This window comes from Phocaeicola salanitronis DSM 18170 (genome assembly GCF_000190575.1).
GTDB classification, from domain to species: domain Bacteria; phylum Bacteroidota; class Bacteroidia; order Bacteroidales; family Bacteroidaceae; genus Phocaeicola; species Phocaeicola salanitronis.
Window position 1 is genome coordinate 1,901,357 of sequence record NC_015164.1, and the last position, 115,343, is coordinate 2,016,699.

Consider the following 115,343-nt stretch of genomic DNA (forward strand, 5'->3'; position numbering starts at 1 on the left):
CGGAATGGCAATCGCCGGAATCAACGTAGAACGCATATCCTGCAAGAAGATATATACTACGATAAACACCAGGATAAATGCTTCAATCAACGTCTTGACAACCTCGTGAATAGAAGCGAACAAGAAGTCGTTGGCACTCTGTGCAATGTTGATACCCAAGCCTTCGGGAAGATTCTTTTCATATTCGGCAAGCACTTTTTCCAAGTTAGCAATGGTTTCCGTCGCATTGGTTCCTGCCATCTGATAGACGATACAAGATACAGCCTTATGACCGTTTACCGTATTGTTGAAGTTGTAAGTCAAACGGCCCAATTCCATTTCGGCTACATCTTTCAAGCGAAGCAATTCACCGTTCGGCAAAGACTTGATGACAATATCGCCGAATTCTGTTTCGCTCGACAAACGTCCTTTATAACGGATGGTATATTGGAACGACTGGTTACCGCGTTCACCGAACTGTCCCGGAGCAGCTTCCACGTTCTGTTCTGCCAATACCCCCGTAATGTCACTCGGTACCAACTTATACTGCGCCATCACATCCGGTTTCAACCAGATACGCATGGAGTAGTCGGTACCCATCACATTGGCATCACCCACACCGCTTACACGCTTGATTTCCGGAATCAAGTTGATACTTGCGTAGTTTTCGAGGAACTCGATGTTGTATTTGTCTTCCTTATCATAGATAGAGAAAATCATCAACATAGAGGTCTGACGCTTCATGGTGGTCACACCGACCTGTGTTACTTCAGCAGGCAACAGACCTTGAGCCTGAGTCACACGGTTCTGCACATTGACCTGCGCCATATCGGGGTCAGTTCCTTGATTAAAATACACTGTGATACGTGCCGAGCCGTTATTGGTAGCGGTAGACTGCATGTACATCATGTTTTCCACACCATTGATCTGGTCCTCCAACGGAGAAATCACAGAGTTCAATACAGCCTGCGCATTGGCACCTGTATAGGTCGCACTAACCGAAACGGTAGGCGGCGCAATGTCCGGATATTGGGTAATTGGCAAAGTAGCCAAACCGATAAAACCCAAGATTACCAACAAAATTGAGATAACGGTTGATAATACCGGACGGTTAATAAATTTATCTAGTTTCATTCTATACCTTATATATTATATAACGATATTTACGTATTGAATCAATTAAAAGCTGTAGCCAGATTGCCTTCTCTCTGGTCTTTCAAAGCCTGCTGATACTTGGCTTCTCTCTGGGCAGGGGTAATCGGAGTAATCTTCATACCGTCGCTCAAACGGGTTACACCTTCTACGGCAATCTTATCGCCCGACTTCAAACCGTCAAGCACAATGTAGTTCTTGCCGTCGTTCAAGTTCGAGATTTGGATTTCCGTATACTTCACTGTGCTGTCCGGTTGCAATACGTAAACGAACTTCTTGTCCTGGATGTCTACCGTAGCCGACTGCGGAACCAACAATACATTTTCCATTGTATAAGGGAAGATAATGTTCGCCATACCTCCGCTTCGCAAGATATTCTGCTTATTGGGGAAAATGGCACGCATGCTTACCGAACCGGTTTCCTGGTCGATAACACCGCTCACGGCATCAATCTTTCCTTTTTCTGCATAAACGCTTCCATCAGAAAGTTCCAGCTGCACTTCCGGCATCTTCTCCAATTGCTCTTTCAGTGTACCTCCTGCCTTGGTCAGGTTCAACAGTTCCTTTTCGGTCAGCGAGAAATACACATACATGTCCCCGATTTGAGAAACCGTTGTCAAAGGATCAGCTACCGACGGGCTTACCAGCGCACCTATACGGTAGGGGAACGTACCGATAACGCCGTCCGAAGGGCTAGTCACCGTACAGAATCCCAAATTCTGCTTGGCAGCAGTATACGAAGCCTCAGCCTGTGCCAGACTTGCCTTAGCAGTCAACAGGTTGTTGACGGCAGTCTGATATTCAAAATCACTGATGATTTTCTGTTCGTGAAGCATCTTTTTGTTCACTTCCGTTTCCGAAACAGTCTTCAGATTTGCTTTCGCAGACTCAACCCCCGCCTTAGCCTGATCAAACGCTGCTTGATATTGTGTGGGGTCAATTTGGAACAACGCTTGTCCCTTATGAACGGTAGCACCTTCGTCTACACACAATTTCACGATAAATCCCGACACTTGCGGACGGATTTCAATATCCTGCAAACCTTTGATTGTTGCCGGATACTTTGTCACCTGATTACTGGAAGTAGAAGTCACCTCCTGTACTGTGAACTCGTCATCACCCATTTTACCGCCTTGGCTGCTACATGCAGTCAATGCCGATATGCCCAATGCCAAAAGGGCTATCCGGCTAGAAGAAAAACTTCTGTTTTTTTTCATGCTCATATTCATAAATATAACTGTTAGTGTTTCTTATTTTTATTTTGCTGCCTATGAAATACTTTCTCAAACGCACTCGTTTTTAGCAGTGCAAAGATAGAAAAAACTCTCTATACAAAGATAGGTGTTTAACTAAGAATAACCATAAAACAAGGAAGTTATTACATTTAGTCCTAAATATCCGACCAAATGACAAATTCTATCGACTAAAAAATGTTTCAATTCTATAATTTAGAGTTTTTAAAGCCAAAATATCGTGCATTTGTCATTTTATTCTTACTTTTGCGCTACACATTAACGATAAATCTATAAGAAAATGGTGAAAATAACAAAAGAAGCTGCCCTGCTTTATCACTCGCAAGGCAAGCCAGGAAAAATTGAGGTCGTACCGACCAAGCCTTATCAAACCCAACGTGATTTGTCTTTAGCTTATTCTCCCGGTGTAGCGGAACCGTGCCTGGAAATCCAAAAGAACCCCGACACGGCATACGACTACACAGACAAAGGGAACTTGGTAGCGGTTATTTCGAACGGAACCGCCGTATTGGGATTGGGAGACATCGGTGCCATGAGCGGCAAACCGGTCATGGAAGGAAAAGGATTACTGTTCAAGATTTACGCAGGCATTGATGTATTCGACATTGAAGTAAACGAAAAAGACCCCGACAAATTCATCGAAGCTGTAAAGGCGATTGCTCCGACATTCGGAGGCATCAACCTGGAAGACATCAAAGCACCTGAGTGCTTCAAAATCGAACAACGGCTGAAAGAAGAACTGGACATCCCGGTCATGCACGATGACCAGCACGGAACCGCCATTATTTCAAGTGCAGGACTGCTGAATGCGCTGGAGGTAGCAGGCAAGAAGATAGAAGAAGTAAAGATTGTAGTAAATGGAGCCGGAGCTTCTGCCGTATCATGCACCAAACTTTACATCTCACTGGGAGCGCGACTGGAAAACATCCTGATGCTGGACAGCAAAGGGGTCATAACCAAAGAGCGTACCGACCTGAACGAACAGAAGAAATTCTTTGCGACAGACCGCACCGATGTACATACATTAGCCGAAGCCATCAAAGGCGCCGATGTATTCCTGGGACTTTCCAAAGGGAATGTCCTGACACAAGACATGGTACGCAGCATGGCTTCTCACCCGATTGTTTTCGCATTGGCAAACCCGACACCCGAAATTTCGTACGAAGATGCCATGGCATCACGCCCGGATGTATTAATGTCGACCGGACGTTCTGATTACCCGAACCAAATCAACAACGTTATCGGATTCCCCTACATCTTCCGCGGCGCACTCGACACCCGTGCCACAGCCATCAACGAAGAAATGAAACTGGCAGCCGTACGCGCCATTGCCGGACTGGCAAAGAAACCGGTACCCGATGTAGTAAACAACGCTTACCATGTCAACAACCTGACCTTCGGACCCGATTATTTCATTCCGAAACCGGTTGACCCGCGCCTGATAACCGAAGTGTCTATGGCTGTAGCCAAGGCTGCTATGGATTCGGGAGTAGCACGCAAACACATCACCGACTGGGACGGATACAAGAACCACTTGCGCGAACTGATGGGACAAGAAAACAAGCTCACCCGCCAGTTATACGAAACCGCACGCCAGAACCCGCAGCGTGTCGTATTTGCTGAAGGCATCCACCCCAACATGTTGAGAGCTGCGGTAGAAGCAAAAGCCGAAGGCATCTGCCACCCGATTCTGTTGGGCAACGAAGAACGCATCGAGAAACTTGCCAAAGAACTGGATTTAAGCTTGGAAGGCATCGAAATCGTCAACTTGCGTCATGACCGTGAAGCAGAACGCCGCGAACGCTATGCACGCATCTTGAGCGAGAAACGTGCCCGTGAAGGAGCAAATTATCAAGAAGCAAACGACAAGATGTTCGAACGCAACTACTTCGGCATGATGATGGTAGAGACAGGAGAAGCCGATGCTTTCGTAACCGGTCTGTACACCAAGTATTCCAACACCATCAAAGTTGCCAAAGAAGTCATCGGCATCCAGCCCGAATACAAACATTTCGGCACCATGCACATCCTGAACTCGAAGAAAGGCACTTACTTCATAGCCGACACCTTAATCAACCGCCATCCCGATACCGATGCGTTGATTGACATCGCCAAACTGTCAGTAAAGGCAGTCCGTTTCTTCAATCAGGAACCGGTAGTAGCGATGCTTTCTTATTCAAACTTCGGTTCGGACCAGGAAGGAAGCCCGGCAAAAGTACACGAAGCCATCAATTACATGCACCGCGAATTCCCCGATTTGGCAATCGACGGCGAAATGCAAGTCAAGTTCGCATTGAACAACGAATTGCGTGATGAAAAATATCCGTTCACCCGCTTGAAGGGCAAGGAAGTCAATACCCTGGTATTCCCCAACCTGACTTCTGCCAACGCCACCTATCAACTCATCCAGAACATGAGTGAAACAGAAGTGATAGGCCCGATTCAGATGGGACTGAACAAACCGATTCACTTTACCGACATCGAAAGTTCGGTGCGCGATATCGTCAACATCACCGCCATCGCCTGCATCGATGCCATCGTGGAAAAGAAGTTGCATAACCAAGAATAAATTTATGCCTCTGTCTTGAAACGCAGATTTACACAGATTTTCGCAGATTATACTTTAAGCGGCATTGAAATGTGCATATTGTAGATTGCCATCACCGTAGAGATGTATCATGCATTTTGATGAACATAAGTGACTCGACCGTTTCACATAAGTAACTCGGACGTTTCACATAAGTGAGTCGACCATGTCACTTATGTTCGTCAACGCGAGAATCTGCGCGAATCTGCGTTTCTTCTATCACCATACACCTTTTTTATACTCTGACCTTTATGCGAAAACCACTCACTCCTTCACAATGTGTCGTGTTAGCCTTGGCTTGGGCAGCACTTTGCTTCATTGTCCTTACTTCCAGCCCGCAAATTGACGGCATGCTTATCATGACGATACTCATTTCAGGCGCTCTGGTATTCATTCCAATTGTCAAAGCGTTAAAAAAGAAGTGACAGAAGTAGTCATTTCTACACAAAAACGAAACAAAAACAACTTTTTGATGTTTTTCCATTGATTTTCTTACTAAATTGTTGCACAAATAAAAAATAATCTATACTTTTGCCACATCAAACAACGAGAAGAATATTTAATAACCAATAACAAGATTAGAAGAATGAATGCAGCTAAAGTATTGGAAGATCTGAAAAGAAGATTTCCGAATGAACCTGAGTACCATCAGGCAGTAGAAGAAGTGTTAGGTACAATCGAAGAAGAATACAACAAGCATCCTGAATTCGACAAAGTGAATCTGATTGAACGCTTGTGTATTCCAGACCGTGTATACCAGTTCCGTGTAACGTGGATGGACGATAAAGGCAACATCCAAACCAATATGGGATACCGTGTACAGCATAACAACGCCATTGGCCCGTACAAAGGCGGTATCCGTTTCCACAGTTCCGTAAACCTCGGTATCCTGAAGTTCCTGGCTTTCGAACAAACATTCAAGAACTCATTGACTACACTCCCGATGGGTGGAGGCAAAGGTGGTTCAGACTTCTCTCCACGTGGCAAATCAAACGCTGAGGTAATGCGTTTCTGCCAGGCTTTCATGCTGGAATTGTGGCGTCACATTGGTCCTGAAACCGATGTACCTGCCGGTGACATCGGTGTAGGCGGACGTGAAGTAGGCTACATGTTCGGTATGTACAAGAAACTGACCCGTGAATTCAGCGGTGTGCTTACCGGTAAAGGACGCGAATTCGGCGGTTCATTGATTCGCCCCGAAGCAACAGGTTACGGAAATATCTACTTCCTGCTCGAAATGCTGAAGACCCGCAACATCGACATCAAAGGCAAGACCTGTCTGGTATCAGGTGCAGGAAACGTAGCACAATATACAGTAGAAAAACTGATTCAGCTGGGTGCGAAAGTAGTTACGATGTCCGACTCAGACGGTTATATCTACGATCCGGACGGAATCGACCGCGAAAAACTGGATTACATCATGGAACTGAAGAACCTGTACCGTGGACGTATCCGCGAATATGCAGAGAAATACGGCTGCAAATACGTAGCCGGAGCACGTCCTTGGAACGAGAAAGGCGACATTGCCCTGCCTTCTGCCACACAGAATGAAATCAACGGCGATGATGCCAAAGCTTTGGTTGCCAACGGTGTATTCGCTGTATCCGAAGGTGCCAACATGCCTTCTACCCCCGAAGCAATCCGTGTATTCCAGGAAGCGAAGATTCTCTATGCACCGGGTAAGGCTGCCAATGCCGGTGGTGTATCTGTATCAGGTCTGGAAATGACTCAGAACTCCATCAAGCTGAGCTGGAGCCAGGAAGAAGTGGACGAAAAGCTGAAGAGCATCATGAAGAACATCCACGAAGCTTGCGTGAAATACGGAACAGAACCCGACGGTTACATCAACTACGTAAAGGGTGCCAACGTAGCCGGATTCATGAAAGTGGCAAATGCCATGATGGCTCAAGGCATCGTATAATTTATACAGGTGCGACAAATTTCAATCCGGCTTCCGTCACAGGAAGCCGGATTTTTTTTACGCTTACCCTTCCCCGCCATTCCTATTTTAACACTCACTTTATCAATAGTTACACTTATTTCATTATCTTTGCCGAGTTATTACGCTAAAGCCGATAATGTTATGAATATCCGAAAAATCTTTGCAGGGTTCCTTCTTACCCTGGCGGTGTCTTCGTGCATTCAAGACGAAGCCCTGAACGTAGAAGCAGCCATCGATGACTGCACAGGCGAAAACATCCAACTGGCAAGCATAGATGCCACCCACAAAGAAATAGAAATTTATGTACTCGACGGCACAGATGTATCACAGCAAGAACTGAACTTCACGCTTGCCGACGGCGCAACCATTCAAGCCGATGAAACAGAAGCAGGCGACCAGCCTCCGTATTACGATTTCAGCCAACGCACATTGCGCAGGTTCACCGTGACATCGGAAGACGGAAACACAACCGCCACGTATGTAGTCCGCATCAACAAAATGGAACTTCCCACTCATTATTCGTTCGAAAACCTGCGCGCCACTACGCCCTATCATATTTTCTATCTCACCAATGAGTCGGGCATCATGCAGTGGGCAAGCGGAAACCCAGGCTACGAACTGAGCGGCATGGCACTCGATGAGACTCAATACCCTACCGTACAGGGACCAATAGGCTACAGCGGCAAATGCGTGCGTCTTACTACCAGTGATACCGGTTCTTTCGGAGAGCCTATCGGCATGCCTATTGCGGCAGGCAATCTGTTTATAGGATCGTTTGATGTGCAAAATGCCGTTATAGACCCGCTCGGAGCCACCCGTTTCGGATTTCCTTTCACCAAACTGCCCGTACGCATTACCGGCTGGTACAAATATAAACGGGGAGAAGTGTTTACCGATGAAGACAAACAGGTGGTAGAAGGAGAAACCGACATGGGCGACATCTATGCCCTACTCTACGAAGCACCGACCAGCGACTATACCTTGGAAGGCGACGCGCTTCCCCTGACAGGAGCCATTAACGAGAACATAGCACTGATGGCACGCATTTCCGACATGAAAGAAACCGATGAATGGACCTACTTTGACTTGCCATTCGAGGCACAAAACGGCAAGACGATAGACGAAGAAGGACTGGCTGACGGCAAATACAAACTGGCTATCGTTTTCTCTTCCAGCATCGGAGGAGGATATTTCCGCGGAGCGGTAGGAAGCGAACTTTGCATAGACGAAGTGGAAGTCATCTGTGAATAATAACCCCTAAAAACAAGCAAACGATATGAAAAAATACATACTTATCCTCGTCACCCTCTTCACGCTGGGTTTCAGCACTGTACAAGCGCAACAACCCGAACACAAAGGCTTAATCTGGTCGACCCTGCACGGGCTGGAATACGAATTCAAGGCAGGAGTCAATATCGGAGGCACATCCCCCCTTCCGTTTCCTCACGAAATCAGAAGCATAGACAGCTACAAACCGGGACTTGCCATTACCATTGAAGGAAACGCCACGAAATGGGTAGATGAAGCAAAAAAATGGGGCGTAAGCGTAGGAGTACGCTTAGATAGCAAAAGCATGACTACCGAAGCCACGGTAAAAAACTACGGTATGGAAATATTAAGCGAAACCGGAGGGAAAATACAAGGACTTTGGACCGGAGGCGTAAAAACGAAAGTAAGAATGTCGCTGCTTTCCATCCCTATCCTTGCCAATTATAAAATCAGCGAACGCTGGAAACTGGTATTCGGACCTTATCTGTCATACATGATGAACGGCGACTTCAACGGGAACGTCTACGAAGGACATCTCCGCACCCCCGACGCTACCGGAAGCCGTGTCAACTTTACAGGCGACAACATCGCGACCTATGACTTTTCCGAAGACCTCCGCCACTTCCAATGGGGATTGCAGATGGGTGGTTCATGGCGCGCCTATAAACACCTTACCGTACACGCCGATCTGACTTGGGGACTGAACGACATCTTCCAGAAAGATTTCAAGACCATCACGTTCGCCATGTATCCCATTTATCTGAATATCGGATTCGGATATCTGTTCTAACTGTTTTGAACAGCGCAAGAAACATAAGGGCAAAAAAAAGGAGTACCGCCGTACTCCAACCTTTTGTTAACCTTAAATCTAATACTATGAAAAACACAGTGCAAAGGTAGTGACTTTTGATGAAATAGCAAACAATACGAAGAAAATTATTCGCGCCGTAGCATTGTTTAACAAAATAGCTTCACAGAAGCTTTTCTATTAACATTCGTTTTACTTATCTTTGCATCCACATAAGAAACCATTAAATAATCAGACAAGTATGGCTTTTGACGCAACGAAGAAAGAATGGAGCGAACTGTATGCGTTTTTCCGTCTGCTGGCAGACGGATATGTATATGCCGGCACACCGGATGTGAAACAGAACGAAACATGTTGCTTGCCTGTGGCACGAGTGCAACGGGAAGAACATGACGGTACACGCAATTACATCGTAGGCAAGAACGACGTGCGGATTTGGGGTGAAACGATAGACAAGCGCATTCCACGGGAAGATTTCGGCACGGTAGCCGACTTGATTTTGCAGGCTTTGCGCGAAACCGAAGGAGAGAATGTAACTTCGCCCGACGGTGTGGAAGGCTTTTTAGACGAAGCAGCCATTTACGACTTAGAAGCGAAGACAGATGACCGTACAGACTTGAAAGTGGCATTCTATAGCGAGGAAGCTCCGCTAACCGGACTTTGCGTCCGTTCGCGTATCGGGACGCTTTATCCTTTGCTCGACGGAGGGCGCACGGCAAACTTCAAGTTCGAGCAGACAGGAATAAAGTTTGCTTCGCCTACGATAAATAAAATCAATGCGTTCGGCGAAGAAGACGATGTGCTGGGACGCATGCAGATGATTGAACGGTTGGGCGGCATATTGAAATACAACGATGTGGCAGACAAAATATTCCGAAGCAACCTTTCGATGCTCGACCTTCACATGGGACGCATGTTAGGCGAAATGACCCGCCTGATGTGGCTGAACGGCATCACAAAGGTATCTGAGCTTACGGAGGCGGTAAAACAACTGAATCCGCTGAAAATCAAGGATGAGCTAATTACCAAACACGGCTATTATGAGTACAAGGTAAAAGAATTCCTGCTTGCCATTGCTACAGGCATGCGTCCGGCAAAAGTCTATACCGGCATCGAATCAGCTATCGACGGATGCCTGTTTGTGACAGGAGACGGAGGAGTATTATGCTACCAGCGCGCTTTCAGGCAAGTGTTTGCCGATTTCCTGTTCCAAAATACCCGATTGGAAAAAGGTCCGGTTCAGAAAGACAAATACGGCTATCTGGAACGCGAAAACGGCGCGTATTATTTTAAATTGAACTTAAAAGTGGGACTGATGAAACGATAAGACAATAAACAATGTGCTAATAAACAATGTGGCAATGTGACAATAAACAATGCGACAATGTGACAATAAACAATGTGACAATAAACAATGTGACAATAAACAATGTGGCAATGTTCGCATTATCCATCATCACATTAACACATTAGCACATTGACACATTAGCACATTGTTTATTAGCACATTAAAAAAAACACGACTATGGAACAAGAAGGGAAAATAATTATCTATCAAGTGTTTACCCGTTTGTTCGGGAATAAAGGGCTACGCAACAAGCGTAACGGGACCTTGGAAGAAAACGGGTGCGGCAAGATGAATGAATTTACCGATAAGGCGTTGCACGAGATAAAAAAACTGGGAGCCACCCACATCTGGTACACCGGCGTCATCGCCCATGCTTCGCAAACCGATTATTCGGCATACGGCATTCCGCGCAATCACCCCTCCATTGTAAAAGGAAAAGCAGGCTCGCCTTATGCTATCCGGGATTATTACGACATTGACCCCGACCTGGCTGTGCTTGTAGAACACCGCATGGAAGAATTCGAAGCATTGGTAGAGCGTTCGCACAAGAACGGGCTGAACGTAATCATCGATTTTGTACCCAACCATGTGGCACGCCAATACCATTCAATAGCCAAACCCGAAGGCGTGAAAAACTTGGGCGAAGACGATGACACCTCAAAAGCATTTGCTCCGGACAACAACTTTTATTACATTCCCGGCACACACTTGGGCGGAGAGATTGACCTGCACGACGAAGAACAAGGATGGTACGAAGAAATGCCGGCTAAAGCGACAGGGAACAACCGCTTCGATGCATATCCGAACAAGACTGACTGGTATGAAACGGTCAAACTGAATTACGGTACAGACTATATCGGGAATACCGGGAATCATTTTGACCCCATTCCCGATACATGGAAAAAAATGCGCGACATCCTGCTGTTCTGGGCAGGAAAAGAAATCGACGGCTTCCGCTGCGACATGGCAGAAATGGTTCCGTGCGAGTTTTGGGGCTGGGTGATTCCGCAGGTAAAGGCACATTACCCCAAACTGATATTCATCGCCGAAGTGTATAACCCGAATGAATACCGGAATTACCTGCACAACGGACATTTCGATTATCTGTACGATAAAGTCGGACTGTATGACACCCTGCGTGCGCTGGTATGCGGATATGCTTCGGCTACAGCCATTACCGGATGCTGGCAAAGCGTGAACGACATCCAGCCGCACATGCTGAATTTTCTGGAAAACCACGACGAACAGCGCATTGCGTCCGATTTCTTTGCCGGAGACGCACGCAAGGCACTCCCGGCACTGTTAGTCTCGGCATGTATGAACACCAATCCGATGATGATTTATTTCGGACAGGAATTGGGAGAGGAAGGCATGGAGGAAGAAGGATTCAGCGGACGGGACGGACGCACCACGATATTCGATTACTGGAGCGTCCCCAGCATCCGGCGTTGGAGCAATCACGGACGCTACAACCTGCATCTGCTGAATAACAAGGAAAAAGAAATCCGCCACTATTACCAACACGTCTTGAACCTCTGCCATACGGAAAAGGCGATAGCAAAAGGAGAGTTCTTCGACCTGATGTACGTAAACTGCGGAGGCTGGCTGATGAACGAGCACCGCCAATACGCTTTCTTGCGGAAATACGAAAACGAAGCGTTACTGGTCATTGCCAATTTCGAATCGATACCGGTACATATCGGTGTAAATATCCCGCAACACGCATTCGATTTCCTGCAAATGCCCACATTAGAAAAGTACACGGCTACCGATTTGCTGTCAGGAAAAGAAGAAGTCATTTCGTGGATGCCCGACAAATCCATTACATTAGACCTGCCGGCATTGAGCGGAAAAATGCTGAAACTGTACTTTTAAATTATATATCCATTCACCACAGAGAAACACAGAGTATCAAAGGAGAATTAAAGATTCTGTGTACCTCTGTGGTGAAATATTAATTCATTTTGTATACATATTCAAGAATACACAACCAAAAAAGGATGCCGCACACACGATGTGCAACATCCTCTTTGTAAGCATTGCAGCGGTTGCAGGAACCGGAATGCTTGTGTGACTTTTATTTAATCTAACTTTAACTTACTTTTCGATACGGAACCAATCGACATCTGCCCATCCTCCGTCATTGGTGACGATAGCAGGACGGGTGCAGAAAGTACCCACCTTGGCACCTATCCATTTGCCTTCTTTCACTTGGAAAGGCTTGCCTAACTTCTGGAATTTCTTTCCATTCGTGCTATAACTCATCTGGCACATCACGACAAGGTCGTGTCCGCCTTCGCTCTTTCCAATCTTCTCGCCGGTAGAGGTGATTTCGGCACGCAGGTAGATTTCGTTTTCTTTCAGAGGCACACTGGCATTGACGGTTTCTGTTCCTCCACGGTCTGCCTTCTTGCATTCCACTTGTGAGAGCACCAGTCCGCTTTCCGTGCTCTCAAGAATGATTCCGGCATAGTCCATACCCATCACCACCAGTCCGGTGCGTTCGCCCTTGTATTTAGCGATAGGAGCGAACTTCAGTTTCATGGTTGCCTTGAAACTCGGTGCAGGGAACTTCTGGAGCAGCATATTGGGCACATCCCACAAGCTCTTGTAGTTTTCTGTTACTGGATAAGAATAGAGGCGCAGGCACCCGTGTTCCTCATCGCAGAAATGCCACTTATCGTTGATATTTGCGTTCCATTGCCATTGCAAGCCAAGAATATTGGTGTTGAATTCATCACTTTCCTGCGGAGTGCAAATCGGATACGTTTTGCCCACATCCGGTTTTTTCCAAGTCAATACAGGGTCACCACATCCGTCTCCGTCTTTATCTTCACCGATAACGGGCCAATCGTTCACCCATTTCATAGGCTGGAGGTGTACAAGGCGTCCTGCCGCACCTACATCCTGAAAATGCATGAACCAGTCTTCGCCTGTAGGTGTGTCTACCCATCCGCCTTGGTGAGGACCGTTGACAGGGCTGTCGCCTTGCGCCATCACGGTACGCCATTCGTAAGGGCCATATACGTTTTTCGAGCGTGCTACTACCTGCCAGCCCGTCGGTACTCCACCGGCAGGGAAAAACATGTAATAATATCCATTGCGTTTGTAGAACTTGGGACCTTCGCAGGTTTCGTGCGCTTCGTGTCCGTCGAATACGATTCGTGAGGGTCCGATGGTACGGGTGGCATCGGCGCTCAATTCGCATACAGCAATGACGCTTTTCAGTCCGGCACGGCTTCCGGCGTAAGCATGAGCCAGGTATACACGTCCATCCTCGTCCCAAAGCGGAGTGGTGTCAATAATTCCCTTGGCTGCTTTCACCAATACCGGTTCGCACCACGGTCCTTTCACATCCTTGGCTTTCACCATAAAGATACCCTGGTCGGGGTCTCCCCAAAAGATATAAAACTCTCCGTTATGATGACGGATGCAGGGAGCCCATACACGGTTTCCGTGCTGAGGGGCAGTATCGGTTACAGGAGGCAAGGCATGAGGCACTGCAACACCTGCGAAACTCCAGTTCACCAAGTCTTTGGAATGAAGCACCTGAAGTCCGGGCAAACATCCGAAGCTGGATGAAGTGAGGTAATAATCTTCGCCCACACGGATGACATCGGGGTCGGAATAGTCGGCGTAGAGAACCGGATTTTTATACGTTCCGTCACCTTGGTCGGCTACCCATACTTCCGATACATAATTATCTTGAGCGTGTAGCGCAGGAAGCATACAGCCTCCCAGCAGCATGGAGAGTAGAAGTTGTTTCATCTTGTACATTTACAATTTACGGTTTACAATTTAAATTTTCACTTTTTGCCTATTACGATTGAGATATGCGGTTTACCTGCCCTGCCGGGCAAATTTTATGATTCTTTATACTTTAGGTCAAATGCCGGAGTATGGGCAGCACACCGCAACCTTACTTACTCGATGACTTGTATCTTAACAGGCTGTTCCAAATACTTCTTCCATTCTTGCACGTAAGCAAACCATTTTTCTTTGGTCGGATATCCAAACGTTTCCTTGCACGATGTAAATGACGTGTAATAACGGAATGAACTTTCGCCGGGAGCGCTCACGGTATAAAGGAAGTTCTCCTTGTCGGCGGTTTCTTTTACGACCAGTTTCTTAGGGATATACGTAGCAAGACCTACCGTTTCCTTTTTATACTTCACCGTATCGTTTACGGGCCAATCGGTTCCCCAGCTTGCTACGAGTCCTTCATGGTCGGAATACATTGCGGCATGTCCGGTTATGTTTTGCACACCGGTAGCAAACACTTCATCGGTCAGCGGAGCATCAAAAATCACATCCACCTGTGCATCACGGTGTCCGGCATAGAGGGTGTAACGGTTTATCATATTCAGTTCTTTACCCTGATATTGCCAGCCTTTCACTTCGGCATCTACTACGGTACGTACCGGACCGTCGGCAAGAATCCGCTGGCCACGGATGTCAACGGGCTGAATCATGGTAGTCTGCGTGCCGTCCCATCCACGGAGCGTTCCGGCTCCGCAACTATTGTTCACCTTGATGACGTCATCCCCGAATCCCCGCTTCAATTGCTCATCGGTAGGATAAAACTGGCTTTCCTCGATTTCCAGTCCCTTGCGGAATTTGCCATAAAGGTCTGTGGTCTGCTTTTCGTTGAAATAAATGCGGTATGCTACCAGCTCGCTTTCGAAAGCGATGCCATGATGTTGCTGAATGGTATACGTATAAGCGTTTCCATCGGCATAAATGGCATACCCTTTGGCATATTGGTTTTTCTTGGAAGTACGGAACAACATTTCGGCAAAAACACGTGCGGGATATACCTTATCGCTTTTTTTCGGAGAAAGGGTGACGGTCAGTGTCTTTTTGCTTTGTGCAGGCACATTGACGACGAATGCCAGTTCATCGGCACGGGTGTCCCCATTCATATCGTCCAACTGGGAAGGTATTTCAGAAGTTCCGTCGGATACAACGGCAGATTTTACCGTAAAGTCTGTTTTTAATGTATGAAGGTCTATTACGACAGGCTCATCGGCCTTTTCAGTCTGCCAAGGATTTTCCACAATCACTTGAAATGTTTTCTCTGAGCTTTGTGCGGAAGCAGAGATACTTCCAGCCAGCCATGCTAAGCCAATAATAGCGAATGTTTTCATAAGTGTCAATTTATTTAGGCAACTAGGTACCCGTTGGCTAGCAACTAAGTGCGGAGAGGCTTTTTAATACGTGCATGCCAACCGGTACCTAATGATAATGCGGTCAGAATTTATAAGACTCGGCCTTATTTCCGATTTTTTCGTACTTCTTATCTCCTACGGTAATGTTGGTTACCCCCATCATCTTCAGGTTATCGCCACCTTTTGTCGTAATAACTTTCACATTCTTCAGGGTCGCGTTTTCGGCACGGTTCAATGTCACGCCGTCCTTTGCATCGGAAATGGTTACATTCTCAAGGAAAATGTTCTTGATAGGCATTTCGGGAAGTCCATTGAACAATACAGCACGTCCTACATTCTTTGCGGTGACATTCTTGATGAAGATATCACGGAATGCCGGAGTCTCCTCGGTTACCGGAGGCACAACTTCCTCTTTCGGAGCACCCGGAGCATCTCCTTCACCCGGCGCATTGCCTCCATAGAACAAGTCGAAGATAAGCGCCTCGTTCGGGATATTAATCATATTGATGTTATTGATGTGGATGTTTTCCACTACCCCGCCACGGCCGCGTGTGCTCTTGAAACGCAATCCGACATCCGTTCCCAAGAAGGTGCAATTATCAACGTAAATATTCTTCACGCCTCCAGACATCTCGCTGCCTACTACAAAACCGCCATGCCCGTGAAGCACTACATTGTCTCGGATAATGATATTCTGGCAAGGTTCCCCCCTGCGGCGTCCGCTTTCGTCCTTACCCGACTTGATGCAAATGCCGTCATCTCCGGCATCAAAGCTGCTATTAAGAACCAAAACCCGATTGCAAGACTCGATATCAAGCGCATCTCCGTTTTGCGAATACCAAGGATTCGATACACTTATATTATATACGGTAAGGTCTTCGCATGACAACGGATGAAGGCACCAGCTGGGCGAGTTCTTGAAAGTCACCCCTTCGAGCAGCACTTTCTTGCATTTAATGAAACTCAACAACACAGGACGGAGCCAGTCACGGATGCTGTTCCAATCTTCTTCGGTCTCGATGCCTTCGGGCACATTGAAATCCTTGCAGGCATTTGCGCCTTTGATAGAGCCCTCGCTCGGATACCAGATGTCTCCTTTTTCATTAAGCACGCCGCCCGAAGCCACCAGCTTGTTCCATTGGCTTGCAGTCATCTTCCCTTTCTTTACCGGACGCCATGTATCACCGTTCCCGTCCATGACTCCTTTACCGGTAATGGCTATGTTTTCAGCCCCGTTCGCAGATACCGGCGATTGGCAACGGCGCGTTTCCAATCCTTCGAAGGAAGTCTTTATAATGGGGTATTGCGTATGGTCAGCCGTAAAAAGCACCAACGCATTTTCTTCCAAATGCAGATTAATGTTGCTTTTCAGCACAATCGGACCTGTAAGCCACAAACCGGCAGGCACTACGACCGTACCTCCCCCTTGCTGAGATACAGCATCAATTGTTTGGGCAAACGCTTCAGTATTCAAGGTTATCCCGTCTGCCACAGCACCGAATTCGGTGATAGAACGAGAATGGTCAGGGAATGTAGGTTGCTGCACCTTAGCCATTTGGAATGGCAGGTTGCTATATACCTCATCCGAGATGACGGGCGAAACAGTTTGAGCATTCGCCGCTCCACTCCAAACAAAAGTAGCGGCTCCTAATGAAAGAAGCCATTGTTTTAACGTGTTGAATTTAATCATGCCTCTATAATTTTAAAGTTTTAGAATTCATTTTCCTTTTTATTATCCCCCACCTGCCGGTGTTCTTCCCAGAAAACCGGCAGGTCCGGATAATAAAGACTTTGTTTAACCTAATTTCTAACCTTAATAAAAAATAATGAAAAACCTCTTTTGTGTTGACAAATATAAGGATTTTTATTCAGACGCATGTGAAGTTTTTGACTGAATAGGTGAAAAAAATGTGCAAAATCGCTGTTTTAAACAGGAATAATTGGTCGGACATGGAATATCTAATCTTTTGGATGTAAAATCGTTCATATTTGAGATTTAATCCCAGAAAAAAGTGCTATTAACAGAAATGTTTGTATCTTTGCGATAAATTTATAGTTTAAGACGTATGAGTTACAATTTATTAAAAGGAAAAAGAGGTATTGTTTTCGGTGCGTTGAACGAGCAGTCCATCGCATGGAAGGTAGCAGAAAAGGCTGTTGCAGAAGGTGCAACCATTACATTGTCTAACACCCCGGTAGCGGTGCGTATGGGTGAAATCTCGGCATTGGCAGAGAAACTGAATTGCGAGATTGTACCGGCAGATGCAACCAGTGTAGAGGATTTGGAAAACGTGTTCAAGCGTTCAATGGAAATATTGGGCGGCAAAATTGACTTTGTATTACACTCTATAGGCATGTCGCCCAACGTACGCAAGAAACGTACATACGATGATTTGGACTACGACATGTTGAACAAGACACTGGACATTTCAGCCGTTTCGTTCCACAAGATGATTCAGAGCGCGAAGAAACTGGATGCCATCAACGAGTACGGTTCGATTGTAGCCTTGAGTTATGTAGCTGCACAACGCACATTCTACGGCTATAACGATATGGCAGACGCAAAGGCATTGCTGGAATCTATCGCACGCAGCTTCGGATACATTTACGGACGCGAGCACAACGTACGCATCAATACGATTTCCCAGTCGCCGACGATGACTACCGCAGGTTCGGGAGTGAAAGGCATGGACAAACTGTTCGACTTTGCCAACCGCATGTCTCCGCTGGGCAACGCTTCGGCAGACGAATGTGCGGACTATTGCATCGTGATGTTCTCTGACCTGACCCGTAAGGTGACCATGCAGAACTTGTATCACGACGGAGGTTTCTCAAGCGTGGGCATGAGCTTGCGTGCAATGGCTACGTACGAAAAAGGACTGGATGAATACAAAGACGAAAACGGAAACATTATCTACGGATAACACATAATGATGAAACGCATTATATTCATATTGGTAAGTGTCATTGCCCTTGCATCCTGCCGTTCAGACATGCAAGGCAATGACGCTTTGCTTGATAGGGGTATAAAAGTGTTCCGTTACGACCGTTTGCAATACGAAGCAACCGCAATGAACAGCATAGCGGCGGTGCAACGCATGAATCTGGATTGCCCTCAGGCGACCCGTATTCTGATAGAAGACGTATTGATGTTGGGCAAAGTGAACGATCCGAACATCAACGAGCGCATGTGCGCCTATTATGCCGACTCCATCCTGTTCCGCCTGATGCAGGATGCCGAAGAAAAGTTCAGCGACATGCGTCCGATAGAAGAAAAACTGACGAAGGGGTTCAAACGGCTGAAGGAAGAAGTGCCTTCTATCCCGATACCTTCGGTCTACTCGCAAATTTCGGCATTAAACCAATCCATCGTTGTAGGAGACAGCCTTTTAGGATTCAGCCTCGACAAGTATATGGGCGAAGACTATCCGCTCTACAAGCGTTATTATTACGCTTACCAGCGCCGCTCGATGAAGCCCGAGCGCATCCTCCCCGACTGTTTTACTTTTTATCTGATGAGCCAATATCCCTTCGGATGGGAAAGAGGGCGCCGCACCCTGTTCGATGTAATCATGCATCAAGGCAAAATCAACTGGGTGGCACGCAAGGCATTGGAAATAAAATCAAATGCCGAAATGCTGGACTACACGGAAGAAGAAACGGAGTGGTGCAAAAAGAACGAAAAGGCTTTATGGAACTGGATGGTGAGCAGGAAGCATCTGGAAAGTACAGATCCGATGATTATCAGGGCTTATACGCATCCCGACCCGAACATTATCTTAAAGGGTGAACGGATTCCTCCCGTTATCGGAATATGGATAGGCATGCAACTTACCGAAAAGTTCATGAAAGAACACCCCGACATGAGCATAAAAGCCTTGCTGGAGTGTGAAGATTTCAGAGAGCTGACACTCGAATAAAGGACGGCTTTACCTAATTAGTTTTTTTAAGTATGGATACAGCATTATATTTATTGCCGGTTACATTGGGTGACACGGCTATCGAACGTGTTCTTCCTTCCTATAACAAAGAAATCATTTTACAAATCAAGCATTTCATCGTAGAAGACGTGCGCTCGGCACGGCGTTTCCTGAAGAAAGTAGACCGGGACATCGATATCGACGGACTGGCTTTTTATCCGCTGAACAAGCACACCGCTCCGGAAGTGGTGTCGGGCTATCTCCGCCCCTTGGAAGAAGGACATCCGATGGGGGTAATTTCAGAAGCCGGATGCCCTGCCGTAGCCGACCCGGGAGCCGATGTCGTGGCTATTGCCCAGCGCAAAAACCTAAAGGTCGTTCCGCTGGTAGGCCCTTCTTCTATCATCCTGTCGGTAATGGGTTCGGGCTTCAATGGACAAAGCTTTGCTTTTCACGGTTATTTACCCATCGACCCTTCCGAGCGCATAAAACGTATAAAAGAGCTGGAACAGCGCATTTACGGCGAATCCCAGACCCAATTGTTCATCGAGACTCCGTACCGGAACAATAAAATGGCAGAGGATATCTTAAAGACCTGCCGCCCGCAAACCAAGCTTTGCATAGCCGCCAACATCACGTGTGAAGGCGAATACATCAAGACAAAGACCATCCGGGAATGGAAGGGGCATTTGCCCGATTTGTCTAAAATCCCCTGCATCTTCTTAATTTATAAATGAGGCTTTTCGCCCGGATGACGGAACGGATAAGCGCATGCGGAAACGCATCCGTATGTATTGCCCTACGCAAGCGGCTACATCGGACATCCCAACCGCTTGCATCAGCCATCGCAGGCGGTTGCGTTTATCAAGTGAACCGGATGTGTTTTTCCGCATGATACGAGGAGCGGACCAGCGGACCGCTCTCTACGGTAGAGAATCCTTTTTCTTCGCCTATCTCTTTATACTTCTGGAATTGCCCGGGAGTGATGTATGCCGCTACGGGATAATGCTTCCGGCTTGGCTGGAGATATTGCCCGATAGTCAGAATCTTGCATCCGCATGCAAGCAGGTCATCCATCGTCTGTTCTACTTCTTCCGGTGTCTCTCCTAAACCGACCATTATGCCCGACTTTGCCGTAATTCCGCTTTCGGCTATCATCCGTATCACTTGCAGGCTCCGTTCGTATGTAGCTACACTCCGCACCAGCGGGGTGATGCGCCTTACGGTTTCCAGATTGTGTGAAATGATATCGGGATACGCATGGATGACAAGCCGGATAAGTTCGGCACGCCCCTGAAAATCCGGAATAAGTGTTTCAAGGGTGGTATCAGGGTTCATTTCCTTAATGCACCGGATGGTCTCTGCCCAATGCGCGGCTCCCAAGTCGGGCAAATCGTCTCTGTCTACCGAGGTTATGACTGCATGGTCCAGCTTCATCAGACGGATAGACTCCGCTACGTGCAGGGGTTCTTCCGGGTCGAGCGGAAGCGGCTTTCCGCTTTGGGTATTGCAGAACTTGCACGAACGGGTACAGATGGCTCCGCCAATCATGAAGGTAGCAGTTCCTTTTCCCCAACATTCACCCAGATTCGGGCAGCGCCCGCTGGAGCAAATGGTGTGCAGCTTGTGTGTATCTACGATGCGTTTGGTATCGGCATAACGGGCATTGGCACCGATTTGTATCTTGAGCCATTCAGGCTTTCTTACGTGTTCCATGGTATATGTTATTTCACCACAGATTACACAGATTAAAAAATATTTTTCTCTGTATTCTCTCTGTGGCAAGTTCTTAATCCTTTTTTATCTGTGTAATCTGTGGTGAAAATCACATTACAGGTTTTCAATAAAGAAATTCGCTACGCGGTTCATCAGGTGTGTCCGGGTGTTTCCTCCTGATATGCCGTGGTTGCGGTTGGTATAGATTTGCATATCAAACTGGATGCCCGCCTGTACCAGCGCCTCGCTGTATTCGGCACAATTCTGATAATGCACGTTATCGTCTGCCGTACCGTGTATCAGAAGCAAGTTTCCGTGAAGCTTCGGTGCCCGGAGAATGGCAGAACCGGCACGGTATCCGTCGCCGTTCTCTTTCGGAGTGCGCATAAAGCGTTCGGTATATACCGTATCGTAAAAATGCCAGTCGCTGGGAGCGGCTATTGCCACACCAGCCTTGAAGACCTGCGTACCTTCGCTCATTGACATCAATGTCGTATATCCTCCGTAGCTCCAGCCCCAGATTCCGATACGGTTGGCGTCTACATAAGGCAAGGTGCCGAGATAGCGTGCCGTCTCTACTTGGTCGTGCGATTCCTTTACACCGAGGAAAAGATACGTGCATTTCTCGAATGCAGCCCCTCGTCCGCCTGTACCGCGTCCGTCCACGCATACGCTGATGTAACCGTGGTCTGCCATGTAGGCTTCGAACATGCCTCCGTCGCTAAAGCTTCCGATGCCCCATTCGTCTAACACCTGTTGCGAGCCGGGACCGCTGTACTGGTGCATGATGACCGGATACTTCTTGTTCGGGTCGAAGCCGGCAGGTTTCATCATCCAGCCGTTCAGCTCTACGCCTTCCGTAGTGCGGAAGGTGAAGAATTCTTTCTGAGGCATATTCAGGGTGGCGAGCTGCCCCTTCAGCTTGCCATTATCAAGCAAGGTGGTCAGTTCCCGTCCCCGGTTGTCATTGATTGTGATGAGGGTCGGAGTGTCTTTGCTGGAGTATTTATTGATGTAATAAGTCAAGTTTGTATTGAAAATAGCGGTATTGGTCCCCGTCCGCGTGGAAAGCTTCGTTTTCTTTCCTTTGCGGTCTATTTTGTAAACGGCACTCCGGAGCGGGCTTTCCTCGTTGCTGGTGTAATAGAACACATCGTTCTTCTGATCCCAGCCCAAGAAATCTTTTACTTCAAACTCGCCTTTGGTCACCTGGCGCACCAGGTTTCCGCCGATTGTATATAAATAGAGGTGATTGTATCCGTCGCGCTCACTCATCAGCACGATGTTTTCGGGATAGAAACGGATGTTGCTGTATGCCTGTTCCTTAACGTACTGTTCCGATTCGTCGCGGATGATGCTCTTGCAGATGGCGCTCCGCGGGTTTGCCATGTACACGTTGAACCGGTTCTGGTGGCGGTTCAAGGTCATAATGGCAAGTTTCTCAGGGTCTGACGTGAATTTGATGCGGGGAATATAACCGTCCGCATCAAGCGGAAGATCCATTTTACGGGTCACATGGCTCTTGATATCAAAAGTATGTACGCTCACTTTCGAGTTCACTTCGCCGGCTTTGGGGTATTTATACGTATAAGCGCCGGGATATGTGGCATACTCCGTGCGTTCGGGTGCCATGCCTTTGTACCACGGGAAGCTGAACATCGGCACTTGGCTTTCATCAAAGCGGATGTAAGCAATCATCTTGCTATCGGCACTGAAGTCGAAAGCACGGTTAAAGCCGAACTCTTCCTCGTATACCCAATCGGGAATACCGTTTAATACCTTATTATATTCTCCGTCCTTTGTCACTTGCGACTCGCTATTGCCGAAGAGCAATTTGACAAGGAAGATGTTATTGTCGCGTACAAAAGCGATTTGGAATCCGTCGGGCGAGAAGAGCGGCACTTGTTGCGGCCCGTTCTTCGAAAGCGGTTCTATGGTATTGTTCCTTATATTATAAATGTAATATTCTGCCGTGAACGAACGGCGGTAGATAGGCTTTGTCTCGGTCTGGATGAGAATCAGCTTTTCATCGGGCGACATGATGTAATCATCAAACGACTTGATGGGGCAATCGCGCGCGGTTTCCACATCGAATATGCTTTCCACTTCTTTTCCGGTTTTAAACGAATACTTCACAATCCGTTTCCGGTCGGCACTGATTTGTGTGTAATGCTCACCGTCCAGCATCGGCTTGATGCCATAAATGTTTTGGGGGCGGTATGTTCCGTCAGCCACGTCTTGCAGCGTTACCTTCTGCTGTGCGAATGCACATACGAACGCCACGAGCAGGCAGCTTAAAGTGATAAGTTTTTTCATTTTCGTGACAATTAAAATTCTAATCGGGGCAAAGGTATAAAAAATGCGGGAATATTGAAATTCGCCCGACATTGATTTTATGCAGTCATTGCGGAAATGTCCTTTCCTAGTATTTGTTTTTCTACCGCAAAATAACTACTTTTGCAAAAGACCAATCTTAAAAAGCTGTTTTGAATTTCTCTAAAAAGTTTTTCTTGGCTTGATGTATCCGTTTTCGTGTGCGCTTTGGGCGATTTTTTGGTCCTTTTCGCTCCTGTTCTTCGTCAGATAGCCCGCTATCTTCCTCATCACAGAAGCGGAAATGCCTCAAAAACTCATCCCAAATCATCGCACGATAAATTCAAAACAGCTTCTAAGAGCCATGCCTGAATTTATACCCTCCTTTACCTGATTTTGAACGTTGGATTTATGTACTGAAGAATATGGAAACATTACAAAGATTACCTTTTAAAGCACGCAAGGCGGTATTTGAAAGGCTGGAACAAATCGGAAACCTCGCCTCTCTGACATTGGAAGAACGGATGAAATATGATGCAAGCATAAACACCTACCGTACGCTACTTGCTGTGGAGGAATATGAGATAGAACAAAGAAAAAAAGAAAGAGAAGAAGGCAGAGAAGAAGGCAGAGAAGAAGGCAGAAAGGAAGAAAAAGAAGAAATGGTCAGAAACCTTAAACAACTTGGAGTCTCAACAGACATCATCGCTAAAGCTACCGGACTTCCCCCTGAAGAAATAGAAAAGGCTTGAAACATCAGGCAAAAGCATGAACGCATGACAACCAGTTTCAAAATTTTCATTATTTGAGGTCGATACTTCACTATTTAAGAAAAAATGAAAGTCCATTCCTTACGGCGTATCGTTTTATTGGCTAATTTTGTTGCCTAAACTAAATTAGCATGAAGAAACGATATCATATCCCTTTTAGCTGTTTGCTTTTCGCTTTATTGTCCTTGTGCACGGGATATGCCCAAGAATCAAAATGGCTTCCTTCTGATTCCGTATTCGCGCGTTATCTGCAAAACGAAAACTACCGGATTATCAATAATAACGAACTGACGCTTTTACCCAGCGGACGGGAAAAGTTCAACCATCTTTTTGAGGAGGTCAGAAAAGCAAAACACCACATACACCTGGAATATTTCAATTTCCGGAATGATTCGATAGCGAATGCGTTATTCGACTTGCTTGCCGGGAAAGTAAACGAAGGCGTAGAAGTGCGCGCGATGTTCGACGCTTTTGGGAATATGTCAAACAACCGTCCTTTACGGAAAAGGCATGTACGCGATTTGCGGAAAGAAGGAATCGAAATGGTCACGTTCGACCCTATCACCTTCCCTTACGTGAACCATGTAGCCAGCCGGGACCATCAGAAAATAGTGGTTATCGACGGGAAAACAAGTTATACCGGAGGAATGAACATTGCCGATTATTATATCAACGGGCTTCCTAAAATCGGGCCTTGGCGCGACATGCACCTGTGCATTAAGGGGCCTGCTACCGAAGAACTACAAAATGCGTTCCTTACGATGTGGAAGAAGGAAACGGGAGAAGAACTCAAAGGAAAGACCTATTTCCCGTATGGAAAAGATTCGTTAGAAGCCCTTCCGGTTCATTCCGGAGGGCAGGTAGCGATTGTGCAACGTGTTCCTAAAACCCGTCCGGAAGCCGTACGCCATGCGTATATCGCAGCCATTGATGCAGCCGAGCATAAAATACAGATTATCAACCCTTATTTTGTGCCTACGGTAAGCATACGCCGGGCTATTGAACGTGCATTAAAGAGAGGAGTGAAAGTGGAGATTATGATTCCGGGTAAGTCGGATATTTCGTTCACGCCCGATGCCGGTTTTTATTTCGCCAATAAATTACGCAAAAAGGGAGCGCGCATCTATATTTACAATGGAGGATTCCATCACTCGAAAGTGATGATGGTAGACGACCGGTTTTGTACGGTTGGAAGTACAAACCTGAATAGCCGGAGCCTTCGCTACGATTATGAAATCAATGCCTTTCTTTTCGACCTGCCGATTACCGACCAGTTGAGCCGCATCTTTGCTCAGGACAAACGGAACAGTACGGTAATGACCCGTGACGTATACCGCGACCGTACGCCTTGGAAACGTTTCGTCGGCTGGTTTGCCCACCTCCTGACTCCGGTACTATAAGAAGCCTACCCCCAGGAAATGTATTTCTCATGTGTGAATATTCTCTAAAACGATAGGGAGTATTTAAACGTTTTCTTACTTTTGTCATCACATAAGCATTAGTAGAAACCAAAATTAACATGAAAGGCACATGAACAAATGGATTAAATGGGGGATTATCGTGGCGATAATAGCCGGATTGACCGGATTGGGCATTTATTCGTTTACACCGCGAGAGAATACCGAACTCAATGAGGCGGACAGGAAAATGCCTGCCGAGAAAAAGCAACTCTTGAACGTGAACGCACAAGTAGTACGCCCGCACGTCCTGACCGATAAACTATTCGTAAGCGGCAAGCTTATACCCGATGAGGAAGTGGACCTCTCGTTCGAAACATCAGGAAAAATCGTTGACATCAATTTTCAGGAAGGGACAATGGTGAGCCAGGGGCAATTGCTTGCCAAGGTAAACGACAGCCAGCTTCAGGCACAGTTGCAAAGACTGGAAGCGCAGATGCCTCTTGCCGAAGACCGCGTGTTCCGCCAGAACGCCTTGCTCCAGCGTGATGCTGTAAGTAAGGAGGCTTACGAACAGGTGAAAACCGAGCTTGCCACCCTTCATGCCGATATTGAAAACGTACGTGCCACGATTGACATGACCGAGCTTCGTGCTCCTTTTGATGGAGTGATAGGCTTGCGGCAGGTCAGTATGGGTGCCTACGCTTCGCCTACAACCGTCATTGCCAAACTTACCAAGATAAAACCGATTAAGGTGGAATTTGCCGTCCCCGAACGTTATGCACGTAAGATACGGAAAGGTACGAAGCTATCATTTAAGGTAGAGGGGCATCTGGATGCGTTCGAAGCGGAAGTGTATGCCCTGGAGTCGAGCATTGACCCCGAGACGCATGCCCTGACCGTACGTGCGATTTACCCGAATACCCGTGCCGAACTGCTTCCCGGACGCTATGCCGATGTCGAATTGCGCCAAGGCGAGATACAGGATGCCATCGCCATCCCTTCCGAAGCCATCGTGCCCGAAATGGGGCAGAACAAGGTCTTCGTATACCGCTCAGGAATCGCCATGCCTGTCGATGTGGAGATAGGCATCCGAACCGAATCCGAAGTGCAGATACTCCGTGGGTTAGCGGCTGGAGATACCATCCTGACTTCCGGAACCTTGCAGCTCCGCACGGGAATGCCTGTAAAATTGGATAATATCAACTAAAACCGTGCCTGCCTTATGAATATTTCCGAACTCAGTATCCGCAGGCCGGTGCTTGCCACCGTGCTCACCATCATTATCTTGCTTTTCGGATTGATAGGCTATACGACCTTGGGTGTACGCGAATACCCCTCGGTGGACAATCCCATCATATCCGTAACGTGCAGTTATTCGGGAGCCAATGCCGATGTCATCGAGAACCAGATAACCGAGCCTTTGGAACAGAACATCAACGGTATCCCCGGCATCCGTTCGCTTTCCAGTGTGAGCCAGACGGGTCAGAGCCGCATCACCGTGGAATTTGAATTATCGGTCGATTTGGAAACGGCGGCAAACGATGTACGCGACAAGGTTTCGCGTGCCCAACGTTACTTGCCTCGCGATTGCGATCCGCCTACGGTATCGAAAGCCGATGCCGATGCCAGCCCCATTCTGATGGTGGCTATCCAGAGCAATAACCGTTCGCTTTTAGAATTGAGCGAGATAGCCGACCTGACCGTAAAAGAGCAGCTTCAGACCATATCCGATGTGAGCAGCGTGTCGATATGGGGTGAAAAACGCTATTCGATGCGCTTGTGGCTCGACCCCGTAAAGATGGCGGGCTATGGTGTGACTCCAGTTGACGTGAAGAATGCGATGGACAACGAGAACGTAGAACTTCCCTCGGGAAGCATCGAAGGAAATACCGTAGAACTGACCTTGCGCACCATGGGACAAATGCATACCGCCGATGAGTTCAACAATGTCGTAATTAAGGAGGTAGGCGGACAAGTCATCCGACTGAGCGATATCGGGTATGCCGAACTGGGTGCTGCCGACATAAAGAGTTACATGAAGATGAACGGTGTGCCGATGGTGGGCGTGGTGGTCATCCCTCAACCCGGAGCCAACCATATCGAGATAGCCGATGCCGTGTACGAACGTATGAAGCAGATGGAAAAAGACCTTCCCGACGATGTGTCTTACACGTATGGATTCGACAATACCCGCTTTATCCGTGCCTCCATTGCCGAAGTGGAGAGTACCGTTTACGAGGCTTTCTTCTTGGTTATCGTCATCATCTTCCTGTTCTTGCGCGACTGGCGCGTCACGCTGATACCGATTATCGTGATTCCGGTCTCGCTCATCGGTGCCTTCTTTATCATGTACGTGGCGGGTTTCTCCATCAATGTATTGACCATGCTGGCAGTGGTGCTTTCGGTAGGACTGGTGGTAGACGATGCCATCGTAATGACCGAAAACATCTACATCCGTATCGAACGGGGTATGGAGCCTTTTGAGGCAGGCATCGAGGGGGCAAAAGAAATCTTCTTTGCCGTAGTGTCTACCACCATCACGCTGGTAGCGGTGTTCCTCCCCATTGTGTTCATGGAAGGTACCAGCGGCAGGCTGTTCCGCGAGTTCAGTTTTGTGGTGGCTGGTTCGGTGCTCATCTCTGCCTTTGCCGCCCTCACTTTTACGCCGATGCTTGCCACCAAACTCTTGAAGAAACGCAAAAGACAAAGCTGGTTCTACCGCAAGACCGAACCATTCTTCGAAGGCATGAACTACTGGTATGCCCGTGGGTTGAGCGCATTCTTGAAGCGTAGGTATTGGGCTATTATTTTCACTGCAGTCACATTGGTGCTTATCGGTGTGCTTTGGACGCATATCCCGGCAGAAATGGCACCTCTGGAAGACCGTTCGAAAATCACCATCAACACCCGTGGCGCCGAGGGGGCGAGCTACGAATATATCCGAGACTATACTGAAGACATCAACCTGCTGGTGGATTCCCTCATACCCGATGCCGAGGCGGTCACAGCCCGGGTATCGAGCGGAAGCGGAAACATCCAGATTACGTTGAAGGATATCAACGAACGCGACTACAGCCAAATGGAGGTGGCGGAGCAGCTTTCGCAAGCCATCAAGACCAAGACCAAGGCACGCGCCTTTGTCCAGCAGCAGTCTTCTTTCGGCGGACGGCGGAGCAGCATGCCCGTGCAATACGTGCTTCAGGCGGTAAGCATCGACAAGCTGGAAAAAGTATTGCCCGCTTTCTTAAAAAAGGTGTATGATAACCCGACTTTCCAGATGGCGGATGTCGACCTGAAGTTCAGCAGCCCCGAAATGCAGGTCAACATCAACCGCGACAAGGCAGGAACGATGGGGGTAAGCGTGCGCGATATTGCCGAAACCCTCCAGTACGGATTGAGCGGCCAGCGCATGGGGTATTTCTACATGAACGGCAAGCAATACGAGATATTGGGGCAAATCAACCGCCAGCAGCGCAACCAGCCTGCCAATATCCGCTCCATCTATATCCGGAGCGATAAAGGCGAAATGATTCAGCTGGACAATCTCGTGGAATTTGTCGAGTCAATCACCCCGCCCAAACTTTATCACTACAACCGTTTTATCTCCGCTACGGTATCGGCGGGTCTTGCCGAAGGAAAGACCATCGGCCAGGGATTGGACGAGATGGATAAGATAGCCGCCGAAACCTTGGATGAAACCTTCCGTACGGCACTTTCGGGCGACTCAAAAGACTATCGGGAAAGCTCATCAAGCCTGATGTTTGCCTTTATCCTGGCGTTGGCGTTGATTTACCTCATCCTCGCGGCGCAGTTCGAAAGCTTTAAAGACCCGCTCATCATCATGCTCACCGTGCCCCTTGCCATTGCCGGCGCATTGATATTCATGTATTTCGGGGATATCACCATGAACATCTTCAGCCAGATTGGCATCATCATGCTCATCGGACTGGTGGCGAAGAACGGCATTCTGATTGTGGAGTTTGCCAACCAGAAGCAAGAAGCAGGCGAGGACAAGATGCAAGCCATCCGCGATGCTGCCCTCCAGCGCCTGCGCCCCATCCTGATGACCAGTGTGGCTACGGTATTGGGACTTATTCCTTTGGCGTTTGCCACGGGCGAAGGTGCCAACCAGCGCATTGCTATGGGAACGGCAGTAGTGGGGGGTATGCTGGTATCGACATTCCTCACCATGTTCATCGTGCCCGCCATTTATTCGTACATATCCACTAACCGAAACAAAACCAAGAACGTATGAAGCAGATTCTTATCTTGATAATAGCTGTGTTTGCCGCACTTCCCCTTCAGGCACAATATGAATATACCTTGAAGCAATGCCTGGAAGAAGGATTGCTGAACAACTATTCGCTCCGCATCTCGCGCAACGAAGAGCAAATCAGCAAGAACAACGCCACGTTGGGCAATGCGGGTTATCTGCCTACGGTAGATTTTACCGCAGGATATACCGGTGACTTGAACAGTTCCGATTCGAAATTGCGTGCCGACGGGAGTACGGTAGCCGAACGCAATGTGCTCGACCATACCCTCGATGCCGGCATCGATTTGAACTGGACTATCTTCGACGGCTTTAATATCTCTACCACTTACAAGCAATTGCAGGAACTGGAACGTCAGGGAGCTACCAATACCCGGATTGCGATTGAGGATTTCATCGCCACGCTCACCGCCGAGTATTACAACTACATCCAGCAGGAAATCCGCCTGAAGAACTTCCGCTATGCCGTTTCGCTCTCGAAGGAACGTTTGCGCATTGTAGAAGAGCGGTACCACATCGGTAATTTCTCGCGCCTCGATTTCCAACAGGCAACGGTAGACTTCAATGCCGACAGTGCCCAGTACATGAAACAGCAGGAACTGGTGCACACCTCGCGCATCAACCTGAACGAACTGATGGCGAATAAGGATGTAGACCGTCCCATCCGCGTGCGTGACTCGGTCATCGACCTGAACCGCATCCTTGATTTCGACGAGCTTTGGAATGCCACGCTCAGCGTCAATGCCAACCTCTTGCATGCCGACCAAAATACCGTCTTGGCCCAATTGGACTACAAGAAAGTCCTCTCGCGCAACTATCCTTACCTGCGCCTGAATGCGGGATATGGCTATACCTTTAATAAATATGATGTGAACGCCACGCGCCAGCGCAGCAATTGGGGATTCAGCGGAGGCATTACCATCGGTTTCAACATCTTCGACGGAAACCGCCGGCGCGAGAAGCGCAACGCCAGCCTTGCCATCCGCAACGCCCAACTGGAACGCGAACAGGTAGAGCAGGCTCTTCGTGCCGACCTGAGCAACCTGTGGCAGGCATACCGCAACAACCTCCGCCTGCTGCACCTGGAACGCCAGAACCTGATAGCCGCCAAAGAGAACCACGAGATAGCCAAAGAGCGTTATCTCTTGGGAAATCTGTCCGGAATCGAAATGCGTGAGGCACAACAAAGCCTGCTCGATGCCGAAGAACGCATCCTCTCTGCCGAGTATGACACCAAAATGTGTGAAATCTCTCTCCTCCAGCTGAGCGGAAAAATCACGGTGTATCTGAAATGACAATGTCATCACAGTAGAGACGATGCGCACATCGTCTCTACTACATGCGGTATTTTTCCGGATGCCGGATATCATGGAACACAAGTTGCGCACAGACATCATACTGGCAGATCGCGACACACATGAGTTGTTCAGCGACAAGATGCGGTTCATCTTTATAGAACTGCCTTCTTTCGACAAAGAAGAAGAGCAATGCGAGAATGATTTTGAACGTTGGATTTATGTACTTACCGGACTTTCCGCCGAATAGATAGTACAATTATAAAAGAATATGAGCACCCGTAATCAGCCCTGTAGGGGCGGGATCTGCCCACACGTATGCGTCAACTTATCCACACGAATGCTTTATTCTTTTTATTGAACACAGAGACGCAGAGACACGGAGAATTAACAATTGGCTTCTTTCATCAAACGCAGAAACGCAGAGTTTTAGAAGCTGTTTTGAATTTATCGTGCGATGATTTGGAATGAGTTTTTGAGGCATTTCCGCTTGTGTGATGAGGAAGATAGCGGGCTATCTGACGAAGAACAGGAGCGAAAAGGACCCAAAAATCGCCCAAAGCACACACGAAAACGGATACATCAAGCCAAGAAAAACTTTTTGGAGAAATTCAAAACAGCTTCTTATTTAATTGACAATTATTTCCCTCTCGGCATCGCAATTATCCATTGTCAATTCTCTGTGCCTTTGCGCCTCTGTGTTCCATTCCATTTTTTCGCAAACCAATTTTATTTTACGATATAATATCATCACAAAACGCAGCCAGTTGCGGAAGCCTGCGGATATAGGTGCGGCGGCAAGCGCATATAGGTTCATCCGCTGTAAGATTATTAATCTTCAGGCTGCAAGATTATTAATCTTACAAGCGGAAGATTATTAATCTTACAACAGGCGAAGCTATCTGCACTGAAACAAGAAGATAATCACATTGTCCGTTTAACATAAGTGGTCCGGGCACTTTACATAAGTGATGCGGCTATGCCACTTCCGTCCGTTTACGAAGCCTCTTCGGGAGATAGAAAACAACAAGTCCGGCACGCATCCCTGCGAACCGGACTCCCCTTAGATTACTAATTTAAATTTCGTGGGAACGCTTTCCCTCTGGTTTTGATAAAGATAGTTCATTTGTTCTTTTACTCTACTACGTCACGTACACAACGGACGAACCCCTCTGTATCATCTGTTCCTGTCAATCCTCTAACATCAGGTATTTGCATAATTGCACCTTGATCTGTTATTTGCACCATATAAGCTTGTTTGGTTTGTCCATCCCGACGAGGATTCTCTTTTCCATAAAAATTAAAACTCGTCCTGCAATGAACATGAGCACCATCAGATAAGCTATCAAACAACCCTGCCGTCAACATCAACATTAATTCCCGATGATTAGGCATACGCCACGTCCCTGCCGGATAACCATCCTCTGAATACCTTACACAAGGATCATTTCGGCGTACTGCTGCAGCTGTATAAGAAACATTTCGCCCCTCATCATCCTGGATATAGTTCTCTGCATACTGAAATTTACGGTAAAGCCGGTTTTGTTCTTCTGTTTGATTATGAGAAGATAAAACATCATTGATAACCTGCCCTCTATATGCCCGCTCCTTCATATGGGGAAATTCGATTATATTCCCATTATGAGAATAATAAGGTTCACGAACTCCCTCGCCTAAATTACGCATACAACGATAGGTTCTTTTACGTTCTCCTAACAAAACATTTTGATCCGTTTCGTCTTCCACATCTGATTCATATACAGCATCACCTCCTCTAAATATCTGTGTAGCAAAACCTTCCTCCGACCATATAATCCATGGCGCAACAATATTATATTGATTTTCTCCCCACGTACTTGTAAAATAATGCTTGATTGTCCATACATCTTCTGTATAAAGTCGACTGCTAGTAGACAACGCGTCAGTACCTGCATAAATTGCAGAATATTGGTCAATAGCCGGAAGATACCATTTGATTTCGCTACCTTTAATTGTTCCATCCCCATTTTCATCCCGATTACGCAACAAGCAGGCATAAGCCGCATATTGATAATCAACTGGAGCATAATAATTCTCAATTCCAGCGTCAAGGTATCCCCAAGCTGCAAAGTTTGTCTGAGTAAGACTTCCTAACATAGCAACTGTATTGTCCAATCCTTTTTCTTCATCAATAAACCTATTATTTGGATCAACATTCCCCATTGGCAAATCTCCGGTTTCATTTATTGTTTCAATGCCAAATCCTATACCAGCATAATATAAGTCCGGGGTCTGAATAGCCCGTTGGGATATAACATATTTAGTATGAATTGTAGAACTATTTCCATCTTCGCTGTCCAAAATTTCACCGAAGATATAAGCCTCCCGATTGGTTTGATTCGTATATTCTCCCCAATTATGCACATTTTCATCATAGACATATTCCTTCACGAAACAAGTCACCACCAAATCACCGTTTGCATCTGCATATTCAGAGTCTTTCTTTTTGGTCCGAATGTCTTTTAAAGCATCCATAAGTGCATTTAAATTCATCAATTCAGCAGACGAATCTCCGGGGTAAGGCTGCAACCGATCAGTACAATAAATATTATTATTTTTTTCATTCAACCTAAACCGCAACCAATCAACATTCGCTTCACGCTCCTCAAACGGAGAATTAATACGCCAACGGAAAAAATCATCAAGAGTTCCCACCGCCGTTATTTCGTCCAACGTGAATTTCATCAACAACGCCTCGTTATGTGCATCTACATCATAAAATATACCATCCTGAAAGAATACGTCCCCTTCAGCACCTGGTTCTTTTTCAGTAACACCATCCTGATCATCATTAGACGTTTCAACTTCGACAATAATATTATTTACCCCATTCACAGTTATAACATAGTTGTATTCTACATTCCGTACATTTGAAAATGTGCCAAAAGAATCATTTGTCCAATCCCCTAAATGGATTATATAGTCCACAGAGGCACGTGCTTCTGTACCAGAAGAAACATGAGTTGATTCTGTAACCTTCCCCTCAAATAATCCATGCAAAATTACATAAGTTCCATTCTCAGGAGCGTTAGTAAATACACGTTCATTATTTACTCCTTTTTCCCAAGCTTCACGCTCTGCATAACGAGTACAACTTGAGTTTTTAGCCATTTTTATGTTTTCCGGTACATAAAAAGACAATGTATTCCCTTCTAACGGTTGCAATCCCGATTCTGTATCCCAATAATTATCAGGCGATTCAGTTCTATTATCATAGTTTATCTGATTTCCATTAGCATCTGTTAAAGCAACGAGTGATGTTTTCGATGGAATTTTACATACTTGGTAAGACAAAAGTGTAAAATTGTCACAATTTGCCCCCTCTCCTACCTGTATTGTAAAATTTATCCGAGAATCCGTACGATAAAGCTTTACTTTCGCATCTTCATTCTCTTCGACCGGTGTAATTGATCCATCTGTTCCTATATTGCAATACAAACATCCGGACATTAAATAACGAGTTTCTCCGATGCGATTTAATGCCGTACTATTCCGACTACGTAATTCTACACAAATTTGTTGCAAATCATCAATATCCTTCACAGACCGTATTGTATTCTCAAATGAAGCATCTCCACCAAGATTATATTCCGAAGGAGATTCTTGGGCATTCGCTATCGCATAAATCATGGATTCACCACTAAACGTAGAAATTTTATTTATAGTCCCTTGCAAAGTTGCGTCTGTCGGATAGTTCTGATTGTTTATAAAATCTTCACCAGAAAAAAAGTGCACATTGCCTTTCAAAGCCCCAGTTCTTCGATTGAATATCAAAACATACAAGTCATTTACATTATTTTCCGGATTTCGTTCACCCGCCCGTGTCCCTACAGTTTCCTGCTTGGGTATAGCCGCAGAGAAAGTCAGGTCTATCGTGACGGGAATGCCTTCCTTTACGCCGCTTTGCTTTATCATTTCTTCGTCTTGGCAACTGCTGCATAGCAAGGCAGCTGCACATAGTGTATATATAGTACGTAATATCTTCATAATTCTTTCCTCCGATATTAGTTAAATGTATGGTCTCCTCCGCCTGTTCCCCACGGCTGGACGGTATAAGTCAGGGTATTCAACGTAGCTGGCTGCGAGTATGTACAAATCGTAGTATAAGCGTAATTTCTTTTTATATCATAATCAACAGTTGCTCCATCAGCAATAGAAGCTACATTATTATATGACTTACCACCAATGGTTATGCTATAATACAATGCATCATCAGCATCCGTAGCCGAACGTTCCGGCAAATAAACCACTTCGCTTACATACCGATTATTCTCTGATTTAGCCTCATCATAAAAAGGAGCATCCTTAGTAGAGGACAATTCTATAATATCATCTCCCAATGTAGACAAACTGCTTCTAATCGTTCCCTGCTTTATCAAAGAATAGCTACCCGGTATTTCATTTTCAGATAAAGAAGCCGTTATCCCATCTGTAATCTCATCTGATGATTGTATCACCAACTGTGCTTTCGCTAAAGCACGATCGAGTACTATCGTAATAGAGTTTTCCTCACCTGCACGAATCAAAAAGTCCTGTTTCGTGGACATCAACATATATTTATCTGTTCCCGTTGGTTTACGAATATCATTTTCGGTAAACTTCACTTGCATGCCATCTAAATCTTCCTCACTTATATCTTTATCCTCTCCTAATGCTACTGATAAAAGTTCATCCTCTGTATTTGAATAACCATCCTCATTGGCTATGCAATAAAATGTGTATGTACCACTGCTTATTTGCCCTATATTCTGTTCGTCTAAAACAACCGAAGAAGCATCCGTGCTGGCATCTCCTGTATGGTCAGGAATGTCAGGACTTCCACCATTTGTCAACGACAAATTCAAGATGTTTTTACCTTCACTATCAAATATCAGAAAGCGTAACTTCCCTACATAATCCTCATACTCCGTAGGCGTAGTCGTATTTATCCCCCGCGTCACAATCGTGAGGTAGGTGCCGCCGGTGGGCGAAGACGGGGCTTCTGCCTCTGTGGCATCTTGGCTGCAACCTGCCAGTGCCAGCACAAGGCAGGCAAGGACGGGGGCAAGCAGCCGGCGGTATATCTTGTTTTCAAATTCTTTCATACTTCTTGATTTTAAAGTTCTACGGGCCGGTCTACCAAGTTCCAGCCATTGATGATGATGGTTATCGCTGTCCACGGGTCGGGATCGGGTGTAGGATAATCTGGGTCAGGATCCGGGTCAGGGTCGGGATCTGGGTCGGGATCCGGATCTGGATCGGGATCGGGGTCAGGATCTTCCGGCTCGTGCTTGCACGCAAACTCCAGTTCTATCAGGTAATGGTCTTCGCGGTCCAGCCCCTCTTGCGTCTGGTATTGCTCGATGCGGGTAATCAGGTCCATCAAGCCACGCTGATATACGATTTGGTCTCCCTGACGGATGACGAGCTGCGCATCGTCGTTGTCCAGCATCAGGCGCAGTTCGGAGAAGTCTGCCACGTAAACGTGTTCCTGCTCGGTCGGGTACGGGCGGTCGTCGCCATGGAACACCGGGTCGTACCACTCGGCAAAACGGCCGGGCAGGTAGATGATTTCTTTCTTATCGACTACGTTGTTCGCGAAGTCATACGAACCGTTGTTGTCTATGATTTCCGCGGTGATGCTCTGCGCGTGTTCGGTATGCGTGCAATATTCGGTATGCCCTTCCTCGCGCCAGCGCACCACGAGGCGCACATCGTTGCGGTTCTTCATCAGGTCGATGGGGACGGTCTGGTCTTCGCCGTTCACTACCGTGACAGGCTGTGCCGTCATGCCGTGGAAAAGCGAGTCGGTAAGCATCGCCACATCGGTCTCTCCGTTCAGTACGGAAAGCAGCGCCATGCGTCCGCCGTCCATCGAGGTGCCTTCCGCCTGGTTGTGCATGGTTTCGTCTTCGTAGTGGTTGCCCCACACTACGAACTGGTAATTGCCCGCGGGCAATTCAATTTCCTTCGTATAGTTGTCCGGGAAGCTGCCCGTTGTTTCCTCGGTAATCTGCTGCAGGAAACGGCCTTCTTCGTCGAATACAAACACATCGACCTTGCGTACCTGCTGACTGAAGAGGTCAACGTACTCGCCGTTCTCTTGCGTGTTGTGCATAAAATAAGTCAGGGCAAGTTTCAATGTGCCCGTAGTCGGCTCAGGTTCCGGCTCGGGAGTAACAGGAGGCGGGCAATCGGACATGTCCTCCTTAATGCATCCGGAAAAGCATCCCATTGCAAGCAGCAGTCCGAACAACGGGAGTAGCAGATGATGTGTCTTGTTCATTTGTTCTTGTTTTTAATGTTTGAATGTAGGGGCGTATCGCATACGCCCGAATACGTTTTACCCCGTATGGGAAACGTGTCTCGTGTATGCTTTCGGGCGTATGCGATACGCCCCTACAGGTTTGTTTTATCTCTATCAATGCGAGGGGACGGCATCCCCTTATCCGTTTGTTTCGTTTGTTTTTAGGCCTTCCGCCTTAGTCTTACGTCTTAGTCACGCTTCCGCACCCGTCACGCCGGATTTGTAATCCGGCGTAATGGAAGTATCGGATTTGCAATCCGAAACATCAACTAACGATGCTGCGGAAAGCGACTTCACCTGCGGATGATGCGGATTGCAAATCCGCGCAAGCGGTACGGCGGATTACAAATCCGCCGTGACGGATGTGTGGGTTATTGCAGGTCTATATCAATATCCTTAAAGTTCCACGGTTTAATAGTAAGTGTAACGCCTAACCAAGTATCCGGATGAATCGGTTGTTCAGGATCGTCAATACCACCTGAATTTCCCGGTAATTGAATACTATTAATTGTGTAAGCATACCAATCGTTACGGAATACAGGAGCTAAATTATTATTTTTATCATCAGCATCTGTATTATAGTCATTTACCCACAATGTATAATTACCCTTACCACCGTCATACTTTTCAAAAGCATAACCTTCTGTTTCCAATGCAGCAATAACGTCAGCTAAATCATCCACTCCTAATGCAGTTGTATAACTAGACAATTCATCTTCAAAAATATATGTATTGATAAAATTGTCACGATGTTCTTCAGGTGCTCCTACAATGCGATAGAAAGTCTTGGCATTATCAACACCAGACACGTCAGCCGGAGTCTGCGGAGTAATCGTCTTGTCAGCATCACCTGTAATAGAGAATGTCATGACTTGCTTCGGAATCATTGTAGCTTCTACTCTAATAAAAGTAGTGTTTCCTTGCCTGTAGCTACCTACAGCATGAGTATTCTCCAAGCAGTAGAATATTGCAGTAGAAGGTGTTGTTCCATTATATACTGTTTGTGCTTCAGACAACACGTATGTCTCATTCCAACTTTCGAAAGCACTTTCGAGTGTAGCAGGCCATGAATAATAAGGAGTAGTACGATAACCACCCGTTGCATCATTATTAGCCCAACGATATGTACCGGCTGAAGTATATGTAGACGGAGTTGTAAATTCATAGTTATCAGCATTACCTATCTTACAATCCAACGCTTTTAATGTAAAGGCATTATCTTGGTTAGTAAGCATATTCTCATCCAATGCAACAGAAACCTTAGCGACCATACGCTCTACTTCGAGCTTAACTTGGTTCACACTACTACTTGAAGTAGCTTCTTCCTGTGAAACATTATCTACAATCTCTTGCTCAACTACATCCGTGCTGGACATTGCAAAATCAGTCGCAGTAGCATTATTTGTTCCTCCAGAAGTATAGAAACTTGATGCAGCCTTTGCCAAATCTTCATTGGATAAAGTTCCGCTAGTAGCAGTCAAATCTGAATTTCCATCTTCTTCATTCAAGAATGCATAGAAACGTTTTTCACCCGGAGTGATTGAAAAGACATACTTACCAAGCCCATCTTGACCTTGCAATGCTGAACTTCCATAAAACACATTCTTTTCAATTACATTACTTGTATTGGTAATAATAATTCTTACAGAGTTAACATCTCTTTCACCATCTGTTCCTGCATCTGGTGTTCCGGTTTCGGGCTGAGAACCGTCATACTTTGCTCTTGAAGTTACGCTCTGTCCGAAGTCCAATGCAATGCCTACATACGTAGTCCCCTCATTCGGGTTAGTCCCATTCGCACTCTGACCGTTTTCGTCCAGGTTGTCGCTACATGCAACGAGGCTTAGCCCCATTGCACCCATCATGAAATACTTGTTCAGTTTCATAACACACATTTTAAAATTAGTAATTATTTTCATTAAACTCTTTGACGTATTTTTGCATCGCTTCGAGGTTTGCCTTTGCCTCGGCGCAGCCTTGGGCGGCTGCCTTGCCGAACAGTTCTTCGGCACGGGCGTAGTCTTTCTCACGGGCATAGACGATGCCGAGGGCGTTGCATACACCTACGGTCTGCTCTACCTGCTGCAGGGCTGCCTTGGCTTCGGCAGTCTTGCCTTGAGCGAGCCATACGGCTGCGGCATTGGTGGCAGCGTCGGCGTCATTGGGGTAGAGGCGCTGGGCGGTGAGGAAGGCTTCGTTGTATTCGGGGCTTCCTTCGGGATAGCTCTTCGCCACGCCGTACATTTCTTTCAGGCTCAGCAGCTTCGGATTCTCGTTGATGATGCGTTTGGCTTCTTCGAGCGTATAAGGGCGCACGGTGAAGTCGACCACGCAGAAGCTGCGGCGCAACGGGGGATAGAAGTCTTTCAGCAGGGTGCTGTAAGTCTTTCCGCCGTCGATGGCACGCAGTTTGGCATCGCGCGCATCGGGATTGTCCTCTTCGCGGATAACGGCAAGCACTTGGTCTTTCGTGTCGAGCGCAGAAGCCTCTACGGCACGCTGCAAGCCTTCCCAGTCTTCGCCTTTCCAATCGGTAGAGAAGAGCTTGCGGTCCCAGTTGTTGGTGCGGCGGAAATAGTCTGCCAATGCTTTCGCACGGCGTTCCGAGAGGGTCATGTTGCTCTTATACGAGCCTTCGGGCGACGCATAGCCTGTGATGCGGAAGCCGGTCAGGGTGAAATCGTTGTTTGCCTCTACGCGGTCTGCCATGTCTTGCAGGCGTTTCAGCTCTTCCTGGTTGTTGCCGAGATTGGGAAGCACTTCGCTCCGCCCTACCCGGTAGTTGAGGTGAAGCTCGCACTGCTCGTCACGGCGTTTCACTTCTTCGGCACGCGGCTCGACGTACACCGCCGCATAGGCAGGCTCGACGACCTGCACGACAGGCAGCACCGTGCACAGCGGGCGTTCGTATTCGCTCATCTGGCAGGACGCGCAGCCTTCCGCCTCCTCACGCAACACGAGGCTTGCGCCACGCATCCACCGCTCGTAGGGAACGGAAACCTCGTAGTCCAGCTGCTGGGAGGTATCGTTCTTGCGGCGCACTACGGCGTATGGCCCTGCCTCGGCTTCGGCATAGCCCAAGGCTATCTCACGGTCGTACACTTTCTGACGGATGCGTCCGTTGACGATGACCGGCGCCAGTTCCTTTTCCGTCTGTCCGTCTGCCGACTGCAACACCGGCGTGAGTACCAGCGCGTGTTGTGCCTTCAGGTCTACACTGTCTAATGTCATATCGAGGCGCACCTTTACATCGGGACCGGCTTTCACCACCGAAGGCTCTACCTTCACGCGTCCCGTATAGTCGGACTGTGCCATCATGATGCCGTTGCAAGCCATCAGCGCCACGGCAAACCCGTATATTCTGGAATGTTTCATCGCTTTTCCTCCTTATTTAAGAATGTAGATAATGGACAAGGCTGCCTTGGTCACGCCGAAGAAGTCGTACGAATCCTTCCCCAGCCACTCTCCGCACTTGGGACATTCGTATTTGTCGTAATTGAGGCGTGTGTACCCGATGCCGATTTCCGCCTCCAGGTTCCACCGTTTTCCCAATACCCACTGGTATCCGTAGCTGATGCCACCCCCATAGAATTCCCCTTCGTAACGGTATTTCTCCAAGTCGGAGAACAAGCCGAAAGGCACATTGACACCGCCCACATTGAACATGCCTCCATGCAGGTGTACGCCCACGAAATGCCCGTTGAAGCGCTCGCACAGCCAATAACGCAGTTCGGGCTGTACCAGCCAATGCTTCATCTTCTTGTTGTCTTTAAACGTAAAGGGATTGTAACCGCCCAAGACATCGAGCGTCAGCTTGGGCTTCAGACCGAACTCGAACGCAAGGTTCGGCGTTGATGTCGCCCAATAGACAGCATTGGTCTTTACAGCTATCTTGGGCCCTTCATGAGGCGTCTGTGCCTGCATCCGGGCGGAAAACGCGACGGAAAGCATCAGCCCCACACATAAACAGAGTATGCCGGCTCCGACATGGCTCACACATTTTACTTTCGTAATCTTTCTCATATTATACCTTATTATATAATACAGCCTTCGCCTTTGCGCGAAACAGATTCCGCAAAGGACAATTCTTTTTTCTTGAATATCCAGCATTCTTTCTTATACCGGCACGTTCTCCTTCTCTCTATCTCTATCCTACACTTACGGAGAACGGCGTCTGCCTGAAAAGAAGTGTCTTTCATATTGTCTTTCAGCCTAATTACATCCAGACACTACTATCTTTAAGCTTCTTTATCATCTCTATCAACCCCGCAAATGTATGTAAATAATTTAATATAACAAAAGATTTTAATAGAAAAAATTTATTTAACACATTCTGTGAAAAAACTTCACCCTACAGTGCGTCACGCCACCCCACATGCGTGTCACGCCGGATTTGCAATCAGGCGTAATGAAAGAATCGGATTTGTAATCCGAAACCATTGGCGGATGATGCGGATTACAAATCAGCACGTAGAATTACGCCGGATTGCAAATCCGGCGTGACAAAATATCCGCAAACTGCCAATGTAGGGGCGTATCGCATACGCCCGGATGCGCCAACTTATCCACGAGAACGATTTCGGGCGTATGCGATACGCCCCTACAGGCAATTTGGCAAAATGAGGACATTCATTTCATCATATAATGAATCAATCTAAGGTGTACTGCCCCTTTTTCTTCGTGAGGTTGCCATAAGCGACGGCATGTTTGGGGCAATGATGATAACAAGAAAGGCACATCGCACAATCTTTTCCCCACACCGGACGTCCTTTTTCTAACCGGACATTCTGCAACGGACAAGCCGTAACGCATTTCCCGCACGAGATGCAGGCAGCGGTCACATGAAAACTTTCGGCTGAGGTCATAAAACGATTGAACAACGGACGGATAAGGTAAGACTTCACCCATGGGAAGCCGCCTTCGTTGCAATCTTCTTTTTCCGCACGCCCTGCCACGTAACGGGCTATCTCTTCGATTCTTCCTACGGCTTCGCGAAGCTTCTTCCGCTCCTTGTCCTTAGGGTCTACATCAAATCCGGGCAGACACACATAGGTTTCGGGCATAATCACAGAGAAGCCTGCCCGGCACATCCAGCCTTTCTCCTGCACGGCACGCGAAAAAATAGCGGCAGTCTTTCCCGTATCATCGCCACAGGTACATACAAAATACACGTATGACGGAACTTGCTTGGCTTGCAGCTTGGCAAGAATATCCGTCACCAAAACAGGAGGTCCCCACGCATATACAGGAAAAACAAATCCCAAAGCCTCGCCTTCCTTCAAATCGAATAATGAGGGGCGAGCAGCCACATCCAATAAAGCACAGACACGCTCATTCAACAACTTAGCCAAAGAATTTGCTACCCAACGGGAATTGCCTGTACCGGAAAAATAGAGCAACATAACAATTAATAATTAATAATTAATAATTAACAATTAATAATTGACAATTGGCAATTATGCTTCTGCGGCATGGAAGGCCATTTCGCAGCATGATGTAAGAGCCTGTTTAAATTTTCCTAAAGTAAATGAAGTCTGCAAAGCTCCGTAGGGGCGTATCGCATACGCCCTGAAAACATCCACGTGGATAAGTTGACGCATCCGGGCGTATGCAATACGCCCCTACATGGGATGTCTGCGGACATTCATATAAAGTAATATCTGTCAGGTTCTAAACAAAAAAACGAAGAACCTTGTCATGGATACAGCACAAGATTCTTCGCTTTCAACAAAAAGAAGAGCCGCACTCGAGGCGTGACGAAACTCCGATAGACAGGATTTGAGTGCCCACCTCCTTTGTAATCCACCGGCATAAATGCTACCCGAAGGCGTGGCCCGCCATTGGAGGATGAAGCGTAGTCTCGGTATTTCATATAATTTGATGAGTTTCCCGATTCTGCAAGTACGGCTCCATTTTTGTATGACAAATATAATGCTTTTATCTGAGTCTGCAAAATAAATCCGCTATTTATTTACTATTATTCGATTTGCGGGGTACGATTTAATAGCAGAAAATGAAATAGAACACAGAGACACAAAGGCACAGAGTTTTTTTAATTGATAATTGCGATGCTGATGAGGGAAATAATTGTCAATTTTTGTCACGCCGTATTTGTAATCCGGCGTAATCCCACGTGAGAACCGCAGGTCGACGAAATCAATTGTAATCCGCATCAGTAATGGTTTCGGATTGCAAATCCGATTCTTTCATTACGCCGGATTGCAAATCCGGCGTGACAAGTATCCGGCGTGACAAGTGACAAGGTTTTATTTACGATTTTACAATTTACGAAGTACAATTAAATCCTTGAAATAGCAAATCGTACATTGAAAAATAAATTATGTCTCTGTGCCTCTGTGTTCAATTAACTAAAAAAGGCAACCCTTTTGCAAGAGCTGCCCTTTTAAATAATCACTAAACTTTTATTGCATTAAGCGACTTTCACTTTCTCAACCACCGCCTTGAAAGCTTCGGGATGATTCATAGCTAAGTCTGCCAATACCTTACGGTTGATTTCGATACCCGCTTTGTGCAATGCACCCATCAACTGAGAGTAAGACATGCCTTCCAGACGTGCAGCCGCATTGATACGCTGAATCCACAATGCACGGAAGTTACGTTTTTTGTTCTTACGGTCACGGTATGCATACGTCAAACCTTTTTCCCATGTATTCTTGGCAACGGTCCAAACATTTTTTCTTGCACCAAAGTAACCTCTGGTTAACTTTAAAATTTTCTTTCTTCTTGCTCTTGAAGCAACGTGATTTACTGATCTTGGCATAGTTTTTAATTCTTTTTTGAATGTTAGCGCCGATATTTTTCACCCGGACTTAAAGCTAATGCACTCGGTTAATAATTTAAATGATACGTTTACGCTTTGTTAAGATTAACGCAGGCAAAGAAGTTCCTTAACTGCAGCCAAGTTTGCTTTATCTACCAAACCAGCATGGCAAAGGTTTCTTTTTTGCTTCTTCGTTTTCTTAGTCAGAATGTGACTGTGATAAGCGTGCTTTCTCTTAATTTTACCCGTTCCGGTAAGAGCGAATCTTTTTTTGGCACCGGAGTTAGTCTTTACTTTTGGCATCTTGTTTAATTTTTAATTTATTATTATTAACTGTGGCAACGTACTATACCGGCACGTTACGCACTCTTTTTCATTCGTTTTCAGAAGCCTCTTCTTTCGGCGCTTCAGGCTTCGGAGCAGCTTTCTTCGTGCTGCCCGGTTTCTTGGGAGCCAGCGCTATCGTCATACGCTTGCCTTCCAGCAAGGGCATCTGTTCTACTTTCGCATAGTCTTCCAAATCGTTTGCGAAACGGAGCAAAAGCACTTCACCCTGTTCCTTAAACAGAATGGAACGTCCTTTAAAGAACACGTAAGCTTTTACTTTATCACCTCCCTGCAAAAAGCCAATGGCATGTTTCAACTTGAAATTATAATCGTGGTCGTCGGTCTGAGGTCCGAACCGGATTTCTTTCACATTGACTTTCACTTGTTTTGCCTTCTGTTCCTTGGCACGTTTCTTCAGCTGGTAAAGAAACTTAGAATAATCAATAATTCTACAAACGGGAGGAACAGCATTGGGTGATATTTCTACCAAATCAGCATCATGTTCTTCAGCCATCCGCAGCGCCTGCGCTATCGGATAAACAGCCGATTCAATATCATCGCCTACAATACGGACTTCTTTGGCACGAATCTGTTCGTTGATTCGATGTTGCCCTTTCAAATTGTCATTCTTCATTCAAATACTTTATTCCTTTGTTTGCTTTTAGTTTGTTATTTTATAATTATTGTTATTCTATATGCATGCAAGCCAAGGGCTGCTTTTGCAAAACGGTGGCAAAGTTACCACTTATTTATCATATTATGAACTTCTTCCGCAATATTTTTTGCAAATTCTTCGATTTTTACCGTTCCTTTATCGCCTTCACCTTGCTTGCGGACAGAAACTTCACCGTTTGCGGCTTCTTTTTCACCCACAATCAGCATGTATGGGATGTGCTTCATTTCGTTATCACGAATCTTGCGGCCGATTTTCTCGTTACGGTCATCCACCAACGCGCGGATGTCGTATTTCTTCAGTTCCAGACGAACCTGGTCGGCATACTCGTTGAACTTCTCCGAAATCGGCAGGACAGCTACCTGGTCGGGAGTCAGCCACAACGGGAACTTACCGGCTGTATGTTCAATCAATACGGCAACAAAACGCTCCATCGAACCGAACGGCGCACGGTGAATCATTACCGGACGGTGTTTCTGGTTATCGGCACCCATGTATTCCAACTGGAAGCGTTCGGGCAAGTTATAGTCTACCTGAATGGTACCCAACTGCCAACGGCGGCCGATAGCGTCTTTCACCATAAAGTCGAGCTTCGGACCGTAGAACGCAGCTTCGCCATATTCCACTTTCGCCTTCAGTCCTTTTTCCTGACAAGCCTCAACGATAGCCTGCTCTGCCTTTTCCCAGTTCTCATCGCTTCCGATGTATTTCTCGCGGTTCACCTTGTCGCGCAAGGAAATCTGCGCTTCGAAGTTCTCGAAGTTCATCGACTTGAACACGATAGAGATAATGTCCATTACACGGAGGAACTCGTCTTTCACCTGGTCGGGACGGCAGAAGATGTGCGCGTCGTCCTGTGTAAAGCTGCGCACACGGGTCAATCCGTGCAGCTCACCGCTCTGCTCGTAACGGCATACCGTACCGAATTCGGCGATACGCAAAGGCAGGTCGCGGTACGAACGCGGACTGTTGCGGTAAATCATACAGTGATGCGGGCAGTTCATCGGCTTCAGGAAATATTCTTCGCCTTCTTCCGGCGTATGAATCGGCTGGAACGAGTCCTTACCGTATTTCGCATAGTGTCCCGAAGTGACATACAACAGCTTGTTGCCGATAGGCGGACACATGACTTCCTGATAATCGTAACGTGCCTGAATGCGGCGCAGGAAATCCTGCAGGCGGATACGCAATGCCGTACCCTTCGGCAACCACATCGGCAATCCCTTGCCTACCATGTCCGAGAACATGAACAAGTCCATTTCCTTGCCAATCTTGCGGTGGTCGCGTTTCTTGGCTTCTTCCAGCATCACCAGATATTCGTCCAGCATCTTCTTCTTCGGGAAGGTAATGCCGTAGATACGGGTCATCTGCTTGCGGTCTTCCTGACCTCTCCAGTAAGCGCCGGCAACCGACAACAGCTTGATAGCCTTGATAGGAGCGGTAGAAGGCAAGTGCGGGCCGCGGCACAAGTCGGTGAACGCGCCTTGTGTATAAGTCGTGATATGCCCGTCTTCCAATTCGGAAATCAGCTCGCACTTATATGTCTCGCCTCTTTCGCCGAACATCTTCAGCGCATCGTCCTTCGCAATGTTCGCGCGTACCAGCGGCTCCTTGCGCGCAGCCAGTTCTATCATTTTCTGTTCGATGGCGGGCAGGTCGCTTTCCTTTATCACCACTCCGTCTCCCGGATCTACATCGTAATAGAAACCGTTCTCGATAGCGGGACCGATACCGAACTGGATTCCCGGATAAAGTTCCTGCAATGCCTCTGCCAACAAATGGGCACTGGTATGCCAGAAGGCATGCTTGCCTTGTTCATCATCCCATTTATAGAGAACCACACTCGCGTCTTCGTTAATGGGTCTCGTCAAATCAATCGTTTCGCCATTCACGCCACAAGCCAATACGTCTTGCGCCAGACGAGAACTGATACTTTCTGCTATCTGCAGACCAGTAACTCCTTCGTTATACTCGCGAACAGAGCCATCAGGAAAAGTTATCTTAATCATAGTCTTTTATGTTAGTCTTTTATGAGCCGCAAAAATAAACAAAACTTTTTAATTATCCGTATCTGTGCCTGATTAATTTATCAAACACAGAGACACAGAGGCACAGAGCTTTTCATTTTTGTAACACAGGACGACTTTTCTCTGTGCCTCCGTGCCTCTGTGTTCAATAAAAAATTAGAAGCTGTTTTGAATTTCTCCAAAAAGTTTTTCTTGGCTTGATGTGTTCGTTTTCGTGTGTGCTTTGGGCGATTTTTTGGTCCTTTTCGCTCCTGTTCTTCGTCAGATAGCCCGCTATCTTCCTCATCACAGAAGCGAAAATGCCTCAAAAACTCATCCCAAATCAGCGCACGATAAATTCAAAACAGCTTCTAATCTTCCTTTACCGAAGTGAAACGCTTCAGCACGCTGTATGCCGAGAAGATGCCCAGCTCGCCCGCCTTGCTCAGGTCTTGCACGCCTTCATTGTTATTGCCCAAGAACACATTGGTAAGTCCCCGGTTGTAATACGCATCCGAGAAACGCGGGTCAAGCTCGATGGCTTTGTTATAATCTACCAGAGCCGCCCGGTAATCTTTCATCACGGCATAGATATTGCCCCGGTTATAATACGCATACACGAAATCGGGAGCCAGCTGGATTACCTTGTCCAAGTCGTCCCGGACCATGGCGTAATCCAACGCGCGCACCTGCAACTTCTTGTCGTCGGGCTGTTCTATCTCATACTGAGTATCGCGTTTGCGGTATTCTATTTGCTTGTAATGGATTGCCGCACGCATGAAATAAGCCGGGAAAAAGACAGAATCCCTTTCGATTGTCCGGTTCAAATCCGCCAGCGCATTATCGAAGTCCTGCACCAAGTAGAAATCAAGGGCACGGGCAAAATAATGCAGGGCATTTTCCGGCTCGGCTACAATCTTCTCGGTTTCGGCGTCAATCGACGCAAAGTGCTGCTTGACCTGTTCTTCCGTAAGCGACGCCTCATTGTTGGTAATCAGCAACTGGCGGGGCAGGACATGCCGGTTATTCAACGCATCCACATACTTGGAATAATTGATTTGGCGCTTCACCTCTTCCGGACGCTCGTAATAGCTCAGCACAAACATCGGCTGGGGAAGGATGGTGATATTGCGGTCCTGCACACGTCCGCGATAATCGGTCTTGTATTTCGAACGTTCTTCCTCATTGTCGGCGACTACGATTTTCCGATAATTGTTCATGTTCTTATCCGACTTCTTGCGGGTCTTGTCTGCCGAAGCGGTCTGACGCGAAGTTTTCCCGTTCTGCATGTCCAACTGCGCCTGCAACACCACCATCTCGTCCTGGCTTGCCCCTTTCAGGTCGCCTGTCTTCTTGCGTGCCTCCGCCCGGTACTGATAGCCTGCCAGGAAATTGGGATATTCTTCCAGCACCGAAGTGTAATCGCTGATGGCTCCTGCATAATCGCCGGTCCGGTCGCGCAACAATCCCCGGTTGAAGACCGCCATCATATTGTCCGGCTCTATCTGGAGCACAAAGTCGAAATCCTCTATCGCCCGGTTATCGTCTCCTACCTGGGCACGGAGCAAGCCCCGGTTGTAATGCCCGATAAAGTTATTCTTGTCGATATCGAGCGCAAGGTCGTAATCGCTCATCGCCCCCCGCAGGTTGTTCTGGTAATAACGCGCCAAGGCACGGTTGATATACAAGCCCGCATTGCGCACCGAAAGGCGTATGGCTTCGGTCAGGTCGCTCTCGGCATCGGCATACTTGCTCCGCTGGAGGAAAAGCATGCCCCGCGAAGCCCACGTGTCGGCATTATAGCGGTCCATTTCGATGGCTCTGTCGGCATCCGACATGGCTTGGAGCGTATCTTTCTGCTTTAGGGAGACCTCCGTACGCATCAGGTAAGCGTCGATATAGCGGGGAGCAATCCGAATCAGCGTATCCAAGTCGGCTTTCGCTTCCTTATAGTCTTCGTCCCGCATCCGCGACAACGCCAAGTTATGCCACAGGCTGGTATTCTCAGGGTCGAACGTCAACGCCTTCTCGTAATCCTGTATGGCACCCTTGTAGTCCTCTTGCTGGATACGCGCGATGCCTCTTACCTGATACGTGTTGGGCACATACGGATTGCGCTCAATCGATTCCGTACAGTCGGCTTCGGCACCCTGGAAGTCGTCGAGATTAAGCTTTGCCAATCCCCGGTAGAAATAAGGCTCGGCAAGATAGGGCTTGGCGTTGATTACCTGATTGAAATATTGAATGGAAAGGACATAGTCCTCAAAATAAAGCGCGTTTTTCCCGATGGTCATCACCCGGTCCGTATTGATTTGGGCACCGGCTATCATCGGGAAAAGCACACCTATATATAATATGTATAGAAACTTCCGGATCATTTGACTGTTTTCACCTTGTAAGAGCACCGGGCCTTGCCTTTCAGCATGGCATTGAGCTTGCCTTTAATCATCTGCTTGCGAAGGGCAGACAGATGGTCGATAAACATCGTCCCTTCCAAATGGTCGAACTCGTGCTGCATGACACGCGCCAAGTAACCTTCTACCCACTCGTCGTGCGGATTCATGTCCTCGTCAAGATAGGTCACGTGAATCTTGTCGGGACGTTTCACGCTTTCATGAATGCCGGGCAGGCTCAGGCAGCCTTCGTCCATCGAAACCAGTTCGCCACCCGTTTCAAGGATATGCGGATTGATATAGGCACGGCGGAAATCCTTGTATTCGGGGAAATCCTCCGCCAATACGTCCAGGTTAACCACCACCACCCGGATAGGCAGCCCCACCTGAGGAGCGGCAAGCCCTACCCCATCGGCACGGTCCATGGTTTCAAACATGTTCTGAATCAATTCTTTCAAGTTCGGATAATCCGGCGTAATGTCTTCCGCTTCCTGACGGAGCACCGGTTGTCCATATACATAGATAGGTAAAATCATATTATTTAGTTCTTAAGTTTTTAAGTTGTTGAGTTATTTAGTTCTTAAGTTATCGAGTTTTTAAGTTATTGAGTCCGTTACATTGTCACGCCGGATTTGCAATCCGGCGTAATGAAAGATTCGGATTTGCAATCCGAAACCATGGCTGATGATACGGATTACAAATCCAGCGTGACAAATTTGTCAGTTCCCTTGTCCTTTAGTCCTTCATTATCGGGTTATTTAACTCAAAAACTTACAAACCAAAGGACTTAAAGACTTACAATCCTCTCTTCGCCTCCAAATAAGACTGCAAAATAATCGTGGCACTGATTTCATCCACCAAAGCCTTGTTTTGCCTGTCTTTTTTCTTCAGCCCTCCGGCAAGCATTGCCTGATGCGCCAAGACGGAAGTAAAACGCTCGTCGTATAGTTCTACCGGCATGTCGGGAAGCTTTTTCTTCAACTGGTTCATAAACGGCACGATACGTTTCATGTTTTCCGAATCCTCGTTGTTCATCTGCTTGGGATGTCCGATAATGATACGTTCCACCGCTTCTTGCCGCACATAGCCCAACAAGAAGTCCATCAACTGGTGCGTAGGGACGGTGGTAAGCCCGCTTGCGATGACCTGCATCGGGTCGGTCACCGCAATGCCCGTACGCTTCTTTCCGTAATCAATAGCCAATATTCTACTCATAACCGGCGCAAAAATACGAATTTATTCTGTATTGTTCTCTATATAAAACTTAAAAAGATACCGGACGCACGGATTTATTTAGCGAACGCAGAGACGCAAAGACACGGAGAAATAATTTAGAAGCTGTTTTGAATTTCTCCAAAAAGTTTTTCTTGGCTTGATGTATCCGTTTTCGTGTGTGCTTTGGGCGATTTTTTGGTCCTTTCCGCTCCTGTTCTTCGTCAGATAGCCCGCTATCTTCCTCATCACACAAGCGAAAATGCCTCAAAAACTCATCCCAAATCATCGCACGATAAATTCAAAACAGCTTCTTAGAGAAAGCAAAAAGCACGGAGACAAACGGCGTTTCTGTGTTTGATTCCTCCAGATACTTGAATGGCCCGATGCACCTGTCTGCATCGAGCCATCCACCTATATGTTATACCTTATTAATATACGAGGCATACATTGTCCACCCAAATCGTATTGCCCGGCGAGCCGACATACGCCCCTCCCAGGCTGGAAGTGAACTGGATAATCAGATGTGTAGGCTTTTCGCCGGGAGCCGCCCATCCGTTCTCCTGAATCAATTGGCTTTCCCCCTTGCTGTTGCGCGCATGATAATTCCCGACACCCAGCTTCATCAATTCGGCATCATAATAAGCGGTATGCGAAATATCTCCGTACTTGATTTCATAAGTCGCCCCGTTGTGCCAGTCTTCGTTCTTATCGTAACGCACGACCGCCGTACCGACACGCTTGGCGATAATATTTCCATCCTTGTCTTCGGTCCGTTTCTGAAGCAGGCAGGTCATGATGGCGCAGTCCTGTCCCTCTACGGTGCTCTTCCGGCTGAATCCTGTCTGGCGGATACGGTGAGGCTCGCCCGACATCTTCACCTTATAATCATAGCGCACGGCCTTGGGACGAGAAGTGAAAGGCACTCCGATGTTCAGGTTTTTCTCTCCTTCTTTGGTTCCGGTAATCGGTTCCTTCATGTCTCCCAGAAACATGGAGCCCGAAGCGAGCACGGTGATATTGACAATCCCCAATACCTTCACGCTCTCGATATGCGTTTCCAGCTTGGCACAATACCCGTCTCCACGGCGTTCGGGATAGACGCTGGTATTGGTCTTGACGATTCCCATCACCTTTGCCATCACATTCGAAGTTCCCCAGGGCGAGCCTCCCTGATTGACGTAAGGCTCATTCCCGTCCATTTCTTTCGTAGGGCCTACTTCGTAAAGCAATTTGGTCTCTCCCCCGATAATGCCCGATTCATGGATTTTCCGTGTAATCCATTGGTCCATATCTCCATATTTGATAGGGACGGTTTTCTCTTGCGCAAAAGCCCAAAGCGGAAACGCCAGCGCAAGCATCCCCAGTATTCCTTTCATCTTCATCATGTTTTGTCTGCTTTATTTCGCGTGCAAAATTACAAAAAAAAGCGATAACCCGCAGGATACCGCTCTAATTCTGTGATATTGAATACTCTTTCTTACCTATTTACTATTGGAATTATTTCGCATAAAGCAGCCATGCGCCCTGAAAATCTTTCCGGTCGGGATATTTTGCCTTGAACGCATCGCGTGCGGCAGAAGCCTCTTCGTGCGTGTCATACGATTCTACAATGACGCGGTACATGTTCTTCTCGGCATTGTAAACCACCTTTGCATTGTAGCCTTCGTTGTCCATATCGCTCTTCAAGCCGTCGGCATTTGCCTTGATGCCAAAGCTTCCGCATACCACGCTGTATGCTTTCAGCCCGTCGCCCGATACCAGTTCCACCTTTTCCTCGCGTACCGGAGCCGTGGGAGCTACAGGTTCGGAAGTAACGGGAGCAGTCGTAACCGGAGCTACAGGAGCGACCGTTTCTACCGGAGTCTCATTGGCAGTAGCGGCTTCTGCCAACTCTTGTTGTTTCGCTTTTTCGTATGCCTTTTTATAAGCGCTTTCGCTCGACTTACAGGAAGAGAATGCCAACGCTACGCACAATCCCATTCCTAATACAACGATTTTCTTCATTTTCTTTGAATTTATAAATTTAACTTCTTAGATATATCGTTTCTATTTGCTTGCAAAAGTAGCAATATCTCCCTACTCTTGCTATTAAAAACTGTTAATATTCAGAGTTTCCCGCTTTTTCTCGAAGATTCTTTTGAAAAAACGAGCATTATTATCAAAAAATTCATAGATTTGTGGTTGTGTAACTTTAAAACATAGTTTAATATGAAAGCATTAAATGTTGTAGCTGCATTCTTGGGCGGAATCGCGCTGGGAGCAGTAGCCGGAATCCTGTTCGCACCGGAAAAAGGTACGGATACACGTAGCAAAATCGCAGAAGTATTGCGCAAGAAAGGCATCCGCCTGACCCGTGAAGAAATGGATGATTTGGCAGACCAAATCGCATCGGAAGTAAAAGATGCAGACTGATTGCACAAAAACCGTAGGAGGGTGTGTCAGACAAAATCCGAACACACCCTCTTTTTTTAAACCGAAAAACTATGTTCGCTAACGATAAAAGCATTGATAACCTGCAAGACCTGTTCAAGGAATTCAGGAAATACATTGAATTGCAAGGGGAATACCTCAAGCTGGAAACCATTGAGAAACTAACCGTCCTGCTCTCTACGCTTACCTTGATATTCATCTTGGTAGCATTGGGAGTCATGGCTCTGTTCTATTTCTCTTTCATGCTGGTTTATGTCCTTGCCACAGAAGTAGGAATGGTAGCAGGATTTGCCATTGTGGGTGCTATCCTGATTCTTATTGCATGGCTGGTTTACCATTTCCGCGTCTCTTTGATATTCCAGCCAATGGTCAATTTCCTTGCACGTTTATTCCTTGACGACTCTAACAAACCTCAACAATGAATACACAACAACCTTATTATACATTAGATACAATCAGGCAACAACGCCTGAATAAAAAGCAAGAAGTCTTGCAATCCAAGGAGCGTATGCAACACTTGGCGCACCAGCTTTTTGCACCACAAGAAAGCAAAAACAAATTCGAAGGGATGATGCAACATATCAATATGGGCATCGCCGCATACGACGGAGTAATGACCGGAGTGAAAATCCTGAGAAGAGTCAGGTATTTCTTCGGAGGTAAGAAGCGAAGATAACTATATAATACATATATATGAAAAAACAAATAAAACTTTTTAGTGTGATAGCCCTCCTTTTTTGCGCTATCAGCGCAAAGGCACAGACCGATTCTACATTCTACATCAAAGGGGCAATGGGACGCCTTGCCGCACATCTGCAATTGCCTGATTTGAAAAAGGGAGAAAAATGCCCCGTTGTAATCATCTGCCATGGTTTCACCGGAAACCAAAACGAACCGTTATTGCGCGCCATAGCCGATAACCTGGTAAATGCAGGCATAGGCGCATTACGTTTCGACTTTAACGCCCACGGACAAAGCGAAGGCGATTTTGTCAATATGACCGTCCCTAACGAAATAGAAGATGCCTTGTCAATAATCGCTTTTGCACATAGCTTGCCGCAAACATCCAGCATATCCCTATTAGGGCATTCACAAGGTGGCGTCGTATCAGCAATGACCGCCGGACAATTGGGCAATGAAATCCAAAGTGTCGTGCTTATGGCACCTGCAGCTGTATTACGTGATGATGCCTTACGAGGAAATACAATGGGAGCGATGTATGACCCGTGGCATGCACCTGAATATGTCACAATGCCATCAGGACATAAATTGGGCAGGAATTTTATTCAAACCGCCATTACACTTCCCATATACGAAACAGCACAAAAATACAAAGGTCCTGCACTTATCATACATGGCATGGATGACCGTGTAGTGCCTTACACATACGGAGAAAGGTTCCATCAAGTAATGAAAAATAGCGAAATCATTCTGATACCGGGAGAAAACCACGGTTTTGGCACTAACCTTCCGTACGCTGCATCCATGGCATCAGAGTGGCTGGTAAAGAATTTGAAAGCCCAATAAATATCTGATTTTGCCAAGTTCCCTTAAAGTTGAAAAGAGCAACAATGAAACAAATATACTCATTAACTTCTATTCCTTCTGATACGAATTTCATTGCAGGGATTGACGTAATAGGCAACATTAAAAAGCTTTTTGCCATCCCTGCCCAAATACCCGGATGCTTGTTCCTGCTTTGCATCAGAGGGCAATGCGACATCACAATACATATAAATAAATACAAGCTGAAGAAAAATTCCATAGCTCTCATCTATCCCGACCAGTTCGTGCAAATAGCAGAGAACACTCCCGATTGCCGGTTCGCTTTTGTCGGATTTTCTTCTACGCTTATCCAACATCCGTTCCTGTTTTCGAATACTATCCAGTATGCTCCTTCTATCTTGGAAGAACCGGTTATAGAACTCGAACCGAAAACAGCTGAAGTATTCCGCGACTATTTCAAAATGCTGATAAAGGCAAAACACCAAAACAATACATTGGTAAGAGAAGAACAACTCCCACTTATCCTGACTGGGTTGATTATTGAATTGGGAAATATTAATAAGCAAGAACCGGTAAAGAAAGAAGGACAACAACCCTATACCCGAAGCCAGGAAATCGTAAAAGAACTGATACGTATCGTGGTAGAAAACTACAAGACCGAGCGGAACATCTCTTTTTATGCCGATAAAATGCACCTCTCTCCCCAACACTTGAGCACTACCGTCAAGAAAACTACAGGAAGAACCCTGACCGACATCATATCGGCATTCGTCATCAAAGATGCGCAAGCCAAGCTGAAGTCCACCGAACTAACTATCCAAGAGATAGCCTACTCGCTGAACTTCGCCGACATCTCGTTCTTCGGGAAATACTTCAAGCGCTATACCGGCATGTCGCCCAAGCAATACCGGAATCTGGAGTAAAGAGCTTCACCACAGACTACACGGATTTTTTATCATTAGCGGAGGTACAGGAGGAAACTTGTCCTATCCTGCACCTCTGTTAGATTTATACCTTATGCCTGCGTTTTAGAAGAAACCGATACGTATTGTCGGTAAAGCCACTCTTCATTGCTTGCGGAGGGTTCTAAATCAATAACCTGAAGCGGAGATAGAGCGATCAGATTGTTCGAATACCGAGACAAATAATTGATATTCTCCGAAGTTATGCGCCCATTTTGCGACAAAGAATGAAGCACCTTACTCATAAATTCATATTCAGCCGAAGACAATAACAGCTTAAACGCTTCTAGTTTCTTTCTTGAATAGCGCACCTTCACTTTATCACCATTCACAATGACAAGCCCCACACTCAAACGCTCCGAGATTTCAGGGCGAATCACTCCATAGATAATACTATATTCAAGTTTCTTCATCTTTCCAAATTTTCAGTTAAACAATCCAGAAAATTTTCCCAAACACCTTCCAACCATTTAAGCTCAAAAAGTTGCTTCATTTTTGCTTCTATAATAGATTCACAAACATTCCATTCTTTCGGCAACTGCCTCAATATTGCCTCCATACTGTTTCTACTTTGCTCAATGCTTACATCATAATACACCTTCAACTTTTCTGCTTCTTCCTTTATTGATTCTATTCTCATACATTTTTTTAAATGCATAAAAATATCAGCATAAAGAATCGTATCGGTCGAAGTCAATTGAGACAAAGAATAATCATACGTAGATGTATTTAATATGCCACCATAATCAATAGACACCAACCTTTGATTTATCATATCATATAACATATTGGCATTATTATATGTACGATCCTCATTAGCTATCCAAAAATCAAATAATGCTATTTTCATTAACTGTTTCAATAGTGAACTCGTTGGATTTATCTCAAAACAAGTCGTTGATGTCACATCCACAGTCCCTACAAGCTCCATGTATCCCCAACATGGCGCAGATACACTATGAGAAGTATTTATCCCACTCCAATGCTCTTGTTTTATCCACACAAAAGCATAAGGAGGAGAATCAATTCCCCAAACATTAGCCAATTGAGAACCAATAAATTCACTCACCAGTTTAAACGACCCTACAGAAGAGCGCATATACTTACATATATACATATTCTTATCCGAACAAGCAACTAAAACAGGAAGATCTCCCGTCATATATTGCTTTTCAATTATCTTTATGCTCTGTAATATCGGAATAATAGACATATATCATACGATTTCCAACAAAAATAATTCTTTTTCTCCTAACTTCCGCAAAACGAGCTATTTTGTAGAAAGATTTAACATCGGGGATTAAGAAACTCTACCCAGCCGTACTCTGCTAACAAAAAAATGAACAAACTGAAACGCGACAAGACATCAACGATGTTCTTTCTTATCCACCCAATCAAACTATCACTATCATCCGAATGACATGTCCCATTCCGCAAGACATTAGAAATGTCATTTCGAACGAATTTCCGCAAATATATTCTTAATCACTTCAATCATTTCCGCCTGTCCGGAAATTTCAGCTATCCTCATACATTTACGTTGAAGGTCAGTAATGCTATCAGGATTTTGCATCTCTTTTAAAGCATGCATGATTTTATCTATCTCTTGATCCGGATTACGATTCATAGAGGCTTTAATATGTTTTTCAGCCTCTTCCTTAGTCAGTCCTAAAGATGAAATGGTTGATTGAACTATCTTGTTAGCCTCATCATTAAATGCACTTTGTGGCGAAGCACCTTGAAGAAATGCTAACAAACTGATAATGGCGTATTTCTGATCGGTTGAGACATCACCTGATTTTCCAAATCGCTTATTCAACTCATCAAAACCTCTTGTCTGTAACACTTTGTTTTCTTCATTTTTCATCATCTTTTGTGTGGGTTCTAACATATACATAATTATAACCCAAGCTATTTCCATACACAGCCATAAAAGAGGAAGTCTTGCATATTCTATATTATCATGTCTGCCACTTATAGCATATAAAATAAATGTTACAATAGAAGCATAAATCAGACCAACAATAACCTGATATGTAGCTTTTCCTAATTCATACCTTATTCTGATTACAATAAAAGAAATTAAGGTTTGATAAGCTATTACTCCAAATAACATATCTTCAATATGCCTATAACTAAGTTCATCAGAATATTTATCACCAGTAATAAACAAGAGAACTATTATTAAGAAGAACATTATCAGCCCTTCAACTAGATAGTTTATAACTTTTGTTAATGTAGAATTATTCATATCTTTAATTCAAGTTTCTTTATTTTTAAGTCCATCTAAACTTACTCTTCCACAGAAGAGCGCATATACTATTATATACATATTCTTAATCCGAACAAGGCAACTAAAACAGAAAAATCTAATCCTTATCTGATTTCAAAGCTTATCTTAATAATCCCTCCGTATTTATAGCTTCATTTTCTGGCATAAGCTCTATCAAACTACAAGCTATAGGATGTAGATTGTCAACAGTAGGTTGAGTATTAATTTTTTCCATGCCCCAGTTTATAAGTTGAAGTGCCCGTGCAGCGTCACTCCAACGAATACTTCCAAATCGTTCATGACATTCTCTAATTAATCCTATACATTGATAAATCATAGTTAAGTGTACGAATAAGGAATTTATCTCTTCAAGTGTATCACGTCCCAACTTTATATTCTTTTCACGGATAACTTTATCCGTTTGAACACTCAGTTGTTCTACTAATTGCATTGTATTATTATTGCCCAAATTTTGCTGCGCCTTTTCTAATCTATCAAATTCTTCTCTTAATTCTTTTTCCAAGCGTTGCCATTCGGTATCGCTATCAAGGTTTTCAATCTTTCGCAAAACTTCTTTCAGATGTTGTAATACCATTTTCTTTTCGGAACTATTGGCATATTCCTCTTTGACTTTTTCTATTTCTGTTCGCAAATCAGTAGTTGGAAGATCGGCTTCTTCTAAACGAGAGATACTTGTTTGAGCATCCAAGAGTCTTTTACTTATTTCTTTATCAGCATCTTCGATAGACTGTTTCTTAGTTGTATCGAGTGCCTTTTCTACAGAAATATCAGTAGCAAGAAAATGCACTTCAACTTTCATCTGTTCGGAAGAGTCCACTTTAAGCGTAACATCCACTGGGCTATCAGTGGGTATCAAACTATCCACATCATCGCCCGTGATTGTAACATCTGCCACATACTCATAAAGAGCAGCCGTTTTCCCTTCAGCTTCGGCAAAGTCGTCTGTTTGATAAATAGGAATAGTAAGTATATCTGCATCTATGCCGGGGCGAAGTTGTTTTGAGGTTTTTAAGTCATTGATTACACCCACAGCAGGTAGAGGCTTATTCTTTTCCAATCCTTTGGCCATTTTAAATACTCCTCGCTTCTTGTTCTCGTCCCAAATGGCGATACCAATATTATAAGGCAAAGGCGCAGATCCGACTTTAGAGCCTTGTATAATAGTTATTTCCGAAGGGAAACAAGGAACAGCATTGCCTTTGTCATCATACGCTACGATACTAAATGAGTTCGGTTTACCTTCTAATAAATTTGCTTCTATCACATTGCCCGTAGAATCTACTTCTGTTTTCCCACTTGACCACGCTTTATCAGCACGGATAAATTCAACCCAAACTTTAGATAAAGACGTTCCGTCTGATAGTTTTACACTTACCCATTCTGATGTCTCGACAGAGGTTGATTCATATCCCAACTCCAATTTTACGGTTCCTATCTGTATCTCATCGTCATTAATTTCTGCATCCAGTGTTGAGGCATAAAGTGCTGCCCCGGTAGCTACGGCAGTCATTGGGTCAATACTTGTATCCACATTCGGAGTAATCTGTTCTTTTAGCATTTGTCGGATTAGTGGACTATGGGTAGGCCCACCCACCAATATCAGTTTATTTATTTGTGAACCGGAAAGATGATTACGTTGCAACAGATTCTTGCAGATATCTACTGCTTTTTGGAAATAAGGACGCATTACGTCAAAAGCTTCTGCCTGCGTAATGGTGAGGTCCAATTCTATTTCTTCCCCATCTTCATCTTCGCCTAAATCACCAAGATTTGAGATGATGTCTTCATGGTCTTTGAATGATAATTGATTTTTTGCTTCCTCTGCATAGGTTTTCATGGCATCACGTAAAACCTCTTTCTTGTCAGCATCTGTAATAGTAGAACTTATATTATAGTTTTCCATAAGGTAAGGAATAATGATGCTATCCACAATTGCGTAATCAAGATTCTTTCCGCCTAAATAATTATCACCTTCCGTATCAAACACCTGCATAATACCGTCTTCCACTTTGAGTAAGGCTGCATCAAATGTACCTCCACCGAAATCGAATACCATCCATAGTCCGTCTTTCTCGTCAGCATTCAAGCCATAAGCCATAGATGCGGCTATCGGCTCTTGCAGTAATTCACATCGCTTGAAACCTGCCATTTTCGCCGCCTCCATAGTTGCAGTCTTTTGGTTTACCGTGAATTTTGCAGGAACGGTGATAACAACAGAAGTTATAGTTTCATCAGTAACAAATGATTTTAAAGATTTCAAGACTTCTGATGATAATTCTTCTGAGGTAAAATCTTTATTAAGATTAGAACAATGATATCTTGTATTTGTTCCCATTGTTCTTTTAAATTCAATATAAGTATTAGAAGTTTCCGTATGCCAAGTTTTTGTGGCACGACGTTTGTCCAGCTTCATCGTATTGTAAGCACTATCGCCAGCCTTGATAGAACCTTTTTTATTAATAGAGATACATGAAGGCATAGTGTCTTTTAATACATCAGTCTTTATAATAACCGGTTCACCTTTTTCCATTCTACAAATCGCAGAATTGGTTGTACCAAGGTCTATTCCATAATCAATTTTTACTCTTGCCATATTTCTTAATCTTAAATGTTTTGACTAACTGTAATTTGCGCAGATTGAATCATTTTGCCATTATAATTGATTTGTGGTTTGACGATTCCTGTAATTATTTGCTTACCTCGTTCCAAAGTTTCATCAGAAACAAAGTTTGCAATCACTTTCATACCTTCATTGTATGGTTTACCAAGCATATCAATAATTTCATAGCCATTGGCTTGAAAATTATCTTTGATACGTTGAACAGCTTTTGCCAACTGTTTATAACCTTTGATAGAAGAATCCATCCGGGAAAGATTCAATTCAATACGTACTATTTCGTCTGCCACTTTCAATGCAAGCGAATGATCAACAGCCGTAGTTCCTTGGTTATTTATTGCCGTAGGTATTTTTATCTGTTGCTCAGCCATTTCAAGCAATTTATTATCTAATTTAATAGATTCTTCCTGCATTTTTGTTTGAGTAATTTGCAAAGTTTCTTGCATTTTTTGAAGTTCATCAATAGATGCATCCCCATTCTTTATTCTATTGAATAACCAATAAATTACAGTAATTAAAATTGCAACAAGAAAAGATACAATTAAAATACCATATAGTGTATAACTTTTTAGAAGCACTTGATTTGCTATCACTGAATTATTAGTCTCATCAACCCTTTGATTCATTATTGCTTTGTCTACTTCATGTCTCTCATTCATTTTTAAATAATCTGAGCATAAACTATCAAGCAAAAAATATAATTCATCATTTTCCAAAGACAAAGAGTTTAGTTGAAAAGATATTCTTTTCATATCTTTACTCAAACGACTTACATCTCTACCTATTGCAGAGCACTCTTCTTCCAAGACTTCATATCGTTTTTCCTTTTCTATTCTTTTTGATGCTTCTTGAGAAATAGAAATTTGAATATTTAACATTGCTATTATTACTATAATTAACTTTTTCATATTATTGTTGCTACATGTCAAACAAAGGAATCGCGTCATAACGATTAAAAGATTCTCCTATTTCATCTACATTCATACTAGCATCGCCTAATTTAGACAAAATTATTTCCACAAATTCCTGCAAGCAGGAAATAGGTCTATTCTTTTTATCATTAAAAATTAAAGATTCATATCCCATCATATCTCGACTACCAGTTATTATATAATTCTTTCTTAGTATAAATTCCTTTTGGGGTTTCAAACCTATAATTACATCAGGTAATTCTTCAAAATCATCTTGATCAAACCCAACTCCAAAACATACTCCATTCTGCTCCACTTCATTACTTTTATTACTATTCTCATTCAAAAAAAAGTATGTTTTTAAAGTTCTAACAGAACAGGCATTATATATAAATAAATATTTATTCGAGATACCAAGCTTATGAAGTAAAGAAAAATCTTCTAACGTTTTAAGAAACTGACGTTTACCTATACTTGTTTTTACTTCTATAACAGCAAGTACAGATTTTGCCGGTAAAACGACTAAAGAATTAGTTTTAAATAATGGAGCGAAATTATAACTATCATATATCAACACATCACATTGATGAGAACATAATTGCCTATCCACAATAAAGCCCTGAGAAATACTAACTTTTTTGGGTAACAGTTTTTCTAATGAATCGCGTAATAAATCTTCTGCAAATTGACCAATCGTTAAATTATGCGCACGAACAAATTGTTTGATTTGCAGCAACTTATTATGCAATTCTTCCACATACAATCTATAATATTCTGTTTGCATACCTCTATGTTAAGAATTATTCCTACGACCATTAAAGCCATGTAATATGTACTACATCAACAACACTGTTTTATAAAGAGAGTATAATACCAAGAAAAACAAAATAGCAATAAATATTAATACAATCCACATTACACTATCATTTTTCTTTTTAAGAAGGTTTTCAGCTTCATGCGCATTTCTTCCTTTAGGAAAGTGTGCTAAATAATCTTTTAGTCTATTTGTCAATTTATATTGTTCAAACAACAAATCATCCGCTTTTGATACATTTCTTCCATTTGGATATTGTACAATATATTCTTCTAAATTATGAGCAGATTTATATTGTTTAAAAATAAGGTCATCAAGTCGATTTTTAATAGAAGATAAATACCAACCATTAGGATATCGTTTTATATAGTCTTTACAACTAGAAATAGTTTCTTTGTATTTCTCATATAAATAAGATTCATACTTTAAAGTATCTTTAAAGGACTGAACCTCTTTCAAATATTTCCCTTCAGGATATTTTTCTATATAATTATTATATGCATGATTTGAAAGTTCTTTTTTAGCATAAATTTCTTTGCACTCATTATAATAATCTTCCTCTGTACGTAAATCTATAAAATCTTCATGCTCCCATTCTGACATAAAGCCTTGAGTTGGAGGAATACGAACCCCCATTTCAGCATAAATATCTCTTGATGTTGAATAATTCTGAAATGGATTGACAGAGAATCCTGAAATCACTGTCATTAGAATTGCTCTTTGTTGAGAATACCATGTATTTACGTATTGTTGTAAAAAAGGTTCTACTAAATATCCTTTAATACTTCTAATGGCTATATTTCTTATATCTTTTATATCAAATTGAGGATCTAATTGTGCAATAAACTTCCTAATTGCATTTTCATTAGGACTCAATCTATTTGTTTGAAATTCTTTTGAAGTATCTAAACGCTCTATATTTACTATAATATTCCAACAAAAACGTAACATCCACATCAAACTAACTAATGTTTCTTTTTCGTTTTTTTGTAACATATTTTTTAATTCATCATTTACATGGCTGTTAAAAGTTTCTATAACAAATCCGAGCAATATATTTGCTATTAATGTTGAAATCTCAATGTAATATTTATTTTGTATACCTAATTTACTCTTAATAGAAACTATAAATGGAACGCAATTAAACAAAGCGTCTTTACATCCTTTAAAAGAATAAAATTCATCATGAAACTTTCGCAATTCTTCTTTAATAGCTTTATCCTCAGCAAAAATTTCCAATGGAGGCAGATTTTTAATAACTTGTTTCAGTATATCCACATTTTCTTTACAACGATCCTTAACCGTCTTACTTACAACTACCGTCATTGCGTAAGATTGAAGTTGCATCGCTTTATAAGCCGCATCCGGTTCGTCAGCTTCATTAAAATAGTCTATGCCACATTGTAAAATCTCAAGACCTAACTTATCTGCAATCATTTGATACTGCAAATCCGTTTCAGATGAGAAAACCTTAAGCTGTTGTAAAAGCCCTGCTGTATCTTTCATCAATTTCACACCAGCATTATATCGTGCTGTAGCACCTTTGCCACGCGACGACTTGGCTATTTCTATAACCGACTGAATTTGCTCTATAAGCGGTTTAACAGATTTTTCTACAACATGACTTTTCCAAGTATCATTCGTAATCAAAGGCAAGATTACATCAGAAGCTATCTCTTCACAAAGTACATCTATAAAACTTAAAGCTATGGATTCAGACAAAGTGTTATCTTCCTTCCCAACAATAGCCAATACAAATTGAACTGCATATTGGGTATAAAGTAGTTCAGCACAAGCAATAGCATTTGAATAGTCTTCTTGAATCAATGCACAAACAATTCTGTTCTGCAAAGAAGAAGCACTATCTTTTTTCATCCAAATATTAATCGCTTCACCCATATTCCCTGCAAATAGATGATTGAAAGCAATATCATCCAAAGGAGTAGCTTTCATAAACCAGAATTGAGCATATTTAATTTGCTCATTAGACAAAGCAAGACTCGCTTCCGCTTGTGCTACCGATTCCGATGTCCTGTCAATAGGAGTCAAATATTGCGACAAATCCAAAGGAAAATCCACGTGTTTTCCTACTTTCAGAAAAGCTTTGAGTCGATTATGATTGGCTACACGTTCTTTTATGGGCGAATTAGAATAAACACCTAATTGCCTATATGGATTATTTATAATAATGTTCATGCCAACTTAATAAACCAGTTAGCCGACTCCTTACTAACTCCCTAAAATATTAATACTTAACTACACACAAAAAACGTGGAGCCAGTCTGTCACTCGTTCCACGCTATAAAGGCCTTCGCATTGCCCGGATTGTCGAAACGAGCAACGCCGAAAGCCCCACGCCGATGTCTGTATATAGTCCACCCTTTCCCTTACGATATAATAAGGTACACTACGGGCTGTACATATAAAACACCCTTGGGGCGTTCCCGTTGCTTTGTTTTTGACAATCCGTAGAAGTTGCGAAGTTCTTATAGCGTCAAAACCAAAGCGTCCAGTAACGCCTTTTTATGTATATGTATCCCACCCGACCCTTCCACATAAGGAATTATCGGCATGGGATTGCTACAAATGTAAACAATAGTTACGAATAAATCAAACGATATTGCCTTTTTATTTGAAAATTCTATCGAACCAAGAAAGAGGCATATACAAAGCCATAAAAAAACTTCGTGTATGCCTCTTCCTTGTTCTTCCACCTGCAATCAGAATCTATTTCGCTTTTTGCGCTTCCTTTTTATCTTGGTAATGAAAATATACCAAACTGGCAATAGCTATCACCATCACAGACACAATAACGGCTCCCATTATTTTTCCTCCTTTTCATAAGGCAAAAAATAATCTTTTCTTTCTGATACACAAAATCTTTTTCTTCAGAATCATATCATAAACATACGATTTATGGGAAAACAATAATCTATTTAGAAGCTGTTTTGAATTTATCGTGCGATGATTTGGGATGAGTTTTTGAGGCATTTCCGCTTGTGTGATGAGGAAGATAGCGGGCTATCTGACGAAGAACAGAAGCGGAAAGGACCAAAAAATCGCCCAAAGCACACACGAAAACGGATACATCAAGACGAGAAAAACTTTTTGGAGAAATTCAAAACAGTTTCTCAAAACAGCTTCTAAAAGTAGTCACGTGTTTAAATAGGTGATGGATGCCTTGCACACTTTCATCCGTAAACAGGCAGGAGGGCAGGAAAGCGCGACAAGTTTCATACCCGGTTTAGATATACTGAAACTTTAGTTTCAGTGCATTTAAACAAAAGTTTCAGCAGGATAAAACTAAAGTTTCAGCATATCTAAACTGGCATGAAACTACCTTAAGCAGGTTAAAGCATCCATTCTCAACGGATTATGCGCCCGTTTATTCCGCTTCGAGATACAGCACCCGGCTGGCATAATCATTCAGCTTGTGATAGTCCACCTTATGCGTGTAAGGGATTTCCAAGCCGTTTTCCATCAAGAACTTGCCCGAATACGCTTTCCCCTCGAACGGGAGAGGCTCGTTATCGATGCGGTTCAACTCTTTGACCCGATACATCTTCGCCGGGTCGAGCCCTGCCATGCGCACACGTGGCAAATGCTGGTTATAAAACGTTTCCATTTTCCACCAATAGAATACCGCCTTGTCTTTCTCGGGCGAAGTATACATCAGAGACGCCACCCCCAAGCGGTCGTAGGGAGAAACCAGACGGTAGATGTCCCCGAACTGCACTACGGGACGAATCATCTTGTAATCGGCTATTGCCTTCCGGCAAATCTCCTTCTCCTCCTCGGTCATGTTCTTTGGCTGGATTTCCATGCCCAGACGCCCGCTCATCGCCACATCGATACGGTATTTGATAGGAACGGTACGGAAGACCTGATGATTGGGAGCCGAACTGATGTGGGACGCCATGGCTATCGCCGGGAAGAAATACGAGGTGCCCCATTGCATGTAAATGCGCTGGAGGGCATCAGTATTGTCGCTCACCCAGAACTCGTCGAACCAAGGCAGGTAACCCCAGTTGGCACGTCCTCCGCCGCTGGCACAAGCCTGGATAGTAAGGTCAGGGTATTTGGCACGGATACGGTTGCATACACTCTCGAAGCCACGATGATACTCGATGTACATGTGGCTTTGGTTGTCAGCGGTCAGGTAATTCGAACCGTGGTTCATAATCGCCATATTGGCGTCCCACTTGATATACTCGATTTCGGGATACTTGCTCATCAGGTCATCCACCACGCCGAACACGAAGTCCTGCACTTCGGGATTGCCGAGGTCAAGTACAACCTGCGTTCCGCCACGTCCCAATACTGGGTCGCGCTGGGGAGCTTTCACAATCCATTCGGGATGCTTCTCGTAGAGTTCGCTCGTAGTATTCGACATTTCCGGCTCTATCCAGATACCGAATCCCACATGATGTTTCTTCGCGTCACGGAGCAATCCCTCAATGCCTTCGGGAAGCTTACGGGTATCTACCACCCAGTCGCCCAACGAAGAATTATCGGTATTGCGCTGGTACTTGCCTCCGAACCATCCGTCATCCATCACAAACAATTCTCCGCCCATTGATTCGATGTCCGCCATCATCTGTTCCATGCCTTGCTGGTTGATGTCGAAGTAAACGCCTTCCCAGCTATTGAGCAGGATTTTGCGAGGCTTGTCTCCATGCGCCAGCTTATAAGTGCGTCCCCAGCGGTGAAAGTTCCGGCTGGCTCCGCTCAACCCTTCGTCCGAATAAGTAAGGGCAAGCACCGGAGTCTTGAACGTTTCGCCTTTCTGCAAATGATACATGGAATTATCTTCATTGATACCGGCAAAGAACTGGTGGTATTCGCTATCATCGGTGTCAATACGGAGCTTATAATTTCCTGTATAGCAAAGTGCCGCACCAATGGTCCGCCCTACGTTTTCCTGTGGACGGCCGTCGAGCGAAAACATCACTTCGGCATGTGCCGTATGCGAATTGCGCACCCCGTCCTTGTTCTTTATCACTTTCATGCCCGGCTCCAACGGTTCCTGAGCCAAACGCCCTTCGTTCGCCCACGAACCATACAGGCTGGAGAGCCATACATTTCCCCTGCGGATGGGCAGGTAAGCCGAAGCGAACTGGTTGAGCACTACAGGTTTCTTTTCTTCGTTCGTTATTTCGGTCCAGGTCTCAATGATGTCCACATCCTGATAAGCCCGGTAACATACGTTGACATAAAATGGATACACCTTATCTTTCAAGCGGACAGAAACTTCCGTTGTCTTATCCCCATCGGTCGTAGCCACGCTTTCCACCACCAGCTGGGTTGACATGTTCCCGTCGGCATGGCATACCGAGAGCGCCGTTTCTGCCGGAGTATTCATTCCATACACCGGATAAGCGGCATGATTGCACGTACGCACCGCATCAATCTGTTTCAGATCCGCATCGCCCAGCTTCGTACCATAATATACATATTTCAATTCTCCCCCTTGCGGTGCGTCAATCACCAGCGAGGTTTCGGGAGTAGAGAGGCGCACAAGTTGCTCTTGCGCCCATACACCGGAAGCGAAAAGCGAAGCTCCGGCAACTAATAAGACTTTAGCTTTCATGTTTTTCATGATGAGTTGTTTTAAATGATATCGATGCAAAAATAGGCATATTCCACCAATGCGAATGATACTGTATTATCTTTTTCATTACAGATAGCGTGGGTTGCTCCATTAAATATAGAAATATCTTCTCCTATTTTGTGAAGAGTCAAAATAATTAATTACCTTTGCTCTTATTAGTTTGCTTATCTATCAAACCACTATAAATAAACGCATTATGATAACAATAGAAGGAATTGACCCTAATATGATTGCCAATAACATCGAATCGGCATATCCGACACATCCAGGTTCGATTCTGAAAGATGAAATCGAATACCGGGGTATCACCCAGCATAAGCTGGCACAACAAATGGGAGTGCCTTATTCGGCTTTAAACGAGATACTGAACGGCAAACGGCCTTTGACCGAAAAAATGGCTTTATTATTCGAAGCAATCTTAGGTATTGATGCGGAACCATTGCTTGCTTTGCAGACCGACTATAATTTGCGGAAAATGCGCAAAGACAGCTCCTTCATGGAAAGGCTAACGGAATTACGTAAAATAGCATCTCTTCTCTAAAAATCTTATACAAATAATGAAACACCTGCATTTCACCCTGCTCTTGCTTGCCGCCCTCCTGCTGGCAGGCTGCTCTACCGTCCCCCTGACCGGACGGAAGCAAATGCTTTTGGTATCGGATAGCGAAGTGCTGTCCTCCAGTCTTACCCAATACAACGACTATATCAAGTCGGCTAAGAAATCGGCCAATGCCGCACAAACCGCCATGGTGGTACGGGTAGGGAAAAAGATAGCCTCCGCCACCGAATCCTACCTGCGCGCGAACGGCATGGCATCGGAAATCCAGAACTTCGCCTGGGAATTCAATCTCATACAAGACCCGCAAGTGAACGCCTTCTGCATGCCGGGCGGAAAGATTGTAGTTTATGAAGGACTGATGAAGCTGGTCTCGTCCGATGACGAACTGGCGGTAGTGGTGGGGCACGAAGTGGCTCATGCCGTAGCAAAGCATAGCAATGAACGCCTGAGCCAACAAGTAATGGCGCAATATGGCGCGAATATCCTCAATTCGCTGGTAAGCGACAAGAGTTCTGCGGTGCAAAAGGTTGCAGGCACGGTTTACGGCATCGGCGCACAATACGGCATGATGCTTCCCTTCTCGCGCAAACACGAATCGGAAGCAGACTATATGGGGCTGGTATTCATGACCATGGCTGGGTACAATCCCGATGTAGCCGTCGGATTCTGGCAAAAGATGTCGGCAGGAAGCGGAGGGTCTGTACCCGAGTTTATGAGCACACACCCCAGCGACGCCACGCGTATCGCCGATATCCGGAAGGAATTGCCGGGCATCAAGGCGAAGTACCGCAAATGAATGAATAAACATAACTGATTAATTTGATAAGAACACAGAGACACAAAGACACAGAGAAAAAATTTTTATCTTTCATTCCCAATAAAAACTCTGCGCCTTTGTGTCTCTGTGTTCTATTAATAAAAAAGAATCCAATGAAACAACTCTTTCTTGCACTCGCAACCCTATTATGTGCCGTGAGCATACATGCGCAAGAACGTCCCTTCCTTCCCCTGTCGGGCACCTGGGAAAGCTCGTTAGGCACTTGCCGGCTTCCGGGCAGTACCGATGAAAACAAATTGGGCAAGCCGGCACAGGCTCCCTATGCTACGGCTCAGTTGACAAGGCTCTATTCGTATAGCGGACAAGTCACCTACGAACGCGACTTCACCTTGCCCGAAAGCTTTGCCGGAAAGAAGCTCCGCCTGATTATGGAACGCACCAAGCCCAGCACGCTTTGGATAGACGGAGACAGCATCGGGAGCCTGACCCATCTGTATGCTCCGCACGAGTATGAGCTTCCTCCCCTCGCATCGGGAAATCACCACATCGCCATCCGGATAGATAATTCCGAGACCTCTGTGCCCAAAGAAATACAAGGCTCGCACGCCTGGAGCGATGCCACCCAAACCAATTGGAACGGCATCTTGGGACGGTTCGGCATCGAAGCCCGTGATGAAGCCTATATAAATAAGGTGGAAGTGTATCCCTCGTTCATCCGGAAACGTGCCCTCGTGAAACTGACCGTCAATACCGAACGGTATGAAGACGCTACCATACGCATTGAAGGCAACGCATGGAATACCCCCGAAAACCATGTCCTCCCCACTTTGGAACAGAAGATTCCGCTCCAGCCCGGACCTACCTCGTTTACCCTTACCCTCGACATGGGAGACTCACCCCTGCTTTGGAGCGAATTCCATCCTGCCCTTTACCGGCTTCGCGTCAGCCTCGATACAGACCATACGCACGATGAACAGAGCGTGGATTTCGGCATGCGCAATTTCCGCACCGAGGGCACCCAATTCGTATTAAATGACAAGAAAATATTCCTCCGGGGCAAGCATGACGGATGCGTATTCCCCCTTACCGGTTATGCCCCGATGGACGTGGACGCATGGCGCAAGGTGTTCCAAACCGCCAAGCGGTACGGCATCAACCATTACCGGTGCCACTCGTACACACCTCCCGAAGCAGCCTTGAAAGCCGCCGACATCGAAGGCATCTATTTCCAGATTGAATTACCCCTATGGGGAAAAATCGAACGGAAGAACACAAGCCTCAACTCTTTCTTGAAGCGGGAAGGCGACATGCTGCTCGACTGGTTGGGCAATCATCCTTCGTTCATGATGTTAGGCTTGGGGAATGAACTGAACGGCGAAGTGGAAGTCATGCGCGAATGGCTTTCCGATTTCCGCCGGAAAGACCCTCGGCATCTGTATTGCTTTGGCTCAAACAACTACTTAGGCTGGATGGGACCACAAGAGGGAGAAGATTTTTTCGTAACGTGCCGGGTAGGCGGAGGCGAAGGATATTCGACTCATGTACGTTCTTCCTTCGCATACGTGGATGCAGAAAAGGGAGGCATCCTGAACAACACCCGTCCCAATACAACCGCCAATTATGCACAAGCCATCGCCCGGTGTCCCCGTCCCGTAGTGGGACACGAGACCTGCCAGTTCCAGATATACCCGGACTACCAGCAAATTGCGAAATACAGAGGCGTGCTGTATCCATATAATCTGGAAATATTCCGTAACCGGCTAAAAGAAAATCACCTATACGACCAAGCCGAAGCTTTCCATCGTGCTACGGGACATTTCTCTGTGGCATGTTACAAAGCCGATATCGAATATGCCCTGCGCACACCCGGCTTCGGAGGTTTCCAAATGCTCGACCTGCAGGACTATCCCGGCCAAGGCTCGGCACTGGTAGGCATATTAGACGCTTTCATGGAAACCAAAGGCATCACAGACCCCGAAACCTTCTACGGCTTCTGTGCCCCGGTAGTCCCTCTGGCAGAGATGAAAGACTTCTGCTGGCAGAACACCCAAACCCTTCAGGTACGTGTAGCCCTTTCGAATTACGAAGAAAACGACTGGAACACCCCTATCCGCTGGCAATTGATATCGGATGACGGGACGTGGGAAAAGAAAGGCACACTCTCCTGCTCCGCACCGCAAGGAAATGTCACTCCCATAGGAAACATCGAGCTTCCCCTCAACGAACTGAAGACCGCGCAACGCCTGACCCTGAACTTACAGACAGGAACATACCACAATTATTACCACCTGTGGGTGTACCCCGAAGAGCAGGAAAACACGGAGGGAGTTTACGTCGACTCCCTACTTAACAAGCAGGTGAAAGCCAAGCTGGCAAAGGGAGAAACCGTACTCTTGCTTCCCCGCCACAAGGACATCGGGAAACAAAGCGTAGGAGGCATGTTCACACCCGATTATTGGAACTATGCCATGTTCAAGACCATATCGGAAAATGCAGGCAAAGAGGTTTCTCCGGGTACGATGTCGATATTGGCAGATCCCGCACACCCCTTATTCCGCCACTTCCCTACCGAAGAGCATAGTGACTGGCAATGGTGGAGCATCACCCGGAATTCGCGTCCAATGATACTGAACCACACAAACAAGGCATACCGTCCCGTAGTGCAAGTCATTGATAATATCGAACGGAACCACAAACTGGGTATCGTCTTCGAGTTCCGCATCGGAAAAGGAAAGCTTCTGGTCTGCACCACCGACCTCAATGCCATTAAAGGCACACCCGAAGGAAACCAGTTCCGCACCGCCCTGCTCCGCTATGCAAAGTCGGCACAATTCCAGCCCGACACCGTATTGACATGGGAAGAACTGACCCGGCTTTTCACCGAGGACATCATCCAACGAGATATACAAGGAGTAAAGAATCAATCGGACTATAGTTCGAATGTGCCAATGTGAAAATGTGCCAATGTGAGAATGTGCCAATGTGAGAATGTGCTAATGTGAGAATGCATTAGCTCATTAGCAAATTAACACATTGTCACATTAACGAATTAACACATTAACAAATTAATAAATTTAAGACCATGATAGTACAAGACAAAAACGTCATCCGCGAAATTACCCCTCTTTCGGAAAAAGACTGCTTCTACATTGCAGACCGAAGGAAAAGCGAGTTCACTTATCCGATGCATTGTCACAAGGAGTTCGAATTGAACTTCGTAATCAATGCATCCGGCGTATTGCGTATCGTGGGAGACTCGGCAGAAGTTATCGGCGATTACGACCTGGTGTTAATCACCAGCCCCGACTTGGAGCATGTATGGGAACAACATGAGTGCAAGAGCACGGATGTACGCGAAATCACCATCCAGTTCTCGCCCCAATTCATGAAGACCTTGCTTGCCACAAATCAGTTCGACCGCATTTCCAAGATGTTTGACAAAGCACAAAACGGCATCTGTTTCCCAACTACCGCCATCATGAAAGTCTATTCCATACTCGACAAATTGCCTGATACAAAGGGATTCTACGCCGTAACCAGCTTTCTTACCTTATTGTATGAACTGTCCATGTTCACCGATGAAGCCCGCGTACTGTCCAGTTCATCTTTTGCCAAAATCAAGCAACACTCAGATAGCCGACGGGTACAAAAGGTACAAGATTACATCAACCAGCATTACAAAGAAGAAATCCGATTGGGGCAACTGGCGGATATGGTGGGCATGACCGAAGTATCATTCAGCCGTTTCTTCAAGCTCCGCACAGGCAAAACCCTCCAAGACTACATCACCGACATCCGGTTGGGATATGCCCTGCGCATGTTGGTAGACACCACCATGAGCATCGCCGAAATCTGTTACGAATCCGGCTTCAATAACCTTTCGAACTTCAACCGCATCTTCAAAAAGAAGAAAATGGTATCGCCGAAAGACTTCCGCTCCAACTACAAGAAAAAACGCATCTTAATTTAGTCCTTATATTTGCGCATATTATAGTAAAACAAAATTGGTTTGCGAAAAAATGGAATGGAACACAGAGACACAAAGACACAGAGCTTTATTTTTGAGAGAACAGAGTTCACAGAGTAAAAGTCTGGCTCTATGGTCTTTACCTTCTCTATATATTTATTTCTCCGTGCCTCTGTGCCTCTGTGTTCAATATAAAGGATTAACGGATTTTTCGCAATCCATTTCTGATTGACTATAATAACACAAAACATCAATAGAAAATCAATAGAAAATAAAATCAGATAAAATAGTATCAATTTCGTATTTTCATTTAGACTACATTTGCAAAAAATAAATCTAATTGCTTATGTGGAAACAAATGATTCTATCTCTTCTGCTTTTGCCAGCAATTCTTACCGGCTGCACATCAACCCCTAAGGAAAGCCCCTCTCCATTCATCCAAGTGAAGAACGGACAGTTCATCCGTAACGGACAACCTTATTATTATATAGGAGCCAACTTCTGGTACGGTGCCATCCTCGCCTCGGAAGGAACGGGAGGCAACCGCGAACGCCTGCACCGGGAACTCGACTCCCTGAAAGCCATCGGCGTGGACAACCTGCGCATCTTAGTCGGCTCGGACGGAAAGCGAGGCGTCCCCACCAAAGTGGAACCGACCCTGCAAGAAGCTCCGGGCATCTATAATGATACTATTTTGGCAGGATTAGACTACTTATTGGCAGAAATGGAAAAGCGTGACATGCTGGCGGTGCTCTATCTGAACAATTCGTGGGAATGGAGCGGAGGATACAGCCAGTACCTCGCTTGGGCAAGAGGAGACAAGGCTCCCGTGCCTGCCGTAGACGGATGGCCCGCCTTCATGAACTATGTAAAAGAGTTCGTGGTATCAGACAGCGCACAAGCACTGTTTGCCAATCACGTGAAATACATCCTCACCCGCACCAACCGGTACACCCACCGGAAATATACAGACGACCCGACCATCATGTCGTGGCAAATCGGGAACGAACCCCGTGCTTTCGCTTCCGACTCTATCCATAAAGCAGCCTTCGCCGAGTGGATGAGCAAGACTTCTTCCCTTATCCGCTCGCTTGACCCGAACCATCTTATTTCTACAGGAAGCGAAGGCAAACACGGATGTGAAGAAGACATTGCCCTCTTCGAAAAAGTCCATGCCGATACAAACATCGACTACATGAACATCCACATCTGGCCCTACAATTGGGGCTGGGCACCGAAGGACAGCCTTCAAGAGAATCTAGAAAAAGCCTGCACGAACACGCAAGCCTATATTGACGAACATCTGAATATAGCAAAAAAGTATCAGAAGCCGCTTGTACTGGAAGAGTTCGGCTATCCGCGTGACAGTTTTCAATTTGGTAAAAACATATCAACTCATGCCCGTGACGGGTATTACAAGTGTATCTTTGATTTAATAGTTAAACACGCAACCCATCAAAGCCTGTTGGCTGGTTGCAACTTCTGGGGCTGGGGCGGCTTAGCCGTTCCCTCCTCGGAACATGTTTTCTGGCAGCCAGGAGACGATTATACAGGTGATCCCGCCCAAGAAGAACAAGGGTTGAACTCGGTATTCGCATCCGACTCCAGCACGATAAGCCTTATCCGTATGGCTAATGGCAAATTGCCTCATTAAACTTGATCACAGCAACGCAACAACTATTACAAAGGTGTATCAGGTTTGATAAAAAAGTATTAGCTTATCCTACTAACATGCCGTAATTTTGCAATGTGAGAAAGAAATGGTGCGATGTAGTTACCGAATAAAACGGCTATTATACGAACCTTAAATTATTAACAAAATCATTCTATTTATCATGAACAAGCATGCAAGAAAAGCCGCACTCGCGGCAGGGATGTGCTTATCCTTGATAGGCATAAGCACTTCGCAAGCATTGGCAGCTCCGGCAGAATTCTACGCCTCGCAACAGGTTAAGAAAGTGTCGGGTGTCATCATTGATGCAAGCGGGATTCCCGTCATTGGCGCGAACGTACTTGAAAAAGGCACCACAAATGGTGTCATCACTGACTTGGACGGCAACTTCACCCTCAACGTGAAGCCGGGAGCTACACTGGTTATTACCTATATCGGATATGTATCCCAAGAAATCGAAATAGGAAACCAGACAACCTTTAAGATAACCTTGAAAGAAGATTCCGAGATGTTGGATGAAGTAGTAGTCGTAGGTTACGGTACGATGAAGAAGAGCGACCTTTCGGGAGCTTCCGTATCGATGGATGAAGACGCCATCAAAGGCTCTGTCATCACCAACCTCGACCAGTCGCTCCAAGGACGTGCGGCAGGTGTGGCTGCGGTCAGCACTTCTGGTGCGCCGGGATCGGCTTCTTCTATCCGTGTGCGTGGTCAAGCTACCATCAACTCAAACGCTGAACCATTGTATGTAATCGATGGTGTCATTGTACAAGGTGGCGGACAAAGCGGTTCCGACTTCGGACTGGGAGACGCACTGGGCAACGGTTCCGTATCAACCATCTCCCCACTTTCTACCATCAACCCGCAAGATATCGTATCGATGGAAATCTTGAAAGACGCTTCCGCTACCGCCATCTATGGTGCGCAAGGCGCGAACGGCGTTATCTTGATTACCACCAAACGTGGTAAAACAGGCGAGGCGAAATTTACGTATGACGGCATGGTAGCCGTACAACGCCAGACCAAACGTCTTGATATCATGAACCTACGTGAATTTGCCGACTTCTACAACGATTTCGTAGACGTAGGCGAACTGGACTTCAGCAACATTTATGGTGACCCGTCACTCTTAGGCGTAGGAACAAACTGGCAAGACGCCATCTTCCGCACAGCTTTGCAACACCAACACCAAGTATCAGCACAAGGAGGTAGTGAAAAAGTGAAATACTACGTTTCAGGGTCGTATATGGATCAAGACGGTACGTTGATAGGCTCCAGCTTCAACCGTTATTCGTTCCGTACCAACTTGGATGCCGAACTGAAACCGTGGTTGAAAATCGGCTTGAACGCCACGTATTCATCGACCAAAGACGACTTGAAGTTGGCAGACAGCGAGCAAGGTATCATCAACTACTCACTGACCACCCCGCCCGATATCCCTATTTATGATATCGACGGCAATTACTCATCGGTCATCCGGGAAGGTTATACAAGTCCTAACCCTATCGCCTTGGCATTAATGGATCAAATCTTACTCTACCGTCAGAAACTGACAGGAAGTATCTTCGCAGATGTGACGCTGATGAAAAACCTGACTTGGCATGCCGAATTCGGTTATGATATCAGTTACAGTAAAGGTGAACGCTACGAACCGCGAGTAGACTTAGGCAACTGGAAACGAGATAGTAACATGAGTTCCATTCAAAAGAATAACAGTACCTTCTGGCAACTGAAAAACTACGTGACTTACACAGGACAGATAGACAAGCACGGATTTACGGCAATGGTGGGACAAGAAATGTGGGCTTCGAACTACGACAACACATCGATACAGAATACCAACTTGGCGTCGGACGCTGTACATAATCCGGCTTTAGGTGCAGGTACTCCCTCTATCAACTCCGGATTTGGAAGCTCTTCGATGGCTTCATTCTTTACCCGTCTGACCTATAATTACGATGACCGCTACTTGGGAACTTATACTTACCGTTACGATGGTTCATCTAACTTCGGACCGGAAAACCGTTGGGCAGGATTCCATGCTGTAGCTGCTTCTTGGCGTTTCTCTAACGAAAATTTCTTCGAACCTATCCGCAACGTCATCAACAACGGTAAGCTGCGCCTCGGCTGGGGACAAACCGGTAATTCAAATATCGGCGGATACCGTTGGGGAGCATCCATCTCGCGTATGCCGACCGGACTGGGATTGGGATACCGTCAGTCGAACATCGCCAATCCAGGCGTGAAATGGGAAACACAGGAACAAGTGAACGTGGGACTTGACTTAGGGTTCTTCAACGACCGTATCGGACTGACCGTAGACTGGTATAAGAAAGTATCAAAAGATATGTTGATGTCACTTCAATTGCCCTCCTACATGGGAACATCGGGGAACGCTTCATCTGTGCTTGCAGCTCCTATGGGTAATTACGGCGATATTGAGAATAGCGGTTGGGAAATCACCCTGAACACACACCCGCTCATCGGCGAATTCCAATGGGATTCCGATTTCCAGATTTCGTTCAACAAGAACAAACTCCGCGCCTTGGACGGCACCGCCAACGCTCAAATCGTAGGTTACGGACAATGGAGTGACGTAGTAAGTGTATCCGAAGTAGGCGAATCACTCTATAACTTCTACGGCTATGTATGCGACGGCGTGTACGAAGACTTGCGCGACCTGCAGACCTCGCCAAAGCCTGCACACTATCCTGCCAATGGCGTGTTCAACCGCACCAATACCGTATGGGTAGGCGATATTAAGTATAAGGATTTGAACGGCGATGGAATCATTGACGAAAACGACCGCACCAACATCGGTTCTCCACTGCCCAAGTTTACATTTGGTTGGAACAACACGTTCCGTTACAAGAACTTCGACCTGACTATCTTCTTGAATGGTTCGTATGGCAACAAAGTATATAATTACATGGCCATGAAACTGACCCACATGAACTCACCGTGGCAAAATCAGTTGAACGCCGTAAACGATCGTGCCCAAATTGTTCCGATTGACCCGAACAAAGACTATTCGCAAGGAGTGAACGTAAACGGTGTAACCGTATGGAACTGGTACGATGATGTAACAAACGTGAAAGTGGCAAACACAGGCACAAAAACGCCGCGTGCCTCTATCCAAGACCCGAACGACAACGACCGTATCAGCGACCGTTACATTGAAGACGGCTCATACATCCGTCTGAAGAACATCACATTGGGATATACTTTCCCCAGCAAACTCATTAACAAATGGGGATTGGATAACTTGCGTATCTACGCCAACATCCAAAACTTGCTGACCATTACCGGCTACGATGGTTACGACCCTGAAATCGGTGCCAGCACAGCCAGTCCGAATGTATATGGTCTGGATAACGGACGTTACCCATCACCAACGGTTTACTCATTTGGATTGAACATTTCTTTCTAACCTTAATTAATATAACAAGAATTATGAAACTGAATACTTTCAAACATATAGCATTGGCAACTCTTTTCGGACTGGGATTGTCTTCCTGCGAAGATTTTCTGGATCGCCCGGCTGAAGATACCTATAACGTAGACAACTTCTACGCCAACGACGACCAGTGCATTCAGGGCGTAAATCCGCTCTACAATTCACCGTGGTTCGATTTCTCCCGCGGTTTCTTCAAAGTAGCCGAAGTGCTTTCGGGCAACTACTACTGGGGTTCATCACCCTACCTTACTTTTACAGTAAACGGTACGGATGAAGACCTAATCAATATGTCATACTCGTTGTGGTCGGTTAATGCGTATGCCAACACCATCCGCGAACGGCTCGCTACAGCCAACGCTTCGCCCGAAACTATTAACACTTGTATCGGCGAATGCTTAACATGGAAAGCAATGGCATACTTCTATCTGGTACGCATCTTCGGTGCCGTGCCTATCGTACACAGCAACTCTGCCGACATTGCCGCCGGAAATTACAACGAGAAATACAAAGTCCAGATTCCGGATGTGTACGAATACATCATTATGACATTGGAAAAAGCCATCGAATTGCTTCCGGCTACCAATTCAGAAGGACGTATTGACCAATACACCGCAAAAGGATTATTGGCAAAAGTATACCTTACAAAATCAGGGTACGGTATGAGCGGTTCACGCAACGAAGACGACTTGCGCCAAGCAGCAGCTTACGCTAAAGACGTCATCGACAACTCAGGAAGACATTTGCTAAGTAATTACTCTGACATCTTCCGTTTGGCAAACAACACCAACGAAGAATGTCTGTTATCTTGGCACTGGTCTCCTTCTACAGAAGTCTGGACCTGCCAAAACCAAATGCAGTCCGACCTTGCCATCGTTGGATTCGATGAATTCGGTGACTGCTGGGGAGGTTATAATGGACCGTCGGTAGACCTGCAAGACGCTTTCGGAGAAAATGCCCTCAGCCCAACCCGGTACAACGGAGACGCACGCCGTAAAGCTACCATGATGATGTGTGGGGACGTATATGAATACTTTTGGCAAGACAAAGGCGGATTCAACTACATCGACTTCTGCTTCGGTTATGACGGAGGTCCGAAACAATACCAAAGCGCAACAGGAGCCAACGAAGTGAAACATCTGTATGGAAACGCTAACGACCATCTATCAGCCCTTGGCGTATCGGCATCTTCACAACACAGCGGATTGAGCACTCACCTGCTCCGCTTGGCTGACATTTACCTGATTTATGCCGAAGCCATGATAGGCAATGCAGGTTCTACAACTGATGCTTCTGCCATTGATGCTTTCTATCAAGTACGCCACCGCTCGGTAAACACGTATGAACGTCCGTCATCCATCACATGGGAAGATGTATGGAAAGAACGCCGCTTGGAACTGGCTTGCGAAGGAGACCGTTGGTATGACTTTGTACGTCTCTCGTATTACGACACACAACGTGCCATCAACGAACTGACTAACCAACGCCGTGACGTGTATTACGGATTGGATGATTTGTACGAAGAGTATTACAATACAGGCTCGTTCACCGTCAATCCGGATGAACACCGCTATAATCCGGACGCAGTAAAACCGAATGTTACCGCATCGACCTTCACACTGCCGTTCCCGACCGAAGACGTGGTATTCAACCCTCATTTGATGGAAGATCCTATTCATATAGACGTTCGTAGCGAATTCAGTTATTAATCCTCTAAAACAATTGAACAATGAAAACAACGAAATATATCAAAGGTCTGGCTCTATTGGCAATTTTCTTCACAGGAATAGCTATCACTTCCTGTGAAGACGAGCCGGACAAATACGAAATAGCCGAAGGGTTGCCTACGGTACATTACGTACGTCTGCCCGACCCTGCTGTAGCTGACTCTCTGATTACCGGATCTTATTTGTCGAATACGATCTGCATTGTTGGAGATAACCTGCGCAGCGTGTATGAATTATATTTCAATGACCAAAAGGCCATCCTGAACACCAGTCTGATGACCGACCACACGATCATTGTAGACGTACCGTCAGCCATCCCTTCCGTAGTGACCAATAAAATGTATTTGGTCAACATCAATAAGGATACGGTAGCATACGACTTCAACATCCAAGTGCCCGAACCGGAAATCACTTCGATGACAAACGAATATGCCACACCGGGTACCGAAGTGACTATCAACGGAAACTATTTTATTGACGACCCGAATGTGCCGCTCAGCATCACGATGGGCAATGTACCTGTAACCGAAATCACCAGCATCAGCCAAAACGCTGTAAGCTTCGTAATTCCGCAAGGCGTTTCAACCAGCTACATCAACGCTACCTCCATCTACGGAACCGGAAAATCTACCTTCCGCTATATGGAAAGCAATGTATTATTCGACTTCGACAACGACGGAGACGATGCCTTATACAATTACAATGGATGGCATGCACCCACCATCGGCACACTGACAGAAATTGCCCCGATAGACAACAACTACCTGATATTCCAAGGCAACCTGGACAATGGCACTTGGGACGACAGCCATTTCGCTTTCGAATACTGGCCGAACGGAGACGATGCCACTCCTTATCTGAACACATTGACCGACTTTGAAGATTTAAGCAACCTGCAGTTCAAATTTGAAGTTAATGTACCCGATGCGTGGAGTGCCTGCGCGATGCAAATCATGCTGACTACCAACAACGAAGTAAGCGGTTCGAACCAAAACAACAGCTTCTTCCAGAACGAAACTTTCCCACGCGCCCTTTGGATTCCGTGGCAATCATCCGGAAGCTACACCACCGATGGCTGGACCACAGTCACCATTCCGTTGTCTGAATTCCGTTTTGGTTCATCGGGAACAGCTATTAACGCACTTTCCGCTACAGATATCACCGGATTGACTATCTTTGTATATGGCGGAGGAGCAACCGGTACGGCATGTACACCGACTATTTGCATTGACAACATCCGCGTTGTGCCCATTTATTAACCTTTTAAATGCAATTATCAATGAAAACAAATAGAATATTAACCCTTTGCCTGGCAGGGTTGCTTCTTACGGGAAGCGGTATATCCTTCACATCCTGCCAAGGTGACGATGTGGATACCAACCAATTCACAGGAGGTATCAGCCTGAATGTATTCGGTCCGTGCCCGGTAGCACGTGGAGGAGAACTACGCTTCATCGGTAGCGGCATGGATCAAGTGACCGCCGTATTCATACCCGGATGCGCAGACATCACTGACATACAGGTCATCAGTGACCGTGAAATCCGTGTCACCGTACCTCAAGAAGCCGAAGAAGGATACGTCATTCTTAGAACACCGAGTGCAGACATACAGACCCAAACAAAAATAACTTATACAGAACCTATTTCGTTAGAGAACTTCAGCCCTACCGCTGTACTTCCGGGAGAGACCATCACCCTTACAGGCGACTACCTGAACCTGATGCAGAAAGTGATTTTCGCCGAGGAAGTGGAAGTAAACTGTGCCGACTTCATCGAACATACCCGCCAACGCATCACACTGACCGTACCCGAAGAAGCCCAAAGCGGACTCATCATCCTTTCGGACACGGCAGAGATTCCGAACCAAATTTATTCGGAAGAAGAACTGACCGTGGTGCTGCCTTCGGTTAACAATGTCAGCCAACTGAACAATGCCAAACCGGGAAATACGGTAGAGATACAAGGACAACACTTGAATCTGGTAAAACAAGTACGGACCAGCAATGGAAGTGAAGCAGAATTTGTAGTAACAAACGATGAAATACTCCGCTTCGACATCCCTGCCGATGCAGCCGATGGCGATGTTGTCATGATTCCGGCATCGGGCGTGGAAGTAACAATCGCTCATTTAGCTATGGCTGTACCAACCGAAGTACAGGCTACTCCTGCTACCGGACTTCGCGCAGGAAACACAATTACATTGACCGGAAAAGACATGGGACTGATTACCCATGTTACTTTCCCCAATGTATCCGAACCCGTAGCTTTGGCTTCGCAAACCGAAGAACAAGCAACCGTCGTTATGCCCGAAATGGCACAAAGCGGCAACTTGATGCTGAACACCGGAAGCGGGAAACAAGTAGCCGTAGCCATCGAAACATTGAAACCTACAGTCAACGGATATACTCCAACAACCGTTTCGGCAGGTGAAAGCGTAACGCTGAGCGGGAACAACCTTGACCTAATCGCCTCTATTACATTTGGCGACGGAGAAGCAGTTGCGGTTACACCCAGCGCGGCACCGGATATAGAAGTGCCTATCACCACTGCGGAAGGCGAAGTAACCGTTACCGTCACCATGGCAAACGGCGAAACCGTCACTTGCCCTGCATTGAACGTAACCAAACCGCAATGCTGCTACATCACTTCATGGCCTGAAGAAGACATCAAGTCGGGCGCACTGCTTGAAGTAAGCATCGAAAACAGTGACAAGCTAACCTCTGTACAACTGAACGGAAACACCGTACAGTACATTGTACGAGACGGAAGCCTTCTGATTTCACTGCCTGCCGACGTATCTGGCGAGGCCACACTGACCCTCGTATCTTCGAATGGAGAAATGCCTTACACCATCAGCATCGCCGACGGAGCAGCCGTAGTCATCTATGCCGGACCTGCCGTGAATGCAGGCAATTGGGAAGGTTATGTACAATTAGGCAGTGAACTCTTCGCTGACGCACATGTCGGCTCTATCATCACCGTCTACATTTCCAACATCGGAGCAGACGCACAAGGAGCTTTCCAGAACAGCAGTTGGAGTTCCATTGACCCCGCATACGATGGATTCGCACTCTCGGGCGATTCGTTTACAATGGTTGTCAACGAAAACATCCTAAGCCAGATCCAGTCGGGCGGACTGATTGTAAAAGGAAAGAACTATACCATCGAATCAGTTACCATACTTAACTAATGACGATTATGAAAAAACTACATATATTATATACTTTCGCTGCGGCTGTCTTTTTATTAGCCGCTTGCGACACCGACGTAGAACACGACATCGCCCAAGTAGATGCTCCTATATTCGTTTCGGCAACCCCCGAAACAGGAAGCACCGTAAAAACAGGCAATGTCACCGTCACCCTGCAATACGACAAGAACATCTATTTCGCTTCTGAAGATGCCAGCCAAATCAGCATATCTGATAATGGAACGGTAGTAAGTGCCGATGTCATCGGAGTAAGCAATACACTGACCATCGTGGCAAACTGCCCCAACCGTGGAGCTACTTACACGCTTACCATTCCTGCAGGACTGGTAACAGGTCCCAACCAAATGCCAGCACCCGAAGTAAGCTTGACGTTCAGTACAACCGGACTCAATACCACACCGGTAAATTCGCTGACTGCCGAAGCACAACAGGTGTACGACTTCTTGGTAGAAAACTTTGAGACACGTACCCTTTCTGCCACAATGGCTGTAGACGGTGTATCGGGACAGACCGGAAGTTGGAACACCGCCGATGCCGAACAAGTATACCAATGGACCGGACAATATCCGGCTATGAACTGCTTCGACTACCTGCACTTGGCTTCTTCACCTTCCAGCTGGATTGATTACTCGGACATCACACCGGTGAAAGAATGGTGGGACAACGGAGGCATCGTACTCGCCATGTGGCACTGGAACGTTCCAAAGACAGAAGGTGATACTGATACAAACAACTACACCTCAACCCTAAGCGAAACGGCATTCAACATTGACAATGCCTTTACCGAAGGAACGTGGGAATACCGTACCGTACAAGCTGACCTTGAAAAGATGGCAGGTTACCTCAAACTGTTACACGACGCAAACATTCCGGTCATCTGGCGTCCGCTGCACGAAGCTGCAGGAGGATGGTTCTGGTGGGGTAAGAACGCCGACAGTTTCAAGAAGCTCTGGATTCAGATGTTTGATTACTTCAAAGCGCAAGGCTTGAATAACCTGATTTGGGTATGGACCAGCGAAACAGGCGATGCCGACTGGTATCCGGGTGATGCGTATGTAGATATTATCGGGCGCGACCTGTACGGCAACGATGCTGCCGACTGCGCTTCGCAATACCAAACCCTCATCAACGACTTCGGCAACAAGATGATTACGCTGAGCGAATGCGGTTATTCGGAATATACCGACTCTACGGTCGGACTGCTTTCCGAACAATGGAACGCAGGCGCACGCTGGTTATGGTTCATGCCATGGTATGACTCCGACAACAGCACCACCCCACATGCCGACCAAACTTGGTGGGAAGACGCTATGAGCCAAGACTATGTCATCAAACGCGGAGAATTCAAATAAATGTAATATATCGAACACAGAGACACGAAGACACAGAGAGATAAACTAACTTTGCGAACTTCGTATTCTCAAACTAAAAAAACTCTGTGTCTCTGTGCCTCTGTGTTCGATGAAATACCGGAAGACTTATGAAACCAATCCATACAATCCTTGCGGGCACCTGCCTCATCGCTTCGATGACCGCTTGCGCCCCGCAACAAAAAGAAACACCTAAGCCCGAACGCACTCCCGAAGCGCTCGCGATGCTCCAGACACTGAAAACGCTCCCGCAGCAAGGCGTGTTTATGTTCGGACATCACGATGATCCCGTGTATGGCATCCGCTGGGACGGAGATGAAAACCGCAGCGACGTGAAAAGCGTGTGTGGCGACTATCCCGCCATGATGTCGTTCGACTTGGGACATATCGAACTGGGCGATAGTGTCAACCTCGACAAAGTATCGTTCGACCGCATCCGACGTGAAGTGGTAGCACAATACGAACGGGGCGGTATGTCCTCCTTCAGCTGGCACCTCGATAATCCGCAGACCGGAAAAGACACATGGGATGTATCCGATTCTACCGTCGTGCGTTCCGTTCTGCCCGGAGGAGCCAACCACGAGAAATTCATCACGTGGCTGGACCGTGCCGCCGATTACATGAACTCTATCCAAACAGCGGACGGAACCAAAGTTCCTGTCCTCTTCCGTCCGTGGCACGAACACACCGGAAGCTGGTTCTGGTGGGGACAGAAGCTCTGCTCTACCGAAGAATATAAAGCATTGTGGAGCATGACTTACAACCGCATGAAAGAAAAAGGTGCCGACCAATTGCTGTGGGCATACTCGCCCGGCATCGAGCCGAACGACACGACCGAATACCTGGAACGCTATCCGGGAGACAGCATCGTCGACCTCATCGGCGTAGATGCCTACCAGTTCGAAAGAGCCGCCTACGAACAGGCACTCGACAAATCACTGCGGATAATGACCCAGATAGGCAAGTCGCACAATAAAGCCATTGCCGTTACCGAGACCGGATACGAGACCATTCCCGATTCTACATGGTGGACCGGAACACTGATGCCTATTATCCAGAAATATCCCATCAGTTACGTACTGGTATGGCGCAATGCCCGCGAAAAGGAAAACCACTTTTATGCACCTTATCCGGGACAAGTATCGGAACAGGACTTCGTGAAGTTCTACAACGACCCGAAAACTCTTTTTGCCGGAGATATGAAAAGTAACTAATTTAAATTGAACACAGAGACACAAAGACACAGAGAATTAAAGCAAACTTTGTGAACTTTGTATGCTCAAAATAAAACGCTGTGCCTTCGTGCCTCGGTGTTCATTTCCATAATAACCATAAACAACCACGTATATGACCTCATTTGAAGAAAAAGTAAAAGACCTCATTGCCCGTCACGAGGCACTTATCACACGTAAGAACGAACCTGTAGCTGAAAGCAATGGCGTGTACACACGCTATAAATACCCCGTCTTGACCGCAGCGCATACCCCTATCTTCTGGCGTTACGACCTTGACGAGAAAACCAATCCTTACCTGATGGAACGCATCGGCATGAACGCCGTGCTTAACTCGGGAGCGATTAAATGGAACGGGAAATACCTGCTCGTAGCCCGCGTGGAAGGTGCTGACCGCAAATCGTTCTTCGCCGTAGCGGAAAGCCCCAACGGGGTAGACAACTTCCGCTTCTGGGATTACCCTGTAACCATGCCCGATGACGTTATCCCCGCCACCAACATCTACGACATGCGACTCACGGCTCACGAAGACGGCTGGATATATGGTATCTTCTGTGCCGAACGCCATGACAACAATGCTCCGGCAGGCGACCTCTCTTCTGCTACAGCCACTGCAGGCATCGCCCGCACCAAAGACTTGAAGACATGGGAACGCCTGCCCGACCTGAAATCGAAGAGCCAGCAGCGTAACGTGGTGCTTCATCCCGAATTTGTAAACGGCAAATACGCCCTTTACACCCGTCCGCAAGACGGATTCATCGATGCCGGAAGCGGCGGAGGAATCGGCTGGGCACTGATTGACGACATCACGCATGCCGAAGTGAAGGAAGAGAAAATCATCGACCTCCGCTACTACCACACCATCAAGGAAGTGAAGAACGGCGAGGGACCACACCCTATCAAGACTCCGAAAGGCTGGCTGCATTTGGCTCACGGCGTACGCGGATGTGCTGCCGGGCTGCGTTACGTATTATATATGTATATGACTTCACTGGAAGATCCAACCAAGCTTATTGCTTCACCGGGCGGCTACTTCATGGCTCCCGAAGGTGAAGAACGCATCGGCGATGTATCAAATGTATTGTTCACCAACGGCTGGATTGCCGACGAAGATGGCACAGTGCACATCTATTATGCTTCTTCTGACACGCGGATGCATGTTGCGGTATCTACTATCGACAAGTTGGTAGACTACTGCATGAACACGCCTCAAGACGGGCTGACTACTACCGCTTCGGTAGAAACATTGAAAAAGCTCATTGACAAGAACCTTGGGAAATGAATAAGACATTGAACACAGAGGCACAGAGACACGGAGGAATTGTCAATTCTCAATTAAGAAGCTGTTTTGAATTTCTCCAAAAAGTTTTTCTTGGCTTGATGTATCCGTTTTCGTGTGTGCTTTGGGCGATTTTTTAGTCCTTTTCGCTCCTGTTCTTCGTCAGATAGCCCGCTATCTTCCTCATCACAGAAGCGAAAATGCCTCAAAAACTCATCCCAAATCATCGCACGATAAATTCAAAACAGCTTCTAAAAAAACGCTGTGTCTTCGTGTCTCTGTGTTCCATTTCATTATTCACAAACCAATCATAAATTCCCTCTGTGGTGAACCCGATAATTAAAACATAAATAATAACCATGATAAAACTCAAAGAAAAAATCGGCTACGGGCTGGGCGACATGGCTTCCTCAATGTTCTGGAAGCTGTTCGGCGCCTACCTGATGATTTTCTATACCGACGTGTTCGGGCTTCCGGCGGCAATGGTGGGGACGATGTTCCTCGTCACCCGCGTGTGGGACTCGGTGTTCGACCCCGTCATCGGCATCATCGCCGACCGCACGTCAAGCCGCTGGGGAAAGTTCCGCCCCTACCTGCTCTTTCTTGCCGTCCCGTTCGGACTTATCGGCATACTGACGTTCTATACGCCTCCTTTCGGCGAGGCGGGAAAATTAGTCTACGCCTACATCACCTATTCGCTGATGATGATGGTCTATTCGGGCATCAACGTGCCCTACGCTTCGCTCTTAGGCGTCATGAGCCCCAACCCGAAAGAGCGCGGCACGCTTTCTACTTTCCGCATGATGTTCGCCTACATCGGAAGTTTCATCGCCCTGCTGCTGTTCATGCCCATGGCGAATGCTTTCAGCGGACACAGTTCGGACATTGCCGCCCAACAACATGGCTGGCTGATGGCTGTAATGGTCATTGCGGTAATGTGCGTGTTACTTTTCTTCGGCTGCTTCTCGTGGACCAAAGAACGGGTAAAACCTATCAAGGAAGCGAAAAGCTCATTGAAGGATGACATACACGACCTCTTCCATAACCGCCCGTGGTGGATTCTGTTCGGAGCCGGAATCGCCTCGCTGGTGTTTAATTCCATCCGCGACGGAGCGGCGGTGTACTACTTCAAATATTACATCGTGGAATCAGACTTCCACGTCATCACGCTTTTCGGGATGTCGTTCGTATTAAGCGGGCTGTTCCTCTCTGTAGGCCAGGCTGCCAATATCATCGGCGTAGTCTTGGCGGCTCCGGTCAGCAACAAGATAGGCAAGAAAAACACCTTTGCCATCGCCATGCTCCTTGCCACTGTGCTCAGCATCATCTTCTATTGGTTCGACAAAAGCGACCTCGTATGGATATTCGTCTTCCAATGCCTCATCAGCATCTGTGCCGGAAGCATCTTTCCGCTCCTGTGGTCGATGTATGCCGACTGTGCCGACTATTCGGAACTGCGCAGCGGAAACCGCGCTACAGGACTTATCTTCAGTGCCTCGTCGATGAGCCAGAAGTTCGGCTGGGCAATCGGCACGGCAGTAACGGGCTGGCTGCTCTCCTACTTCGGATTCCAAGCCAATGCCGAACAGAGTGCCGAGACCATCCACGGCATCAAACTATTCCTCAGCTGGTTGCCCGGGGCTGCAGCATTCGTCTCGATGCTCTTCGTCATCGGCTATCCCTTGGGCGAACAGAAGATGAAAGAAATCATCGGCAAGCTGAACGAGAAACGGAAATCCTAACTTTCATTCTCACCACAGATTACACAGATTTTTTAATCAGACAGGAAGCTGATAAAATCTAAATTGAAAATCTGTGTAATCTGTGGTGAAAAAAACAATGCGCTATGAATCAACTTATCAACCAGCTTCGGAACGAAATGCGCTCCGAGCTTGAAAACAACATCCTTCCGTTTTGGATGAACAAAATGGAAGATAACGAAGAAGGCGGCTTCTACGGACAAATCACCGGCGAAGACGAATTGAAACCTGAAGCATCGAAAGGCGCCATTCTGAACGCACGCATCCTGTGGACGTTCTCGTCTGCCTACCGCCTGCTGAAGAAACCCGAATACTTAGAAACAGCTACCCGTGCCAAACGCTATCTGATAGACCGGTTCTACGACCCGCAGTACGGCGGCATTTACTGGGAACTGGACTATAAAGGCAATCCGCTCGATACGAAAAAACAAATCTATGCCATCGGCTTCGCTATTTACGGACTGAGTGAATACGCCCGTGCTACAGGTGATGAAGAAGCCTTGGCGTATGCCCAACAATTATTTGATGTCATCGAACAACACAGCTTCGATTCCGAACAAAACGGATATGTGGAAGCATTGACCCGCGACTGGCAACCCATCGAAGACATGCGCCTGAGCGACAAGGACGAAAACGAAAAGAAAACGATGAACACGCACCTGCACATCCTGGAACCTTACACCAACCTCTACCGCGTATGGAAGGACGAACAGCTGGAACGACAACTACGGAACCTGATTGAAGTATTCATCACCCGCATCCTCGACCCACAGACCGGACACCTCAACCTGTTCTTCGAAGAAGACTGGACCAACAAATACCGCATCTATTCGTACGGTCACGACATCGAAGCCTCATGGCTTATCCACGAAGCGGCATTGGTACTGGGCGACCCGGAAGTGCTGAAACGGATAGAGCCCATCATCATCCGGATAGCTCAAGCCGCCGATGAAGGGCTGAACCCCGATGGAAGCATGATATACGAAAACTTCCTCGACAAACAAAAGATAGACCGTGAACTGCACTGGTGGGTACAGGCGGAAAACGTAGTAGGACACATCAATCTCTACCAGCACTTCGGCGACACGGAAGCTCTCGACACCGCCGCCCGTTGCTGGGAGTTCATCAAGACGAAACTGATAGACCGCGAACAAGGCGAATGGCACTGGAGCCTCCTGCCCGACGGCACCGTAAACCGTCGCGATGACAAGGCTGGTTTCTGGAAATGTCCTTACCACAACGGCCGCATGTGCATGGAGGTCATCGAACGCTTCTGACTTTTTCACCACAGATTACACAGATTTTCAATTTAGATTTTAAAGTCTATACAAACTGTCAGTTCAGAAACGCAGATTAACACAAATTTTCGCAGATTATTTTCATTGACTATTGGACTATTTACGATTTACTATTTTGCCCTAAATCGTACTTTGTCAATCGAAAAATTGTAAATAAAATAATCTGCGTTAATCCGTGAAAATCTGCGTTTCTAATAATTCAGCAAAAACCATGAAACAACTGAGCTTAATCCTTTTGGCGATGCTGTTAGGCAGCATTGCTTGGGGAACGCCCCTGAAATATACCGAAGTGCATGACATTCCCTACAAGAAATCGGAAGAAGCCTACGTGAAAGAACGCTGCAAGTTAGACATCTATTATCCCGAAGACACGACGGGATGCCCTGTTGTCGTATGGTTTCACGGAGGCGGACTGACTCAAGGCAACAAGTCTTTCCCTTGGAAACTGAAAGAAAAGGGCATGGTGCTTGTCGCCGTCAACTACCGTTTGCTTCCCAAAGTGGAAATCAACGAATGCCTTGATGATGCAGCGGCAGCCGTGGCATGGGTATTCCGCGAAATCGGGAAATACGGAGGAGACAAACGGAAGATTTTCGTATCGGGACACTCGGCAGGAGGCTATCTGACCGCCATGATAGGCTTGGATAAGAAATGGCTCGCCAATTATCAGACCGATGCCAATGAGATAGCAGGACTCATCCCGTTCAGCGGACAGATGATCTGCCATTTCGCCTATCGGGACATGAAAGGCATCGGAAACCTGCAACCGACCATTGATGAGTATGCCCCACTCTTTCATGTCCGGAAAGACGCTCCTCCCTTGGTATTGATTACAGGAGACCGCAACATCGAGCTTTTCGGACGATACGAAGAGAACGCCTACATGTGGCGGATGATGAAACTGACCGGACATGCCGAAACCTACCTCTACGAGATAGACGGACACGGGCACGGCTCTATGGCAGAACCGGCTTACCACATCTTAGAGCAACACATCCGGAAAATTTTAGGGCAACCGGTGAATAACAACTGACCAAGAATACCCCTACCACAAATCCCTATAAATAGGTATTGCCGGATTATTTCAAGCCTTGTATTTTTGCAGAAAGAAAAAAACAGGAAACATCATGCAAGTGCTGAAAGAAGACATACGCGACCGTATATTGGCTATTGCCAGGCAGCAATTCGCGCAGAATGGATATTCCAAAACTTCCATGCGTGAAATAGCCGGACTGGCAGGAGTTGGGGTCGGAAACATCTACAACTATTTTGCGAACAAAGACGAGCTGTTCCGTGAAGTGGTCCATCCGGTCTTGTATGCCTTGGAAGCCATGTTGCAGGAGCATCACGGCATACGGGGCGAGGATATTATGATGATGCGGTCGGAAAAGTATCTGAAGTCCTGCATCGATGAATATGTTTCGCTTATTAACACGCACCGCGGGCTGATGGAAATTCTGTTGTTCCGCGCACAAGGCTCTTCATTGGAACATTTCCGCGAGAACTACACCGACCGTTCTACGGAACTGGTCAAGGCATGGTTCACGTCCATGCAGCAGAAGCATCCCGAAATCAATACGGCAGTGTCCGATTTTATCATCCACCTGCATACGGTATGGATGTTCACCCTGTTCGAAGAACTGCTGATGCATTCGGTTCCCCAACAGGAAATGGAAACCATCTTGCACGACTATATTCTTTTTGAAATTCAAGGCTGGAGGGCAATCATCCAAATATGAGATACAGACAACGTACATACGAACATTCAACCGTATTGGAACGGTTGGCAAGGAGGAAATCTTCACGGAGGTTTCCTCCTTTTTTTATGAACATTTCTGAATATCGTTCGCTTTTGCGCACTTTTCTCACATTCGGCAAAGCAAGTAAACTCGCTTTGCTCTCACTCAATCGAAACGTTCACTATTAAATTGCAATATAATGAAACAGAAACACGAATTTAAGAGCATTGTGGCGGAGACGTTGCTCATTCCGCTATACATGAGAGCGAAAGAAAGCCGCCGTGTCAATCCCATTCTGGATGACAAGGCAGCGGAACGGTTGGCAGACAGCTTGGAATACGATTATTCCCAATTCGATGGGGCAAAGCTGAGCGAAGTGGGCTGCGTGGTGCGCGGCTGGTATTTCGACCGTGCCGTAAAACGGTTTATCGATACGTATCCCCGTCCGGTAGTCGTAAATGTAGGGTGCGGATTGGATACCCGTTTCCAGCGTATCGGCAACCCCAAAGCTGTTTTTTATGACTTGGACTTGCCGGAAGTCATGGCACTACGTCGGGAATTGATACCCGAACAGACAGGTAATGTTTATATCGCAGCTTCCTTACTGGAAACCGACTGGATGGACGAGCTACGTCGGAAACATCCCGATGCGGAATTTATTTTCATTGTGGAAGGTGTGCTGATGTATTTTTACGAGAAGCAGGTAAAAAGTTTCCTGCATCACGTGGCAAGCCGTTTCGGAGGTGGAGAGTTGTGGTTTGACGTATGTGGCACCATGATGAGCCGGCATGGTGTAAAGCCCGATTCACTCCGCCATCATGAAGCGCAAATCCGTTCGGGATTGAGCGACGGACATCTGGTGGAACAATGGGAACCGGCTTTGCAACTCATCGAACAAGCTAACTACATGAAGTTTTTCCGCTCACGCTGGGGATTCTTCTTCGGACAAGTATTAGGGCGCATTCCTTGGCTATGTTATAAATTCAGTTCATTACTCGGATATAAAATCCTATCAAAATAATATACAATGAATCAAACAAAAAAGAAAGAAGGTCTGTCCCGGCTGTTCGAGATAGCGGGACAGAAGAAAGGACTGCTCGTCATGGCAGGCGTGTTGTCTGCCGGCAGCGCAATGTGTATGCTCGTGCCCTATTGGGCGGTTTATGAAGTTTTGAAAGAATTGCTGACGCATGGAGGAAATCCCGCCGCTTCGGACGGGGCCGTCATGATACGTTGGGGATGGATAGCGTTTGGGGGACTTGTCGGCGGACTGGTATTGCTGTATGCCGCCTTGATGTCTTCCCACATTGCGGCGTTCCGCATACTCTATGGATTGCGTGTCCGCCTGTCCGAACACATCGGCAGGCTTCCGTTAGGGTATCTGAACAACACGTCCACCGGAGCCATCAAGAAAACGATGGACCAGAACATCGAAAAGATAGAGGGGTTCATCGCCCATACCATCCCGGACTTGGTGAACGTGGTAGCCACGGTGGCGGTGATGCTTGCCATCTTCTTTTCGCTGGATGCGTGGCTGACGGCCGTATGCCTGGCGGTCGTAGTGGTCAGTCTGTTTCTTCAATTCTCCAATTTCATGGGCAAAAGGGCAAGGGAGTTTATGGGCATCTACTACGATGCGCAGGAAAAGATGAGCGCGTCTGCCGTGCAGTATGTGCGGGGGATGCCCGTGGTCAAGATATTCGGGCAGAGTGTCCGTTCGTTCCGTCAGTTCAATGCCGAAATCCAAGCATATAAGACCTTTGCCTTGAAGTGCTGCGATACTTATCAGAACGGAATGATTGCCTTTACGGTTCTGCTCAATTCGATGGTGACGTTCATTCTCCCTATGGGCATCCTGCTGATGCAGGCCAGTCCGCAATCCATGTCGCTGGCGGTGGTATGGCTGTTTTTCATCATCATGGGTCCGGGTATGGCTTCTCCCGTCTATAAACTGACATTCCTGGGAGGCAACACGCGCGACATCGATGAGGGTGTAAAACGCATCGACCGCATCTTGGGAAAAAAGCCTGTACCGGAAGCGGAACACCCGCAGGTGCCTACATCCTACGATGTGGAGTTCCGCCATGTATCATTCTCCTACGAAAACACGGAACAGGGAACGCGGACGGAAGCCTTGCGCGATGTCAGCTTCACGGCACCGCAAGGAGAGATAACGGCGCTTGTGGGCCCGTCGGGGAGCGGCAAGTCTACGATAGCCAATCTGATTCCCCGCTTTTGGGATGTGGAACAGGGAGAAATACGCATAGGCGGCGTGGACATCCGCCAGATAGCCACGGAGAAGCTGATGGACATGGTGTCTTTCGTATTCCAGGACACGTTCCTGTTTTATGACACGCTCTATGAGAACATTGCCGTCGGCTCTCCCACAGCCACGCAGGAAAAAGTGATAGCCGCAGCCAAGGCTGCCCAATGCCATGACTTCATCGAACGGTTGCCGCAGGGATACGACACGCGGATAGGCGACAAAGGTGTGTATCTCTCCGGAGGCGAAGCGCAACGGATATGTGTGGCACGTGCTATCCTAAAGAATGCCCCGATACTGGTGCTGGACGAAGCCACGGCATTTGCCGACCCGGAAAACGAGTATAAGATGCAGATGGCTTTGCAATCTTTGATAAAAGACAAGACAGTCATCGTAATAGCGCACCGCCTCTCTTCCATCATCTCGGCACATCAGATTGTCGTCATGAAAGAGGGACGGATCGCACAGTGCGGAAAACATGAAGTCTTGTCCGTCACAGAAGGTATATATAAAAAGATGTGGGATGCCTATACGAGTGCTTACCACTGGACGTTGAACAAAAATTGAAAAGGAGAACAAGATATGAACGCAATCAAAAACATAACAATCGGACATACCGAACGGCTTTACAAGCCGGTCGGATACACCATGCTTGCCAACTTGGTCAATATCGTACCGTTCTGCCTCTCTATTGAAGCGGTACGCATCATCTTCAGTGCTTTTGACGGAAGCGGACTGCCGCTTGACACCACCCGCCTGTGGTATATATTCGCCATTATGGTTGTTTATATGCTGGTCATGGCTTTGGCGGAACGGGCATCCTATCGTGCCAATTTCCGGGGAGCCTACGAAATGAGCGCCTCGGGACGCTTGTCGCTGGCGGAACATCTGCGGAAACTTTCGCTGGGCTTCCTGTCCAGACGTGACCCCGGCGATTTGTCTTCCATGCTTATTACGGACTTCATGATGGCGGAAACCGGCATCTCGCACCACTTGCCCCAGCTGATGGGTGCCGTGGTCATGCCTATATTGGCTTTTGCTTCGCTGGTCTGGATAGACTGGAGGATGGCAGTCAGCATGTTTGCCGCGCTTCCGCTTGCTATGCTTGTATTGTGGACCAGCACAGGCGTACAAAAGAAACTGAGCGGCAAGCAGATTCAAGCCAAAATAGATGCCGGAAACCGGTTGGAAGAATACCTGCAAGGCATCCGGGTGATGAAAGCCTACAACCTGCTGGGCGACCGTTTCGTCCGGTTACGTGATGCCTTTGCCCAGCTTCGCCGTGCCTGCATCCGGCAGGAAGCCTTGTTGGGTCCGTTCGTTTTGCTAAGTATCACAGTGGTTCGTGCCGGACTGACGATGATGGTTCTGTGCGGAACTTATCTCCTGTTAGGGGGCAAGCTTTCCATACTCGTATTCGTACTGTTCCTCGTGGTCGGTTCCCGTGTGTTCGACCCGCTGACTTCCGCCCTGACCAATTTCACCGAGTTCCGTTATTTCTCCATTGCCGGAGGACGCATCCTTTCACTGATGAACGAACCGGAAATGAAAGGGGAACGGCAATCTCCGGTGGCTGGCGACATCCGCTTTGAACATGTATCGTTCGCTTATCAGGACAAGGAAGTGTTGCATGATATAACCGTTACCCTTCCTAAAAATTCATTGACGGCTCTTGTCGGTCCTTCGGGAAGCGGGAAAAGTACAGTAATGAAACTTTGTGCCCGTTTCTACGACCCACAGAAAGGGCGTATCTTCTTCAACGATGTTCCGATGGATGAAACAGATCCCGAAAGCCTGATGAGCCACATATCCATGGTATTTCAGGATGTTTATCTGTTCCAGGACACCCTGCGCAACAACATCCGTTTCGGCAAAACCGACGCGACGGAGGAGGAAATCATCGCCGCAGCCAAGAAAGCCTGTTGCCACGACTTCATTATGCGCTTGCCTCAAGGCTATGACACGATGGTAGGCGAAGGAGGCTGCACCCTGTCGGGCGGTGAGAAGCAGCGCATATCCATAGCCCGTGCCATTCTGAAAGACGCGCCAATCATTCTGCTGGATGAAGCGACCGCCTCCCTCGATCCCGAAAACGAAGTGGAAGTGCAGAAAGCCATCGACACGCTCATCAAAGGACGTACCGTGATAGCCATTGCCCACCGACTTAAAACCATTCAGAACGCCGACCGGATCATTGTTCTGGACAACGGGCAGATACAGGAAGAAGGTACGCACAATGAACTTATCCGAAAGAAAGGGATGTATGCACACTTATGGAACATTCAGGAAAATATATCGGGCTGGAAACTCGCCGGTCGGGCAGATAACCCTTAATTATACTATGCGCAAATCCATAACCATGCATTGAATAAAAGCCTGTTGTTATTATCTTCTTCTCTCAACGCAGATAGCTTCGTTTAGTGTAAGATTATTAATCTTACAGAGGATGAACTTATATGATTTGCAATGCCGGAGAACGTATTCAGTCTAATACGTTCTCCGGCATTGCCATTGTGCTCAATATGCCCGTTATCACGTAGTCCGTATCCGGCACGGTCAGCAGCAACGTGTAGCGCGCCGGAGGAAGGCTTTTGGCCTGGGCATCGGCGATGAGCGCTTCCCAATCCACGTCTAAATATGTTTCAATGATTGTCAGGCTGGCAGAGGAGGTGGCGTCCGCCCCTTGCATTTCGATTCGGAAGTCGTGCCCCGAAACGCTTTCCGCAAAACTCCCATCGGCACTGGAAGGATAAGACAAACGCAGGTAAGGGGCTGTTCCTTCTTCTGTCTGCTTCACAAGAAATTCATACGTGCCCGTTGCCGTAGGCATGTTATCCGGATGGTCCTCCGAGTAGAAATAGCAGTCGCGGGCTTCATTGTTTACCAGATAGAGCGTCATGTCTTGATGCAGTGCTGGGTGGTTGCTCGCGATGATTTCGTATGCGATATAGCAATCCGTCACCTTCACTTCCACCGTCTCTTTGTCGCCCGTCACGTTGTCGGTCAGGGTAAGTGCGGTGGTTCCTTTCCGCTTCCCCACGAGATGTACGGCTCCTTTCACTTCATCGGCACCAAGAATTTCCTCATAGGTGGCTTGCAGTACGTTTTCATCTGCTATTGTCAGGCTGACATCGCCGCTGCCGTTCGTGATGTAGATTTGGGTTTCGCCCCGTGCCAGTCTTGTTTCATAATAGGTCTTTCCCAAGTCGAACGGGGTAACGGATCCGCTTCCGTTGTTGTCTTCATCGCTGCATCCCGCCAGGCTGCATACGGACAAGAGCAACGCTCCCAATAAGCATCTTGTTTTCATATCTTTGTCAATCAGAAATGGTTTTTGTGCGAAGATAGCAAAATTCGGGGAAAATGCAATGAATTGTATAAATTTACCGTCCTTTTGTCACGCCGGATTGCAAATCCGCATGGCATGCGTTGTTTTTCACGCGAAAAGATTTTCCTCTCCGGCCTGCACATTCTCTGCAAAAAAATGTACTTTTGCAACACGAATCAAAAACAAGACAAACAGACAAACAAATGGAGAGCATCATCAGCAAACCCGAAAGAGAGCAAATCATCGCTCTGATGAAAAGAGAAGTGGTTCCTGCCATCGGCTGTACCGAGCCTATTGCAGTAGCACTCTGCACAGCAAAAGCTACTGAGGCTTTGGGCTGTACACCCGAACATATCAACGTCTATCTGAGTGCAAACATCCTAAAAAACGCGATGGGCGTAGGCATACCGGGTACGGGAATGATAGGTCTGCCCATCGCCATTGCATTGGGCGCACTCATCGGCAAGTCGGAATACGGACTGGAAGTCTTAAAAGACTGCACACCCGAAGCTGTAGAAAAAGGAAAGGAAATGATAGCACGTCCCCAGTGCATCAACATCGCCTTAAAAGACGACATCGAGGAAAAACTATACATTGAAGTGACCTGTACAAACGGGAACAATGTAGCGACCGCCATCATCAGCGGCGGACATACCAACTTTGTCTACTTATGCCGTAATGGAGAAGTGCAGCTGGACAAACGTACCGGCACCACCTCGGCCGAAGACGAAGAAACGGTCGACCTCACTTTACGCAAGGTGTTTGATTTCGCCACCACTGCCCCCATCGATGAAATACGCTTCATCCTCGAAGCAAAACGGCTGAACAAGGCTGCTGCCGAACAAGCCTTCAAGGGCTGTTACGGTCACGGATTAGGCCGTATGCTGCGCGACAACAAGAATGAAGAAAAGATTATGGGGAACAATACCTTCACTCACATCCTCTCGTACACCTCCGCCGCATGCGACGCCCGTATGGCAGGTGCAATGATACCCGTAATGAGTAATTCAGGAAGCGGAAACCAAGGCATATCTGCCACCCTTCCCGTAGTCATCTTTGCCGAAGACACCCACGCCACCGAAGAACAGCTCATTCGTGCGCTGACGCTAAGCCACCTCACCGCTATTTACATCAAACAGAGCCTGGGCAAGCTTTCGGCGCTCTGCGGATGTGTAGTGGCAGCTACCGGAAGCAGCTGCGGCATCACCTACCTGATGGGAGGCAGCTACGCACAGGTGATGTACGCCGTGCAGAATATGATTGCCACCCTCACCGGAATGATATGCGACGGGGCAAAGCCCAGCTGTGCCCTGAAAGTAACCAGCGGCGTATCTACTGCCGTGATGTCTGCCATTATGGCTATGGACCAGAAGTGCGTCACTGCCGTAGAGGGCATCATCGAAGAGAACGTGAACCGGAGCATCCGCAACCTGACCCTCATCGGCTCGAAAGGCATGAACGAGACCGACAAGATGGTGCTCGACATCATGACCCACAAACATTGTGATTAATCAGGTACTAGGAACTAGTTGACCAGGTACTAGGTTTTCAGATACCAAACATGCTCAAAGGTATTTAAAACCTAGTCAACTAGTACCTGGTCAACTAGTCAACTAGTCAACTAAAAAATGACACATCCGGCAGACTACATACAGCGGCTTATCAGCGAAGGCGAACACGTGCATCAAGACTTCAAGTTCGAAATCTCCGACGCACGCAAGATAGCCAAAAGCATCTCCGCCTTTGCCAATACCGAAGGAGGACGCCTGCTGGTAGGAGTAAAAGACAACGGAAAGATAGCCGGCGTTCGCTCCGAAGAAGAAATCTACATGATAGAAGCTGCAGCCCAACGTTATTGCCAGCCGCCCGTCGACCTGCATACCTATATATATAAGGTAGAAGGAAAAGATGTGCTGGAAGTGGTAATCGATGAAAGCCCGCGAAAACCCGTCTACGCCCTCGATGCCGAAGAACGGCGGTGGGCATACGTCCGCATCAAGGACGAAAACATTCTGGCAAGCCCTATCCACCTGAACATCTGGCAGCACAACCGGCACGAGGAAAAGGTCATCATCGCCTACACCCAACGCGAACAACAAGTACTGAACCTGCTGGCACAACATCCTTGCCTCACCCTCAACCAATGCCAACGCCTCACCCGGATGAACCGCAAGCTAATCACCAACCTCCTTGCCGACTTTATCCGCTTCGGACTGGTAGAGCAGGTGTTCACCGGACACGCGTTTTATTTCCGGCTGAAAGATTAGAGTTTATAGTAAAACAAAATTGGTTTGCGAAAAATGGAATGGAACACAGAGACACAAAGACACAGAGCTTTATTCTTTGAGAGAACAGAGTTCACAGAGTAAAAACCTGGCTCTATGGTCTTTACCTTCTCTATATATTTATTTCTCCGTGCCTCTGTGTTCAATAGAAAGGATTAACGGATTTTTCGCAATCCTTTTCTGATTGATTATAATTTTGCGAATTGTTTTCGAAGATATTTTTCTGATTTTAGGAGAAGGACAGCGGGCTATCTGACGAATAAAATCAGGAAAACAGACCGGAAAACAAACGCAAAAGGACCTGATAGAGTATTACTTTATTGGAAAATTTAAACAGACTCTTAGTAAAGCCCCAACAGATGCAAAATCGTAGGAGCAAGCAAAGCAGTCAGGATTCCATTCAAAGTCAGTCCCAAACTGGCGTATGCGCCGTATTTCCCGCTTACTTCCATCGCACGCGACGTACCGACAGCATGCGAAGCCGTCCCCATCGACAAGCCTTGTGCGATGGGGCTTCCTACATGCCCCACCTGCAACACCTTGAATCCGCAAATGGCGCCAAATAGTCCAACCACAATCACCACAGCTGCCGTCAACGAAGGAATGCCTCCTACAGAATCCGAGACCTCCATCGCAATCGGAGTCGTAACCGATTTCGGGGCAAGCGACATTATCACTTCGGGAGTTGCACCCATCAGTTTCGCGATAATGGTTACCGCAACCAGCCCTACTATACATCCTGCCAACTGGGAAATAAGAATCGGCAACAGCTGCTTCCGTATCATTTTCAATTGCAGATAAAGAGGGACTCCCAATGCCACCACGGCAGGCTTCAACCAAAACTCGACCAAAGAGCCTGCCTCGGAGTACGTTTCATACGAAATGTCCGTACACCGCAAAAAACAAATCAACAAGGCAATGGCAAGCAAAATGGGATTCAGGACAAGCCATCCCGTTTTCTTCTGAATCACTTTCGACAAGAAATAAAAACCGAAAGTTATGGCAAGCAAAAAGAATTTATTTGTGAAAAAATCCATGTTTCCTGACAATTTGATGAACCCAACCTGTAACCACTAACACTAAAACCGTACTGACCAGCGTAGCTACGACTATCGGCCAGAACTGAGCCTTGATAACATCGAAGTAAAGCATTAACGCAACCCCCGAAGGCACAAAAAAGAATCCTAAGTTAGCAACCAGAAAATTGGTTAACCCTTGTACCCATTCTAACTTAATCCACCCCAATTGCAAAAACAAAGTAAGCAAAAGCATTCCGATGATGCTTGAAGGAAGGTGAATCCCTGTCAGGTAAACCACCAGTTCACCCAACGCAAGGCATCCAAACAAAATTGAACACTGACGAACCATATCCTAAAAACTTTTACGTATTGAAAACGGGTGCAAAGGTACACATTTTGACGTAATCTTGCCGCAAAACAGACTTTTTTCTTATTCCTGCTGTCAAACATATAAAAAATCCTTACTTTATCCGAAAAAAAACGTCTCTTTGCAAACTTGATATTGCAAAAAAACGTATTTTTGCAGTGCGGTATACAAATTGTTATCGCACACAATGAAGAACAATCACAATTTTAATAAAATAAAGCCATGGATTTAATTAGTCAAATCGTTGAACGCGCTAAAGCAAACAAACAGCGCATCGTGCTTCCGGAAGGAACAGAAGAACGTACTTTGAAAGCTGCCAATCAAATATTGACAGATGGTGTAGCCGACCTGATTCTGTTGGGCAACCCTGACGAAATTATGGGACTTGCCAAAGAATGGGGATTGGGAAACATCCACAAAGCAACCATCATCAACCCGGAAACCAGTCCGAAAAAAGAAGAATACGCTCAACTATTGTGCGAACTTCGCAAGAAAAAAGGCATGACTATCGAAGAAGCCCGCAAACTGGTCGTTGACCCCTTGTACTACGGATGCCTGATGATTAAGTCGGGTGATGCCGACGGCCAACTGGCAGGCGCACGCAACACGACAGGCAACGTATTGCGTCCGGCTTTGCAGATTATCAAGACTGCTCCGGGCATCACTTGCGTATCAGGTGCCATGCTGCTTTTGACACACGCTCCCGAATGTGGAGAAAACGGTGTCATCGTAATGGGCGACGTAGCTGTTACTCCGGTTCCGGATGCCGACCAATTGGCTCAGATTGCTGTCTGCACTGCCCGTACAGCGAAAGCCGTTGCAGGAATCGAACCGCGTGTAGCCATGTTGAGTTTCTCTACCAAAGGCTCTGCAAAACATGAAGTGGTAGACAAGGTAGTAGAAGCATTAGGTAAAGCCAAAGCTATGGATCCGACATTGAAGATTGACGGAGAAATGCAAGCCGATGCCGCCTTGGTTCCGAGAATCGGACAAAGCAAAGCACCGGGTTCGGAAATCGCAGGCCACGCCAACGTATTGGTTGTTCCATGCCTGGAAGTAGGCAACATCTCTTATAAATTGGTAGAACGTCTGGGACATGCTACCGCCGTAGGCCCTATCCTCCAAGGCATCGCCCGTCCGGTCAACGACTTGTCGCGCGGATGTTGCATCGATGATGTATACAAGATGATTGCCATTACCGCTAACCAGGCTATTGCAGCTAAAGCGGAATAAGCCAAATCATATTCCATTCACCACAGAGGATACAGAGGTACACAGCGTTTTTAATTTTATTTTCCTCCGCGGTACTCTGTGTCCTCTGTGGTGGAAAAACATTACGCTTTTAAAATCAATAAAAACAAAACCTATATATGAAAGTATTAGTACTCAATTGCGGAAGTTCATCCATCAAATATAAATTGTTTGAGATGACCACCAAACAAATCCTCGCACAAGGAGGCATCGAGAAAATCGGCTTGCCCGGCTCATTCCTGAAAATGACATTGCCAGGCGGAGAAAAGAAAATCATCGAAAAAGACGTACCGGAACATACTACGGGCGTACAATTCATCTTCGACACATTGACCAACCCCGAATACGGAGCTGTGAAAGACTTGCACGAAATCAAAGCCGTAGGTCATCGCGTGCTGCATGGAGGAACAAAATTCAGCGGTTCTGTACTGATTGACGATGCTGTGATTGCAGCCGTAGAAGAATGCTGCGACTTAGGCCCGCTTCACAATCCGGCAAACCTGAAAGGTATCTATGCCGTACAGAAACTGTTGCCCGAAGTGCCTCAGGTAGCCGTATTCGATACTGCATTCCATCAGACCATGCCCGATTATGCTTATCTGTATGCAATCCCTTACCGCTACTTTGAGAAATACGGCATACGCCGGTATGGATTCCACGGAACCTCTCACCGCTATGTTTCAAAACGTGTATGCGATTTCTTAGGCATTCCGCAAGAAGGCACACGTGTCATCACCTGCCACGTAGGAAACGGCGGCTCCATTGCAGCTGTAAAAGACGGCAAATGCGTAGATACAAGCATGGGACTGACTCCGCTGGAAGGTTTGATGATGGGTACCCGCAGCGGTGACATCGACGGAGGAGCCATTACGTACATCATGAAGAAAGAAGGACTGACACCCGATGAGATGTCGAACTTGCTGAACAAGAAGAGCGGCGTATTGGGCATGTTCGAAAAGTCAAGCGACATGCGTGAACTGGAAGCAGCCGTAAAGAACGGAGAAGAACGCGCCATCCTGACCGAAAAGATGTACTTCTACCGCATTACCAAATACATCGGCGCATACGCCGCTGCCATGAATGGCGTAGACATCATCCTGTTCACAGGCGGCGTAGGCGAAAACCAGTCGAGCGCACGTGCCGCTGTTTGCAAGAATCTGGAATACTTAGGCGTAAAGCTCGACGAAGAAATGAATAACAAGATTCATGGAGAAGAAGCCGTTATCTCTACCCCCGACTCGAAAGTGAAAGTGGTAGTCATCCCAACCGATGAAGAAATGATGATTGCTACAGACACCATGAACATCCTGAACGAACGCAATAAGTAAAGAATCATTAAACAGACAGATAAAGGGACATCCTCGTAAGCCTTTTTTTATTATCTTTGTTACGGCAATAAAAAAGGCTTGCAAGGATGTCCTTTTCAGTTGCAGGGTATCAGCCAGCCAATCGTTAGATACTCCTGCTATTCAGGACCTTGCTAACCCGTTGCTTATCCCCGAAGCCTAAGAACTTAAAAACTGAAATATGAAAAAAAAAATTGTAACATTCGGTGAGATTATGCTGAGACTCACCACTCCCGACAATCTCCGCATACAACAAAGCCGGGACTTTTTGGTAAACTATGGAGGAAGTGAAGCCAATGTAGCGATTTCGATTGCTAACTTTGGCGGAGAAGTGGAATTCATTACCCGCCTTCCCGACAATGCATTAGGCGACACCTGTCTGGTAGAATTGCGTTCGCACAATATCGGGACAAAACATGTATTGACCGGAGGAAAAAGGTTAGGAACCTATTACATGGAAAAAGCCGCTGCCATGCGTAACTCTAAAGTAATTTACGACCGCGAGAATTCAGCTTTTTCCGAACTAAAACCCGGAATGATAGATTGGCGTGACGCTTTCAAAGATGCCGGCATTTTCCATTGGTCGGGCATCGATGCCGCATTGACTCCCGGACTTGCCGATGTTTGTAAAGAAGCCATCGATATCGCCAAGGAAATGGGACTGACCGTTTCTTACGACATCAATTACCGCAAGAACCTTTGGAACTATGGCAAGAGCGCACAGGAAGTATTGCGCCCCCTTATGACTTCAAGCGACATCATGTTCGGAAGCGAAGGAGAATACGCCCTGCTGATGGGACTGAAAGCACCCGGATTTAAAGCTACCCGCAACGGAGAAGCTTACGATACCGCAGCCTACGAGGCGTTCTGTAAAGAAATCAGCCGGCAAGTACCCGATTGCAAATACATTTACATCGCGTTAAGAAACGTCATCAGTTCGGCACACCACACCTTCGCCGGAGTACTTTACTCACACGGAACGATGAAACATACCCGCGTATTTGACATTGATGAAGTAATCGATTGCGTTGGCGTAGGAGATGCCTTCTGCGGCGCCATGCTGTATGCCCAACATGCCTTCGAAGACGAACAGAAACGCGTAGACTTTTCTACCGCCGCATCGGTATTGAAGAACACCATTGCCGGAGACTATAATATGGTAAAAGTAGCGGAAGTAGAAGGATTACTCGCCAAGCAGGAAAGCGGAGAAGTAGCCAGATAAACGATACGAAAGAATAGCCCATTAAAACATAACCGCCCGCGCAAGCAAACACAAGCAGACGTGTTTGCTTACGCGGGCGGTCGACTTTCCGGACAAGTACAGGGACGTTAACCCAGCATTCCCGTTGCCGAAAACGTATCAAAACAGAATGTGGCTATCGAAAAAGGAATGTCTTGAAAATAAGGGATAATGACCGCAAGGAGAAAAAACAAAATGTTTACCGACTATCCCCGTTTGTAATATGAAACGACGATTGTATACTAACATATTGAAAATGAATCTGTGACAAGAAACTGTTTCTAAAATTAGCCAAACAAAAGCCGCCTTCGCTTGACTAATAATGTTATTATAGAAAAAAATATCTTATGTAAGTCCCTCTGTATTAAATCTTTTTATTAATTTTGCAACGCAATTGCCGCTTCATATTACAAAATGATTACAAAACGGCAGTTCTAAAATACAACATATTGGATACTAGACATTTGTGACATGGAAGCATTCAACATAGAACACACCCTGTTTCATACTTCTCGTCACATAACAACGGTAGACCATTGCTGCTGAGTTACGTCCGGAATGCTGCCGTTATGCCTGAAAGAAGGCGTTTCAGAACCTTCATGCGGTTGTCATGAAGGGAACATAAGGAATGCTTTTCCGTTGGCAAGGTATCAGTTGACAAGTTAACAATGCCTTTAGAGCCCATAACTACTCAGTACGTTGTCACCGCCTCGTCAACTTGTCACCTCGTCAACTATAGTCAATCAGAAATGAATTGCGAAAAACTATAGCCTGTTTTTTAGTAGAGACGTCACATTGTGGCGTCTCTGAATGCATCCGCAAGACATTCACATACAAAAACATATAGCATCCCTTCGGTTGGGGAGACGCCACAATGTGACGTCTCTACTGCATTCCGTATTTTCGCAAACCAATTTTGTTCTACTATAAAATAGAGTTCTAACTCCTTTATTATATATATGCCCGACAAACTCAACCACGTGGATTACCGCTGGTATATCGTGCGTACACGTCCCCGGCAGGAAAGGAAGCTGGCGGAACTTCTGGAACAGTACAAGGCAAAGTCCGTGAACATCCTCGAAGTCTATGCACCTACCCATACCACCGTCAACATCCGCCACGAAGGAAGCGAGAGGCAGGCACCTCTGTTTGTGGGGACTATATTCGTGCTTGCCACCCAAAAAGCCTTGACGGATTTCATGGAAGAACACTCCCTGAACGGTATCTTGCAATATGAGCGTAAGAACGGGAAAGGAGAAAAGACACGCCTGCGGGTCATCCCCGAAGAACAGATGCGTGCTTTCCGCGACTATAACGAAAACTATGCCGACCGGGTAATCGTACTCGAACGTCCTTACACAGACTATGCCTTCAATGCCAAATCCGATGAGCCTAACGAAATTGTGCGTGTCATCGACGGACCATTGGCAGGGCGAAAAGGCTACATTTGCCGCTTCCGCCGCGATAAAAGGTTAGTGTTCCGGGTATGCGGCATGGAGCCGGGCAGTTACCTTACCGTTTCCTATCCCAATGCATGGGACTTACACGTGGTGCGCCTGCACAACGCCGAAGGAGACCGCTTGTCCGCCGGCACCGAAAAAGGACGTGCCGTCGACCTGCTCACCGGCATCCTGCAAGCCTGCGGATACAGCGGACAAACACTTCCGATGCTTTACGAGATAACAGACCGGCTGAGAGCCAAGCCTTCATTGGTTGCCCTCTGCCAAGACCTTTACAAGAAAGGAGATACAGCCTTAAGCCAGCGCCTGACACAAATGAGCGGCAAGGAGGCGGAACTTATCCTTAACCTCATACGTTACGAGCGCGACAATCCCGGTTACGTGAAAGCCAACTGGAATAAAGCCAGCCTCCGCCCCTTCCTCACCCCTACATCGGGCATAGAAATGGAAGAAGGCAAAGACGAAGCAGAGCTTCCGCACACAGGCTTTACCGAAATTATCCGCAAGGTTGGCATCACGGAAGAGGTCTACTATCCCAGCAAGGAGCAAGAAGAAACGGTTACAACGACCTATTATGCACATATAGGAAAAGCCCCTCTCACCTGTGGGGAAAGAGCTGTAAACGAGAATGGGCATTCGCACCCCTCTCACCTTATGGAGAAAGCCGGAGAGGGGCTGAACTTCATTTTCTTTGCCAACTGGGACACATTTCTCCATGAATATTTCCTGACGGCAGGAAAAGCCCATGAGAAGCTGGTCGGCGGAACGGTACAAGACGAAAAAGAAGACGGAAAAAAAGCAAAACTCATCGAATCGTTCCGCAATTACGCCCCTACCCTATACAGGGTATTAACGGATAGCAGTTCGCCCGTAAAGCCTATCCCGGATTTTACAATCGGCAAAACCACCCTGAATGTAATGGCTATAACCACAACCGACCAGGAAAAAGGAAAAGATGAACTGATTAAGACATGTACCGATATCTGCAAAGAAATAAACAACACCACACACTTAGCGGTCTGGCGCAGGTATTTGCGGACGGTATGGCTGCATGAGTAATAAAAACAAGCTTCCAATGAAGGTATCTTCATAAATCGCCCAAAGCACACACGAAAACGGATACATCAAGCCAAGAAAAACTTTTTGGAGAAATTCAAAACTGTTTCTTACCTTTATTGGAAAATTTAAACAGGCTCTTACACATGCGATAAATTTTCAAGAAATTTTCTCCCCCCTTGAAAAGATTTGCTATCTTTGCTTCAAAGAATCAAAGAACTTAAAAACCCACATGCTATACCCTATAGGAATACAAAGTTTCGCCGACATCCGTGAACGCGGATTCGTTTACGTCGACAAGACGGCAATGGTTTACCAAATGGCGTTGAGAGGGAAATTCTATTTCCTCAGCCGTCCACGCCGGTTCGGAAAGTCCCTGCTGGTCTCTACCATGGAAGCTTACTTCTTGGGCAAGAAGGAACTTTTCAAAGGATTGGCCATCGAGAAGCTGGAAACGGACTGGGTGCAATATCCCATACTTCATCTCGACTTGAACGCCCAGAATTACACCAACGAGAATGCATTGCAAGAGGAATTGGACAAACACCTTATGATATGGGAACAAGCATACGGTCTGACTACCGACAAATCGCTTTCCCCTGAAACCCGTTTCTATAACGTGATACACAATGTCTACAAGCAGACCGGCAAGCAAGTAGTGGTACTGATTGACGAATACGACAAACCTCTGCTTAACACTATCGATAATGAGACGTTGCACAGTGTTTATCGGAATATGCTGAAAGCCTTCTTCTCCGTGCTCAAGTCATTGGATGCCTGCATCCGTTTCGGCTTTATTACGGGCGTGAGCAAGTTCAGCCACGTCAGCATCTTCAGCGACCTGAACAATCTGAAAGACATATCCATGGATCCCCGGTACGTTGACATTTGCGGCATATCCGAACAGGAACTACACGGTTATTTCGATGACTCTATCCGCGAGCTCGCCGATGCCAACGGCATAACTTTCGAGGAAGCTTGCGGACAGTTGCGCAAGCAGTACGACGGCTACCATTTCCGTGAGGACAGCATCGGGGTTTACAATCCATTCAGCCTGCTCAACACGTTCGACAGTCAGGTTTTCAACGATTATTGGTTCGAAACCGGCACACCTACGTTCTTGGTGAAGCTGCTACAGTCCAAAAACTACCGCTTGAAAGACTTGGAGGGCAAAAAGGTGATGTCTGACGTACTCTCTACCACCGATACGGCAACGTCAAACCCTATCCCCGTGCTTTACCAAAGCGGATACCTCACCATCAAGGGATACGACCGCAAGATGCGCATCTATACGCTCGGTTTTCCCAATGAGGAAGTGGAACGCGGCTTCTTCAACTTCCTGCTGCCCTACTACACGCCCATAAGCAACGACGACAAGGCAAGTTTCCTCAGCGACTTTGTCGTGGCAGTAGACGAGGGCAGGCCGGAAGATTTTTTGTTGCTGATACAGACCATGCTGGCTGGGCAAGACTACCGTATAGCAGGTGACGCAGAGAAATATTTCCAAAACACGTTTTACCTGATATTCCAGCTTTTAGGATTCAATGTCGTGGTAGAACAAGCCACCAGCCAAGGACGCATGGACGTGACGATCCAGACCGATGGCTACATTTATATCATCGAGCTGAAGCTTGATAAAACAGCCGAAGAAGCCCTCCGGCAAATCAAGGACAACCAATACGCCCGTCCGTTCCAGGCGGACAAGCGCAAGCTTTACTTGATAGGCGTGAACTTCTCATCGGAAACACGGACGGTAGAGAAGTGGGTGGTTGAAGAATGTTCATGTTGTATTAAAAAACAGTAAGAAGCTGTTTTGTCTCATGAATTGGGGTTGACATTTGCCATCAACCTGATAAAAAAGACCTTGGCTGGAAATAATGATTTCTTTTAAAAACTTGGAGATTCGTGCCGAATTGCTTATTTTTGTCCTACCAGAATCTACAAAACAGGGAGGAACATCTTATGAAAAAATACAAGAAACATGAAGACAAACCCATGGTGGCTAATGAGCCATTGGCCGCTTATGCAAAGGCTTCAACTAATGGTCAGCTTGTTTCGCCTGCTTTGATAGATGAACTTATGGGGCAACCCGATGAAGCGAAATGGTATATCATCAACCGGCTTATAGGAAGCATGAAGCATAAGAAAGGAATTAAAGCGGTTGAAAAGCAATCTTCTGCAGATGAAAGTGAATCTCATGCCGATGCCGCGGAATGGCAAAAGAAGGCTGAAGCCGCGCGAGACTATTATCGGCAGAAATATAATCTGCCGGAGAGCTTGATAAGTCTGATTGGCTGCATCCCTCCACTTACCGATGCAGAGAGAGAAAAGGCAAAAGAAGACTATTTGCTGGAAAAATACGGAATACGATGAAACTGTTTCTTGACACGAATATTGTCGTGGACTATGTGGAAAACCGCAAACCATTTGTCGCTGATGCATTGGCTTATTCCAAATGAGTTATGACGGAATCCACCATCTGTATGTTTCCGACTTGACGTTTGCCAATATTGCTTATATCGCCCGGAAAAGAATGAGCCTCAACCAGCTTTATGAAATTTTTGAAACTTTGTCGCGTTCTTACATGTAACAGGTATTGGAGAACAAGCTGTGCACGAAGCAATCCGTTTGAAGGAAAAGGATTTTGAAGATGCCTTGCAGTATTTCTCAGCCAAACAGGCGTGTGTGGACTGCATCATCACACGCAATAAGAAAGACTTTCATTTTTCGGATATTCCGGTATATACGCCGGAAGAGTTCTTGCTTAGGTAACACTTTTACTCCTATATCATACATCTAAGTAGTATATATGTTCCACACGCTTTATCTCTATAAAAGAAGAGCAAACTCATAATTTTACACTTTCTATTTTAGGCGTATCGCCTGTAATGCCAAGGGGTACGTCAGAATTGGACGCTTACAAACATTACGGCAAGATGATGAGGAAGTCGCTCAGTCAAATGGCGGATGGTTGGGAAAACTTCAGAATTACAGGAAAGACGGCCAGTTCGCTATAGACAATATGCTTGTGAAAAGAGTCATCCAGTCTTTTATAATGCATCTGAAAAACTCATTGTTTTTTAGTAGTGGAGAAGGTGTTGAGACAGCACTGACATTTCTCACCCTGATTGAAACCTGCAAGAATGTAGGTCTTGATACCCGTGACTATATCGCAACCACAATGAAACTGGTAATTGGCGGGAACAGGAATTATGATAACTTATTCCCCATGCCATTGGCTGAATAATGATTATAAACCGTTATTTTTTAGAATCCTAAATAGTTCATTTTGCTGATTTTTAGTGAAGTGAACTCTATTGAGAATTACAGAAGACACGAGAATATTTACACACGAGATAAATTCTCAAGAAATTTTCTCCCCTTTGAAAAGATTTGCTATCTTTGTGGAAGTAACAATAAAAGCGTGATAATATGGAAACGACAGCTTTCAATCCTATACAGATTCATTTACTCCGGATGTTCGAGTATGACAATTCCCCTCAAAGTTTGGAAGAATTGAAGGAGGTATTATATCATTATTATTCCGAACGCATGAATGCCAAGTTGAATGACCTTTGGGATAAAGGCATACTCGACCAAAAGCGGCTGGACGAAATCAACGAAATGGATTTGCATAAGCTGAAATAGGTTATGAGCCGTATAGTTCTTGATACGAATTGCCTCATACAAAGCATCCCTTATAAAAGCCGTTACCATAAAGTGTGGATGTCTTTTGTAAAAGGGGAAAATACGTTTTGTGTATCCAATGAGATTATTGAGGAATATGCGGAAGTCTTACATCGTTTGACTGATTATGAAACGGCAGACTATGTTGTGAAAACAATACTGAACAGCCCGTTTGTAGAACTGATTACACCTTATTTTCATTTTAACCTTATCACAGCCGACCCTGATGATAATAAGTTTGTCGATTGTGCCATATCCGCAAACGCCCGCTATATTGTTACGAATGACCATCACTATGATGTGTTGAAATCGATAAATTTCCCGAACGTGAATGTGATTAATATAAAACAGTTCTGCTTAGAACTTGATTGATATATCGTATGTGTACGAATTTGCACACATTCCACACCGTTTCTGTAAAGACGATGTGCACATCGTCTCCGCTATGATGACATCCACAAAATACGCAAACAAAGGAAGCGCCTGCCGAATTAGAAACTGTTTTGAATTTATCGTGCGATGATTTGGGATGAGTTTTTGAGGCATTTCCGCTTGTGTGATGAGGAAGATAGCGGGCTATCTGACAAAGAACAGAAGCGGAAAGGACCAAAAAATCGCCCAAAGCACACACGAAAACGGAAACATCAAGACAAGAAAAACATTTTGGAGAAATTCAAAACAGTTTCTTAGTTTATAAAAAAGGAACAACCGATTATACAGAGTTTTCAGATCTTGTGTCGCCTGTACACAAATGTTTCTCACTATCAATTACTCTGCGAATCAGGAGTTAAACGTAGTTATGTTTCACAGGAGTTATAACTTCGTTCAGGAGTTAAAGGCCAATAGTCCTGCCTCTGAAAACAGTGCAAAAGGTATTGGCATCCAACTCACAGCCCGTCAAGTGGGCGATAACTCCATCTGACTCCCTTTTAACTCCTGATTGGCATTATTCATTTTTTCGTGGCAACTACAGCAGAAAACAACAAGCGCATAGCCAAGAATACGCTGCTGCTTTACTTCCGGATGATATTGATTATCATAGTCGAGCTTTATACAAGCCGGGTAGTACTCAATATATTGGGAGTAAGCGATTATATTTTTATTAATACACACCAAATGCGCAAATTATGAGATATCCAAGTTTCCTTCGTAAAATCAAACAACGAATTAGCATGATATCAGATAGTAACAGACTGATTCATCAAATCCGGTTCAATCAAAAGAAATACATCTTGGAACAGAATATCCTGCACAGCCAAGAATCGGGTATTACCGATGAAAAATATTGTGCCCATGATATCATTGTATCGCTGACGACTTACAGCAAACGAATTTATGACGTGCATCTGACCATTGAATCCATCATGGAACAGACCATGAAAGCTAATCGGATTATCTTGTGGTTAGATTATAGTTTTGAGAACCTCCCTTTGCCTAAAGCGTTGCAATTATTGCAGAAACGAGGATTGGAGATTGAATATTGTAAGGATATCCGTTCGTATAAGAAACTGATTCCAGCTTTGAAAAAATATCCTGATGATGCCATTATTACAATAGATGACGATGTCCTTTATGAGTTTGATTTATTGGAGAAATTGATAATGGCATATCAAGAAGATCCTTCTTACATTTATTGTAATCGTTATCATCTTATGTTACCTAATGGCAAAGGGAAATTATTACCTTACATGCAGTGGAAATGGACTTATACAAATCAAGATGCTTCTATTTGGAATTTTCCAACAGGTGTTGGAGGCGTTTTATATCCTCCACATTCCTTAGATGAGGAAGTGTTTAATGAAGAGACTTTTTTGGATATATGCAAATATGCCGATGATGTATGGTTTAAGGCAATGGCTATGAAAAAAGGTACACTTTCGAAAAAAGTATATACACACAACCTGAAAGGTGAAGAGTATTTTTTAAACGAAGAAGTGCAAGACATCGGATTAAGCTTAATAAACACACAAGGTGCCATATTGAACGACAAGCAAATAGAGGCTGTCTTCACAAAGTATAATTTATACCAGCTGCTGAAATAATGTCAATCAAACAGGAAATGATAAGCGGTATCTTTTGGACAGCCGTTCAAAAGTATTCCGGCTTGATTGTACAGATTATTGTCACGGCAATATTGGCACGCCTGTTGACTCCGGAAGATTTTGGGGTTGTGGCTGTAGCTACCGTACTGATAGCATTCTTTACCTTATTTACCGATATGGGGATAGGCCCTGCCATTATCCAGAAACAAGATTTGACTAAAGATGACTTAAACTCGATTTTCTCTTTCACCATCTGGGGAGGAATATTGCTTGCGGTTCTTTTCTTTTGGACAGCTTATCCCATTGGTACATTTTACAAAGAGGATTCTCTCGCCCTTATTTGCCAGTTATTGTCTGTCAACCTGCTTTTTGCGGCATGGAACATCGTCCCCAATGCATTAATCAACAAAAACAAGCGGTTTAAGTTTATAGCCGAAAGAACTTTATTGTTACAGGTCATTTGTGGAATCATTTCCGTATTTGCGGCTTATCAAGGATTGGGTTTGTATGCCCTGCTAATCTCTCCTATTCTGACGTCAATCGGAGTCTTTATCTTGAATTACAGGCAATATCCCTTGCAATTCAGTTGGCAGATACGTACGGATGCGTTAAAGAAAATATTTTCGTATTCCAGTTTCCAGTTCCTGTTCAATTTCATCAATTATTTTTCCCGGAACTTGGACAAACTGATTATCGGACGTTTCTTCAGCATGAACGAATTGGGATATTACGAGAAGTCCTACCGCCTGATGATGCTCCCCTTGCAATATGTAACGAATGTGATTACTCCGGTCATGCACCCGATTCTGACCTCTTTGCAGGATGATTATAAAAGCCTGACAGAGAAATACAATAAAATCATCAAGCTGATAGCCACAATCAGCTTCCCATTGGGGGTATTTCTTTATTTTGCGGCAGATGATATTATTTATATCGTTTATGGAGACCGTTGGGGAAAAGCCATTCCTGTATTCCAGATATTGGCTTTATCCTTACCTCTACAAATGATTCTTTCTACAACAGGTGCCATTTATCAGGCGGCAGGAAAGACCAATTGGCTGTTCTATGGTGGATTAAGCAATACGTGTTGCACGGTGATAGGTTTTATCTTTGCTGCTGTATACTTCCGCACTATCGAAAGTATGGCTTGGGCTTGGGATATCACTTTGCTTATCAATGCTGTGATTTCATATTGGATATTGTATAAGGTAGTGTTAAACTCTTCGTTACGTCCTATATTATATGTATGTGTAAATCCCTTCATCTTAGGAATATTCATAGGAATTATATTATGGGCATTGGCGTTTTTTTGCAATATTCAATCACATTTCTTGTCCCTCTTATTAAAATCGGCTTTATCCTTTGTCTGCGCATGTACATTTGTACAATGTACGCATCAGTATAATTTAATCAAGATTTTCTCTTTGAAAAATAGAGCATAACATGACTGTAATTTTAAAAGTCTTTATTGCGGTTTACCTTGTCATATTCCTAATAGTTACCAGGTATTCATGCAAGAACGGAATCATTTTCTTTTGGGCATCATTATTTATAGTTCCATCATTATTGTTGCTAAATACATATATCATATCTTTTATCAATGTCTATCTTTTGCAGATAATAATTATATCCATTTCGTTTGTCCTTCATAAAGAATATAGGAAAGCTCTTTTTTCATTTTTTTATAACAACAAAAAGCCTATACTGACTCTGATTATTGCATATATTTCTATAATTATCTTTTCTTCCACTGTCCCCTTAAACCACCAAATATGTAACTTGTTACAAGAACTATTGGAAATATCAATCATTGTAGAAAGCCTTATTGTCGCTCAGAAAAATAATCTTTTCGTACGGAAACTATGTATCGTTTTATCAATCTTAATTTTATGCAAT

Annotated in this window: 93 protein-coding genes and 1 pseudogene (2 of these 94 running past the window's edge); 57 read left to right on the forward strand and 37 right to left on the reverse strand. The window is 46.0% G+C overall.

The window, feature by feature from the left end; translation table 11 throughout:
• Nucleotides 1-1,113: the start of an efflux RND transporter permease subunit gene (locus BACSA_RS08205; protein WP_013617645.1), read on the reverse strand. The gene continues 2,316 nt to the left of window position 1, outside the view; 1,113 of the gene's 3,429 nt are visible here — the first part of the coding sequence; the start codon lies at nucleotides 1,111-1,113; its stop codon lies beyond the left edge, outside the window.
• Between the two features lie 41 nt (nucleotides 1,114-1,154).
• Nucleotides 1,155-2,360: an efflux RND transporter periplasmic adaptor subunit gene (locus BACSA_RS08210; protein WP_013617646.1), complete on the reverse strand. Its 1,206-nt coding sequence runs from the start codon at nucleotides 2,358-2,360 to the stop codon at nucleotides 1,155-1,157.
• Between the two features lie 304 nt (nucleotides 2,361-2,664).
• Between BACSA_RS08210 and BACSA_RS08215 the strand changes: the two genes are divergently transcribed.
• The 6 genes from BACSA_RS08215 (at nucleotide 2,665) to BACSA_RS08245 (ending at nucleotide 12,213) form a co-directional block, all read left to right on the forward strand.
• Entirely contained in the window at nucleotides 2,665-4,953 is a 2,289-nt protein-coding gene (locus BACSA_RS08215) for an NADP-dependent malic enzyme (RefSeq protein ID WP_013617647.1), read from the forward strand.
• 604 nt (nucleotides 4,954-5,557) lie between these two features.
• A complete protein-coding gene (locus tag BACSA_RS08225; RefSeq protein WP_013617649.1) occupies nucleotides 5,558-6,892 on the forward strand; it encodes an NADP-specific glutamate dehydrogenase in 1,335 nt (444 codons plus the stop codon).
• Nucleotides 6,893-7,054: 162 nt separating this feature from the next.
• Entirely contained in the window at nucleotides 7,055-8,164 is a 1,110-nt protein-coding gene (locus BACSA_RS08230) for a PCMD domain-containing protein (RefSeq protein ID WP_013617650.1), read from the forward strand.
• A 25-nt stretch (nucleotides 8,165-8,189) separates the two neighbouring features.
• Nucleotides 8,190-8,972 carry a porin family protein gene (locus tag BACSA_RS08235; protein WP_013617651.1) on the forward strand — a complete coding sequence of 261 codons (783 nt, stop codon included), beginning with the start codon at nucleotides 8,190-8,192 and terminating at the stop codon, nucleotides 8,970-8,972.
• A 259-nt stretch (nucleotides 8,973-9,231) separates the two neighbouring features.
• Nucleotides 9,232-10,317: an HpaII family restriction endonuclease gene (locus BACSA_RS08240; RefSeq protein ID WP_013617652.1), complete on the forward strand. Its 1,086-nt coding sequence runs from the start codon at nucleotides 9,232-9,234 to the stop codon at nucleotides 10,315-10,317.
• Nucleotides 10,318-10,515: 198 nt separating this feature from the next.
• Complete coding sequence (locus BACSA_RS08245) at nucleotides 10,516-12,213, forward strand: alpha-amylase family glycosyl hydrolase (RefSeq protein WP_013617654.1); 1,698 nt, start codon at nucleotides 10,516-10,518, stop codon at nucleotides 12,211-12,213.
• Between the two features lie 222 nt (nucleotides 12,214-12,435).
• Here BACSA_RS08245 and BACSA_RS08250 read toward each other — a convergent pair whose 3' ends face one another.
• The 3 genes from BACSA_RS08250 to BACSA_RS08260 form a co-directional block, all read right to left on the reverse strand.
• Entirely contained in the window at nucleotides 12,436-14,106 is a 1,671-nt protein-coding gene (locus tag BACSA_RS08250; RefSeq protein WP_041584314.1) for a glycoside hydrolase family 43 protein, read from the reverse strand.
• A 155-nt stretch (nucleotides 14,107-14,261) separates the two neighbouring features.
• On the reverse strand, nucleotides 14,262-15,485 hold the full coding sequence (locus BACSA_RS08255; protein WP_013617656.1) for a DUF4861 domain-containing protein: 1,224 nt from the start codon (nucleotides 15,483-15,485) through the stop codon (nucleotides 14,262-14,264).
• Between the two features lie 103 nt (nucleotides 15,486-15,588).
• Entirely contained in the window at nucleotides 15,589-17,196 is a 1,608-nt protein-coding gene (locus BACSA_RS08260; protein ID WP_013617657.1) for a glycoside hydrolase family 28 protein, read from the reverse strand.
• 376 nt (nucleotides 17,197-17,572) lie between these two features.
• Here BACSA_RS08260 and BACSA_RS08265 point away from each other — a divergent pair, with 376 nt between their 5' ends.
• Genes BACSA_RS08265 through BACSA_RS08275 form a run of 3 tightly spaced genes read left to right on the forward strand, consistent with a single transcriptional unit; the run spans nucleotide 17,573 to nucleotide 20,163 of the window.
• Complete coding sequence (locus BACSA_RS08265) at nucleotides 17,573-18,430, forward strand: enoyl-ACP reductase FabI (RefSeq protein WP_013617658.1); 858 nt, start codon at nucleotides 17,573-17,575, stop codon at nucleotides 18,428-18,430.
• Nucleotides 18,431-18,436: 6 nt separating this feature from the next.
• A complete protein-coding gene (locus BACSA_RS08270) occupies nucleotides 18,437-19,426 on the forward strand; it encodes a gliding motility protein GldB-related protein (RefSeq protein WP_013617659.1) in 990 nt (329 codons plus the stop codon).
• Nucleotides 19,427-19,458: 32 nt separating this feature from the next.
• Entirely contained in the window at nucleotides 19,459-20,163 is a 705-nt protein-coding gene (locus BACSA_RS08275) for an SAM-dependent methyltransferase (protein ID WP_013617660.1), read from the forward strand.
• 127 nt (nucleotides 20,164-20,290) lie between these two features.
• Here the strand turns inward: BACSA_RS08275 and lipA are convergent, their stop codons facing one another.
• The 3 genes from lipA to BACSA_RS20155 form a co-directional block, all read right to left on the reverse strand.
• Nucleotides 20,291-21,142, reverse strand: a complete 852-nt coding sequence (lipA, locus tag BACSA_RS08280; protein ID WP_041583945.1) for a lipoyl synthase — start codon at nucleotides 21,140-21,142, stop codon at nucleotides 20,291-20,293.
• Between the two features lie 114 nt (nucleotides 21,143-21,256).
• Entirely contained in the window at nucleotides 21,257-23,458 is a 2,202-nt protein-coding gene (locus tag BACSA_RS08285) for a S9 family peptidase (RefSeq protein WP_013617662.1), read from the reverse strand.
• A gap of 157 nt (nucleotides 23,459-23,615) precedes the next feature.
• The gene (locus BACSA_RS20155; RefSeq protein WP_169311444.1) at nucleotides 23,616-23,786 is read right to left on the reverse strand and encodes a hypothetical protein; all 171 of its coding nucleotides are present in this window, start codon (nucleotides 23,784-23,786) and stop codon (nucleotides 23,616-23,618) included.
• Between the two features lie 94 nt (nucleotides 23,787-23,880).
• Between BACSA_RS20155 and BACSA_RS08290 the strand changes: the two genes are divergently transcribed.
• The 7 genes and pseudogenes from BACSA_RS08290 (at nucleotide 23,881) to BACSA_RS20160 (ending at nucleotide 31,938) form a co-directional block, all read left to right on the forward strand.
• Nucleotides 23,881-24,207: a hypothetical protein gene (locus BACSA_RS08290; RefSeq protein WP_052305976.1), complete on the forward strand. Its 327-nt coding sequence runs from the start codon at nucleotides 23,881-23,883 to the stop codon at nucleotides 24,205-24,207.
• A gap of 149 nt (nucleotides 24,208-24,356) precedes the next feature.
• Nucleotides 24,357-25,625, forward strand: a complete 1,269-nt coding sequence (gene cls, locus BACSA_RS08295; RefSeq protein WP_013617663.1) for a cardiolipin synthase — start codon at nucleotides 24,357-24,359, stop codon at nucleotides 25,623-25,625.
• Between the two features lie 130 nt (nucleotides 25,626-25,755).
• Nucleotides 25,756-26,832 carry an efflux RND transporter periplasmic adaptor subunit gene (locus BACSA_RS08300; protein ID WP_013617664.1) on the forward strand — a complete coding sequence of 359 codons (1,077 nt, stop codon included), beginning with the start codon at nucleotides 25,756-25,758 and terminating at the stop codon, nucleotides 26,830-26,832.
• Between the two features lie 15 nt (nucleotides 26,833-26,847).
• Nucleotides 26,848-29,880, forward strand: coding sequence for an efflux RND transporter permease subunit (locus BACSA_RS08305; RefSeq protein ID WP_013617665.1), 3,033 nt, complete (start codon nucleotides 26,848-26,850; stop codon nucleotides 29,878-29,880).
• Nucleotides 29,877-31,193 (forward strand): TolC family protein, encoded by a 1,317-nt coding sequence (locus tag BACSA_RS08310; protein WP_013617666.1) that lies wholly within the window; start codon nucleotides 29,877-29,879, stop codon nucleotides 31,191-31,193. The genes BACSA_RS08305 and BACSA_RS08310 overlap by 4 nt, the downstream gene beginning before the upstream one ends.
• 55 nt (nucleotides 31,194-31,248) lie before the next feature.
• Nucleotides 31,249-31,431, forward strand: a pseudogene (locus BACSA_RS08315) (PD-(D/E)XK nuclease family transposase); the annotation flags it as partial.
• 219 nt (nucleotides 31,432-31,650) lie between these two features.
• Nucleotides 31,651-31,938, forward strand: a complete 288-nt coding sequence (locus BACSA_RS20160) for a hypothetical protein (RefSeq protein WP_169311445.1) — start codon at nucleotides 31,651-31,653, stop codon at nucleotides 31,936-31,938.
• Between the two features lie 389 nt (nucleotides 31,939-32,327).
• On the opposite strand, the gene BACSA_RS08325 is transcribed toward BACSA_RS20160, so the two are convergent.
• The 17 genes from BACSA_RS08325 to BACSA_RS08400 form a co-directional block, all read right to left on the reverse strand.
• Nucleotides 32,328-35,219, reverse strand: a complete 2,892-nt coding sequence (locus BACSA_RS08325; protein WP_013617668.1) for a fimbrial protein — start codon at nucleotides 35,217-35,219, stop codon at nucleotides 32,328-32,330.
• 17 nt (nucleotides 35,220-35,236) lie between these two features.
• A complete protein-coding gene (locus BACSA_RS08330) occupies nucleotides 35,237-36,316 on the reverse strand; it encodes a FimB/Mfa2 family fimbrial subunit (protein WP_013617669.1) in 1,080 nt (359 codons plus the stop codon).
• 11 nt (nucleotides 36,317-36,327) lie between these two features.
• Nucleotides 36,328-37,497, reverse strand: a complete 1,170-nt coding sequence (locus BACSA_RS08335) for a FimB/Mfa2 family fimbrial subunit (RefSeq protein ID WP_013617670.1) — start codon at nucleotides 37,495-37,497, stop codon at nucleotides 36,328-36,330.
• A 392-nt stretch (nucleotides 37,498-37,889) separates the two neighbouring features.
• Nucleotides 37,890-39,404 (reverse strand): Mfa1 family fimbria major subunit, encoded by a 1,515-nt coding sequence (locus tag BACSA_RS08340; protein WP_013617671.1) that lies wholly within the window; start codon nucleotides 39,402-39,404, stop codon nucleotides 37,890-37,892.
• A gap of 16 nt (nucleotides 39,405-39,420) precedes the next feature.
• The gene (locus BACSA_RS08345; RefSeq protein ID WP_013617672.1) at nucleotides 39,421-40,893 is read right to left on the reverse strand and encodes a DUF3868 domain-containing protein; all 1,473 of its coding nucleotides are present in this window, start codon (nucleotides 40,891-40,893) and stop codon (nucleotides 39,421-39,423) included.
• A 12-nt stretch (nucleotides 40,894-40,905) separates the two neighbouring features.
• Entirely contained in the window at nucleotides 40,906-41,541 is a 636-nt protein-coding gene (locus BACSA_RS08350) for a DUF3575 domain-containing protein (protein WP_013617673.1), read from the reverse strand.
• A 626-nt stretch (nucleotides 41,542-42,167) separates the two neighbouring features.
• Nucleotides 42,168-42,920: an EFR1 family ferrodoxin gene (locus BACSA_RS08355; RefSeq protein WP_013617674.1), complete on the reverse strand. Its 753-nt coding sequence runs from the start codon at nucleotides 42,918-42,920 to the stop codon at nucleotides 42,168-42,170.
• 1,028 nt (nucleotides 42,921-43,948) lie between these two features.
• Nucleotides 43,949-44,299 (reverse strand): 50S ribosomal protein L20, encoded by a 351-nt coding sequence (rplT, locus tag BACSA_RS08360; RefSeq protein WP_013617675.1) that lies wholly within the window; start codon nucleotides 44,297-44,299, stop codon nucleotides 43,949-43,951.
• A 105-nt stretch (nucleotides 44,300-44,404) separates the two neighbouring features.
• Nucleotides 44,405-44,602, reverse strand: coding sequence for a 50S ribosomal protein L35 (gene rpmI, locus BACSA_RS08365; protein ID WP_013617676.1), 198 nt, complete (start codon nucleotides 44,600-44,602; stop codon nucleotides 44,405-44,407).
• A 70-nt stretch (nucleotides 44,603-44,672) separates the two neighbouring features.
• Nucleotides 44,673-45,260, reverse strand: a complete 588-nt coding sequence (gene infC, locus BACSA_RS08370; protein ID WP_013617677.1) for a translation initiation factor IF-3 — start codon at nucleotides 45,258-45,260, stop codon at nucleotides 44,673-44,675.
• A gap of 104 nt (nucleotides 45,261-45,364) precedes the next feature.
• Nucleotides 45,365-47,308: a threonine--tRNA ligase gene (thrS, locus tag BACSA_RS08375; protein WP_013617678.1), complete on the reverse strand. Its 1,944-nt coding sequence runs from the start codon at nucleotides 47,306-47,308 to the stop codon at nucleotides 45,365-45,367.
• Nucleotides 47,309-47,676: 368 nt separating this feature from the next.
• On the reverse strand, nucleotides 47,677-49,683 hold the full coding sequence (locus BACSA_RS08380; protein ID WP_013617679.1) for a tetratricopeptide repeat protein: 2,007 nt from the start codon (nucleotides 49,681-49,683) through the stop codon (nucleotides 47,677-47,679).
• Entirely contained in the window at nucleotides 49,680-50,234 is a 555-nt protein-coding gene (gene def, locus BACSA_RS08385; RefSeq protein WP_013617680.1) for a peptide deformylase, read from the reverse strand. The genes BACSA_RS08380 and def overlap by 4 nt, the downstream gene beginning before the upstream one ends.
• A gap of 259 nt (nucleotides 50,235-50,493) precedes the next feature.
• Nucleotides 50,494-50,913 (reverse strand): Holliday junction resolvase RuvX, encoded by a 420-nt coding sequence (gene ruvX, locus BACSA_RS08390; RefSeq protein WP_013617681.1) that lies wholly within the window; start codon nucleotides 50,911-50,913, stop codon nucleotides 50,494-50,496.
• A 49-nt stretch (nucleotides 50,914-50,962) separates the two neighbouring features.
• A complete protein-coding gene (locus tag BACSA_RS20165; RefSeq protein ID WP_169311446.1) occupies nucleotides 50,963-51,199 on the reverse strand; it encodes a hypothetical protein in 237 nt (78 codons plus the stop codon).
• A 142-nt stretch (nucleotides 51,200-51,341) separates the two neighbouring features.
• Nucleotides 51,342-52,295: a PCMD domain-containing protein gene (locus BACSA_RS08395; protein ID WP_041584318.1), complete on the reverse strand. Its 954-nt coding sequence runs from the start codon at nucleotides 52,293-52,295 to the stop codon at nucleotides 51,342-51,344.
• Nucleotides 52,296-52,410: 115 nt separating this feature from the next.
• The gene (locus BACSA_RS08400) at nucleotides 52,411-52,917 is read right to left on the reverse strand and encodes an SPOR domain-containing protein (RefSeq protein ID WP_013617683.1); all 507 of its coding nucleotides are present in this window, start codon (nucleotides 52,915-52,917) and stop codon (nucleotides 52,411-52,413) included.
• 204 nt (nucleotides 52,918-53,121) lie between these two features.
• On the opposite strand from BACSA_RS08400, the gene BACSA_RS08405 reads away from it, so the two are divergent.
• The 5 genes from BACSA_RS08405 (at nucleotide 53,122) to BACSA_RS08425 (ending at nucleotide 55,772) form a co-directional block, all read left to right on the forward strand.
• A complete protein-coding gene (locus BACSA_RS08405; protein WP_013617684.1) occupies nucleotides 53,122-53,325 on the forward strand; it encodes a YtxH domain-containing protein in 204 nt (67 codons plus the stop codon).
• A 71-nt stretch (nucleotides 53,326-53,396) separates the two neighbouring features.
• Nucleotides 53,397-53,765 (forward strand): phage holin family protein, encoded by a 369-nt coding sequence (locus BACSA_RS08410; RefSeq protein ID WP_013617685.1) that lies wholly within the window; start codon nucleotides 53,397-53,399, stop codon nucleotides 53,763-53,765.
• On the forward strand, nucleotides 53,762-54,019 hold the full coding sequence (locus BACSA_RS08415; protein WP_013617686.1) for a hypothetical protein: 258 nt from the start codon (nucleotides 53,762-53,764) through the stop codon (nucleotides 54,017-54,019). The genes BACSA_RS08410 and BACSA_RS08415 overlap by 4 nt, the downstream gene beginning before the upstream one ends.
• A 17-nt stretch (nucleotides 54,020-54,036) precedes the next feature.
• Nucleotides 54,037-54,870, forward strand: coding sequence for an alpha/beta hydrolase family protein (locus BACSA_RS08420; RefSeq protein WP_013617687.1), 834 nt, complete (start codon nucleotides 54,037-54,039; stop codon nucleotides 54,868-54,870).
• A 44-nt stretch (nucleotides 54,871-54,914) separates the two neighbouring features.
• Nucleotides 54,915-55,772, forward strand: a complete 858-nt coding sequence (locus tag BACSA_RS08425) for a helix-turn-helix domain-containing protein (protein WP_013617688.1) — start codon at nucleotides 54,915-54,917, stop codon at nucleotides 55,770-55,772.
• 92 nt (nucleotides 55,773-55,864) lie between these two features.
• Here the strand turns inward: BACSA_RS08425 and BACSA_RS08430 are convergent, their stop codons facing one another.
• From BACSA_RS08430 to BACSA_RS18905, 7 genes are all read right to left on the reverse strand, one after another.
• Nucleotides 55,865-56,224: a hypothetical protein gene (locus BACSA_RS08430; protein WP_013617689.1), complete on the reverse strand. Its 360-nt coding sequence runs from the start codon at nucleotides 56,222-56,224 to the stop codon at nucleotides 55,865-55,867.
• Nucleotides 56,221-57,024, reverse strand: a complete 804-nt coding sequence (locus BACSA_RS08435) for a HipA family kinase (protein ID WP_013617690.1) — start codon at nucleotides 57,022-57,024, stop codon at nucleotides 56,221-56,223. Before BACSA_RS08435 ends, BACSA_RS08430 begins: the two co-directional genes overlap by 4 nt.
• Nucleotides 57,025-57,261: 237 nt before the next feature.
• Complete coding sequence (locus BACSA_RS08440; protein WP_013617691.1) at nucleotides 57,262-58,062, reverse strand: hypothetical protein; 801 nt, start codon at nucleotides 58,060-58,062, stop codon at nucleotides 57,262-57,264.
• Nucleotides 58,063-58,204: 142 nt separating this feature from the next.
• On the reverse strand, nucleotides 58,205-60,697 hold the full coding sequence (locus tag BACSA_RS08445) for an Hsp70 family protein (protein ID WP_013617692.1): 2,493 nt from the start codon (nucleotides 60,695-60,697) through the stop codon (nucleotides 58,205-58,207).
• An 11-nt stretch (nucleotides 60,698-60,708) separates the two neighbouring features.
• The gene (locus BACSA_RS08450; protein WP_144005204.1) at nucleotides 60,709-61,629 is read right to left on the reverse strand and encodes a hypothetical protein; all 921 of its coding nucleotides are present in this window, start codon (nucleotides 61,627-61,629) and stop codon (nucleotides 60,709-60,711) included.
• A gap of 10 nt (nucleotides 61,630-61,639) precedes the next feature.
• Complete coding sequence (locus BACSA_RS08455) at nucleotides 61,640-62,416, reverse strand: DUF6602 domain-containing protein (protein WP_013617694.1); 777 nt, start codon at nucleotides 62,414-62,416, stop codon at nucleotides 61,640-61,642.
• Nucleotides 62,417-62,467: 51 nt separating this feature from the next.
• Complete coding sequence (locus BACSA_RS18905; protein ID WP_013617695.1) at nucleotides 62,468-64,642, reverse strand: tetratricopeptide repeat protein; 2,175 nt, start codon at nucleotides 64,640-64,642, stop codon at nucleotides 62,468-62,470.
• A 768-nt stretch (nucleotides 64,643-65,410) separates the two neighbouring features.
• On the opposite strand from BACSA_RS18905, the gene BACSA_RS20170 reads away from it, so the two are divergent.
• A complete protein-coding gene (locus BACSA_RS20170) occupies nucleotides 65,411-65,593 on the forward strand; it encodes a hypothetical protein (RefSeq protein ID WP_169311447.1) in 183 nt (60 codons plus the stop codon).
• A gap of 238 nt (nucleotides 65,594-65,831) precedes the next feature.
• On the opposite strand, the gene BACSA_RS08470 is transcribed toward BACSA_RS20170, so the two are convergent.
• Nucleotides 65,832-68,045, reverse strand: coding sequence for an alpha-galactosidase (locus BACSA_RS08470; RefSeq protein ID WP_013617697.1), 2,214 nt, complete (start codon nucleotides 68,043-68,045; stop codon nucleotides 65,832-65,834).
• A 208-nt stretch (nucleotides 68,046-68,253) separates the two neighbouring features.
• Here BACSA_RS08470 and BACSA_RS08475 point away from each other — a divergent pair, with 208 nt between their 5' ends.
• The 12 genes from BACSA_RS08475 (at nucleotide 68,254) to BACSA_RS08535 (ending at nucleotide 87,309) form a co-directional block, all read left to right on the forward strand.
• The gene (locus tag BACSA_RS08475) at nucleotides 68,254-68,598 is read left to right on the forward strand and encodes a HigA family addiction module antitoxin (RefSeq protein ID WP_013617698.1); all 345 of its coding nucleotides are present in this window, start codon (nucleotides 68,254-68,256) and stop codon (nucleotides 68,596-68,598) included.
• A 16-nt stretch (nucleotides 68,599-68,614) separates the two neighbouring features.
• Nucleotides 68,615-69,412 carry a M48 family metallopeptidase gene (locus BACSA_RS08480; protein ID WP_013617699.1) on the forward strand — a complete coding sequence of 266 codons (798 nt, stop codon included), beginning with the start codon at nucleotides 68,615-68,617 and terminating at the stop codon, nucleotides 69,410-69,412.
• A 134-nt stretch (nucleotides 69,413-69,546) separates the two neighbouring features.
• Nucleotides 69,547-72,348: a glycoside hydrolase family 2 TIM barrel-domain containing protein gene (locus BACSA_RS08485; protein ID WP_013617700.1), complete on the forward strand. Its 2,802-nt coding sequence runs from the start codon at nucleotides 69,547-69,549 to the stop codon at nucleotides 72,346-72,348.
• A gap of 128 nt (nucleotides 72,349-72,476) precedes the next feature.
• Nucleotides 72,477-73,364 (forward strand): AraC family transcriptional regulator, encoded by an 888-nt coding sequence (locus BACSA_RS08490; protein WP_013617701.1) that lies wholly within the window; start codon nucleotides 72,477-72,479, stop codon nucleotides 73,362-73,364.
• Nucleotides 73,365-73,707: 343 nt separating this feature from the next.
• A complete protein-coding gene (locus BACSA_RS08500) occupies nucleotides 73,708-75,015 on the forward strand; it encodes a glycoside hydrolase 5 family protein (RefSeq protein ID WP_013617702.1) in 1,308 nt (435 codons plus the stop codon).
• A gap of 181 nt (nucleotides 75,016-75,196) precedes the next feature.
• Complete coding sequence (locus tag BACSA_RS08505; protein ID WP_013617703.1) at nucleotides 75,197-78,463, forward strand: SusC/RagA family TonB-linked outer membrane protein; 3,267 nt, start codon at nucleotides 75,197-75,199, stop codon at nucleotides 78,461-78,463.
• 23 nt (nucleotides 78,464-78,486) lie between these two features.
• Nucleotides 78,487-80,196, forward strand: coding sequence for a RagB/SusD family nutrient uptake outer membrane protein (locus BACSA_RS08510; protein ID WP_013617704.1), 1,710 nt, complete (start codon nucleotides 78,487-78,489; stop codon nucleotides 80,194-80,196).
• Nucleotides 80,197-80,216: 20 nt separating this feature from the next.
• Nucleotides 80,217-81,473 carry a glycan-binding surface protein gene (locus BACSA_RS08515; protein WP_013617705.1) on the forward strand — a complete coding sequence of 419 codons (1,257 nt, stop codon included), beginning with the start codon at nucleotides 80,217-80,219 and terminating at the stop codon, nucleotides 81,471-81,473.
• Nucleotides 81,474-81,493: 20 nt separating this feature from the next.
• Nucleotides 81,494-83,404: a hypothetical protein gene (locus BACSA_RS08520; protein WP_013617706.1), complete on the forward strand. Its 1,911-nt coding sequence runs from the start codon at nucleotides 81,494-81,496 to the stop codon at nucleotides 83,402-83,404.
• A gap of 8 nt (nucleotides 83,405-83,412) precedes the next feature.
• Nucleotides 83,413-84,777: a glycosyl hydrolase gene (locus tag BACSA_RS08525; RefSeq protein ID WP_013617707.1), complete on the forward strand. Its 1,365-nt coding sequence runs from the start codon at nucleotides 83,413-83,415 to the stop codon at nucleotides 84,775-84,777.
• Between the two features lie 128 nt (nucleotides 84,778-84,905).
• Nucleotides 84,906-86,009, forward strand: a complete 1,104-nt coding sequence (locus BACSA_RS08530) for a glycoside hydrolase family 26 protein (RefSeq protein ID WP_013617708.1) — start codon at nucleotides 84,906-84,908, stop codon at nucleotides 86,007-86,009.
• Nucleotides 86,010-86,142: 133 nt separating this feature from the next.
• A complete protein-coding gene (locus tag BACSA_RS08535) occupies nucleotides 86,143-87,309 on the forward strand; it encodes a glycoside hydrolase family 130 protein (RefSeq protein ID WP_013617709.1) in 1,167 nt (388 codons plus the stop codon).
• A gap of 53 nt (nucleotides 87,310-87,362) precedes the next feature.
• Here BACSA_RS08535 and BACSA_RS20175 read toward each other — a convergent pair whose 3' ends face one another.
• Nucleotides 87,363-87,533, reverse strand: a complete 171-nt coding sequence (locus BACSA_RS20175) for a hypothetical protein (RefSeq protein ID WP_169311448.1) — start codon at nucleotides 87,531-87,533, stop codon at nucleotides 87,363-87,365.
• Nucleotides 87,534-87,665: 132 nt separating this feature from the next.
• Between BACSA_RS20175 and BACSA_RS08540 the strand changes: the two genes are divergently transcribed.
• The 7 genes from BACSA_RS08540 (at nucleotide 87,666) to BACSA_RS08570 (ending at nucleotide 96,700) form a co-directional block, all read left to right on the forward strand.
• A complete protein-coding gene (locus BACSA_RS08540; RefSeq protein WP_013617710.1) occupies nucleotides 87,666-89,048 on the forward strand; it encodes an MFS transporter in 1,383 nt (460 codons plus the stop codon).
• Between the two features lie 104 nt (nucleotides 89,049-89,152).
• Entirely contained in the window at nucleotides 89,153-90,343 is a 1,191-nt protein-coding gene (locus BACSA_RS08545; protein WP_013617711.1) for an AGE family epimerase/isomerase, read from the forward strand.
• A 232-nt stretch (nucleotides 90,344-90,575) separates the two neighbouring features.
• Complete coding sequence (locus BACSA_RS08550; protein ID WP_013617712.1) at nucleotides 90,576-91,397, forward strand: alpha/beta hydrolase; 822 nt, start codon at nucleotides 90,576-90,578, stop codon at nucleotides 91,395-91,397.
• A gap of 94 nt (nucleotides 91,398-91,491) precedes the next feature.
• On the forward strand, nucleotides 91,492-92,103 hold the full coding sequence (locus BACSA_RS08555) for a TetR/AcrR family transcriptional regulator (protein ID WP_013617713.1): 612 nt from the start codon (nucleotides 91,492-91,494) through the stop codon (nucleotides 92,101-92,103).
• 199 nt (nucleotides 92,104-92,302) lie between these two features.
• On the forward strand, nucleotides 92,303-93,124 hold the full coding sequence (locus BACSA_RS08560) for a class I SAM-dependent methyltransferase (protein WP_013617714.1): 822 nt from the start codon (nucleotides 92,303-92,305) through the stop codon (nucleotides 93,122-93,124).
• 6 nt (nucleotides 93,125-93,130) lie between these two features.
• Complete coding sequence (locus tag BACSA_RS08565) at nucleotides 93,131-94,933, forward strand: ABC transporter ATP-binding protein (protein WP_013617715.1); 1,803 nt, start codon at nucleotides 93,131-93,133, stop codon at nucleotides 94,931-94,933.
• A gap of 15 nt (nucleotides 94,934-94,948) precedes the next feature.
• A complete protein-coding gene (locus BACSA_RS08570; RefSeq protein WP_013617716.1) occupies nucleotides 94,949-96,700 on the forward strand; it encodes an ABC transporter ATP-binding protein in 1,752 nt (583 codons plus the stop codon).
• A 148-nt stretch (nucleotides 96,701-96,848) separates the two neighbouring features.
• Here BACSA_RS08570 and BACSA_RS08575 read toward each other — a convergent pair whose 3' ends face one another.
• Nucleotides 96,849-97,676 (reverse strand): hypothetical protein, encoded by an 828-nt coding sequence (locus tag BACSA_RS08575; RefSeq protein WP_013617717.1) that lies wholly within the window; start codon nucleotides 97,674-97,676, stop codon nucleotides 96,849-96,851.
• 230 nt (nucleotides 97,677-97,906) lie between these two features.
• Here BACSA_RS08575 and BACSA_RS08580 point away from each other — a divergent pair, with 230 nt between their 5' ends.
• Both BACSA_RS08580 and BACSA_RS08585 read left to right on the forward strand, forming a co-directional pair.
• A complete protein-coding gene (locus BACSA_RS08580) occupies nucleotides 97,907-99,205 on the forward strand; it encodes an L-cysteine desulfidase family protein (RefSeq protein WP_041584321.1) in 1,299 nt (432 codons plus the stop codon).
• A 117-nt stretch (nucleotides 99,206-99,322) separates the two neighbouring features.
• Entirely contained in the window at nucleotides 99,323-99,961 is a 639-nt protein-coding gene (locus BACSA_RS08585) for an AlbA family DNA-binding domain-containing protein (protein WP_013617719.1), read from the forward strand.
• Nucleotides 99,962-100,320: 359 nt separating this feature from the next.
• Here BACSA_RS08585 and BACSA_RS08590 read toward each other — a convergent pair whose 3' ends face one another.
• The gene (locus BACSA_RS08590) at nucleotides 100,321-101,016 is read right to left on the reverse strand and encodes an LrgB family protein (RefSeq protein WP_013617720.1); all 696 of its coding nucleotides are present in this window, start codon (nucleotides 101,014-101,016) and stop codon (nucleotides 100,321-100,323) included.
• Nucleotides 100,997-101,347, reverse strand: coding sequence for a CidA/LrgA family protein (locus BACSA_RS08595; RefSeq protein WP_013617721.1), 351 nt, complete (start codon nucleotides 101,345-101,347; stop codon nucleotides 100,997-100,999). The genes BACSA_RS08590 and BACSA_RS08595 overlap by 20 nt, the downstream gene beginning before the upstream one ends.
• A 240-nt stretch (nucleotides 101,348-101,587) precedes the next feature.
• Here BACSA_RS08595 and pta point away from each other — a divergent pair, with 240 nt between their 5' ends.
• The 14 genes from pta to BACSA_RS08660 all read left to right on the forward strand — a co-directional run.
• Nucleotides 101,588-102,598 (forward strand): phosphate acetyltransferase, encoded by a 1,011-nt coding sequence (gene pta / locus BACSA_RS08600; RefSeq protein WP_013617722.1) that lies wholly within the window; start codon nucleotides 101,588-101,590, stop codon nucleotides 102,596-102,598.
• 137 nt (nucleotides 102,599-102,735) lie between these two features.
• Nucleotides 102,736-103,944, forward strand: a complete 1,209-nt coding sequence (locus BACSA_RS08605) for an acetate kinase (RefSeq protein ID WP_013617723.1) — start codon at nucleotides 102,736-102,738, stop codon at nucleotides 103,942-103,944.
• 199 nt (nucleotides 103,945-104,143) lie between these two features.
• Nucleotides 104,144-105,184: a sugar kinase gene (locus tag BACSA_RS08610; protein WP_013617724.1), complete on the forward strand. Its 1,041-nt coding sequence runs from the start codon at nucleotides 104,144-104,146 to the stop codon at nucleotides 105,182-105,184.
• Nucleotides 105,185-106,161: 977 nt separating this feature from the next.
• Nucleotides 106,162-107,721: a transcription termination/antitermination NusG family protein gene (locus tag BACSA_RS08615; RefSeq protein WP_013617725.1), complete on the forward strand. Its 1,560-nt coding sequence runs from the start codon at nucleotides 106,162-106,164 to the stop codon at nucleotides 107,719-107,721.
• 229 nt (nucleotides 107,722-107,950) lie between these two features.
• Nucleotides 107,951-109,522 carry an ATP-binding protein gene (locus BACSA_RS08620; RefSeq protein WP_013617726.1) on the forward strand — a complete coding sequence of 524 codons (1,572 nt, stop codon included), beginning with the start codon at nucleotides 107,951-107,953 and terminating at the stop codon, nucleotides 109,520-109,522.
• Between the two features lie 158 nt (nucleotides 109,523-109,680).
• Nucleotides 109,681-110,091 (forward strand): hypothetical protein, encoded by a 411-nt coding sequence (locus BACSA_RS08625; protein WP_041583950.1) that lies wholly within the window; start codon nucleotides 109,681-109,683, stop codon nucleotides 110,089-110,091.
• Between the two features lie 237 nt (nucleotides 110,092-110,328).
• Complete coding sequence (locus tag BACSA_RS19870; RefSeq protein ID WP_144005205.1) at nucleotides 110,329-110,490, forward strand: PIN domain-containing protein; 162 nt, start codon at nucleotides 110,329-110,331, stop codon at nucleotides 110,488-110,490.
• A gap of 199 nt (nucleotides 110,491-110,689) precedes the next feature.
• Nucleotides 110,690-110,965, forward strand: a complete 276-nt coding sequence (locus BACSA_RS08635) for a hypothetical protein (protein WP_041583951.1) — start codon at nucleotides 110,690-110,692, stop codon at nucleotides 110,963-110,965.
• 185 nt (nucleotides 110,966-111,150) lie between these two features.
• The gene (locus BACSA_RS08640) at nucleotides 111,151-111,366 is read left to right on the forward strand and encodes a hypothetical protein (protein ID WP_013617728.1); all 216 of its coding nucleotides are present in this window, start codon (nucleotides 111,151-111,153) and stop codon (nucleotides 111,364-111,366) included.
• 3 nt (nucleotides 111,367-111,369) lie between these two features.
• Nucleotides 111,370-111,777: a putative toxin-antitoxin system toxin component, PIN family gene (locus tag BACSA_RS08645; protein WP_013617729.1), complete on the forward strand. Its 408-nt coding sequence runs from the start codon at nucleotides 111,370-111,372 to the stop codon at nucleotides 111,775-111,777.
• A 147-nt stretch (nucleotides 111,778-111,924) separates the two neighbouring features.
• Nucleotides 111,925-112,095: a hypothetical protein gene (locus BACSA_RS20180; protein WP_169311449.1), complete on the forward strand. Its 171-nt coding sequence runs from the start codon at nucleotides 111,925-111,927 to the stop codon at nucleotides 112,093-112,095.
• A 542-nt stretch (nucleotides 112,096-112,637) separates the two neighbouring features.
• Nucleotides 112,638-113,447: a glycosyltransferase gene (locus BACSA_RS08650; RefSeq protein ID WP_245546594.1), complete on the forward strand. Its 810-nt coding sequence runs from the start codon at nucleotides 112,638-112,640 to the stop codon at nucleotides 113,445-113,447.
• The gene (locus BACSA_RS08655; RefSeq protein ID WP_013617731.1) at nucleotides 113,447-114,889 is read left to right on the forward strand and encodes a lipopolysaccharide biosynthesis protein; all 1,443 of its coding nucleotides are present in this window, start codon (nucleotides 113,447-113,449) and stop codon (nucleotides 114,887-114,889) included. The genes BACSA_RS08650 and BACSA_RS08655 overlap by 1 nt, the downstream gene beginning before the upstream one ends.
• 337 nt (nucleotides 114,890-115,226) lie before the next feature.
• A protein-coding gene (locus BACSA_RS08660) for an O-antigen ligase family protein (RefSeq protein ID WP_169311450.1) crosses the window boundary here: on the forward strand, nucleotides 115,227-115,343 show its 5' portion. The gene runs 915 nt beyond the window's last position; only the first 117 of its 1,032 coding nucleotides appear in the window; the start codon lies at nucleotides 115,227-115,229; the stop codon falls past the right edge of the window.

Bases quoted from the DNA above. Each gene is read 5' to 3' on its own strand.
- BACSA_RS08210 (WP_013617646.1), bottom strand. From the start codon at position 2,360: ATGAATATGAGCATGAAAAAAAACAGAAGTTTTTCTTCTAGCCGGATA.
- BACSA_RS08215 (WP_013617647.1), top strand. From the start codon at position 2,665: ATGGTGAAAATAACAAAAGAAGCTGCCCTGCTTTATCACTCGCAAGGC.
- BACSA_RS08225 (WP_013617649.1), top strand. From the start codon at position 5,558: ATGAATGCAGCTAAAGTATTGGAAGATCTGAAAAGAAGATTTCCGAAT.
- BACSA_RS08230 (WP_013617650.1), top strand. From the start codon at position 7,055: ATGAATATCCGAAAAATCTTTGCAGGGTTCCTTCTTACCCTGGCGGTG.
- BACSA_RS08235 (WP_013617651.1), top strand. From the start codon at position 8,190: ATGAAAAAATACATACTTATCCTCGTCACCCTCTTCACGCTGGGTTTC.
- BACSA_RS08240 (WP_013617652.1), top strand. From the start codon at position 9,232: ATGGCTTTTGACGCAACGAAGAAAGAATGGAGCGAACTGTATGCGTTT.
- BACSA_RS08245 (WP_013617654.1), top strand. From the start codon at position 10,516: ATGGAACAAGAAGGGAAAATAATTATCTATCAAGTGTTTACCCGTTTG.
- BACSA_RS08250 (WP_041584314.1), bottom strand. From the start codon at position 14,106: ATGAAACAACTTCTACTCTCCATGCTGCTGGGAGGCTGTATGCTTCCT.
- BACSA_RS08255 (WP_013617656.1), bottom strand. From the start codon at position 15,485: ATGAAAACATTCGCTATTATTGGCTTAGCATGGCTGGCTGGAAGTATC.
- BACSA_RS08260 (WP_013617657.1), bottom strand. From the start codon at position 17,196: ATGATTAAATTCAACACGTTAAAACAATGGCTTCTTTCATTAGGAGCC.
- BACSA_RS08265 (WP_013617658.1), top strand. From the start codon at position 17,573: ATGAGTTACAATTTATTAAAAGGAAAAAGAGGTATTGTTTTCGGTGCG.
- BACSA_RS08270 (WP_013617659.1), top strand. From the start codon at position 18,437: ATGATGAAACGCATTATATTCATATTGGTAAGTGTCATTGCCCTTGCA.
- BACSA_RS08275 (WP_013617660.1), top strand. From the start codon at position 19,459: ATGGATACAGCATTATATTTATTGCCGGTTACATTGGGTGACACGGCT.
- lipA (WP_041583945.1), bottom strand. From the start codon at position 21,142: ATGGAACACGTAAGAAAGCCTGAATGGCTCAAGATACAAATCGGTGCC.
- BACSA_RS08285 (WP_013617662.1), bottom strand. From the start codon at position 23,458: ATGAAAAAACTTATCACTTTAAGCTGCCTGCTCGTGGCGTTCGTATGT.
- BACSA_RS20155 (WP_169311444.1), bottom strand. From the start codon at position 23,786: ATGATTTGGGATGAGTTTTTGAGGCATTTCCGCTTCTGTGATGAGGAA.
- BACSA_RS08290 (WP_052305976.1), top strand. From the start codon at position 23,881: ATGGAAACATTACAAAGATTACCTTTTAAAGCACGCAAGGCGGTATTT.
- cls (WP_013617663.1), top strand. From the start codon at position 24,357: ATGAAGAAACGATATCATATCCCTTTTAGCTGTTTGCTTTTCGCTTTA.
- BACSA_RS08300 (WP_013617664.1), top strand. From the start codon at position 25,756: ATGAACAAATGGATTAAATGGGGGATTATCGTGGCGATAATAGCCGGA.
- BACSA_RS08305 (WP_013617665.1), top strand. From the start codon at position 26,848: ATGAATATTTCCGAACTCAGTATCCGCAGGCCGGTGCTTGCCACCGTG.
- BACSA_RS08310 (WP_013617666.1), top strand. From the start codon at position 29,877: ATGAAGCAGATTCTTATCTTGATAATAGCTGTGTTTGCCGCACTTCCC.
- BACSA_RS20160 (WP_169311445.1), top strand. From the start codon at position 31,651: ATGATTTGGAATGAGTTTTTGAGGCATTTCCGCTTGTGTGATGAGGAA.
- BACSA_RS08325 (WP_013617668.1), bottom strand. From the start codon at position 35,219: ATGAAGATATTACGTACTATATATACACTATGTGCAGCTGCCTTGCTA.
- BACSA_RS08330 (WP_013617669.1), bottom strand. From the start codon at position 36,316: ATGAAAGAATTTGAAAACAAGATATACCGCCGGCTGCTTGCCCCCGTC.
- BACSA_RS08335 (WP_013617670.1), bottom strand. From the start codon at position 37,497: ATGAACAAGACACATCATCTGCTACTCCCGTTGTTCGGACTGCTGCTT.
- BACSA_RS08340 (WP_013617671.1), bottom strand. From the start codon at position 39,404: ATGAAACTGAACAAGTATTTCATGATGGGTGCAATGGGGCTAAGCCTC.
- BACSA_RS08345 (WP_013617672.1), bottom strand. From the start codon at position 40,893: ATGAAACATTCCAGAATATACGGGTTTGCCGTGGCGCTGATGGCTTGC.
- BACSA_RS08350 (WP_013617673.1), bottom strand. From the start codon at position 41,541: ATGAGAAAGATTACGAAAGTAAAATGTGTGAGCCATGTCGGAGCCGGC.
- BACSA_RS08355 (WP_013617674.1), bottom strand. From the start codon at position 42,920: ATGTTGCTCTATTTTTCCGGTACAGGCAATTCCCGTTGGGTAGCAAAT.
- rplT (WP_013617675.1), bottom strand. From the start codon at position 44,299: ATGCCAAGATCAGTAAATCACGTTGCTTCAAGAGCAAGAAGAAAGAAA.
- rpmI (WP_013617676.1), bottom strand. From the start codon at position 44,602: ATGCCAAAAGTAAAGACTAACTCCGGTGCCAAAAAAAGATTCGCTCTT.
- infC (WP_013617677.1), bottom strand. From the start codon at position 45,260: ATGAAGAATGACAATTTGAAAGGGCAACATCGAATCAACGAACAGATT.
- thrS (WP_013617678.1), bottom strand. From the start codon at position 47,308: ATGATTAAGATAACTTTTCCTGATGGCTCTGTTCGCGAGTATAACGAA.
- BACSA_RS08380 (WP_013617679.1), bottom strand. From the start codon at position 49,683: ATGATCCGGAAGTTTCTATACATATTATATATAGGTGTGCTTTTCCCG.
- def (WP_013617680.1), bottom strand. From the start codon at position 50,234: ATGATTTTACCTATCTATGTATATGGACAACCGGTGCTCCGTCAGGAA.
- ruvX (WP_013617681.1), bottom strand. From the start codon at position 50,913: ATGAGTAGAATATTGGCTATTGATTACGGAAAGAAGCGTACGGGCATT.
- BACSA_RS20165 (WP_169311446.1), bottom strand. From the start codon at position 51,199: ATGATTTGGGATGAGTTTTTGAGGCATTTTCGCTTGTGTGATGAGGAA.
- BACSA_RS08395 (WP_041584318.1), bottom strand. From the start codon at position 52,295: ATGAAGATGAAAGGAATACTGGGGATGCTTGCGCTGGCGTTTCCGCTT.
- BACSA_RS08400 (WP_013617683.1), bottom strand. From the start codon at position 52,917: ATGAAGAAAATCGTTGTATTAGGAATGGGATTGTGCGTAGCGTTGGCA.
- BACSA_RS08405 (WP_013617684.1), top strand. From the start codon at position 53,122: ATGAAAGCATTAAATGTTGTAGCTGCATTCTTGGGCGGAATCGCGCTG.
- BACSA_RS08410 (WP_013617685.1), top strand. From the start codon at position 53,397: ATGTTCGCTAACGATAAAAGCATTGATAACCTGCAAGACCTGTTCAAG.
- BACSA_RS08415 (WP_013617686.1), top strand. From the start codon at position 53,762: ATGAATACACAACAACCTTATTATACATTAGATACAATCAGGCAACAA.
- BACSA_RS08420 (WP_013617687.1), top strand. From the start codon at position 54,037: ATGAAAAAACAAATAAAACTTTTTAGTGTGATAGCCCTCCTTTTTTGC.
- BACSA_RS08425 (WP_013617688.1), top strand. From the start codon at position 54,915: ATGAAACAAATATACTCATTAACTTCTATTCCTTCTGATACGAATTTC.
- BACSA_RS08430 (WP_013617689.1), bottom strand. From the start codon at position 56,224: ATGAAGAAACTTGAATATAGTATTATCTATGGAGTGATTCGCCCTGAA.
- BACSA_RS08435 (WP_013617690.1), bottom strand. From the start codon at position 57,024: ATGTCTATTATTCCGATATTACAGAGCATAAAGATAATTGAAAAGCAA.
- BACSA_RS08440 (WP_013617691.1), bottom strand. From the start codon at position 58,062: ATGAATAATTCTACATTAACAAAAGTTATAAACTATCTAGTTGAAGGG.
- BACSA_RS08445 (WP_013617692.1), bottom strand. From the start codon at position 60,697: ATGGCAAGAGTAAAAATTGATTATGGAATAGACCTTGGTACAACCAAT.
- BACSA_RS08450 (WP_144005204.1), bottom strand. From the start codon at position 61,629: ATGAAAAAGTTAATTATAGTAATAATAGCAATGTTAAATATTCAAATT.
- BACSA_RS08455 (WP_013617694.1), bottom strand. From the start codon at position 62,416: ATGCAAACAGAATATTATAGATTGTATGTGGAAGAATTGCATAATAAG.
- BACSA_RS18905 (WP_013617695.1), bottom strand. From the start codon at position 64,642: ATGAACATTATTATAAATAATCCATATAGGCAATTAGGTGTTTATTCT.
- BACSA_RS20170 (WP_169311447.1), top strand. From the start codon at position 65,411: ATGATTTGGGATGAGTTTTTGAGGCATTTCCGCTTGTGTGATGAGGAA.
- BACSA_RS08470 (WP_013617697.1), bottom strand. From the start codon at position 68,045: ATGAAAAACATGAAAGCTAAAGTCTTATTAGTTGCCGGAGCTTCGCTT.
- BACSA_RS08475 (WP_013617698.1), top strand. From the start codon at position 68,254: ATGATAACAATAGAAGGAATTGACCCTAATATGATTGCCAATAACATC.
- BACSA_RS08480 (WP_013617699.1), top strand. From the start codon at position 68,615: ATGAAACACCTGCATTTCACCCTGCTCTTGCTTGCCGCCCTCCTGCTG.
- BACSA_RS08485 (WP_013617700.1), top strand. From the start codon at position 69,547: ATGAAACAACTCTTTCTTGCACTCGCAACCCTATTATGTGCCGTGAGC.
- BACSA_RS08490 (WP_013617701.1), top strand. From the start codon at position 72,477: ATGATAGTACAAGACAAAAACGTCATCCGCGAAATTACCCCTCTTTCG.
- BACSA_RS08500 (WP_013617702.1), top strand. From the start codon at position 73,708: ATGTGGAAACAAATGATTCTATCTCTTCTGCTTTTGCCAGCAATTCTT.
- BACSA_RS08505 (WP_013617703.1), top strand. From the start codon at position 75,197: ATGAACAAGCATGCAAGAAAAGCCGCACTCGCGGCAGGGATGTGCTTA.
- BACSA_RS08510 (WP_013617704.1), top strand. From the start codon at position 78,487: ATGAAACTGAATACTTTCAAACATATAGCATTGGCAACTCTTTTCGGA.
- BACSA_RS08515 (WP_013617705.1), top strand. From the start codon at position 80,217: ATGAAAACAACGAAATATATCAAAGGTCTGGCTCTATTGGCAATTTTC.
- BACSA_RS08520 (WP_013617706.1), top strand. From the start codon at position 81,494: ATGAAAACAAATAGAATATTAACCCTTTGCCTGGCAGGGTTGCTTCTT.
- BACSA_RS08525 (WP_013617707.1), top strand. From the start codon at position 83,413: ATGAAAAAACTACATATATTATATACTTTCGCTGCGGCTGTCTTTTTA.
- BACSA_RS08530 (WP_013617708.1), top strand. From the start codon at position 84,906: ATGAAACCAATCCATACAATCCTTGCGGGCACCTGCCTCATCGCTTCG.
- BACSA_RS08535 (WP_013617709.1), top strand. From the start codon at position 86,143: ATGACCTCATTTGAAGAAAAAGTAAAAGACCTCATTGCCCGTCACGAG.
- BACSA_RS20175 (WP_169311448.1), bottom strand. From the start codon at position 87,533: ATGATTTGGGATGAGTTTTTGAGGCATTTTCGCTTCTGTGATGAGGAA.
- BACSA_RS08540 (WP_013617710.1), top strand. From the start codon at position 87,666: ATGATAAAACTCAAAGAAAAAATCGGCTACGGGCTGGGCGACATGGCT.
- BACSA_RS08545 (WP_013617711.1), top strand. From the start codon at position 89,153: ATGAATCAACTTATCAACCAGCTTCGGAACGAAATGCGCTCCGAGCTT.
- BACSA_RS08550 (WP_013617712.1), top strand. From the start codon at position 90,576: ATGAAACAACTGAGCTTAATCCTTTTGGCGATGCTGTTAGGCAGCATT.
- BACSA_RS08555 (WP_013617713.1), top strand. From the start codon at position 91,492: ATGCAAGTGCTGAAAGAAGACATACGCGACCGTATATTGGCTATTGCC.
- BACSA_RS08560 (WP_013617714.1), top strand. From the start codon at position 92,303: ATGAAACAGAAACACGAATTTAAGAGCATTGTGGCGGAGACGTTGCTC.
- BACSA_RS08565 (WP_013617715.1), top strand. From the start codon at position 93,131: ATGAATCAAACAAAAAAGAAAGAAGGTCTGTCCCGGCTGTTCGAGATA.
- BACSA_RS08570 (WP_013617716.1), top strand. From the start codon at position 94,949: ATGAACGCAATCAAAAACATAACAATCGGACATACCGAACGGCTTTAC.
- BACSA_RS08575 (WP_013617717.1), bottom strand. From the start codon at position 97,676: ATGAAAACAAGATGCTTATTGGGAGCGTTGCTCTTGTCCGTATGCAGC.
- BACSA_RS08585 (WP_013617719.1), top strand. From the start codon at position 99,323: ATGACACATCCGGCAGACTACATACAGCGGCTTATCAGCGAAGGCGAA.
- BACSA_RS08590 (WP_013617720.1), bottom strand. From the start codon at position 101,016: ATGGATTTTTTCACAAATAAATTCTTTTTGCTTGCCATAACTTTCGGT.
- BACSA_RS08595 (WP_013617721.1), bottom strand. From the start codon at position 101,347: ATGGTTCGTCAGTGTTCAATTTTGTTTGGATGCCTTGCGTTGGGTGAA.
- pta (WP_013617722.1), top strand. From the start codon at position 101,588: ATGGATTTAATTAGTCAAATCGTTGAACGCGCTAAAGCAAACAAACAG.
- BACSA_RS08605 (WP_013617723.1), top strand. From the start codon at position 102,736: ATGAAAGTATTAGTACTCAATTGCGGAAGTTCATCCATCAAATATAAA.
- BACSA_RS08610 (WP_013617724.1), top strand. From the start codon at position 104,144: ATGAAAAAAAAAATTGTAACATTCGGTGAGATTATGCTGAGACTCACC.
- BACSA_RS08615 (WP_013617725.1), top strand. From the start codon at position 106,162: ATGCCCGACAAACTCAACCACGTGGATTACCGCTGGTATATCGTGCGT.
- BACSA_RS08620 (WP_013617726.1), top strand. From the start codon at position 107,951: ATGCTATACCCTATAGGAATACAAAGTTTCGCCGACATCCGTGAACGC.
- BACSA_RS08625 (WP_041583950.1), top strand. From the start codon at position 109,681: ATGAAAAAATACAAGAAACATGAAGACAAACCCATGGTGGCTAATGAG.
- BACSA_RS08640 (WP_013617728.1), top strand. From the start codon at position 111,151: ATGGAAACGACAGCTTTCAATCCTATACAGATTCATTTACTCCGGATG.
- BACSA_RS08645 (WP_013617729.1), top strand. From the start codon at position 111,370: ATGAGCCGTATAGTTCTTGATACGAATTGCCTCATACAAAGCATCCCT.
- BACSA_RS20180 (WP_169311449.1), top strand. From the start codon at position 111,925: ATGATTTGGGATGAGTTTTTGAGGCATTTCCGCTTGTGTGATGAGGAA.
- BACSA_RS08655 (WP_013617731.1), top strand. From the start codon at position 113,447: ATGTCAATCAAACAGGAAATGATAAGCGGTATCTTTTGGACAGCCGTT.